We start from the raw sequence: 89,719 nt of genomic DNA, 5'->3' as shown, positions 1-89,719 counted from the left end.
CTCCGCCGCCGGCCCTGGCCGCTGAGATACCTCCGCCCCCACCCGCGCCGGGCATGGCCCCGCCGCCGGCGAGGCCGATGGCCGGGGAGCCCGTTCCGGCGTGGGCACCGCGCAAGCCCGCCGAGTTCTGGCTCGGCGAGCCGGTCGTGTGGCACTCGGGCTGGGGCGGCCGCTGGGGCGTGTGGAAGAACGGCGCCTTCATCACGCTGTCGATGAACCCTGTCACCGGCGGCGGCTGACCCACTCGGGTCAGCTCGAGGCGTCGAGGATCTTGATCGCGAAGATCAGTGAGTCACCGGCCTGGATTCCGGCCGCGGGCTGGCCTTCGGGGTAGCCGTCGGCAGAGGTCATAGCCACGGCGACCGTGGAGCCAACCTTCTGCCCGGCGATGGCTTTCTGGAAGCCCGGCACGACTCCATCGAGCGGGAAATCGACCGGCATGCCGCGCTCATAGCTGTTGTCGAAGACGGAGCCGTCGCGTCCGTTGACCCCCATGTAGCAGACGAAGACCGTGGCCGTGTCGGACACGACCGGGCCGTCACCGGGCTTGAGTGTGTGTACCTGCGTCTCGGACACGCTGAACGGCGGTTGCACGTTGATCAGCGGTGCCGTCGCGTCGGTCGACCCGGTGACGGAGACGCTTCCGGTGTCGCCGTTGAGCGTCCACTCCGGTGTGCCGCCGGCCTGCGGCGGCGCCGTCGGGCACATCGCGCTGGCGGGATCGCCCGTCTCGACGGGTGGGGGGAGGAACTCGTCGGCCAGAGAGGATGTGCTCGTCGAGGAGGTCGTGGTGGTCGATGAAGCTTCCGTGTCGGAGCCGCACGCGGCGAGGGCCAAGACCATCGATGCGGTGCAGGCGATCAGCCCGACGGGACCGGACATACGCGAGGAATTCACGGTCGCCACGCTACAGACAGCGGCGCTGACGGTGCTCCAGTGGTCTGAGTGTGCAGGGGTGCGTTATTCGCCTGTCCCGGAGCGTCGCGGATGAAACCGCACTCGGAGCTGCCCCGTGTGCGACGGTGGTGGCAGCCGGTCAGGGAAGGGCGCGATGGCGACGCAAGCAGCGGTGGTGTGCGGAGCGAGCATGGGCGGCCTGCTCGCCGCGAAAGTGCTCGCGGACGCCTACGACTCGGTCACCGTCGTGGAACGCGACGAGCTGCCCGGCGATGTGTCGCATCGTGCGGGCGTGCCCCAGGGCCACCACCTGCACATGATGACCAGCGCGGGTTTGACGATCCTCGAGCAGATGTATCCCGGTGCCATAGCGGAGTTGAGAGCGGCGGGCGCACCGCGCCTCGACACGCACAACCTGTCGGCGGTGTACATCGAGGTCCGCGGGCATGCGCTGTGTCGGACGGGAGCATTGGCCGACCCCGATGCCATGCCGGTCCAGCCTGCCAGCCGACCACTGTTGGAATCGGTTGTCCGCGAACGGGTCCACGCGCTGCCCAACGTCACGGTGCTGGATGGTCACGACGTCGTCGAGCCGGTGTTGAGCGACGGCGCCGTGAGCGGTGTTCGCATCAGTGACCGCACCGGCACGCGGCGCTCGACGTTGCCCGCCGATCTCGTCGTCGACGCGACGGGACGCTCGGCACGTACACCGGCCTTCCTTGCGGCACACGGCTTCACACGCCCCCTCGAGCGCTCGTATCGCGTGCACCTCAGCTACGTCAGCCAGGTGTTTCGCATCGCGCCGGCGACCCTGGGCGACAAGGTTGTCTTCGTCAGCCCGACACTGCAGCGCCCCACCGGCGTCGGAATGCTCACCCACGAGAACGACACGATGATCATGACGCTGATAGGTGTTGCGGGACACCAGCTCCCCACCGAACTGCCGGAGGTCTTGGCCGCCGTGGCCGAATGCGTGCCGCCGCAAATCAGTGCCGCGCTCAGGGACGCCGAGCCACTGGGGGAGACACACCATCGCCAGTTCCCGACCAGCGTGTGGCGACGCTATGACAAGCTGCCCTCATTTCCCCAGGGCCTGTTGGTGATTGGCGACGCGGTGTGCAGCTTGAACCCGATGTACGGCCAAGGCATGACCTCGGCGCTGATGCAGGCTCGCAGCCTTCGACAAACGCTTGCCGTCAACGGTGAACCGCGGGCCCGAGCGTACTTCAACGACGTCGCACGGCGGCTGGCGCCGCTCTGGTGGGCCAACCGGCTCAACGACTTCGGCTTCACCCCGGCGAGCGGATGGAAGTCCTGGCCGCAGCGGGCTTTCAATAGCTACACCACCGCCTATATGGCTGCCGCGTCGACGGACATGGTGCTGACTGAAACGTTCCTCAGGGTGCTGCAGGGTGTCGACCCGGGCACGAGGCTGATGCACCCCAGCCGCGTGGCGCGGGTCATCAGCACCAGCGGGCGCGCCGGTCAGTAATCCCATGCGGTCGGCACGCACCGGAAGACGTCGCCCGCGGTCGCCACCCGGCAGACCGACGGGAACGGCAGATGGGTCGCCACCATGGACTCACCGGTCGCGGCCAGCTCCCGCAGGAGCTCGATCCGCACGCGCGCCGACTCCTCTGGATCGTGCTCGAATCCGTTGTGCCACTCTGGGTTGTCGAATCCGGGGGCGAAGATGGCGTCACCGGCGAACGTCAACCGGTCACCGCCTGAGTCGAGTCGGACGATGGCGTGACCCGGGGTGTGACCTCCCGTGCGCGTGATGAGCACTCCCGGAGCGAGTTCGTACTCGGATTCGAATGTCCGCATGTGACCGCGGTATTCATCCAGGAACCGCGAGGCGATCGAGCGAAGCGCATCTGGAACCGGGGCCGGCATGTCGGTATGGGAGAAATCGGGCGCCTCCCAGAACTCGGCCTCGGCGGCAGCGACGTGGACCCGCAGGTCAGACCGCAGCCGTTCCTTCAGTCCCGTCGTGAGGAGTCCGCCCACGTGGTCCATGTGAAGGTGGGTGAGCACCACGTCGGTCACCGCCGAAGGATCGATCCCGGCGGCCTCCAAACGATGGACAGTCTGCCCGGCCCGCGGAAAGTCCGGGAACTCCACACCGAGCCCGGCGTCGACCAGGATGGTGCGATCGGCGGTGCGGACCACGACCACGTTCAGGGGCCAGTCGAGCACGTCTCGCGGTAGAAACCGCTCGTCGAGCCAGCTCCCGAACTCCGTCGGATCGGCATTGGTCGCCATCGTCCTTGCCGTGATCGGCAGCACCCCATCGCTGATCACCAGCACTTCGATGTCGCCGACGCGCACCGCGTACCTCGACGGAACCAACTCGTCGACGTTCGTCGTACCCAAATCCGAGATGCTCTCCACGCTCACGGCTTTCTCCTCGCAAGGTCGTACCGGTGACATGGCGGATTACCTGCCCGTGTGGTGGAACGCATGACGCTCCCGCGATTTATCCAGTACTGGTCGAGGGCTTCCTGCCTCGCCTGCGAGGGTTCGACTGCCGGCGCAGCGGCTACTGGTAGAGGTTGTGGTTGCTTCCAACACCGCCTCGCTCCGTGAGGAGACTCGGCGAACCGCCGTAGCCGGGCTTCTCATCACCGCGGTTGTCGGCGTCGGGGGACTGACATGGGCGAAGTGGGTGCCGTACGTCGACAAGGCGTTGGATGCGGCGCGAACGCATCACTGGCCTGGTTCGAACATCCTTCGCGTCGGCGGTGTGACGGCGGGCGACGCTCCGAGCTGGCATGCGGCGACGACGTTCTTCCATACGTATGTCACCGCCATCTGGCCCGCGCTTGTGGTCGCACTCGTGCTCAGCGCCTGCGTTCAGGCATTCATGCCGCGGAGATCGCTGCCGCACCTGCTGAACCGAGGACATACATTCTCAAGCGCTGCGGCTGGCGGAGTGGCCAGCATGCCGTCGATGATGTGCGCGTGCTGCTCGGCCCCCGTCGCGGTGACGCTGCAACGTTCGGGTGTCCACAGGGCGGCCGCAGTGGCGTACTGGTTGGGCAATCCGCTGTTGAACCCGGCCGTGCTGGTGTTCCTCGTGTGTGTTGCGCCTTGGCAGTGGACGGCAACCCGCCTGGTTGTCGGTGTGGGAGTGGTGGTCGGGGGATCGGCACTGGTGGCGCGGATCGCACGGCGGGATCAAGAAGCGCTACCGCCTGAATCCGAGGCCGCCGCGATGCAGGGGGACAGCGACGAGGGATCCGCGGCAGTCCGGTTTGTCAGAGCGCTGTTTCGTCTCAGCGTCGTGCTCATTCCCGAGTACCTCATCCTCGTACTGGCGGTCGGAGCCGGTCGCGGCTGGCTTCTTCAGCTGACAGAACCTACGCATCAGACGGTGCTCGTCGTCGTCATGGCAGCGGTGATCGGAACTCTCATCGTCATCCCGACTGCAGGGGAGATACCGATCCTTCAAGGACTCGCATTACTCGGGGTTTCATCCGGTGTGCTGGGCGCTCTACTGATCACTTTGCCGGCTGCGAGCTTGCCGGGTATCGCCATGGTCGCGCGCAGCTTCGGTTGGCGCACCACCTATGCCACCGCCGCCATGGTCGTGGTCGGCGGGGTGGTAGGCGCCGTATGCCTGAGTGTCCTCTGATCGACTGTGCCACAGTCGATCATCATCGCGGTGCTGTGACCACGAGTTCGTGTTCCCCGGCCGCCCAGGCGGATTCGAACACGTCGGTGGTCACGTGCTCACCCTTGGTATCGTCGCCGCCGCTGTCGCCGAGATAGACGGCGTCGTTGTCGTAATCGATAGCGGCGACGGTGACGAGGTGACCGCATCCCGTCCGGTCGCCGTCGCCATCCCAGATGGTGTTGGAGTTCACGCACACGATCGCTTGCCGTCCGTCACCCAGATAGTCCGCCAACGCGTCCATTCCGGTGGCGAGTCCACCCTTGGCGGCCGTGTCGTCATTCGTGTAGTCGGCTTTGATTCCGTAGTGCTTGAGCAGGAGCAGCAGATCGGTCGTGCAGGTGCCATGGCCGACACCCCCGTCACTGGGATCGATGCTCTCGTCATACACCGGTTCCCCCGGGTCACAGTTGCTCGGAGTCTTCGCCGCAAGGTCGATGATCTCGCGTTCGGTGGGCGCCGACCCGGTGATCTCGCCGACCACCATGCGGGTGGCCATCAACCCGCAGTCGCTTTCGGTCTGTTCCTCCCAAAAGTGGAGGGCGGCCGCAGGATCTCCGTAGACGCCGCCCGTGATCTCAGGCTGGCCATCGCCGTCGTCGTCTTTGACGATCGGTTGAGTCTGTTGATCTTCTGGATTCGCCTCAGCTTGTGGAGCCGCCGATGATTCGTCGGCCGTTGCTGCCGGGGACGCATCGGGCTCTGCCCCGCCGCCGCCGCAGGCGGCCCCCGCAAAGACGGTCAGGGTAGCGATTACGGTTGCGGCGAAGGCCTTCCGGCTCCGCTCGTGTCGCCGGCGAAGTAGCACTCCGCGAAGCTAGCAGACGCCTGTGAGTTTTCTGGGCATTTACTGACGACAAGTCGGTGGCGCAACGAGCTCTGCGGCCACGACATCGGGACGGCTGAAGATCGGCAGCCAGAACGACACCGCGGTGTCGGAGGTCAGCGAGATGACAGCCTCGCCGTCTGGCGCCTGGTCAGTAGGTTTCCACGCTGAGGATCGCCGGTTGGGTTCGACTGCGAACGAGACGTATTCGATGAGCGTCGTGACCGGGTCGTTGACGTCGCCGGCCATGGGCGGAGAATGGATCCATGTCCACTGCGGTTTGGATCGCGGTTACGGTATTCGCGATCGGGGCTGTCGCCGGCGGATTGTTGCGGATTCGCGCCTGGTTGCAGAAGCCGGCACCACCCGAGGTGATCGAAGCCGCACACCGTGACGACGACGAAGAGGACTGACGGTCTCGAGCAGATGCTCGTTCCGCGGACATCGGGGGAATGGCTGTCCGAGATCTGCCTGAAACACCGTGGTTCTGCCGCGCTACGAGCAGTGCGACCGACTTATCCCAAGATCGCCCGCGCTGCGCGCTCTGCGATCAACATGACCGGCGCGTTGGTGTTGCCGGAAGTGATGGTGGGCATGGCAGAGGCGTCAGCTACCCGAAGGCCGGCGACGCGAAGCACGCGAAAGTCGGTGTCGAGCACCGTGTTTGCCGACCGGGGGAGACCGTGCGAATCGAAGGCACCCATTGCACACGTGCCCACCGGGTGGAAGATCGTGGTGCCCAGTTCACGGGCCGCCTGCAGCAAATCCTCGTCGCTCACCAGTTGCGAGCCGGGAAGCATTTCTTCCGGACAGTAGCGGGCTAGAGGAGGGGCGGCCATGATCTTCCTGGTCATCCGAAGGCCGCGCACGGCGACTTCACAGTCAGCATCAGTGGACAGGTAGTTGCAGCTGATCTTCGGGTGGGTCAGCGGATCTGCATCGACCAGACGCACGTGGCCCCGCGAGGTGGGTCGCAGGTTACAGACCGAGGGAGTGATGGCGCCGAAGGGGTGCAGGGGTTCCCCGAATTTCGGCAACGACAACGGCTGCACATGCCACTCCATATCCGAGCTGGCCAGCGCGGGGTCGCTCTTGGCGAAAGCCCCCAACGTGGACGGTGGCATCGTCATCGGCCCTGATCGCAGCAGCAGGTACTGAATTCCCATGCCCGCCCGGGTGATCCAATTCCGGTACAGCGTGTTGACGGTTCGCGCGCCCCGAATGCGGTAGACCGTTCGGAGCTGCAGATGGTCCTGGAGGTTTCCGCCGGCCCCTGGCAGATCAACGACCACCGGCACGTGATGCTGGGTGAGCAACGCGGCCGGACCCAACCCCGAGACTTGCATCAGATGAGGCGAGCCGATGGCACCGGCGCTCAGGATCACCTCCCGGCGGGCTCGAACGTCGACGACCTGGCCGTCTTTGAGCAGACGCACGCCCGTAACGCGGTGCCGGGCCGTGGTCCAGGCGCCACGACGCTGATCCTCGCGGACCTGATCGTCCATCAGCAGGTGGAGAGCCTGTGTCTGCGTGTAGACGGTGAGATTTTGTCGGTGGGCGACGGGGTGGAGGAACGCATCGGCCATCGACCAGCGCTTGCCCCGCCGTTGGTTGACATGGAAATACGCGCTGCCGGAGTTGTCTCCGCGGTTGAACTCGTCGATCGGCTCGATACCCAATTCGGCCGCGGCGGCCTGCCAGGCGTCGAGAATCTTCCAGCGCACACGTGGCCGCTCGACCCGGATCTCGCCGGTAGCGCCGTGCCAGTCGTCGGCTCCACCGAAGTAGTTTTCCAACTCTTTGTAGATCGCCAGTGTCTCGCCTGGACGATCTGGGCCGCCCCAAAGCCAGCGCTCGTCTCCGGTGGCTTGCGCCCACAACTCGAAATCGCTTGCTTGCCCGCGCATGTGAATCATGGCGTTGATCGACGAGCAACCGCCGATCACGCGGCCGCGCGCGTAGATGATGCTGCGGCCAGCCAGGCCTGCGTCGGGTTCGGTGGTGAAGCACCAGTCGGTGCGGGGGTTGGCAATCGTGTACAGATAACCGACCGGCACCTTGATCCAAAACCAGTTGTCTTTGCCGCCGGCCTCGATCAGGAGCACACGATGATCGGGGTTGGCGCTGAGCCGATTGGCGAGCAGGCAGCCTGCGCTGCCCGCTCCCACGATGATGTAGTCGAATTCGGCATCAAGTCCCACTCCTTGGTGGCCCCTGGATCTCACCGCTACCACATTAACGCGCAAGGTGGTTTTCGCACTCAGCGTCGGGCATGGTCGCGCCTGCCTTGCTAGCGCCAAAATTGGTGCGCTGAAGGATGGTGCCGCCGCCTTAGCCTTGAGTCATGGGCGAGGGGGCAGTCAACGATTCATTGCAGCGGACCTACGAGGCGGTAATCTCCGCCGATGTCGGACCGTTCCTACGTGCACGCGGCTTTGGCATATCGGACTGCAGTTTCAAGCGGGAGCGGGGACCGCTATACGACATGATCGACCTTCAGCCCGACTGGCACAACGGCACGATGTCGTGGCACGGGTTCTTCGTCAATGTCGGTATCGGATCAGTCGAGGTCGACGCCGCATGTCCTGGATACGAGCGAGTGCGACATACCCTCAAAGGTTCACTGCTGCAACGTCGTTGGGAGCGCTTAGTGCCCGATCTGCCATACGAGGTGCGGTTCGACCGTCGCACCGACATGCGGCAGTTCGCCGACGCGCTCTGCGACGGCTTTGACTTGGTACTGGTTGAGATGGAACGGATAAGCACCACAGAACAATTGGTGCGATACGCAGTCGACAACAACCTGCTCATCGAATATGACAAGACCTGCCGGTACCTGGCTGCAATTGATGATATCGACACGCTGACGGAATACGTGACACGGCTACACGATTGCTTCGGCCATCAAGAACGTTGGTCGATCTTCAGTCGCAACATCAGCACGGCCGCTGGACCTTGGGCGGATGATCTGCGGAAGCGCGGATTGCTCGAGCCGATGCAGGTATGAGCCTTCGCGACGGCGGTGGTACACCCGGAACCAGCGATTGTCTTACAAAACGTCGTACGCTGTTGCTGTGGCTGACACAATTACCTTCCGGCCGGACGACGAGACCGCTAAGGCGCTGGAAGTTTTAACGAGAGATGGCACGGCTGTGTCCGCAGCCGTTCGATCTGCTCTCATCGATGCCGCACGCCGAAAGGCCAAAGCGACGATTCGCGCCGAGGCGGAAAGGCTTGCCGAAGACGAGTCCGACCGCACTGAGGCCAAGCAGGTGTTGCGCGACATGGAGACGCTGCGTGCGTGGTGAGGTCTTTCGGTTACACGCCCCGTGGGGGAGTCGTGGCCACGAGCAGTCTGGTTCCCGATACGCCGTAGTAATCCAGTCGGATCACGTGCCGTTGTCGACCTGGCTGGTCGCACCGACGTCCACGTCGGCTCGTGCCGCCAGCTTACGACCCGAGGTTGAAATCGCCGGCGTGAACACCCGGGTACTTGCCGAGCAGACCGCGGCGGTTGCTCCAAGCCGACTCGGTAAGAGCGTCGGAGTCCTCAGTTTCGACGAAATGCGCCGCGTTGATGCGGCCCTACGCGTCGTTCTCGATCTATGAGATCAGCGCCGTCATCCCTTCGAACGAACCAAACAGTCGTCACCTTGAGTGTCGACACCGCAGGCTTAGTGTCCGGTCTCATTCTTGTTGTCATCACCGAGCTGCGAGGATGCCAACTTCAGTGAGACGGTGGGGCCCCGCTTTGTCTCCGTCGATTGTCCTTTCCGTAGTGGCACTCGTCCGCTGGGTGAGCAAGTCAGATCTCAGTAGGAAGAGGTCAGGGAACTGGGCCAGTCAGTCATTGCGGTCTATTTGTAGGTTCCCCTCAAAGATGGCGGATTCGAGGGGTTATAGAGCAGGGGAGCGTGAAATCGAGGCCTCTCTTTTCTTAGAACTGGGACAGCGCAAATTGGGTTGGCTCTCGGATCAGTTATCGGGGGTGATGGTGGGTGTCCGGCGTGGGTAGTAGACGTTGCGTTGGGGTCAGATCCCTGGTTTTGCGGTTGTGTCGATGTAGGTGCTGAGCACGTCGATGAGCATTCGGCGCTCGGTGGCAGTGTCGATCTGTCGAGGCATGATGAGCTGGGTGGTGACTAGGCCGCGGATGTTGGTCAGCAGGAGGTCGCCGATGGCTTTGGATTGGGTGGCGTCGAGGTCGTCGGTGATCGACTGAGCGAGCTCGGCGAAGGTTGATGCCAAGCGCGAGAGCTGCTTTCGGGCAGCTGATCCCGGTGTGGCGCGGGTGCCGATCAGGATCTCGATTGCCGCGCGCGACGTCGGGCTCGACATCGCCGACCAAGCGGTCTCAACGACGTCACGCACCCGATCCCGAACGTCCCCGGATCGGCCGCTGGGGGAAACGGCCAGCGCCGTGGCCAGCTCGTCGAAGCCTTTGTCCACGACCGCAGCCAGCAGACCCTCGCGATCACCGAAGTGATATTGCACCACCCCCCAGGTGACGCCCGCGCGTTGTGCGATCGCCTTGACGTTCGCGCCGGCCAGACCCGCTTCGAGAATATGTGCGACCGCTTCCTCGAGGATGCTCGCGCGCGTACGTTCGGCTCGAGGCTGACTTCCATGCGACGGGCGAGTCGGCGCTGCCGGTGCCTTCATGACTCAACATCATCACACTTCACCCAGATACGCCCGTACTGCGACCTTGCGAACAAAACATTAACCGTTTATGGTTTTGTGGTCGATGCCGACCAGCGCAAAGGAGCGGACTGTGACAGATCCTCTGTCCAACGGGAAGACCTACAAGGTCATCGTCTGGGCCACCGGAACGATCGGTGGCTACGCCATCCGCACCATCATGGATCGGCCGAATCTGGAACTGGTCGGCGTGTGGGTGCACTCACCGTCGAAGGTCGGCCAAGACGCCGGCACCCTTGCCGGCATGGAACCGATCGGTGTGCTGGCGACCAACGACGCCGATGCGCTATTGGCTTCGGACGCTGACGCGGTGATCTACGTCGGACCGGGCACCTCACGGCCCAAAGAGGCGCGCGACGACTACTGCAAGATCCTGCGGGCGGGCAAGAACATCGTGACCACGTCGATTCCGGGTCTGGTCTATGAACGCGGGTCGCTCTCGCCGCGCTACACCGCACCGATCGTGGAGGCTGGAAAAGCGGGCAACGCTTCGCTGTTTTCCTCCGGCATCGAACCGGGCTTCGGCTGCGACCTGCTACCCATTGCGCTGGCCTCGATGTCGCACACCGTGTACTCCATCCGCGGCCTAGAGATCACCAACTACTCCGAGTACCCGGTCGCTTTCGATATGCACGAATTGTTCGGGTTGGGAAAGCCTTTGGATTATCAAGGGGGGTTGCGCATCCCCGGAGCCATCACCATCGGGTGGGGCGCGGCAGTGACCATGGTCGCTGACGCGTTGGGTATCGAGTTCGATGAGATCCGCGAATCCTGCGAGTTCGCCCCCTCACCGCGTCGCCTTGAGACGGCGTCGGGAATCATCGAGCCGGGCACCGCGGGTGCGGTGTGGTCGCGCTGCATCGGCATTAAAGATGGCCAGGAAGTGGTGACCATCGAGCACGTCGACCGCATGGCCGACGACATCGCTCCCGACTGGCCCAAGGGCCGCGCCGGCGATACCGACGGCATCTGGCGCGTGATCATGGAAGGTGAGCCGAGCATCGACTGCGAATTCCAGGTCGGCTTCAATGCCGACGAAAACACCAGCAATCAGGGACTGCTGGCCACCGGCATGCGAGCCCTCAACGCGATCCCCTGGGTATGCGAAGCCGAACCCGGAATAGTCGACGCGCTGCACCTTCCTTTGACCCCCGCGTACGGATCACTTCGCCCTAACCGAGAAGGCATCCACATCTTCTAAAACCGCCGACCCTGTGGCGGGCAAAGCTTCCAGCGAGGTGAGAGCACATGTCCTACAACGAATTGACCCAGCCCGAACTGGCGGTCCTGCTGCCCGAACTGCCTGCCTCGATAGGGAGAGTCTGGCACTATGGTCTGACATCCAACTTGACATAGTGTGGCTTATCGGCGTTCTGATAACCAGGCCGGATGTCGATGCGCAGACATTGCTCGGTCGGTCCGCTGGCCGGAGCCGCCCCGTTCAAGCCGCACGCTCCGCCCGCTGGTCTTAACGGGCTGATGTCCATGCACCAGGTGCGTGCGATCAACCCGTTAGCGACGCGTCAGCGACCCGTGGATCAAGCCGCTTCGGGGCCTCGACAGTCAGTCCGGCCGGCATCGCCGGGCCCCGACTTCCCCGGCGAGCACACCAGTCTTTCGTCACTGTGACGAATTGATGCGGTGTCGCGGCATTTCGAAAGACACTCGCTACGAGTCGTCCTCGGCACTACGACGGATTGAGTTGCTCTCGTAATGCCGCGCATTGGCTTTCGAAGAAGTGACGAGCGACCCCAGCCTGGGAGCGAACAGATCGAAAGCATGGAAGGCGTCGGGTATAGATAACGAGCGGAATGTCGATGCCGGAGCCGGCTCGATGACCAGGTCTTCTCTTTACTCACCGAAGAAAATCCATTTCACTTGCGGCGAGGGCCGCCCATTGGAAATTCTGAGAACCACGTGGGTAGCACCATCTTTCGCTCCTCGCCGCGAAGAGCCTTTGTGGGCACATGGCTCTTTGTGCACGAACGCTCTCGCCTTTCCTCACGAGTCTTGCATTCGGTACAGAGGTCTTGGTCCCAGCCTTCTCGGCCCGTTTTGTCGCGTCTTTTCCTCGTCACGACTTAGCTCCCTTTTACACGCGGCTCCGCCCCCAGATAGTGGCCCGTGAGTTGGTGGCCTTCAGATCTTGGCTGCGCTTCGCGCGTGGCGTTGAATGATCGTGTTGGACGCTAGGTGATTTCGTGTTGCTTGTCCAGCGCCGGCCCCACGACGGCCCGACGATTTAGTGGCTTCTCGGCGAGCACAAAAGTATTTCGTCACCGTGACGTATTGATGTGGTGCCGCCTTCCCCCGAAAGACGCTCACTACGAGGCGGTTTCGACCGCTGACGGAGCGTTGTCACATTAGTTCTAGAATTCCACCCCCTCTGAGGCTCTGACCGGCGAACGGATTGCCGATCCCGATAAGTCGCAGCTCAGCCTCTAGAATCAACGGTCGGAGTCGTGTGTGAGGCAGCGGGCCTTGAGGTGTTCATCAGCAAAAGGCCGCCTCACCGCTTATCGAAGAGGCATTGTCGACCGCCGCATCTCTGGCAAGAACCCCGAGCTGGTTGAGCCATGCGCCGATGTTTCACGCGGACCGCACCACTACCGCCGCTCCGCCAGATCCAAACGCTGAGCAGCGACGATGGCCTTCCGTAGCTCAGTTGCTACCTGCCTAGTACGCAGCAGCCTGTCCACCCGTTCGATGAGGTCGTTCTCGGACAACGTTTGGCCAGCCGACACGTTCCGGCAGTACTGGAGCACCTCAGTTGGAGGCACGATATCGATCGTTCGCGGACCGAGTTCGCGTGCGACTGCTGAGGACTGACTCGGGAGCCTGAAAGTCCTTGGCTTGTTACCGGTCTGGCCGAACGGATTCTCCGAAACGATCCGCTGGTGGCGCTCAGCAGCCGAGATAGCGCGATTGAGCAGACGAGAGAACTCGTCATGAGACTCTCGACTCGAGGCGCACCTCTTGTACACCTGATGTATCCGCCAGCCGGTGACAGGACCTTCGACACCAACGATGCGAACGACGTTGTCGATGATGCGGTCGGGCGGCGTCTGCGAGATCGGTGAGAGGGCTTCGGAAAAGACAGGGTAAGCCTTCAGCGTCGGTGGTGTGGGACTGGTCACCCGTGACACAGCACTCGAAGACACGTGTGACGCTTGCTGTTGAGAAGCCACGCGCCTCGGCCGGTCTGCGACGGTGCTCTCCGCAGAATGGGCGGCCTCCCGGCGTGGCAACCGGGGCCGAGCCGCGGGGATACGGGGCGCTGGCGGCGAATCGGTGGCAGGTGCTCGTGTCGCGGGTGCCGTTACGCCTGACGCAGGATCGCGAGGTGGCTGCTCCGAAACGGTTGTGCTTGCGTCGACCTTCGTCGCGCCTGGTGTTGACCCCGCCGCCGGTGTCGGCGGTGCGCCTTGCCCGAACAGGCGTTCACGCTCGGCGGCAATGATGTCGCGAGCGAGTTCGGCTTCGGTGACGTCGTAGGCTTCCGGAGCGCTTGCAGCAGTTTCGCTTTCGCGCGCGAAGCTCTCGAACAGCTCCTTCTTGGTCGCGAGGATCTCACGGAGCCTTTGATCGACACCCTCATCAGACAAGAGCCGATGCACTTGGACCGATTCTAGTTGGCCCATGCGGTGCGCTCGGGCGATCGCTTGCCATTCGGTGGTGGGTTTGAGTTGCGGTTCACAGATCACGACGACCGACGCCGCTTGTATATTCAAACCCACGCCGCCAGCGACGATTTGAGCGACCAGGACGGCGCCCTTCTTGGCTGCGGAGAAGTCGTCGACCATGACCTGGCGCTGGCTAGCGACGACTGAACCGGTGAGCGGGCCAAATACTCTGCCGGGCATATGTCGTGCGATGTCGCTGAGGACGTCGAGGAAGTGCGAGAAGACCACGACGCGACGTCCGTTGGCCTCTGCCTCGTCGACGATCTCCACAAGGCGCTGCATCTTCGTGGATTTGAGGCCCTGCCTCATACCGGCTTGTCGCATCGCCATGAAGTTGCGTCGTTCTACCGCGGCGCGGTATGCGGATGCGTCCGCGGCAGACATCGGCATCCATTCATCGACCTCGACGAGTTCGGGGAGTTCTGTGAGGACATCTTCTTGGTTGCGGCGGAGGTACGCAGGCGCCACCTGGCGCCGAAACTTCTTCGGCGCGAATTCATTTGCGTCGAGTATCAGATCCGGACGGAGATACCCGACGAGATTGCGGAACTCATCGAGGCGATTCTCCAGCGGTGTGCCGGTGAGGAGAACCGCCCGCTCGCAGGAATCGATGAGCCGCGACGTTCTCTGTGTGCGAAGTGCATCGGGATTCTTGATGTAGTGAGCTTCGTCTACCACAACGCAGCCAAGCGTTGGTATCGCGATGTTGTTGGTGAGCCAGGGCAGGGTCTCGAAGGTCGTGACGGCCACGCCGCCGTTGCGTTCCCAGTTCTTGGCCGCCCACCGCCGGTCGGGCCCATGTAACCGATGGGCGGTCAGCTTCGATTTGTCATTGACTTCGCGGACCCAGTTTGTCACCACAGCCGCGGGGCACACGACGAGAAAGTTCTGCTCGCCTTTGGCGCGGAGGTGGGCAAGGGCGGCGATGGCTTCGACGGTCTTACCCAGGCCCATCTCGTCACCGATGATCACTTTCCGCTGAACCAAGGCGAATCGTGCGGCGAAGCTCTGGTAGCCGCGCAGCGACGCGGTGAGATAGTCGCCCTTCAGTTCGAAATCGCGAACGGCGTCAATGATTTCAGTCGGTAGATCACCGTGGGTCTTCTCGTCGTCTTCGGTGATGAATCCCAGTTCGGCGAGCAGCGCGAAGTAGTCCGCGGGGCGAGTGAGAAAGTCCTCCCATGGGTCGCCGCTTGCTGCCGCGTCTTCGGCATCCGCGACCGCACGAGCCGACCGGGCGACGATCTGTATGGCGTCCCGAAAGTCCTCGACGGTCGACAGGGCGGTCGGGATGACGATTGCGTGGGTGACCGTCTTGTCGATTGCCGCAGCAACTGGCGCCAGTTCTTCAACGATGGCCATGTCGGCAGACGAAGCGCAGGCGCGACGTGCGGCGTCCCAGGCCCGGAGGCGGCGCAGAAACTCGGTGTGCTCGGGAGTGCGGTTCTTGATATCGATGCGCATCGGTATCTCGTCGAACGTGTTCTGCCGCAGTGTTCGCGCCGCCGCGCGGATCCGGGTCGCAGAGGTTTCCCCGATACCGCCCAGAGTTTGGAGGCGGTGCTCGTTAGTCAAGACTGCGAGTACATTGGTGATGCCGTTGTCCACCAGAGCGCCGACGCGGATTTTGTCGCGGGTGGCTTCCCGGAGCCGTTCGACTGACATGTCGGCCAGCATCCGGTCGGTCTCTTTGTTTCGGACGTTGTTGCCGGCGTCGAATGCGGCCTTGCGCATCCTGGACTCTATGGCCGCCGCTCGCCGAATGATGCCCGTCGCGTTCGGCAGTATCGCGAATGACCTCGAGTCTTCAAGGACCGCGGATTTGCCATCCTCGGGGAGCTGCTGCTTGAAACCCACCCAGTCGGCCAGTGCGTCGCGGACGGTCAGTGCGTGAATCCGTTGATCGTCTACCGGCCTGGCGCTCTCGATAGCCCGGCCGATACCGCTGGTGCGAAACCACCGGTGGTAGTCGTTGAGGAACTGCGCTGCCTGGTTGGCCTTGTCTCGTGTTCCGCCGAACAGCAGCAGGCGGCCGAATCCCGTGACCTTTCGCAAGTCCGCCGTCGCCGCAGCGACCTCGGTGGTGAGCCGGTCAAGCTCTCGTTGTACGTCCGGGTGAATTGGCGAGAGGTGGGCAGCCCTTGCCATACCCTGAATGAGCGCCTGATCGTCGGGGCGCAGCGGGATGACGTGCCACAAATCGCGGTCGTCTCGCCGCGCCTTCACAGTGCGGGCTCGCAGTGCTGCCGCCTGCTTGGCGGACTCGCTAACAATCTCGTGGCGAGCCACCGTCAGCGACTTGGCGGTGTCCACCCAGCGTCGTACTTCATCGCCAATCGCCGACGTGGACGGCTGTTCGTGTTTGTTCATGGGTCCCGGTGGTCAATCGATTACACGGAAGATTAGCGGAGCCTCGCCACGGCACACGGGTTCGCCCGCCTATTGTCGGAGCCGTCTATTAGCGTTGGTCGGCTATCTACCGGGGAGGACAAACAGTGCTGCTGGAAGAGTTGAAGCCTGGCCTGCGTATCGACGGGTTGATCCCAGCCCAGGTGATCACGGTGATCTTTGCCCAGTGGCACGGCACCGATGCTCTAGAGCTGACGTATAAGACCACCGACGGAGCACTGGGCCAGCAGGTCGTGTTCCGCAAAGACCAGGACAAGCTCACTGTCGCGCAGACCGGCAGCCGCGCGTTCGACGCCAACGCCTCCGACTTCAAGCTCGTCGCCGAGGCCCAGCGAATAACACTTGCCGGACTGTTCGACCCGATGCTCGCCGTCGCCACCAGCGATGTGCGTCCGCTCCCCCATCAGATCCGCGCCGTCTACGGCGAGCTTCTCCCCCGCACGCCGTTGCGTTTCCTCCTGGCCGATGACCCGGGTGCCGGCAAAACGATCATGGCCGGCCTGTACATCAAAGAGCTGATCTTGCGCGATGACGTCCGGCAGTGTTTGGTCGTCGCCCCCGGCGGCCTCGTCGAGCAGTGGCAGGACGAGCTGTACTTCAAGTTCGGCCTGCGCTTCGACCTGCTGACCAATCAGCTCATCGATGCCAACGTCAACCTCAACGTCTTCGAGACGAACCCACTGTTGATCGCGCGCATGGATCAGCTGTCTCGCAACGAGGAGCTGCAAGCTCAGTTGAGGGAGACGGAGTGGGACCTCGTCATCGTCGATGAGGCCCACCGGATGGGCGCCCACTACTTCGGCGGCAAGCTCGAAAAGACCAAACGCTTCCAACTCGGCGAGCTCCTGGGCCGTATCACCCGTCACCTGTTGTTGATGACGGCCACGCCGCACTCCGGCAAGGAAGAGGACTTCCAGCTCTTCCTCACGTTGCTCGATCGCGACCGGTTCGAAGGCAAGAGGACGAAGACCGCCGACACCAGCGGCATCATGCGGCGCATGGTCAAGGAGGATCTGCTCACCTTCGAGGGCAAGAAGCTCTTCCCCGAGCGGATCGCCGAGACGGTGCCTTATGAGCTCACCGAGCTGGAGTACAACCTCTACGAGCAGGTGACCGCCTACGTCCGCGAAGGCATGAACCGGGCCGATCGGGTCGGCGGCAAGCGCAAGAACACCGTCGGCTTCGCCCTCACTGTTCTGCAGCGCCGTCTCGCGTCGAGCCCCGAGGCGATCTACAAGAGCCTGGTGCGCCGCACCGACCGGCTCGAACGTAAGAAGCAGGAGATCCTCAACGGCACCTACCGCGACAAGGAGCCCACGGTCGACATCGACGGGATCGATGCCGACGACTACAACTCCGAGGAGCTCGAGGAACTCGAAGAAGAGTTGCTGGACGCGGCGACGGCGGCGCAGACCGTCGAGGAACTCGACGCGGAACTCCTCGACTTGGCCGAGCTCACCACGGTGGCCAAACAGGTCCGCGATTCGGGCACCGACCGCAAGTGGGCCGAGCTGAGCAAGATCCTGCAGGACGAGGCGCTCACGGTCGACGCAAACGGGTGGCCACGCAAGCTCATCATCTTCACCGAGCATCGCGACACCTTGGAGTACCTGGCCGGCCGGATCCGTTCGCTGCTTGGCAAACCCAACGCCGTGCGCTCGATTCACGGGGGCGTCCGCCGCGGTGAGCGCCGGATGATCACCGAGGAGTTCACCAAGAACCGCGACTGCCAGATCCTGCTGGCCACCGACGCGGCCGGCGAGGGACTGAACCTGCAGGCCGCCCACCTGATGGTGAACTACGACCTGCCGTGGAATCCCAACCGCATCGAGCAGCGCTTCGGCCGTATCCACCGGATCGGGCAGGAAGAGGTGTGCCGTCTGTGGAACATCGTCGCCAGCAACACCCGCGAGGGCGAGGTCTTTGTACGCCTGCTGACCAAGATCGAGGAACAGCGAAAGGCCTACGGCGGCAAGGTCTTCGATGTCCTGGGCGAGGCGTTCAGTGAAACACCGCTTCGCGACCTGCTGCTCGATGCGATCCGGTACGGCGAGCGCGACGATGTCAAGGCCAAGATGCACGAAGTGATTGATCACAAGGTCTCCGAGGGGCTCAAGGAGCTGCTCGACGAACGTGCACTTGCCTCGGACAACCTGGCCGACGCCGATCTCGCCAAGTTGCGTGCCGCGATGGACGAAGCGCGGGCCCGGCGCCTGCAACCGCACTACATCGAGCTGGCGTTCAAGGCCGCATTCACCCGTCTGGGAGGCCGGATCGCCAAACGCGAACGGGGCCGGTATGAGATCGCCAACGTCCCAGCACAACTGAGGGCGAGCAAGTATCAACCGATCGCCACCAAGTACGATCGCGTGAGCTTCGACCTGGAGCATGTCCATTCGGACGACACGGCCCGCGCGGACCTTCTCGCACCCGGCCACCCGCTGCACGACGCCGTCATGGACGAGGCGATCCACCGGTTCGGTGGCACACTCAACAGCGGGACGGTTCTCGTATCGTCGACGCTCGAGAAGCCGCACCTGTTGGTGGGCGTCGTCGAGGAGGTCGCCGACGCTACCGGCGCCGCGGTGTCGCGACGGTTCGGCTACGCGTACGTCGACGAATTCGGCACCGTCACACCGGGCGGACCGGCCCCGTATCTCGACTGTGTCGCGGCACCGGAGACAGCCGCCGTCGCGGCAGCGCGCCAACTCCCGTGGCTCAGCGAAGCCGAAGACCGCACCATCAGCTGGTTCATCACGTCACAGCTGCCGGAGTACCTCGCAGAAGTTCAGCCGCGTCGGGCCGCTGAACTGGCGAAGACGCGGGAACTCGTCACGAAACGCCTTGAGAGCGAACGGGACCGGCTGCTGTTGGACGCGGCCGTGGCCGCCGAGAAGGAGCAGGCCGGCGAGAAGCCGAAGGAGTCGGCCGAGAGCCTCAACCGCAAGGCCGTCGACCTCGATGCGCGGTTGCATAGGCGGTTGGAGGTGCTGGACAAGCAGGCGCTGATGTCGACGAAGCCGCCGCGTATTGTCACGGCGGCGCTGGTGCTTCCGGTGTCGATGCTGGAAGGTGACCTGCCTGCCGACGCGCCGATCCACGCGAAGGAAACCAAAGAGGTGGAGCGTCGCGGCGTCGAGTTGGTGATGGCACGGGAGCGTGAACTCGGGCGTAATCCCGCCGAACAGGCCTACAACAACAAGGGATTCGACATCTTGTCGACCGCGCCGGGTGGTGATACGTACCGCATCGAGGTGAAGGCCCGACTCGACGGGGCGAAAGACTTCTTCGTCACGCACAACGAGGTGATGGTCGGAAAGAACGCGGCCCCGCGCTATCGGTTGGCGCTCGTACGTGTCGACCCGCGCGGATCGCGGTACGACGAGGTGCGCTACCTCGACAATCCATTCGCGAACACCGACCTCGGCGATTTTGAGGCCACGGGCATCCGCGGCGACTGGGACAAGACGTGGGCAAAGGGAGTGAATCCGTTCTGATGAATATGACCGTGCAATTTACGGCCGCTGTGCATACCGCACACCATTCGTGCGCCAGCGCCAGTGTGGATACTTCGAAATCTGGGGGGCTTGCGTGACACAAAAGCGCAAGTTGATAGAAGTTGCGTTGCCGCTGGAGTCGATCAACCAGGCGGCCGAGAAAGATGGCCCAAAGCGTAAGAACCATCCATGGCGAATGCACTACTGGTGGGCTCGAAGGAAATTGGCCATAGCTCGTGCTGTCATCTTTGGCCAGCTTGTTGACGATCCAAGTGCCCGTCCGGGTGAGTTTCCGACCGAGGAACTCCAGCGCGCCGAGCGGGCGCGCCTTCACCAGTTGATCGAAGACCTTGTTGCGTGGGAGAACGCAGCGGACCACAAATTGCTCGCCAAAGCTCGTGATGAGATTTTGAAATCAACGGATGGGCATCCTCCGCCCATTCTTGACCCGTTCGCAGGCGGCGGGTCGATACCTCTGGAGGCCCAGCGCTTGGGGTTGGAGGCACATGCCTACGATCTCAATCCCGTTGCCGTGCTGATCAATAAAGCGCTCATTGAGATCCCGGCTCATTTTCGCAACTGTCCACCGGCATTCCCGGGTCTCGCGGACTCCGAGATCAGGCAGTGGAGGAACGCTGAAGGCCTAGCTGCCGACGTTCGAGCTTACGGAAAGTGGGTTCAGTCGCAAGCGACGAATCGGATAGGAAAGCACTATCCGAAAGTCGACGGGGCGAATGCACTCGCCTGGATCTGGGCTCGAACCGTTATCTGCCCAAACCCGGCGTGTTCCATTCAAATGCCTCTTGTTAGCTCGTGGTGGCTCCGCAAGAAGAAAGGAAAGGAAGTCTTCGTTGTTCCCTCTGTAGTCAGCGATCCGACCCAGCCGTCTAGACTCCGGGTTGCTTTCGAGATCGGGCACGGCGGTGGACCACAGTCTGACGGGACTATGTCGGGTCGCCGCGGCGCCACTTGCGTTGCTTGTGATGCGGCCGTCAGCAAGGAATACATCAAGTCTGAAGGCGCTGCAGGAAGAATGGGCCAAGTTCTACTCGCGATAATTGCGGAGGGTAAGCGGGAGCGGCTCTACTTTCCTCCAACTGAGAAACACGCGAAAGCCGCTCAGATTGCTCGTCCCGACGACGTCCCCGATCAAGACCTTGGGTATGACCCCCGCAATCTATGGACCCCTCAGTATGGGCTCTCCCGATTCTCCGACTTATTCACCAACCGACAGCTTCTGGCACTCACAACATTCAGCGACTTAGTTGAGGAGGCGAGGCAGCGTGTTCTTATCGACTCGGGGGACGAGGGCTACGCGGACGCGGTAGCTACGTATCTCGGTTTGGCTGTCAGTCGGGGCAGCGACTACCAGTCGAACATCACAACATGGCACTACCAGAATGAGCAGATCCGGAATGTGTTTGCGCGTCAAGCAATCCCAATGGCATGGGACTTCCTTGAATTGAATCCGCTGGGCAACGGCTCAGGAGCATGGGGTTCACAGTATGAGCTTGGCGCCCAAGCCCTCGACGGACTGGTTCTCGACCATAACGGATACGCCGAACAACAGCCTGCCCAAGATATTAGTGCGCGACAAATGTTGATTTCGACCGATCCGCCCTATTACGACAACGTTGGCTACTCGGACTTGTCCGACTTCTTTTATGTTTGGTTGCGTCGCTCGCTTCGGCGGGTTCATCCAAAGCTCTTCGCAACCATGTTGGTGCCGAAGGCCGAGGAGCTTGTTGCTAATCCATACAGACACGATGGGCGCGAAGGCGCTAAGCGGTTTTTTGAGAGTGGATTCCGAGATGTTTTCGCGAAAGCCCGCCAAGTCGCATTCGATGATTACCCCATCACCGTCTACTACGCATTTAAGCAGTCCGAGAGCGATGACTCTGGTGAAGCATCATCAGGTTGGGAAACGCTGCTTGATGGCATGGTCAGGTCAGGATGGGAGATAACTTCAACGTGGCCCTTCAGAACCGAAACTGCGTCTCGCATGATCGCTCAGGGCACAAATGCGCTCGCCTCATCGATCGTTCTCTCGCTCCGCCCGCGACCAAACACGGCGCTGACGACCGATCGTCGCGGTTTCATCGCAGCCCTTGAATCAGAACTTCCCGATGCACTCCGAAGGTTGCAACAGGGCCAGATTGCTCCCGTCGACTTGCCGCAAGCCGCGATCGGGCCCGGCATGGCAGTGTTTAGTCGCTACGCCGCGGTGCTCGAACCAGACGGAACGAATATGACCGTCCGCTCGGCCCTCGCACGTATCAACGAGACCCTCGACCAGGTCCTGAACGAACAAGAAGGCGACTTCGACAGTACGTCGCGGTTCGCGATCGCGTGGTACCGCCAACACGGGTACGGCACCGGGAAGTTTGGCGACGCTGACAATCTCGCTCGAGCGCGGAATACCAGCGTCGAGGCGATGGACCGGGATGGGATCGTCTCTTCACGTGCCGGCAAGGTGCAATTGATAGAACCAGCGGATCTAAGTTGGGGTTACGACGTGCTGACCGACCTCCACACTAGCAACTGGGAAGCACTTCATCATCTCATCAAGTTCCTTGAGCGTGACGGTATCTCAGCTGCAGGTGACTTCTTGAACGACGCACTAGGACGACCGGATAGCGCCGTCGACGGAGACTTGGTTAAGGAGTTGGCGCACCTCCTCTTCCGAATCGCCGAGTCGAATGGGTGGACCAAGGATGCGCTGAGTTTCAACAACCTGGTCACCAGCTGGCCCGAGATCCTTGACGCCGCACGCTCCGAGAATCAATCTACGATCGCGCAAGGCTCCTTCGACTTCAACGATGAGGACGAGTGACATGGCATTGAGTAACCGTGACCGCATCAATAAGATGTTCGAGATCATCGCGCCACCCCTGGATGACTTCATCTCCATGGTGATTGGTCAGGGCGACCCGGCTGTTGGCGCAGCTTGGCCAAAACTAGTGCAGGCCAAGGACGGAGCGTCGAGCAACAAGACGTACAGCCCGCACGACCCCCAGATTCAGTTCCGCATCCTGACCGAATCGAACATCACGGGTGGGTTCAAGAAGGGCTGGTACCCGTTCAACAAGACGCTTGGCAAGGCCGGCGAGTCGTACGCCATAGAACTGCGCGAAGTACGCAACGTCTGGGCCCACAACGGCACCTTCACCGACGACGACGCCTACCGGGCGCTTGACACCGGCGAGCGCCTCCTGAGGCTGATCGGAGCTGCCGAGCAGGCCGACGAAGTCCGCAACATCCGCCTGAACCTCCGACGAGTCACGGCCGACAAGGACGACAAGAAGGTCCTCAAGGCCGCGGTCGACAACCCTGAAGCTGCCGGCCTCAAGCCGTGGCGTGAAGTGCTCCCGCCGCACGACGACGTCGCCACCGGGAACTTCGCCGCGTCGGAATTCGCCGCCGACCTCTACAAGGTCGCATCCGGAGACGAACAGGACGCCGGCTACGCCGACGCCGTCGAATTCTTCAAACGTACGTATCTGACAGAGGGTTTGAGCGACCTCATCGGGCGCGCGGTCCGCCGCCTCTCCGGTGATGACAACGCACCGCCGGTGATCAACCTGCAGACCAACTTTGGCGGTGGCAAGACCCACTCGATGCTTGCCTTATGGCACGTCGCCTCCGGCCTTCCGGTCGGTGAGTTTCCGCAGGAAACCCAGGATCTCCTCACCGCGAACGGATACAAGGGCGTCGACGTCAACCGTGTCGCCATCGTCGGTAACCACTTCAGCCCGTCGGGCGTCACCAAGGACGACGGCACCCACGTCAATACCATCTGGGGTGAACTCGCCTGGCAGCTCGGTGGCGCGGAAGCCTACGCGATGGTCGCCCAGGCCGATGCCGACCGCACCCACCCCGGCAAGGCACTGCACCAGCTGCTCGCCGCCTACGCGCCCGCGGTCATTCTGATCGACGAGTGGGTCGCCTATGCCCGTTCTCTCGTCGGTCGAAATGATCTGGCGGGCGGCACGTTTGACGACCAGTTCACGTTCGCGCAGTCGTTGACGGAGGCCGCAAAGGGAACCTCCGGTGTGCTGCTGGTGATCTCGATCCCGGCCTCGGAAAGTGGCGACGACACGATCGTGGTTGGCAACGCCGAGGAAGTCGGCGGCGCACACGGGCTTGAGGCCCTCAAACGGCTGCAGAACGTTGTGCGCCGGGTTGCGGATCAGTGGCGTCCCGCCTCGTCGGCGGAGGCCTACCAGATCGTCAAACAGCGGCTGTTCAGACAACCCGACGCGGCCGCGCTGGCGTCGATCGGAGCGACCGCGCGCGCGTACGTCGAGATGTACCGCAAGTACAGCGACGATTTCCCCCGTGAGTCGCGTGATTCGGCGTACGAGGAGCGGATCAAGCGCACCTATCCCATCCATCCCGAGCTGTTCGACCGGCTCTACGAGGAGTGGTCATCACTGGAGAGGTTCCAACGAACCCGCGGGGTGCTACGGCTCATGAGCACGGTCATCCACGCCCTGTGGACGGGCGAAGACGCGTCGCCTCTGATCATGCCGGGCTCTATTCCGCTGGCGACGGCCAACGTGAATTCGGAACTGACACAATACCTGCAGGATTCGTGGAAGGCGATCATCGACGCTGATGTCGATGGCCCGAACTCCGAGCCAGCACGGATTGACAAGGACAAGCCGCTGTTCGGACAGCGGTCTTTGACCAAACGTCTCGCGAGAACGGTGTTCTTCGGCGCAGCTCCGACCATTGGGTCCGCGCAGAAGGGGCTGGAGACCCAGCGGGTGTTCCTTGGCACCGCGGTGCCCGGCGATGTCCCAGGCAACTTCCACTCAGCACTGACCCAGCTCGGCGACAGGGCTACCTACTTCTACTCGGGCTCGGGCAAGTACTGGTATGACCTGCAGGCCAACATCACTCGCACCGCTAAAGATCAGGCCGAGCGCCTGCACAAGGAGGACGTGTGGGCGGAAATCGTCCGTCGCCTGCAGGACCAGGCCAAGACGCGCGGTGATTTCGCGGGAGTGCACGTGTGCCCGGAGTCCAATGCCGACATCCCCGACACCGACGAGGCGCGGTTGGTCATCCTGCATCCGAAAGTCGCACACAAGCGCGGCACCGACTCGCCGGCTAAAGAATTCGCGCACAAGGCGACCGAACAGCGGGGCACCGCGAACCGTAGCAACCGGAACATGTTGGTTTTCCTGGCTGCCGACGAGGCTCGGCTCGAGGAACTGGAGTATGCGACACGGGACTACCTTGGCTGGGCGCACGTTCTGGCCAATGAGGTGGACCTCGACCTGACACAGAATCAGAAGAACCAGGCGACCCAACGCCAGAGCCAGGCCGACCAGACTGTCACGTCGCGACTGCTGCAGACCTTCACCTGGGCGCTCGTCCCCGCCCAGCCCGATGCTGGAGCACCGTTCATCATCCGCGAAACAAAGGTCGAGGGCCAGTCTCCTGCACTGGCAGAACGGGTTTCACGGCGTCTCGGCAATGACGGTGACCTGTCGACGCGGCAGGCAGCGGCGACGATCCGGCTGGCAATCGGCAAGGTGCCCCAGATTTGGAAGGACGGGCATGTGGATCTCGGATCGCTATGGCGGCTCTACAGCCAGTACCCGTACATGCCGCGGCTGCGTGACCGCCGGGTGCTAGACGAGGGCGTCGTCGACCTTCCGATGCTCTGGGAAACCGACGCCTTCGCATTGGCGACCGGCTTCGACGAGGCCACCGGACGGTATGTCGGACTGTGGATTCCAGGAGACAACAACTCAGCGCCGGCCCCAGCAGACTCGCTACTAATCGTGCGTCCTGACGTGGCCAGCCACCAACGTAAGCACGAGGAGCCAACAACAACTGGTACCGGCGCAGGCACTGGAACCGGCACTGGCACCGCGACCGGGACTGCAACGGGGACAAGCGCAGGAACTGGAGCCGGGGCCGGTCCAATCGATATCGCGTTCACGCGGTTCTATGGAGTGAAGACCCTCAACTCGGACAAGATCGCGATGGATTTCAAGAACATCGCCGATGAGGTGATCGCAAATCTGCGCGACCAGGGGATCAACCTGGTCGTGAAGATCGAGATCGAAGCCGTCGACTCAACGGGATTCGACGAGAACAAGATCCGTACGGTTTCGGAGAACGCGAAGACGTTGAAGTTTGACCAGTCGGGGTTTGAGTCGGAATGATTACCTTCAAATTGGCAGAGTGGAGACGATAGATGTCGAGGTTCGCACCCCGAATCCAGTCGACACCGGTCCTCGGCCGCATATTTGGGTCCGGCGACGACAAACGCGCGAAGGAACTCGACAAGTGGCTTGAGGACACCCTTAAGCGCGAATTCAAGGTCGATGCGATCGAACGCGACGACGATGGTGACATCCCGATCCCCTGGGGCAGCGCACTGGTATTCGTACACACTGCTGACGACGACCCGCCCCGCATTGAAATATTCTCGCCGCTGCTAACGGATTTCACCATGCGCCCAGAGGTGTACGCGGCAGTCAACTCCATTAACCGAAACACACCGTTCGCTAAGGCGTATGTCGATCCGGAGAACGCACAGATTGTGCTGGCAGCTGAGCTGCATATCTTCGAGCAACTCTCCCCCGAACAACTCTTGGCGACTATCGAGCTTGTAGCCGATCGAGCAGACCACTACGACACGCTGCTGCAGAAGCGATTCGGAGGCAAGACCATGTTTGAGGACGATGAAGGCGACGAGTTCGATGTTTAACACATCGGCACGGTTGCTTCGGCAGTTCAGCGACGAAATCACCGAACTGTGCGAGCGGGTGGTGCGCTCGACCGCCATCGTCAAGGGGCAAACCCACGACTTCGAAGAAGGCAGTGGGTCCGCGTTCATCTGCGACGTCGAACACCTCGTCACAAACAACCATGTGGTCGAAAACCTGGACGACCCAATCTACGTTCAACTTCCGGGCGAAAAGCAGACCGAGGCACGCATTGTCGGTCGGGATCCCTTGACCGATCTAGCGGTCCTTCGCGTAGACCCGCAAACCGCTGAGCCGCTAAAGATTTCGCCTGACGGAGCCCGCCTGGGCGAACTCTGCTTCGCATTCGGCAGCCCACTGGGTGAGTTTCCAGAGAGCATCAGCCTCGGCATTGTCAGCGGTTTGAAGCGAAGCCTTCCCACTGGCGACAAGCAGGCGATCTTTGATGTCATCCAGACCGATGCGGCGATCAACCCAGGAAACTCGGGCGGCCCGCTGGTGAATGTCGACGGTCTCGTCATCGGCGTGAACACGGCGGCTATTCCCGAGGCCGACGGCATCGGCTTCGCCATCCCAGCCGAGACTGTCGCTGAGGTCGCGCATGAACTCATCACCTACGGAGCAGTTGAGCGTGCGTCACTCGGGGTCAGCGTCGCACGTCGAGCCGTCGACCGAGCGCCCGGTGGCCATGCTCTCGTAGTGACTTCTGTTCGCGATAATTCAGCCGGCCCGTTCGAGCCTGGCGATGCCATCGTCGCTGTCGGCGATCGCGAGATCCGTAGTCAGAACGACCTGTTACGTGCTCTGCGGCGAGATGTCGCAAACCGGAAAGTCAACGTTGCGGTGCTGCGTGGGGAATACGAGGTGTCGATCGAATGCCGCCCTCGCAGCGTGCGAACCTTCGGCTGACCAGTCCGAACCAGCTACCACTGCCCGTCAGTGATCACCTCGGGGCTCGTGCCGCCGAGTGTGATTACCGTCTTCGGGTCGACGGGAGTAAACGGCTTCTCTTCGGCACCAAGCTTTTTGCCGACACTCTCGACGTTGGTCAAGATCTCGGACGCCGCGAGGTCGTGGGCGTCGGCGTCATAGTAGTCGAACCATGGCAGCCCTTCCTCCACGTAAGCGTCCCGGTCGACCGGCGTCGGGGGCGGCACCTCTCCGGTTATGGCAGTCCACTGAGCGGCCGAGCACAAGTGCACGAAAACGCGGCGGGCGCTAGCCTCCTCATAGTCGGTGAGCGGGCGGCCATCTGCGTACACCTCCTGGCGCATCCGACCGCCAGCACCCAGCCCCATGCTCGCCGATGGTGCTGGCAACGGGGCCCCGTCCGCGAACACGTCCGCGCAGCGTTCCGCGTGCAGGGCCTGCTCGGCGTGCCACGCCGCAAGCGCCTGTTCGGTCAGACCGACAGCGCGCAACTGAACCCCGCCATGGGTCTCTTCTCCGGTGACCTGCCCTTCGACTGTGGCGCCAGAACCGAGCGGCACGGCAACGAACTGGCGGATGAACCCGTCCCCCGCGTTGATCCCGTCCAGCCACGGCTGCCGAGGCAGCGCAACGTAGTTCTGCGGGTCCTTGATGAGGTGCTCGATCCATGGCAAGCCGCTGACCGCGCACACCTTGCCGACACCGACCTGCAGTGCAGTGGGTTCGGACGCATCGAACGACAGCCACATTGCCTCGCGCTGGTAGATCGGCAGGATGACCCCGCCACGAGAAAGCCACTCAGCCGGTGCCGTGTCGGGGTAGTCTCCAACTCTCCGCAGCGGGAACCGGCCCAGGCCCGGCGGCAGCGGGTGCAACCCCGTCTCGGGGATCCGCAGCGTCCGCTGAAAATTCACCGTCACCGGGCCCAGCACCAACTGGTCGTTGACGATCTTTACCGGCGCGCTGTGCGTCATTGCTACCTCCATCTCGGCGTACTGAATATGGATAGCACCAGGCACTGACAACTAGGCGTTGCGCCACAGGCTGGGAACGCTCCGGCACCTCCGCCACGCGATGCTTCTCGATAATCACCGAGGTATTGGACGATGTGCAGGCGCGCTCGAACGGCTTCTCACAGCATCGCGGATGCTAGTGGCGGGATTCTGTCGTATTGCATACTGAAGTGAGACTTCCAAGGGATCCAGATCGGCTGCGCTGGATGGAGTCGAGTGCCGCAACGCCTGCTCTTCTAACTTCTCAGCCCATCGTTCCGTTCGTGAAACCTAGCCGCGTTTGGCCGAGCGCCGTCAGTATCCGATCAGTTGCTTCCCGCACCTGCGTAGCAAACTCGTTCTGACCCTCGATCGCAAGCGCTTCTCTGTACGACCAGGTTCTGAGAATTTGGATGCCCGGGCGTACGTGGACCTGAATGCCGGCTCCTTTGCTTTCCAGCCACTCGTGAAGGCTTTCCTCCTCGGCGGAAAGGGCGTAGCGGCGACCCATCAGCCACTGGAAGAAGCGCGGATCGGCTACCTGATCGCGGGTTCGACCGCCAGCGCGCCCGTCACGGAAATCGTCAATCCACTGATGCAGGTAATCGTCTACAGACAGCAGCCTGGTTGGAAACCAGCGTTGTAGCGGTTGGGCAAACCGATGTGCAAGCTGGAAGTTGGGCTCGACGGTGAAACCGCCGTGGGTGTTCAGTTCGAGGAGGGCGTCAACTCTCGCCGGATCGGAATACATATAGGCGTATTGGGGCTGGAGTTCCGCTGGCCAGACACCCAAATGAACGTACTCGTCGTCAAAGAAGAGAGCTGCGCGGTCGGCACCGCGGACGTGGTTGGCGTCGAATTTGATTGTGACGCTGGGCAACAGCGGGTCTCCGCGTGGGATAAGCGTTCCTTCCACCGCGCTCGCTTTCGGGGAGATACCTGTCGCCTTCTGCAGAATCGCCGCGAGTCGGTACAGGACTTCCCCGGCGTCGCTGGGGATCGAGTTCGGTGGCATTGGGTGCATCGGGGCTGATCTCCTTGGGGCGACGATGGGCGGCTCGGGAGGGCGAGGATGCCGGTTGCCGCTACCCCAGCCGATCTCCCATCCCTCGCTGGCGTCGAAGTATTCGGCGTAAGCGATGGGCGGCAACCGAACTTGCTCGACGAGTCGCATGAGTTCGGCGAACCAGGAAACGTACGCAGGGTCGTCGCCAGTTGGAACTGCCTCGGGCAATTCATCCAGGATGAGGTCGGCGACCATCTCAGGTCTGGTCGTCACGGTTAACTCATTGCCGGCGAGTTCGGTGAGACTGCCGGTTGGATACAGAACTGCGGTGCCGTAGTCGCCAACTTCCGGGTAGCCCTCGTCAGTCAGGTCGCCGACTGTGTTGATCGCAACACGCCAGTACATCCCTGAGGGACTAACGCCCGGCCAAACGCGTACCCGGTGATAACCGCGCTGATGCAGGACTTGAACCCCTTGCAAGATGCGGATCGGAGTCCAGATAGCGAGCGCCGAACGTATCTCCTCGTGCGCTTTCGGGTCGAAAGCTACGAGCCGCGCCTCATCGACCTGCGTGTCGGACGCGGCGATGGTGTCTATTGCGGCTGCGATGGCATCGTGACGTGGCCAGCCGAAGCTGCCTGCGCTGATGAGTGGAAACGCAACGATTCGGGCGCCAAGCTCGTCAGCAACTTCCAAGACCCGGCGGTAGCAGGATTCCAGAAGCGACCGGTCTCTCTGGCCAATGTTGTAGTTCGGACCGACCGTGTGAATGACCCACCGGGCAGGCAAGTCTCCTGCTGTCGTCCAACCGGCGTCACCTGTGGCCAGTCCGTCGGGGAACCTCTCGACGCAGTCGCGCAGGATCGCGGGACCTCCCGCGCGATGAATCGCACCGTCCGCGCCGCCACCTCCGCGCATAGCAGTGTTCGCGGGATTGACTATCGCGTCAACCTTCTGCTCGGTGATGTCGCCACGAATGGCGGTGATTGTCAGCACGCGGCCCAGTATGCAACCGGGCACCGACGCTTGTTGACTCGAGGTGAACTCTGTCCCCCTGCCGGGGCCAATTAGTGGCGACGTATTCGGCACCCTTGACTGCTGCAGAACGTGTCACCACACGCTGTCGACACCCAAAGCAAGGCGTCACTGTCCTGACAGCGGCAGTGACCGATAAAGTCAAACACGAATTATTCACTGCGACTTCGCATTACGTCACTATAAACAGTTCACACCTTGGCGTGTCCCCCGACGTGGATGCCCTTCCAGGCGAGCATGAGTCGCACATAGGCCTCACTTGTCAGCGTTTTGTAATGTTCCTGATCGTTACTGGATACACCGTCGCGTGTCTCCAAGCTCTGCACTCGCAGCGCCGCCAGAATGTGCCGTCCCACGGATCGTCGTACCACCGAATCATCATCGGACACTGCTCCCCGTGGCTGCATATCCCCGCCGCGCACTTGCGACATTCAGTCACTATCCGTTCCCCCCACGGTGCATATCTCGTCGTCATCCCGGCTCCGATCGAGCAAAGAAACAAGCGTCCCGGACGTCCAGTTTCGGTCGTGTCTTTCGCGCAGCAGCCTCACGTCGCCGGTAGATATTGAAGTGTTGGGCACGCAGGCGTAGGTAGTGGGCGCTCAGGCATTGTCACCGAAGTACCTCGAAGATCTCACCGCGGATCGCCCACCGGTCATCGACCGGTTCCGCTGCGAGCAGATCTCCAGCCACGCATAGGTGGTCGGAAGGGTCCCACTTGACTCCCTCGCGGTATGGGGAGACGAGCCGGTGGACAACGCCGAGTACGGCACGCCGTTGATCAAGCAGGTGCTCCTCTATTTCTGAGGAATCCGCCGGAAGAAGTGCCGCGACCCGTGCGGCGGCTTCTGAGAGGACCGCCGTGTCCGTGTGGGCCTGATATGCACAGGTGACCCCATCAAAGACCCCCTTAAGCAGCCCGCCCCAGACAGGCTGCCGACTATACGGCGGTCGAATCTCGACTCGGACGGCGAACGGCGCGTCGGATGCAGCCCGCTCGTAGACCTTCGTTTCGCCACGGCGCAACGCCAGCCACACGGGCGCCAACTGATTGTCACTCTTGAACGACTCCAGGTTGGTCCAGTCGAACGCGGCCAACGTCCGCCCTTGCCGCCAATGAGTGAAAGTGCCTGAGCGTGGCGCGAGTGCGTAACGGTAGCCGAACGCAAACTCGTCAGCATTAGGCCCCGGGAGCACTCCAGAGCCGTGCTCGAAACGGATCCCCTGGCTCCCAGCGACTTTGAACGAGTCAATGTAGTAGAGCAAGACATTCTCGACGTCGGCTTTGGGATGTTTGGCCCCGAAGAATGTCGCGTGCAACACCTGCTCCGCCGACGGTTCGAGTTGTCTGCAACGGCTTCGGATCTCATCCCGCAGCTGCCGTTGCCAGTCAGGCGGGCGTTCAAAATGGATGTAATCGTCGGCCCAGGCCTCGACTACGGCATCGTCCGCCGCCGGCCCACGAATGTCGTGGCGAACCTCCGATACAAGGGCTTTGGTCGCTCGCTGACCTGGATCAGGTGGCACAGCAGCATTTTCCGGGTGGCAGGTTCCGCACCGCGCTACCGGAGCGCCAACTTCGTTGGTCGCCCACTGGTCGAGTTCGGACAGCTGCTGCGCGCAAAGCTTCACATACGGTCCAGTCAGAGTGTTTCCGTGCGAGTGCTCACCGCTGATCGTCCAGCAATCGGCACGATGCACACGCGCTCCGCTTGTGCTGTAGCTTCGCGCGATATTGAGCACGTACCCATCGCGGTGCAAGTTGAGCCAAGCTAGATAGCCGGGATCGTCGTCGCGAAACTCCCCCACACCCACGTCACTTTCGCGATCGTGCGCGTCCTCCCGCTCCAGTTCGCGCGATTCTTCGGTGCCTGAGCTGTGGCTGAAGGCGCTGACGTCTGAGCCCTCAACGACGAAGCGGGCGTCAACCGAGGCAGCGATCTCAATGTCCTGCGGCACAAGACCGACGCGAGACCCACTTCCGACCGGTCCGGACTCCGCTCGCATCACTGTCAGCGCATCGCCGTGAGCCCCGTCGGGCCATAGGTTCGCTTGCAGCATGCCGGAGTCAGCGATCGCAACAGGTCTGACCCTGCCGAGGCCAACAGCGTCGGCGTACTGCTGGGCGCGCTCGACGGCGTCATGGACGGCTCGCTCGCGGGCCTCTCGGATCAATTCATCGCGTCGGTTTGCCGTCAATGCCCATTTGATGCTCGTGACTCGGAAGCCTTCGACGTTGATGATCTGCTCGCCGACCCAGGACGACAACGCGCTGAAGTCGCGAAATTTCACTTCGATGCTGACACCAGCGTGATGGACGAGCGGCAGCTGTTTACCCTCCTGATTCCAAGGCCGAGACGACCAGGTACTCAATTGCGCAGCAGACCACCAGGTGATTGGCGCGTCATCTTTGTTCTTGAGCTCTGCCACGGACTTCTGCACAACGTCCAAGTCGCGTGCCACCCGCGTGTACACCGGCTCCATCGACGGGCCCTCGTAGCTAATGGAAGCGTGAACGGTGGCGCGCTCAGGTGGCTGCGACTTCGCAAAGGATCCCCGGACTGTAAATTCCGTAGCCATGCGGTCAGCATAACGACGACCACTGACATAGCTCCGTGAACTGCGGCAGCCCAGACGTTTGCTAGCCACGAGACACGCAGAAGCGCAACAGAAGTCAAGATCGCCGAGAATGTACAGGGTCAATGCGCGGCAGACCACAAAGCTGTCACCGACGTTGCCGACGCGGACGCTGAAAGGTGGAGGACAGACGCTTTCTGATCTCGGGTCGAGCGATCCAGTTATCCGCTTGTCGGCGACAAATTCGCCACACGTTGAATTGATCCTGTCCATCCGGCGAATCGTTCGTGGCAAATACCGGACAACCCGGTCACTGTGCGGGATCGTTGTCACATGAGCCCCAAGGTTCCCACCCCGAAAGAAATCAGAGAAGCGGCACAGGCGGCCGCCGAGACCGCCCAAACGGTCGCCACCGAGGCGATGCGCATCCCGCCCGCATCGCTCCAGATGATGGCCCAGGTGCCGGATCTCATCGAGAACATGGCCGCGGCCACCGAACGTCTCAATGCGGCGATCGACCGCGCGGAACGCTATCTCGCACTGGCCGATCCGATGATCCGGACCATGGACGCGATCGTGCCGCAACTCGAGGCGCTGATCGCCACCGGCAACGACGTCTACAACGCTGTCGGCCGAATCCCCGGCGTTGCGACAGTGGGCCGGTTCGCGTCTCGGACCTCGACCCAGCCGTCGGACAAGAAGCCCCCCAGCGGACGCACCCGCAAGAAGCCCTGACAAAGCCGGTCACTCGTAGTTGATCTCACCACGCGGGAACGGCCGACCCCTGAAGTCGATCTGCGCGGCCGGGTTCGCCACCGCGGTCACCATGCCGGACCCGAATGGACCCTGCTGGTCGAACAGCGTCGCCGTGCCGACAGAAATCCCGTCGGCAACCCAATGCGAATCACCCTGGACCATAATCCACTTGTCGAGCGGCAAGCGCGACAACGCTACTGTGAGGTCACCGTTGATATAGCCGATTCCCTCGGTGCCCAGGTTGGTCACCAAGCTCGTCGACTCTGCTACGTTGACCGCCCTGACGAATGGCGAGACCGGTTCTCCAGCAACGATGTTCGGGCTCGTATAGAAGAACTGCTTTCGGGAAGTGTTCTGATGAGCCTCCGGCGATCGCGTCCAACCGCCCTCATCGCTACCGATGAACGGCACGAGCTCCCCGTCCGGAGTCGGCAGCTGCGGCACATCGACCGGCGCGATCCACTCCTCACCCGGCGGCGCCGACGACCGTCGGTACTGCACCAGCGTGGCCCGTGCGACGGGCCGACCGTCCTGCACCACATCGCATTCCGCATTGCGCACTCGGCGGCCTTCTCGAATCACCCGCACCTCGACGGTGGTCGGTAGGTTGCGCGCCGCCCGGAACAGGTCGACCGTGATCCGCGTCGGCATGAACTCCGGAGAACCGCAATCTTTCTCGAGCGCCTGCGCGGCCAACCCGACGATGGCCGGGCCGTTGAGGTGATCGTCGCCCCAGTGGCTCTGGGCAAAGATCGACGGCATGAATGCGCCGTCTGCCGTCGGCGTGAAATACGCGGGGTCGGTGCTCATCTGCGGATCCTCGCACAAGGCCCTGGGCGCGCCTCAGCTAGGTGTTGCGGCCGCCGTTGACGCCGATGATCTGACCGGTGATGTAGCCGGCTTCTTCCGAGACGAGAAACGCGCACGTGGCCGCGATGTCCTGGGGTTTACCCATGCGGCGCACCGGGGTCGCGTCGATCGTCGCCTGAATGTCACCGAGATGGCCCCGCGCCTCCGCAGCCCGCAGCATCGGCGTGTCGATGAACCCCGGTGGCACCGCGTTGACCGTGATGCCCGCCGGCCCGTATTCGAGCGCCAACGTCTTCGTCAACCCGTTCACCGCGGATTTCGCCGCCACGTAGTGCGCCATGTACGGCGCGCCGGAATGCGTGCTCGACGACGAGATGTTGACGATCCGGCCCCAACCCGCGTCCACCATGTCCGGCAATACCGCCTGCACGCAGTGAAAGACGCCGTTGAGATTGACGTCGACCACGCGCTGCCATTGCTCGAACGTGATGTCGCCGAACCGCGAGAACCCGTCCAGGCCCGCGGCATTGACCAGAATCGCCGCCGGTCCGAGCTGGCTACGGACGGCCGACAGCGCGGCGTCGACCTGACCGCGATCGGTGACGTCGGCGGTGAACGCGAGCTCCTCGTCGCTCGGCGCCAGGTCGAGCGTGGCGACGCGGTGGCCGTCGGCGCGCAACCTTTCGACGATCGCGCGTCCGATCCCCGAGCCGCCGCCGGTGACGACCGCTGTCTTCATTCGCTAGTCCTTCCGTAATGCCGTGTCAGAGAACGTGTTAGGTCGATTGGCGAGGCGTCCGCAGACCAAACGTGCGCTGGCGCGCAGTCTTCAGGTCTAGCAGACGCACATTCGGCGCCGGAGGTCGGCCGCGGCCGCTCAGGAACGAACGGCCAGGACCGCCCACACGTCGCGCCGCCCCGCCTTGTGCCCGCCGACCGTCACGTCCACGAAACCCGCCGAACGGCACAGCTCCGCGAACGCGTCAGCCTGCCGGCGCGTCCACCCGTGGCTGGCCAGGCCCGTCGCACCCGGTTTCGTCTGCCGTTCGACGGCGAGCAGGCGGCCACCGGGGACCAGCAGCCGCGACGCCTCGTTCAGGCCCGCATCCACGTCTCGCCAGTGGTGCACGGTCGCCAGCGACCACACCACGGTCGCCGACTGGTCCGACAAAGGCACGCGCTCGGCGGTTCCCGTCGCCCACGCGACGGAACCGTCGGGTGTGAACATGCGGGCGAGCCGGAGCATCACCGGCGCCGGATCGACCCCCGTCGCCACCGCACCGCGGCGGACGGCCTCGCGGACCGCAGAACCGGGACCGCACCCGATGTCGACCACGGTGTCCGCGGCCGACACCTCAGTGAGGTCCGCTGCAAGGCGCGCGCTCGGCCGCCCCATAAGCATCAACACCAGCCCGACCAGCGCACCCGCCGGGCCGGAGAAGCCGGCATGGTCGGCGTGATGGTTGACGGGCAGATTCTCGGCTGCAGTCATGATCCCAAGCTTGCCGCTTCGAGTCGGCTTGAAGTCAAATGGCGGCATGGACGCGATCCCCATCGGCGAGGCCGCCGCCCGGTTGCAGATGGCGCCGTCGACGCTGCGCTATTACGACGAACGCGGCCTGGTTCGTCCCCCGAATCGGCTGGCCGGGCGGCGCATGTACGGAGCCGACGAACTGCGCCGCCTGGCACTGTTGAAGATCTTCAACAAGCTGGGACTGCCGCTCGACACCGCTGCGGCCGTCCTGGATGCGCCCAGCCCCCAGTGGCGCGAACTCGTGCGCCGGCAGATCAGCCAGCTCGACGACGTGATCGCGCAGGCGCGCGGAGCCCAGCAGTTCCTCACGCACGCGCTGCACTGCCCCTCCGAGCACCCCGCCCGCGAATGCCCGACGATGACCGGTGCGTTGGACCGGCTGGTGGACGGCGTATCGGTCGAGCAACTCGCCGCCGAACACGCCGATTCCTGACCGTCCGAGCGATATGTGCGTCCCGATCCGGGTATAGATGCGTACCGGAAGGGACCACGCTCATGACCGAGATGGACTATGTGGAGTTGCACGGCGATCGCGTCGCCTACCAAGACGTCGGCAGCGGCGCCGAAACCCTGCTGCTGATCCACGGGATGGCCGGAAGTTCCGAGACGTGGCGGGCGGTGATTCCGCAGCTGTCGCGGCGGTACCGCGTGATCGCACCCGACCTGTTGGGGCACGGCCAATCGGACAAACCCCGCGGCGACTACTCGCTGGGCGCATTCGCGGTGTGGCTCCGCGACCTGCTCGACGAACTCGGCGTCTCCAAGGCCACCATCGTCGGCCAGTCGCTGGGCGGCGGGGTGGCCATGCAGTTCGTCTATCAGCATCCCGACTACTGCCAACGCCTCGTCCTGATCAGCAGCGGCGGCCTGGGACCCGACGTAGGCTGGACGCTTCGCCTGCTCTCGGCGCCGGGAGCCGAGTTCATCCTGCCCGCGATCGCACCCCCGCCGGTTCTCACGGTCGGCAACAAGCTGCGTGGTTGGTTCCGCACGGTCGGTATCCAATCGCCACGCGGTGCGGAAATGTGGAGTGCCTACTCGTCGTTGGCGGACGCCCAGACGCGCCATGCCTTCCTTCGCACCCTGCGCTCGGTCGTCGACTATCGCGGCCAGGCGGTCAGCGCATTGAACCGTCTGCACGTGGCCAACGAGCTGCCCATCATGGCCATTTGGGGCGACGAAGACCGGATCATCCCCGTCGCCCATGCGTACGCGACGCACGAGGCGCGTCCGGAATGCCGGTTGGAAGTGCTCGAGGGTGTCGGGCACTTCGCCCACGTCGAGCGGCCGAACGCCGTGGTGGATCTGCTCGACGATTTCATCAGCACCACGGCCCAACCCGTCGTCCACAGCGAACCGTAGCCGCGGCGCCTGCACCGCCCGGTACGGGTGCCCGAGGAACACGCAGACATAATCGACGAAACGGAAGGTCATCTAAGGATCGGAGCGGTTGTGGTCGGGACCGGCGCGGCGCAGTCGCCCACGATCGGTCGTGAACGCTCCCCCGCGCTCCTCATCGCCGGGCTGTCGCTCGTCGTGCTCACGGTCGCGGTGCTGCAGACCGCCGTCGTCCCGGTGCTCGGGATCATCGCCGATCAACTCGACGCGTCCATTGTCGGCGTGAGCTGGGCGGTCACCGCCAACCTGCTGGCCGCCGTCGCGGCCACGCCGCTACTCGGCCGGCTTGCCGACCTCCACAGCAAGCATCGTGTCCTGCTGGGCGTGCTCGTGGTGGTGCTGGCCGGGTCGGTGCTGGCGGCGGTCACGTCGTCGCTGCAACTGCTCATCGTCGCCCGGGTGCTTCAGGCCGCCTCGTTCGCGCTCTACCCGATCAGCATCGCGATCCTGCGCGAGGAACTCTCCCCGGAACGGCTGATGTCAGCGATGGCGGTGCTGTCCGGGACGCTCGGTTTCGGCGGCGGAACCGGACTCGTCGTGGTGGGTTTGTTGATGACGGGCGATGCCGGCTATCACCGGGTGTTCTGGTTGACGACCGCCTTCACCGTGGCCGTGATCGCGATCGCGCTTCTGGTGGTGCCACGACGGCCGCGCCACGTTGCCGGATCGATCGACTGGCTGGGAGCGGTGGGCTTGGCGGTGGGACTGTCGGCGCTGCTGTTGGCGATCAGCCAGGGCCAGACGTGGGGCTGGGCATCGCCTGCCACCCTGGGCTGCGTTCTGGGTGCGGTGGCGGTGCTCGCCGGCTGGTGGTGGTGGGAGCGTCACATCAGCCGACCGCTGGTATCGACGTCGATGCTCACCCGGCGACCGATCCTGCTCACCAACGTCGCGACGATCTTCGTCGGCATGGGGCTGTACTTCGCGTTCCTCGGGTTGACGCTCTTCGTTCAAATCCCGCGCGATGCAGCGGGTTACGGCTTCGGCGCGACCGTGCTGGAAGCCAGCGTGGTCTATCTGCTTCCCGGCGCGTTCACCGGCTTCGTCGTCGCGTTGGTCAGCGGCAGGTTCATCGACCGCTTCGGCGCTCGACCGGTGCTCCTCGTGGCGGCGATCGCCGGCATCGCCGGGTTCCTGTTCGTCGCGTTGGTGCACTCGCACACCTGGCAGATCATCGTCGCGAGCATCCTCGCCAACGCCTACATCAGCCTGGGCTACGGCGCGCTGCCAGCGCTGGTCGTCAGCGAGGTGGACGCCGGCGAAACCGGCGTGGCAACGGGCATGAACGCGATAGCACGCACAATCGGCAGTTCGATCGCGGCAGCGGTGGTCGCCATGCTGCTCAGCCGCTCGGTGCCCGGAACCGGCGTGCCGATGGAGAACAGCTTTGTCGCGATATTTCTGGGCGGGGCGATCACGTCGACGCTCGCGCTGGTGCTGATCGCCGTGTCGCGTCCGTCGTCACGGCCGATGGATTCCGTGGAGGCGCGCTACGAAACGCGTGCCATGAACCACGAGTGGGGCTGACGCGCCAGCCGGCGATGCGGTTGGTCAGTGCAGGGCGGCCAGATTGCTGACCGACTTGCGCACGTCGGATTCGATCACCTTGGCCACCAGATTGCCGATGCGCGTGTTCAACAACCCGCCGGAAAGGTCGGCGACCACCTGGAACGTCGATCCCGGATTGTCCGCGCGCACGCACAGCGTCAACCCGATTCGGATGCCCGGTCGGCCGCGGCCGACCATCTCGACGACCTTGGGCTCGTCGTAGCGCGTGACCTGCCAGTGGATGGTGTTGCGGAATCCCTTGACCTTGATCAGCGACGACACACATGTCCCGACCTCGATTTCGGAGGGCACCTCACTGCGCCACCCACCGAAGATCGTCAGCCACTCGTCGAACCGGCTCAGGTCCGAGGCCAGCTCCCACGCCTTGTGCGGGCTCAGGTCCGACGACACCGAAACGTCCACTGCTGCCATGACTAGTGCCGTACCCCACGAAGCGGGGCAGGTAAACGGCGTTTCGCCCGATCATGGCGGGGCGGGCTGCGAAACTGATCCAGACACCGGTTCAGCGCCGGCGCCGGCTGCGGTCCACGCGCCAGGTCGACGACTGTCCCGGCGGCAGCGAATTTGGTGTCCGTGGTCACGCCAGACGAAGGATTCCATTGTGAATATGTAAATTCCCTGCGGAATCGCTTGCGAACGACCGCTCGATCCGCGATTGTTTACCCACAGCTCGGGGGGCTGTCCGGAGGAGGACCCGCACTGACCGGCACACACACCACCGCCGTCGACCAATCATCGGGACACAACGAGGCGCCCCGCCGGACAGGCGCCCCGGTCATCGAGATCGACCACGTCACCAAGCGCTTCGGCGACTACGTCGCCGTGGCCGAAGCGGACGTCTCCATCGCCTCGGGCGAATTCTTCTCGTTGCTCGGTCCATCCGGCTGCGGCAAGACGACCACCCTGCGCATGATCGCCGGGTTCGAGAGCCCCACCGCCGGCGCGATCCGCCTCGAAGGCGTCGACGTCTCGAAGGTCCCGCCCCACAAACGCAACGTCAACACGGTGTTTCAGCACTATGCGCTGTTCCCGCACATGTCTGTCTGGGACAACGTCGCCTACGGTCCCCGGAGCAAGAAGCTGGCCAAAAATGAGGTCCGCAAGCGGGTCGACGAACTCCTCGAGATCGTCCGGTTGACGGATTTCGCCGATCGCCGCCCCGGCCAGCTCTCGGGCGGCCAGCAACAGCGCGTCGCGCTGGCGCGCGCATTGGTGAACTACCCGAGCGCACTGCTGCTCGACGAACCGCTCGGCGCCCTGGATCTCAAGCTGCGTCAGGTGATGCAGTTCGAACTCAAGCGCATCCAGCGCGAAGTGGGGATCACCTTCATCTACGTGACCCACGACCAGGAGGAAGCGCTGACGATGAGCGACCGCATCGCGGTCATGAACGCCGGCAACGTCGACCAGATCGGTACGCCGACCGAGATTTACGACCGGCCCGCCACGGTGTTCGTCGCCAGCTTCATCGGACAGGCCAACCTGTGGGCCGGCCGCCAGACCGGCAGGGCCAACCGGGATTACGTCGAGATCGAGGTGCTGGGCTCGACGCTGAAAGCGCGGCCGGGCGAGACCACGATCGAACCCGGAGGGCACGCGACGTTGATGGTGCGGCCCGAACGGGTCCGCGTGTGCATGGATGCGCCCACCGGTGAGCTCGTCGGTGTGCGCGCGACGGTCACCGACCTGACCTTCCAGGGTCCGGTGGTGCGGTTGTCGCTGGCGGCACCGGACGACTCGGCGATGATCGCCCACATCGGTCCCGAGGAGGATCTGCCGATGCTGCGCCCCGGCGACCAGGTGCACGTCTGCTGGAGTCCGGACGCGTCACTGGTGTTGCCCGCGGCCGACATTCCGACCGCCGAGGATCTCGAGGAGATGCTCGACGATTCCTGAATCGTCACCCCTGGCGATCCGGCACCGCCTCGAGTGGCGACTCGGAAGTTGTCGGCCCCTCCCCTCCCTCCGACGAAAGGCACAGCTCGCCATGCCCCATGAGATGGATCCCCGCCTCGCTCGCCTCGCCGCCAACCGCACGTCGCGCCGCCGCTTCATCGGCGGAGGCGCCGCTGCGGCCGCCGCTGTGGTCCTCGGCCCGTCGTTTCTGGCGGCATGCGGGTCAGACAGCGGCACCTCCGGTACCACGACTCAGGAAGGCGGTCCGGCGAGCGGCACACTGCGGATCTCGAACTGGCCGCTCTACATGGCCGAGGGATTCATCGCCGCCTTCCAGCAGGCGTCGGGTATCACCGTCGACTACAAGGAGGACTTCAACGACAACGAGGAGTGGTTCGCCAAGGTCAAGGAACCGTTGTCGCGCAAGCAGGACATCGGCACCGACCTCGTCGTGCCGACCGCCTTCATGGCGTCGCAGATCCGGAAGCTGAACTGGGTCAACGACTTCAGCCAGAACGGCATTCCGAACAAGAAGAACCTGCGGCCCGATCTGCTCGACGCGCAGATGGACCCGGGCCGCAAGTGGAGCGCGCCCTACATGACCGGCATGGTCGGCCTGGCCTTCAACCGCGCCGCCACCGGCCGCGACATCACCAAGATCGACGATCTGTGGGATCCGGCGTTCAAGGGCCGCGTCAGCATGCTCTCAGACTTCCAGGACGGCCTGGGCATGATCATGCAGTCCCAGGGCGGGGACCCTGCCTCGCCGAGCACCGAATCGGTGCGCAAGGCGGTGGACCTCGTCCGCGAACAGAACGACCGCGGCCAGATCCGCCGGTTCACCGGCAACGACTACGCCGACGATCTGGCGGCGGGCAATGTCGTGATCGCGCAAGCCTATTCGGGCGACGTCGTGCAGTTGCAGGCCGACAACCCCGACTTGCAGTTCGTGGTTCCCGAATCCGGCGGCACCGACTTCCTCGACGTCATGGTGATCCCCTACACCACGCAGAACCAGAAGGCCGCCGAGGCGTGGATCGACTTCGTCTACGACCGGGCCAACTACGCCAAGCTCATCGCCTTCACGCAGTTCGTGCCAGTGCTCTCGGACATGACGGCCGATCTGGACCAGATCGACCCGAATCTGGGCAAGAACGAGCTGATCAATCCTCCCCAATCCACCCTCGACCGGATCACGGCCTGGGCTCCGCTCGAGGACGAGCAAAAGCAGCAGTACGCCTCGATGTACGCCGAAGTCACCGGCGGTTGATGCATGGCAGGAGTCGCCAGTAGCGGCCGACAGCGCAGCAGGATCGCCCCGTATCTGATGGTCCTGCCCGCTATGGTGTACCTCGCGGTGTTCTTCGTCGTCCCGTTCATCTCCCTGGCGCGGATGTCGCTGTCGACGACCAGCGGCTCCATTTTCCTTCCGACACTGACGTTCTCATGGGACTTCGGGAACTACGCCGAGGCGTTCAGCAAGTATCAGGAGCAGATACTGCGGTCGTTCGGTTACGCCACCACCGCGACGGTGCTGTGCGTGCTGCTGTCCTTCCCGCTGGCGTATGTGATCGCGTTCAAGGCCGGGCGTTTCAAGAACCTCATCCTGGGCCTGGTGATCCTGCCGTTCTTCGTGACGTTCCTGATCCGCACGATCGCGTGGAAAACCATTCTGGCCGACAACGGTTGGGTGGTCGAGGCGTTGGGCGCGATCGGGCTGTTGCCGGCCGACGGGCGGCTGTTGTCGACGAGCTGGGCGGTCATCGGCGGCCTCACCTACAACTGGATCATCTTCATGATCCTGCCGCTGTACGTCAGCCTGGAGAAGATCGATCCGCGGCTGATCGAAGCCTCCAAGGACCTGTACTCGTCGAATACCCGCAGCTTCACCAAGGTCATCCTGCCGCTGTCGCTTCCCGGCCTGCTGGCCGGCAGCCTGCTGGTCTTCATCCCGGCCGCGGGGGACTTCATCAACGCCGAATATCTGGGCAGCACCCAAACGACGATGATCGGCAACGTGATTCAGCAGCAGTTCCTGGTCGTCAAGGACTATCCGGCCGCGGCGGCGCTGAGCATGGTGCTGATGGGCATCATCCTGGTGGGCGTCCTTCTCTACACCCGGGCATTGGGCACGGAGGAACTCGTATGACCGTCCAGGCCCTGGAAGCGGCGACCAGCCTCGCGCCGGCCAAGAAAGTCAAGGGAACACCGCGGTGGGGCGACTGGCTGCTGAGGATCGTCGCGGGGCTCGTGCTGCTGTATTTGTTCCTGCCCATTTTCGTGATCGTGCTGTTCTCGTTCAACGATCCGAAGGGCAAGTTCAACTACAGCTGGCAGGGTTTCACCCTGGACAACTGGGCCGATCCGTTCGAGTATCCCGCGCTGACCGAGGCGCTGAAGCTGAGCATCAACGTCGCCGCGGTCTCCACCGCGGCCGCGTTGGTACTGGGTACGTTGGTGGCCATAGCCCTTGTGCGGCAACGGTGGCGGGGACAGCGCGCGGTCGACACGTTTCTCGTCCTGCCGCTGACGGCGCCCGAGGTGGTCATGGGTGCCGCGCTGCTGGTGCTGTTTCTCGACCTCGGGTGGGCGACCGGCTACACGACGATCGTGTTGGCGCACATCGCGTTCGAGGTCAGCTTCATCGCGATGACCGTGCGCGCCCGGGTGCGCGGCTTCGACTGGACGCTCGAGGACGCGTCGATGGACCTCGGCGCCAGCCCCACGCGCACCTTCTTCCGGGTGACGCTGCCGCTGATCGTCCCGGGCATCGTCGCAGCGGGCATGCTGTCGTTCGCGTTGTCGCTCGACGATTTCATCATCACCTACTTCGTCAGCGGTTCGACGGTGACATATCCGCTGTACGTCAATGCCGCGGTGAAGGCCGCGGTGCCGCCACAGATCAACGTCCTCGCAACGGCGATCCTGGTGATCAGCCTCGTCCTGCTGGCCCTCGGAACGCTCTACCGGCGCAAGCGGATCGACGTCTAGCGACGCTACCTCGCCTCCTCCCCTCACCGCGAGCGTGCGAGTCTGCCCATGACACGCCGCGATTCCTCGGCAGTTTACGCACGCTCGTAGGGCGCTTCACGCCACTTCGACGGGGACCGGCGGTGTGCGGGCCCCGGTGCGCGCGGCGCCCATGCCGGCGGCCACCACGAAGCACATGCCGAGCACGCCGAGCGCTTCGGGCACCTGGTGCAGGATCAGCAGGCCGATGACCATCGCGAAGCCCGGTTCGAGCGCCATCAGTGTTCCGAACGCGGCGGCGGTCAGTCGTCGTAATGCCAGCAGTTCCAGCGCGAACGGCACGACGGGCAGCAGGATCGCCAAGCCGATCCCGATCAACAGGATGTCCACCGAAAGCCGCGGCAGCACCAGGTGGCCGACGGCCAGAGTGGCCACGATGCCTGCGACGGGCATCGACACCGCCAGCCCCGACATCCCCACCACTTCATCACCGACCCGCTGGGTCAACAGGATGTAGGCCGCCCAACAGGCAGCTGAAGCCAGCGCGTACAGGACGCCGACCGGGTCGACGTGGCCCGCCCACGGTTGGGTGAGCAGAACGACTCCGACCGCGGCCAAACCCGGCCACACCAGGCGATTGCGCCCGGCCCCTCGCGCAACGGCGACGCCCAGCGGGCCGAGGAATTCGATCGCGCTGGCGGTGCCCAACGGGATGCGGGCCAACGCGGCCATGAACAGCAAGGTGATGGCGGCGGTGACCACACCGAGCACCACACACATCCGAAACGTCGCCCACGTGAAGGCCCTTGGTCGCGGCCGGACGATGAGGAGCATCAAGACGCCCGCCCACGCCAGGCGCAGCCACGCCGCGCCTTCGGCGCCGATGCGGTCGATCAGCGTCACCGCGACCGCGGCGCCGGTCTGCACGGACAGCATCGCCGCGACCGCCATCAGCACCCCGCTGCGGGCTTGGCTCACCATGCTGGCATTCAACGGGACGTCGGGCGTTCACGTCCACGCGATTTCCGCCCGTGAAGCGCGGCCTCGATTCGGCTACAGGCGCGCGAGGCTGAACGGATAGGTGAACGTCCCGCCCGGCGCGCCGTCGCAGCCGGTCGCGAACGACGACTCGAGCGTGCCCGACCGGGTCGCCGCATCCCACGAGTAGACGTCGCGGGTCGGGATCACCGGACCGTAGTAGACGTTGCCGCACCGCAGCCCGTCCGGGACGTCCACGGTCAGGGTGTAACGGCCATCGGCGAGGTGCGCATCACCGCTGTAGGCGAACGCCTTCGCGATGGGCTGTGGAATCGCCTGGACGTGCACGCAGTCGCCTTGGCAGCGCGAGACCGCCCACAGCCACGTGTGGAAGTCGTAGCGCCCCTCGATGACCAGATGAAAGTTGCCGTAGGCGGTCTCGGCGTGGGCGAGCCCCGGGGTGAACAACGCCGCGACGATCAGCATCACGCCCGCCAATGCGGAGCTCACGGAGCGGCGTCGTGCAACCACGGTGTCCTTGATACGTCATGCAGACGACGACCGACGGCGACGGTGCCGCTCAGCGGGATCACCTGTTCCACTGAGCGGACGAGGATCGTCCTCGGCGTCGGAACCGGCCTAGGTTGATCGTTCGTCACGATCGGTGAAGGAGACGGCGATGCGGATGACCGGTGTCGCGGTAGGTGTCGTCGCTGTCGCTGTGACGGCCGTCGGGTGGGCCGGAGGCGCCCAGGCCACCGGCAACGAGTGGGGCCTCAACGGCAGCTACACCGCCACCTCGAACGGCGAATTCGCCAAGACCAACGACGCGTTCCGGGACGAGGCCAGCTTGCGCAGCACCTGGACCATCTCCACGACGTGCAGTTATCCGACCGAGTGCACGGGCACCGTTGTCAGCGATTTCGGCTGGACCGCGCCGATCTACAAGACGGGCGGTGTGTGGTACGTCAAACACACGGTCGAGAACTGGATCCCGTGTCCCGACGGCACGGCGGCCCCCGGTCTCCAGGTGTTCCGGTTCGTCCCGGTCAACGAGGACGGCAGCATGACCGATCCCGCGTCGACGACACTGGCGGGCGAAGACCAGACCACCGGCCCCAGCGGGGCGTGCGGCGTCAGCAAGCCCGTCTTCATCACCATGCCGTTCAAGCTCGTCAAAAACGACGCCTGACGGGCTCACTCATTCGGGACGAGTAGGTCCTGCCACGACTTCGGACCCGCCGACGCCGCCAGGTCGGCTTGGCGGAACACCTGACCGTCCGGCGTCGCGTACTGACCCGTCTGCGGATCGTAGGGGGCGACGGCGACGGACGGCCCGGCACCGGAGCTCGAGGAGCTCGGGGCCGCGGCGGGACCGGGACCGTCGGGCGGCGGCGGCGCAGCTTCGCCTGGTTGAGCGGGCGGCAGCGGCGTGCCCTGCACCGGACCGTAGATCCGCTCTTCGAAGTCGACCCGGTCGTCGGGCGCGACACCCTGGGCGATCAGACCGGGATCGATCGGGTACGGACCGAGCGGATGCTGGCGCATCGCCAGCGGCTCGAACGGCTTGTCGCTCTGGCACATCTCGACGGTCGGCGCGCGTTTACCCGGCTGCGCCAGGCACGGATAGTTACGCGCCCCGCGCACCCCGATCGGTGAATCCTGCGGCAGTTTGCAGTACAGGCCGTCGGGTGTGTCGACGATCGTCTCGTCTTCCGGTGAGCGCCACTGGTTCGGCGGCAGGAACCCGACGGTGCACGCGGGCGGATCGCTGATCACCAGCGTGAAGTCCCCCAGCGCCATGCCGGTGGGGTTGTTGCGCGCCACGCCGACGGTCTGCGTGGCCGCCACATACGGGGGGAACAGCACCAGAAGTTGTTCCAGCGCAGCGTGATACGTCACGCCGACCTCGCCGACGGATGTCAGGTTGGCCAGCAGCACGGGCAGGGTCGCCTTGACGTCGTTGAACAACCGCGAGGCCTCGTCCGCCGCTCCGGGACCGACTTCGAAAATGGTGCGCATCTGCGCATCATCGGCCTCGATCTGCCCGGTGATGCCCGCGACGCCACGCGCCCAGCTACGGATGGCGTCGGCCGACTGCGCCTGGCCGTCCAGCAGCGGACGGCTGTCGTCGATCAACGCCCGTGTCTTGTCGGCGATCGCGTTGCCGTCGCCTACGATCTTCGCCGACGAGTCCATCAGTGAACCGAAGTCGTATCCCGTCCCGTCGAGGGCCTTGAACGACTCGTCGAGCAGACCGCTGATCTTGTCCTTCGGAATGCTGTCCAGCAAGGCGCTGACCTGATCGAGCATCGGGCCGACGGCTTGCGGCACCGAGGTCTTCTCTCGGGAGATCACCGAGCCGTCCTGCAGGAACGGCCCGTTCGTGTCATCGGGCACCAGGTCGACGTACTGTTCGCCGACCGCGGACACGCTGCGCACGGCGGCGCGGGTGTCGGCCGGAACCTTCGGTGACGTGCTCAACGACAGCGTCGCGACGGCGCCCTCGCGGGTGGCACGCACGTCGAGAACCTTGCCCATCTGGACACCGCGATACGTCACGTTCGAGAACCGGTAAAGGCCTCCGGTGCCGGGCAGTTCGAGCTGTACCGTGATGCGCCCGATGCCCAACAGCGTCGGCACCTGCATGTAACCGAACACCATCAGCGCAATACCGATCACCGAGGCGATGGTGAAGATGATGAGCTGGTTGCGGACGAAGCGCGTCAACATCAGTTGCCGCCTCCCCCGGCGACCGCCATGCCGTCCGCCGCGAGACCGGACCCATGGTCGACCACCGCGTGTGAATCATCCTGACTGTCGGCGCTTTCGACGAGCGGTGGTGGCTCGGCGACCTCGGTGGGCGCCGGCGTGATCGGCGCATTCAACGGGTCCAGCGTGTAGGTCAGATACCAGGGGTCGCCCGGGGCGGGCACCATCGGCGCGCCCTCCTGCCCCCATCGGGTGCCGAGGAACAGCCCCCGCTTGAGCCGCGGAATGGTGAAGTCGAAGATGATGAACTGGTTCATGTAGTCGCCGCGGATCGCACGGTTGATGAAGCTCTGCGTGTACGGGAACGTCGGCGCGTAGGCCAGGACGGTGCCCAGGTTCGGACCGACGTCGGCGAGCGCGCGCAACGTCGGTTCGAGATTGGCGAGGTTACGCACGATGTCGTCTTTCGTGTCGTTGATCAGCCCGGTGGCCGTGTCGCTGAAACGTCCCAGGCGCTCGAGCGCCTCGGTGATGCGCGGCCGTTCCTTGATCAGCACATCGAGCGCGGGCGGAATGCGGTGCAGCCCAGCGGTGATGACGTCCCGTTCGGCAGCGAACGTGCTCGACATCCGGTCCATCGCGGCGATGGAGGCGTTGATGTCGTCGCGTTGGGTGTCGAGCATCCCGATGAAATCGTTCAGGCGGACCAGCAGGTCCCTGATCTGGTCTTCGCGTCCACTCAGGGCGGCGTTGAACTCACGGACGATGTCGCCCATCTGTCCGAGGCCGCCGCCGTTGACGACGACCGAAAGCGAGGACAGCGTCTGTTCGGTGGACGGGTACGTCGACGACCTGTCGAGTCCGATCGTCGACCCGGGTTCCAGCGCACCGCTGGGTGCCTGTCCCAGAGGCGGGTCGAGCGCCAGGTGCATCGAGCCGAGCAGGCTGGTCTGCCCCACGGTCGCCACCGCGTTCGCGGGTATCACGACGTCGGGTCGCACCGACACCTCGATGTCGGCGTGCCAGTTCGTCACCTTCATTTTGCCGATACTGCCGACGACCACGTCGCCGAGCAGCACCGGTGAATTAGGTTCCAGCGAACCGACATTGGCGACCTGGACGTGATACACGGAGGCGTCCGCACCCCGGCCAACCGTGCCCGGGAGCGGCAGCGAGTTCACGCCTTCGAACGTGCACCCGGTCACCGCGAGGGCGACGCAGCACGCCATCACGACGAGGCGACGGATCGAGCGGGGGCCCATCATGACGGCCCCATTGGGGTCGCCGGTGGTGCCGGTGCCTCGGCGGGCAGCAACATGTCCTCGAGCGTCGTCGGCTGCGAGACCGTCGTCGGTGGGCCCGGCGGGATCGGCGCACCCGGATACAGGGCTGGTTGCGGTGCGGCAGGCAGTCCGTGCGGGGCGTAGGCGCCGGGCAGACCGGGCGCAGTGGCCCACCCCGCAGGCGGCGGCACGTCACCGGCGCCGGTGTACGCCGACACCGCAGGTGGGGCCTCGGGAGGCTGCGGAGCCCCGCCGGCTCCCCCGGGAGCCAGCGCCGGATCCGAATAGATCAGGTTGTCCGGGCTAGGCGACTTCTGCAGGTAGGCGTTGAACGGCATCGGCAGATAGTTGAAGTTGAGCAATCGCAGCGCGGGACCGAGATATTCGGCGCACGCCTTCGACGCCTCGGGTGCCGTCGCGTTCTTCACCGCGGCGATCGACGAGCACACCAGCTGCACCGGGTTCGCGAAGTTCGCCAACGCGAAGCCGCCGATCATGGTGCCGGTGTCGGGGTTGTAGATGTTGTATCCGTTGCCGATGGCGTTGGGCGCGACGTGCAACACGTTCTCCAGGGCCAGCCGATTGTCGGCGAGGTTCTGTGTGACGGCGCCGAGGCGCTGAATCTGTTCGGCGGTCTGATCTCTGCTGCCCGCGATGAACCGCTGCACCTCGCCGACTGCCTCGGCGAGATAGGTGAGGGCGGCGTCGAGATCGGACCTGCTCGAATCGACCACGCTGCTCACCGTGGCGAGACGGTCCTGGAACTGCACGATCTGGGCGTTGCTGTCGCGCAGCGCGTTGACGAAGGTCTGCAGGTGCACGATGACGTCGACGATGTCGCCGCTGCCGTCGGCGAGGATTCGGCCGACCTGTGCCAGCTGCGTGATGGTCTCGCGGAGTTTGTCGCCGTTGCCGTTCATGGCGTTGGCCGCGCTGTCGATGAAGCGGCTGACCGACGTCGTCGAAATGTCGCCGCTCGGCCCGAGATCCGTTGCGAGCCGCGTCAGTTGTTCCTTGACCTCGTCCCACTCGACGGGCACCGCCGTCCGGTCGACACCGATGACGGCGTTGTCGGGAAGGGTCGGACCGCTGGTCTCGTAGGCGGGGGCGAGCTGAACGTAACGCGCGGACACCAGGTTCTGCGCCACGATCACCGCCTTGGCGTCGGCGGGGATCGGCACGTCACGGTCGACGGACAGCCGCATGCGGGCCTGGGCGCCGTCGGGCTCGATCGCTTCGATCGTGCCGACCCGCACCCCGGAGACGCGCACCTCGTCACCGGGGTAGATCGCGGTGGCGGAGCTGAAGTAGGCGGTGATTGTTCTCGGGCCGAAGAACGCCTGGCGGACGACCACCACGGTTCCTCCGACGAGCAGGCCCACCAGGACCACCAGCAGCGCCGTCGACAGCGACTTGCGGCCGATCATCGTGACCCTCCCGGAATACCGTTGTACGGGAAGGGGAATTCGGCGCGGGGCCCCGCGTTGTCCGGCGGCTGTCCGGCGTTCACGCCGCGGCGATAACCCAGCGCATAGTCGAGGAACGGCTGCAGCGACTGCGCCGGCAGCAGGTTGCCGACGAACGCGTTGTAGTAGAACCCGTTGTTGACGGCCTCACCCTGGGTGACCTGATATTTCGCCAACCCCTCGAGAGCCTTCGCGATGTTGTCGCGGTTGCGCTCGAGCATGTCGTAGACCGCGTTGAGCTTCTGCAGCGTCGGCGCCAGTTCCTGCTCGTTGTCGTGCACCAGACCCGTCAACTGGCGGGCGACCACCGACGTGTTGGCGAGCAGGCTGACGATGGCGTACCGGCGGGTCTCGAGGACACCCATCAGGTCATTGGCGTTGAGGATCAAGGTGTTCAGCTGCTCGCTGCGCTCGGAGAGCACACCGGTGACGTCGGCGGCACTCTTGAGCAGCCGGCCCAGCGACTCGTCGCGTCCGTTCAGTGAGCGCGACAGCCGGCTCAGCCCGTCGAAGGTCGGTCCGAGTTGCGGTGCGATCCGGTCGATCGTGTCGGAGAGCGTGTCGAGCGCCTGGTTGATCGATGCGGTGTCGGTGTCGGCCGTGTTCGCGGTGAACTCGCTGACGGCCTCGGTCAGGGAGTACGGCGAAGAGGTCCTCGACAAAGGAATGAGGTACAGCGGCTTCACCCGGTCGTCGCCCGCCGGTTCCAGGGCCAGCGTGCGCTCCCCCAGCAGGGTGCCGGTGCGGATGTGCGCGGTGGTCTGCGATCCGAGACGGACCTTACCGTCAACGGTGAACGTCACGAGTGCCTTGCCCTTGTCCAGGGATACCTCGGACACCGAGCCGACCGTCATGCCGGAGACCTTCACGTCGTTGCCCGGCGCCAGACCGCCGGCCTCGGTGAACAACGCCTGATACCTGACGGCGGTGGCCCACGACCACAGCCGCTCGGGTTGCAGCCCCACAGCGATGATCAGGACGATGAGAACAACGCCGATGAATCCGGCTCGAATCAATGATGGGGCACGGTATTTCAGCATCAGGGCTCCCCGCATCTTCCGTTGTTCTGCAGGATCCATGGGAAGTGCGCGGTGCGGCCCTGGAGGTCGGTGACCCTGACCGATATTCCGCACAGGTATTGGTTCAGGAAGCTTCCGTACGCGCCCAGACGCACGAGCTTCTTGTAGTTCTGCGGCGCCTTCTGCAGGGAGATGTCCAGGAGCGGTATGTCCTTTTCCAGCAGCGGAGCGACGCGGTTGAGCTCATCGACGGTACCGGCCAGCGGTGGCCGGGCCTGGGTCATCAAGTCGGCGAGCGAGGCGGTCCCGCTGTCCAGTGCGGTGATCGCCTCTCCGATCGGGTCACGGTCAGCGGCAAGCCCGGTGATCAACTTCTCGAGGCGGTCCACCGCGCCGGAGAACTTGTTCCCGTCCTTGGCGATGGTGGCCAGCACCGCGTTGAGGTTGTCGATCAGGTTCCGTACGGTCTCGCCGTTGTCGGCGATCGAGTTGGTGAACGACGCGGTCTTGGCGAACAGCGATTCGAGGTTCCCACCCTGCCCCTGCAGGATTTGAATCAAGGAGCGGGTCAACGCATTGACGTCGTCGGGGTTCAGGCCGCGGATCACCGGCTTCAGCCCGCCGAGAAGGAGGTCGAGATCGAGCGCAGGCTCGGTTCGCTCGGCGGGGATCTGTGAGCCGGGTCCGGCGACTCTCGTCGAGCCGGGTCCGTCGAGGAGCTCGAGGTAACGATCGCCGACGAGGTTGAGGTAGCGCACCGCGGCCCTGGTGCCGGTCGTGAGCACGATGTCGGAGGCGGCGTCGAAGGTGACCACGACGGTGTTGTCCGGTTGCAGGGAGACGTCGTGAACGGTGCCGACGCGGATACCCGAAACCCGCACCGAATCCCCGGTTTTGAGGTCGGAGACGTCGGTGAACACGGCGGAGTAGTCGTGCGCGGACCCGGTGCGGTACTGGCCGAAGATCGCGAACAGCGCCGCGGTCAACAGCAGCATCACCGCGCCGAAGACGCTCAGTTTGATCGCAGTTCCCACCCCGCTCATCCCGGTTGTCCGATCTGCGAGGAGTTGCGGGGCGGACCGTCGATCGGGCCGAACAGCGCCTGCTTGAGCGCATCGGAGTTCAGCAGGATGCCCTGGTTGCCGTACTGCGCGCGGCTGGCGTCGATGTCGCTGACGACGTATGGCGCCCGCGTCTCGTAGCCGACGTCCGGCAGTCCCGCACACTGAGGCCCGCCCTTGGCAGCGACCTTGGGCAGGTTCTGAGGATACCGGTAGCGTTCGGAGCCCAACACGAAGGAGTCGAGCAGCAGCACTCCGGGGACGGGTGTGGGTGCAGCGGTGGCCAGCGGGACCATGCCTGCCAGAAGGCAATTCAGCGCCGGATGGTACTGGTTGGTCAGGTCGGTCGTGGGCACCAGAAGGTGGAAGACATTGGTGATCGCCTCTCGGTTCGCGGTGAGAACGTCGTTGCCGATGTCCGCCAACCCGATCGTGCTGAGCAACAGGGTGTCGAGGTCCTGTTGTTTGTCGACGATCGTGTCGCTGATACCGCTGGCGTTGTCGACGATGGCCAGCACGTCGGGGCTGGCGTCGGCGTAGGCCTCGAGAACCTCTGGCATCACTGCGATGTCGTGGCTCAGATTCCCGAGGCTGGGATTGATCTTGGCGAGCATCGCGTCCAGATCGGACAGGGTCTGCCCGAATTTCTCGCCGCGGCCGCTCAGACCCGAGGCCAGGGCCCCGAGCGTCTCGTTGAGTTTGGCGGGTTCGATGCGGTTCAACACCGAGACGAGTTGTTCGAAGATGGTGTTGATCTCGACGGTGACATGATCGGCGTCGAGCACCTGGCCGGCGCGCAGCCCCTCCGGTGACGGATCAGCAGGTGGAACGAGCGCAACCGATTTGGCGCCGAACACGGTCGACGACGCGATGTCGACACGCACATTGGCCGGGATCAGCTCCATCGCGGAGGGGTCCATGGCGAGGTGGATCGCGGCACGGCCACCGGGCAGGGGTTCTACCGAGGCGACAGAGCCCACTTGGGCACCGTGCAGCTTGACCCGGGCGTCGGGGTTCATCACCAGGCCGGCGCGGTCGGTGATGACGGTGACCGGTTCGGTCTTGGTGAAGTCTCCACGGAAGAGCGCGACGGCGAGGGCGACGACCGCGACGATCGCCACGACGGCGACGAGTCCCGCTGCCGGTCTTGCGTATTCACGCGGCTCCGCGGGGGCGGGCTTCTGCTGGTTGTTCGTCAACACGCCACTACCCGGACAGGTTGAAGTTGCCGTTGGAACCGTAGACGGCCAGGGATACCAGCAGGGTGACCGACACGACGATCACCAGCGAGGTGCGCACCGCGTTACCGACCGCGACCCCCACACCCGAGGGGCCACCGGAGGCGAAGTAGCCGAAATAGGTGTGCACCAACAAGATCGTGATCGCCATCAACACCGCCTGCAGAAACGACCACAACAAATCGATCGGATTCAAAAACGTATCGAAATAGTGGTCGTACAGCCCGCCGGACTGACCGAACAACACCACCGTGGTGAACTGCGACGCCACAAACGACAAGATCACCGCAATCGAATACAGCGGGGTGATCGCCATCATCCCCGCGATCAGCCGCGTCGACACCAGATACTCGATCGGCCGGATCGCCATCGACTCCAACGCGTCGATCTCCTCGTTGATGCGCATCGCACCCAACTGCGCGGTCACCCCGGCCCCAAACGTGGCCGCCAACCCGATCCCGGCCACCGTCGGGGCGGCGATGCGCACGTTGATGAACGCCGCCAAGAATCCGGTCAGCGCCTCGATACCGATGTCGCCCAAGGACGAATACCCCTGCACGGCCAGCGTCCCACCCGCAGCCAGCGTCAGGAAGCCGACAATGGCCACCGTGCCGCCGATCATCGCCAATGTCCCGGCGCCCATGGAGATCTCGGCGATCAACCGCACGATCTCCTTACGGAAGTGCACCGATGCATGCGGCACCCCCGCCAGCGCCCGCAGATAGAACAGCATGTGATCACCGATACGACCCAAAAAGTCGACCGGCTTGCGAACCCCCCGCGACAGGCGCGGATAGGTGCTGCGCAGAACTTGTACGGTTCCCATCGATAGCTCCCGATCAGCCCGTGGTCATCCGGATACCGATCGCGGTGACGACCACGTTGATCACGAACAACGCCATGAACGCATACACCACCGTCTCGTTGACCGCGTTACCCACCGCCTTGGCACCACCGCCGGTGATCGTCAACCCCCGAAAACACGCCACCAACCCCGCGATCAACCCGAACAACGCCGCCTTCACACACGAAATGATCACCTCGGGCACCCCGGTCAACAACGTGATCCCCGCAGCAAACGCGCCGGGGTTCACATCCTGAATGAACACCGAAAACGTGTAACCACCCAAAATCCCGATGATCACCACCAAACTGTTGAGCAACAACGCCACCAGACCCGAGGCCAACATCCGCGGAGTCACCAACCGCTGCACCGGATTGATCCCCAGCACCTCCATCGCGTCGATCTCCTCACGGATCGTGCGCGACCCCAAATCCGCACACATCGCCGTCGCGCCCGCACCAGCCACGATCAACACCGTCACAATCGGACCCACCTGGGTCACCGCCCCAAAGGCAGCACCGGCCCCCGACAGATCAGCCGCACCCAACTCCCGCAACAAAATGTTGAGCGTGAACGACACCAACACCGTGAACGGAATCGCCACCAACAACGTCGGCGCCAACGACACCCGAGCAATGAACCAACACTGCTCCAAAAACTCCCGCCACTGAAACGGCCGCCGAAACACAAACCGCACCGCATCAGCCGACATCGCAAACAACGCCCCGACCGCCTGCATCGGCCCGGCCAAATTCCGCAACGGCGGCAGACCCGCAGACCACCGCTCGGGTGCCTCGATCGCCATTACTCGGCGACTCCGTGCACGGAGGTCATCGCGAGTGACATCGGACCTCCTCGCTACGCACGGGCGCGGCGACGGCCCATGTCTCGACGGGCAAGCGTCGCAGCGAATCGTCCGGCGGCACGGTGAGCGTCCCGCTTAACGGGACACCCGATCAGCGGAACGGTCACCCCGATCATGTTGGGCGCATGGCAGGCTGGGCGCGTGACAGACACCGCAGCTTTCATCGACCGAATCGAGAACGATCTTCGCGAGACGGCCACACCGGCTGGCGCCCTGCGCTACTACGACGTCGGTGACGGTCCCGTTCTGCTGTTCCTCCACGGCTCCGGTCCCGGCGTCACCGGATGGCGCAACTTCCGCGGAGTGCTACCCGCGTTCGCCGAACGTTTCCGCTGTCTGATTCTGGAGTTTCCCGGGTTTGGGGTCAGCGACGATTTCGGTGGTCATCCGATGATCACCGCGCAGGGCGCCGTCGTACCGTTCCTGGATGCGCTCGGCGTCGAACGCGTCGACATCATCGGTAATTCGATGGGCGGCGGCGTCGGTATCAACTTCGCGATCAACAACCCCGACCGCATCGGCCGGCTGGTCACGATCGGCGGGATCGGGACCAACATCTTCAGCCCCGGCCCCAGCGAGGGCATCCGCCTGCTGCAGGAGTTCACCGAAGACCCCACCCGGCAGCGGTTGGTCGACTGGCTCAATTCAATGGTCTATGACCAGTCCCTGGTCACCGAGCAACTGATCGAGGAGCGCTGGCAACTGGCGACCGACCCGGAGACACTCGCGGCGGCCCGGCGCATGTACGGCAAAGCCGCGTTCGCGCAGATGATGGCCTTCATGCGCAACAGCGACGCGCCGCTGCCGTGGGCGCAGATGCACAAGGTCGCCGCACGCACCCTGTTGACGTGGGGGCGCGACGATCGGGTCAGCCCGCTCGACATGGCGCTGATCCCGATGCGCGCCATCCCCAACGCCGAATTGCATGTTTTCCCCAACTGCGGGCACTGGGCGATGATCGAGGCCAAGGCGGCGTTCGAGAACGTCGTGTTGGCGTTCCTGGGTAGGCCGTAGCGCGGCGTCACAACCTCTTTTCTTCGCCGGGAGCGGGTTCGCCGGCCAGACCGGCGTCCAGCATCGCATGCGCATACGGCTGTCCGTCCAGCACCCGGCTGGTGCGACTGGTGATCTGCCACCCACCCTCGACCCGCTCGAGCACGAAGTGATTGGCGGTCGCGCGCCAGACCCGATATCCCGCGTCACCGTCGGTGTCGCGCAACAAGACCAGCGATTCGCACACAGCGACGGCGGAGTCGCCGCTGACGGTCACCACCGTGGGGCCCAGGAAATGGCAGCAACCACGGGCCACCAGGGCCTGGTGTGAGGACGAACTCACCATCGCGTGCACCGCGCTGCGGCCGCTCATCTGCCAGCCCTCGACATCGTAGGTGCCATCGGGTGCCCAGAGCTGGGCCGCGTTGTCGGCATTACCGGCGTCAACTGAAGGGCCATAGGAGGCAATGAGTTTGGCGATGGCATGTTCGTCCTCGAGGCGTTGCAGGCGCGCCAGGATCTCATCCTCGATCATCGTCGTCCTCCGTATCGCGTAGGCGGGCCAGTTGGTCGCAGTAATGCCGCGCGCTGTCGGCCCGCACGGCGCAGGTGATCGCGGTAGCTCCGGACTCTTTCAGAGATGCCAACTTCAGTCGAGTGCCCTCCGGGTCGGCCTCGGGGTCCAGGACTGCCGATAGCACGACTTCAAAACCAGTCGGCAAAACGACCCCGGCGAGCATGCTGCTCACCTCGCTCGGTGGCAACCCGAACGGCATCCAACCATCGGCTAATTCCACCGCTCGGCGCAGCGACGCCGCGCTGTGACCGCCGACCCAGATCGGAACCTGCTGCTGTTGGGCGTGCGGTAGCACCATCATTCCGTCGTAATCGTAGAACCGCCCCCGATACTGCGGCGTGGAGTTCGACAGCGACGCGCGCAGTGCGCGAAGCGCGTCGTCCGCACGTGCGGCACGCTGATCCCATACCGCACCGATCAACGCGAATTCCTCTGCCAGCGAGCCGATTCCAACTCCGAGTACGAGTCGGCCACCGCTGATCAGGTCGAGGGTGCCGTAACGCTTGGCGATCTCCAACGGATGATGGTAACCGAGCACGAGTACCGAGGTGGCCAGCCGGATCCGTCGAGTGTGTGCGGCCAGATAACCGAGGGTCGCCAATGGGTCCCAGTACACAGCGCCGCGGGTGGCGGCGTCGGCGGACGGTATCGCCACGTGCTCTGAACAGGTGAGGTAGTCAAAGCCGAGTTTGTCGGCGGCGCAGGCGATCATCGCCAGGTCGTCGATGTCGGCGGCGGCTTCCCACGGCGCCGCGGCACCTGGAACCTGCACGACGACAGGCGTCGAGAGTCCCAGCCGCACCGTCAGTGTGCTCCGGCGGTCAATGCCCTGATCGACTCGTGTGACTCGAGCACGACCCGGGCGCGATCAGGAGCGCTGTTGGCCTCGGCTCGCGACGCGTTCCCCCCTGCCACCCAAACTGGACCGTCAGCAAGGCGCGCGAGACCCTCGGCGGCGACCTCCGCCGGTTCGTTGACGAGGATCCCTGGGGCGTCGAAATTCAGGCCGACCCGCGCCATCGCCGGCGTACGCGTCACCCCCAGAACCAACTCGAGAACGTCCACGTTGTGTTCTCGAAGCTCCAGCCACAGGCTCTCGGCGAAGATCCGGGAGAATGCCTTGGCGCCCGCGTAGACGGTGTGGCGCCACGCCCCCATGTACCCCGACAGCGAACCGACGATGATGATGCCTCCCCGCTGCCGTCCGACCATCGGCCGCCCGTAGTGCTGCACCATGGCGAGCATGCGCGTGACGTTGAGGTCGGTGACCTTCTGAAACTCTTCGAGGTCGGCTTCCATGAACAGTTCGTTGCAGGTGCTGGCCCCGGCGTTGTATATGAGCAGACCGACTTCGACGTCGGCCGTGGCCGCGACGATCCGCGAAACCGCTTGTGGGTCGAGCAGATCGACGGAGATCGTTCGGACCTCGACGCCGAGCACACGGCAGCGTTCGGCGGTCTCCTCCAGTGGCCCGGGCTTGCGGGCGATCAACACCAGGTTGACCCCGGCCTCGGCCAGTTGGCGGGCGAACTCGGCCCCCACTCCTTCTGAACCGCCGGCGATGACGGCCCACGGCCCATACTTCTGCAAATCAACCATCTCGATGTTCCTATCAGTGCTGGTCCGAATGTCCGGGTGGCCGGGCGACTACGACGACTTCAACAGCTGAAAACCCTTGTAACCCGCCTCCGCGACCTCGGCGCAGATGTCGAGGTAGACACCGAAACCGCCGATGAACAACATGAACCCGCGCGGTTTGCCCGGGACGTTGGCGCCCATGTACCAGGAGTTGGCCTTCGGGAACAACGTCGCATCCGCGCGTCGGGTGCACTCGGCGATCCAGTTGTCCACGGCCTCGCCGGTGGCTTCGATCGCGGTGTAGCCGTGGTCGTCGAGATAGGAGATGGCCTCGGCAATCCAATTCACGTTCGCCTCGGCGTGCAGCACCATGTTGGCCAGCACCGCGGGCGCGCCGGGACCGGAGACCAGGAACAGGTTCGGGAAGCCGTCGACGCCGAGACCGAGGTAGGTGCGCGGACCGTCCGACCAGTCGTCACGCAGCTTCTGTCCGCCCCGACCGACGATGTCGATCTTGCCCAGTGCACCGGTCATCGCGTCGAACCCGGTGGCGAGCACGATGGCGTCGACGTCGTAGTGCGCGTCGGTGGTGTTGATCCCGTCGGCGTCAATCGACACGATCGGGGTCTTGCGCACGCCCACCAGGCTCACGTGCGGCTGGTTGAACGTCTGAAAATAGTTGGTGTCGGTGCAGATTCGCTTCGTGCCGATGGGATGGTCGTTCGGGATGAGAAGTTCGGCGACCTCGGGGTCGTCGATCACCGCACGGATCTTCTGCTCGTAGAACTTGCGCGCTTCCTCGTTGGCAGCCACGTCGATCATCTGGTCGCTGAACGTCTTCGAGAACAGCACACCCCCGAGTTCCCAACGCTTCTCGAACGCGGCCCGGCGTTCCTCGGGCGTGGCCTCCATCGTGAGCTTCGGATGGGCGATATGCGGCGAACCGCCGCCGCTGCGCCACGACAGCCGCCGCCGTTCGGCATAAGTTGCCTTGACCTTCGCGCGGTCCTCGTCGGTCAACGGTCGATTACCGGCGGGCACGCTGTAATTCGGCGTGCGCTGGAACACGAAGAGACGATCGGCCTGTTCGGCGATCACCGGAATGGACTGAATACCCGACGAACCCGTGCCGATCACCGCGACCCGCTTGCCGGTGAAGTCGACGGGCTCGTGCGGCCAGTGCGCGGTGTGGTACAGCTCCCCCGCGAAGCCGTCGAGACCGGGAAAGTCAGGCGTCAGTGCCGCGGACAGCGGACCGGTCGCCATCACGCAGAAGCGTGCGGTGACGACCTCACCCTTATCGGTCGACACCGTCCAGTGCAGGTTGTCCTCGTCGAGTGTCGCCGAGGTGACCCGGGTGTTGAACGTGATGCCGTCGCGCAGGTTCAGCTTGTCGGCGACCCAGTTCAGGTAGCGCAGGATCTCGGCCTGCGTCGCGTACTTCTCCGACCAGTCCCACTCCTGCTCGAGTTCCGAATCGAACGAATAGCAGTAGTCGACGCTCTCGACGTCGCAGCGAGCACCCGGATAGCGGTTGTAGTACCAGGTTCCCCCGATCTCCGGCGCCGCCTCGAACACGCGCACCGACAAGCCCTGCGACCGCAGCTTGTGCAAGGCGTACAGCCCGGCGAAGCCGGCGCCGACCACCACCGCGTCCACGCTTGACCGCTCATCGGAGATCTCCACGCAGCCACGGTAGGTCGTGGAAGACCCGCCGCCCCCCGAGTTTCCCGATGACCGGGCAATCGAGCGATGACAGTTCCGCCCATCGGAAGGACTGCTCGACCCGATTCCCGACGACGGTGAGGATCAGCCCATGTCACAGACCGACGCCTGCGGGACGCGGGTCGATGCCACCGTTCGGATTGATCTGGACGGAACCCGGCACCACCTGTGCTGGCCGCGCGACAAGACATTGGTCGACGCGATGCTCGCGGCCGGTATCGACGCTCCGCACTCCTGCCGGGAGGGTCACTGCGGCTCATGCGTCGCGACCGTCGTCTCAGGCGAGGTCGACATGGCCACGTGCGACATCCTCGAGCCCGACGACCTGGCCGACGGCCTCATCCTGGGCTGTCAGGCCCGACCGGTCAGCGACGACCTTCACGTCGAGTACTGAGCCGGAAACGTCGCCCGCTGACCGGGATTGCGTCCCATTCGCACCTCCGGTGCGGTAGACCATCAAGTGCAGCCAATAGTGAGGACATCAGCATGAGTGAGCGCGTACTCGACCGGGTGATGCAACTGGCCGAGCAGTTCAAGGATCAGGGCGCCGAGGCCGAGAAGATCGGGCGGCTGACCGACGCCACGGTCAAGTCGATGAAGGCCGCCGGGTCCATCCGCCTGCTGCAGCCCAAGAAGCACGGCGGCTACGAGGCTCATCCGCGCGAATTCGCCGAGACCGTGATGGCCACCGCGGCCCTGGACCCCGCCGCCGGCTGGGTCAACGGCGTGGTGGGCGTGCACCCCTATCAGCTCGCCTATGCCGATCCGCGGGTCGGCGACGAGGTCTGGGCCGATAACATCGACACCTGGATGGCGTCGCCGTACGCACCGCAAGGTGTGGCCAAGCCCGTCGACGGTGGCTACATCTTCAACGGGCGCTGGCAGTTCAGCTCCGGTACCGACGCGTGCGACTGGATCATCCTCGGCGCGATGATCGGGGACGCGGACGGTAAACCGTTGATGCCCCCGCAGATGCTGCACATGATCTTGCCGCGGTCGGACTACGAGATCGTGGACGACTCGTGGGACGTCGTCGGATTGCGCGGCACCGGATCCAAGGACGTCATCGTCAAAGACGCGTTCGTGCCGGAGTACCGCACGATGGACGCAATGAAGGTGATGGACGGCACCGCCCAGCGCGAAGCCGGCATGACCGAACCGCTGTACCTGATGCCGTGGTCGACGATGTTCCCGCTCGGTATCTCCGCCGCCACCATCGGCATCGCCGAGGGCGCCCTGGCCGCGCACCTGGACTACCAGCGCGAGCGCGTGAACTCCAGCGGCGTTGCGATCAAGGACGACCCGTACGTCATGTACGCGATCGGTGAGGCGGCAGCCGACATCAACGCCGCCCGCCAGGAACTGCTGGCCAACGCCGACCGCATCTACGACATGGTCGCCGCGGGCAAGGAGGTCAGCTTCGAGGACCGGGCGGCGGGCCGTCGCACCCAGATACGCGCGGTGTGGCGCGCCGTGTCCGCGGTCGACGAGATCTTCGCCCGCTCGGGCGGCAACGCCGCACGCATGGACAAGCCGTTGCAGCGGTACTGGCGCGATGTGCACGTGGGCCAACTGCACGCGATCCACGTGCCCGGCACGGTGTTTCACGCCTCGGCGCTGAGCTCGCTGGGCGTGGATCCGCAGGGTCCGCTGCGGGCGATGATCTGATGAGCGATCTCAAAAGCCTGGGATACGTCAAGGTTCAGGCCACGGACATCGACCGCTGGCGCCACTTCGCGTTCAAGGTGCTCGGCTTCGCCGAGGGCTCCGGTCCCGACGACGGCGCCCTGTACCTACGCATGGACGAACGCGCCGCGCGCATCATCGTGGTGCCCGGTGACGTCGACAAGATCGTCACCGTCGGGTGGGAGGTCCGCGACCATGCGGCGTTGACGCGGGTGAAGGCGACCCTCGACGGCGCAGGCGTGGCGGTCAAGGAACTTTCGCTCGAGGAGGCCGACGCACGTCGCGTCGAAGAGGTGATCGCGTTCGACGATCCGGCGGGGACGTCCACCGAGGTCTTCCACGGCGCGGTGCTCGACCACAGCCCGGTGGTGACGCCCTACGGCGCCCGATTCGTCACCGGCGATCAGGGACTGGGCCACGTGGTGCTGCCGGCCCTCGACGTGCCGGGGCTTTTCCAGTTCTACACGGAGGTCCTGGGATTCAAGTCGCGCGGTGCGTTCCGCGTTCCGACGCCCCCGGAGTTCGGGCCGCTGCGCGTGCGGTTCCTCGGCATCAACGCACGCCACCACAGCCTGGCGATCTGTCCCGCGATGACGCTGCGTGACCCGGGCCTGATCCACTTGATGGTGGAGGTCGACAGCCTCGACGCGGTCGGGCAGGCCCTCGACCGGGTGAACAAGGACGGCTTCCAGCTGTCCTCGACGTTGGGCAGGCACACCAACGACAAGATGGTGTCGTTCTACGTGCGGGCACCCGGCGACTGGGACATCGAGTTCGGCACCGACGGTATGCGGGTCGACGAAACGTATTACACCGCAGAGGAAATCACCGCCGACAGCTACTGGGGCCACGAGTGGGTGTCCGACCTGCCGGCCGCAATGCGCCCGTGAGCGGCGATCTCACTCCCCTGCCCGCGGCAGACATCACGCAGTGGGACGAGGAGGCCGACGTCGTCATCGCCGGCTTCGGCATCGCCGGGGCGGCCGCGGCGGTGGAGGCCGCGCGTGCCGGCGCCGACGTCCTGGTCCTCGAACGCACCGGGTCCTGGGGCGGCGCGGCGTCGATGGCCGGCGGGTTCATCTACCTGGGCGGCGGTACACCCATCCAAAAGGCTTGTGGATTCGACGATTCCGTTGCGAACATGGCCGCGTACCTGAACGTCGCGATGGGACCCGGCGCCGACCAGAAGCGCATCACCGACTACTGCGACGGCAGCCTCGAGCACTTCGACTGGCTCGTCGGCTGCGGCGTGCGGTTCAAGCCGGAGTTCTTCGGCGAGCCGGGCTGGGAGCCCATGGGCGATCAGGGGCTCATGTACAGCGGCGGGGAGAACTCGTACCCGTTCAACACCATCGCCACGCCCGCGCCACGTGGACACGTCCCGCAGATGTCGAACAAGAAGCAGGGCGAGGCGAGCGCCGGCTTCATGCTGATGAAGCCGCTCGTGGAGACGGCCACCGCGGCCGGAGCACGGGCGCTCTACGACGTGCGCGTGCAGCGGTTGATCGTCGAGTCCGATGGCCGGGTGGCCGGGGTGTACGCGCGCCGGTACGGCGAGGAGATCACCGTGCGGGCGCGTCGCGCAGTGGTGCTCGCGATGGGCAGCTTCGCCTACAACGAGGCCATGGTCGCCCAGTACGCCCCGCGCATCGCCGGCCGGCCCGCCGCCGCCATCGAGCAGCACGACGGTCAAGCGATCCGGATGGCGCAGGCGCTGGGCGCCGACCTGGCCCACATGGACGCCACCGAGGTGGCCATCTTCATCGATCCGCAGCAGCTGGTGCGGGGCATCCTGGTCAACGGCCGCGGTCAGCGCTACGTCGCCGAGGACACCTACCCCGGCAGGGTCGGGCAGTTGACCCTGTACCACCAGGACAACACCGCGTTCCTGATCATCGACGACCAGGCGCAGGAGGAGGCGATGGCCTCGCTGTCGCCGCAGTTGATGCTGCGCCCGCCGACCTGGGTGTGCGAGACGGTGGACGAACTCGAATCCGAGATGGGGCTACCGACGGGGTCACTTCAGGCGACCGTCTCCGCGTACAACGCCGGTGCCGCCGTGGGTGAGGATCCGTTGCTTCACAAGAAGCCGCAGTGGCTGCGACCGATCGGCACGCCGGTCGGCGCGATCGACCTGCGCGAGAGCACCGGCGGCTTCACCCTGGGCGGGCTGCTGACCTCACTAGACGCGGAGGTCTTGCACGTCAGCGGCGAACCGATCCCCGGCCTGTTCGCCGCGGGCCGCTGCACCGCGGGCCTCGCGGCGTGGGGGTACGCGAGCGGTATCTCGTTGGGCGACGGCAGTTTCTACGGCCGACGGGCCGGACGCAGCGCGGCGGGCGCCTAGCTTCCGTTCGTCTCAGTGGTCCTCCCGACCCGTGGTAGAGGATGGACGCATGAAGGCCGTCAGCTGTGAACGAGGCAACCTGTCCATCGTCGACCTCCCGACGCCCGCCCCGGCACGCGGGCAGCTGTTGCTCGAGGTGCGCCGCTGCGGCATCTGCGGATCGGATCTGCACGCGAAGGACCACGCCGACGAATTGACCGACGTCATGGACGAAGTCGGATACCCGGACTTCATGCGCCAGGACACGCCGGTCGTCTTGGGCCACGAGTTCGTCGGCGAAGTGGCCGAGCGCGGGCCGGGCGCCGCACGACAGTTCAAGGTCGGGGCTCCCGTGGTGTCGTTTCCCATGGTGCGGGCGGCGGGCGGGGTGCACATGACCGGGCTGTCGCCGCTGGCGCCCGGTGCGTACGCCGAGCACGTCCTCGCCGAAGCCTCGATGAGCTTCGTCGTCCCCAACGGGCTGGACCTCGATATCGCTGCGCTGACCGAGCCGATGGCGGTGGCCCTGCACGCGGTGCGCCGCAGCCAGATCGGCAGGCGTGATGTCGCGATCGTCATCGGTTGCGGGCCGGTCGGGCTCGCCGTGATCTGCCATCTGAAGTCGCTCGGCGTGGCCACGATCGTCGCGAGCGACTTCTCGGCTACCCGTCGCGAGATGGCGTCGCGCTGTGGCGCCGACGTGGTCGTCGACCCCGCCGTCGATTCCCCGTACACGGCCGCCCGTCAGTCCGGGGCCGTCACCGAAGCTCAGCAGCTGTTCGAACTCGCCGTCGGCACGATGGAGAAACTGCGCCGCGCGCCCGGCTGGTCACACCTGTACCGGGTCGCCGACAAGTTGGGCGCGGCGAGCCCGAAGCGACCGGTGGTTTTCGAATGCGTCGGCGTGCCCGGGATCATCGACGGCATCATCCGCGCGGCGCCGGTGCAGTCGCGGGTCGTCGTGGTCGGCGTGTGCATGGGCACCGACCACTTCCGCCCGGCGGTCGCGAACGGCAAGGACATCGACCTGCGGTTCGTCTTCGGTTACACGCCGCTGGAGTTCCGCGACACGCTGCACCTGCTCGCCGACGGGAAGGTGGACGCCTCGGCGCTCGTCACCGGGACCGTGGGGCTGGGCGGCGTGGCCCGCGCCTTCGAGGTGCTGGGCGCGGCCGAGGCGCACGCCAAGATCCTGATCGACCCCCGAAGCGACGCCGCTTCGCCCTAGCCGGGTCGCAACACGCGGTGCGCGGTCCGACACCGCAGGTCATCGACGTGACCGAGAGCGAATCGCCGCGTTCGTGTGACACCACGCACATCGACATGCTACAAATAGGCATATTCCTATTAGAAATATGTCCTGCCTGTTGCAGGTTGCTCTCCGGAGGCCACATGACAACGACTGTCGAAACACCCAGCGCCGTCCTCGACCGCGTATCGCTGGTACTTGACGCCTTCGACGGGCCAGGCCGACTGACATTGGCGCAGATCGTTCGCCGCACCGGGCTTCCCCGCTCGTCCGCGCACCGCATGCTCGAACGCCTCGTCCAGCTGCGCTGGCTGCGACGCAACGGACGCGACTACGAGCTGGGCATGCGGCTGGTCGAGTTGGGTTCGCTGGCGGTGCACCAGGACCGTCTGCACCGCGCCGCGGTGCCTCTGCTGCACGATCTGCACCGCGCCACCGGTCTCGTCGTGCACCTGGCCGTCCTCGACGGCGCCGACGTCGTGTATCTGGAGAAGATCGGTGACGGTCTGGGCGCAGCCATTCCCACCCGCGTCGGGGGGCGTCATCCCGCTCACTGTTCGGCGGTGGGCAAGGCGATGCTGGCGTCCATGAGCAACCTGGATTGCAATGCGATCGACCTGACGAGCCGGCGCACCAAATACTCCATCGGATCGCCCGTCCAGTTGCGCACCGAACTGGCCAAGGTGCGCTCGCACGGCATCGCGTTCGACCGAGAAGAGGCTCTCACCGGATTCGGTTGTGTCGCAGCGCCGATCGGTGGCCAGGGTGAGGCGGCGGCGGCCGTATCGGTGTGCGGCCCGATGAACCGCATGATGTTCGACCAGCGCCTTGTCGCACCGGTTCGGATGACGGCCATGGCGGTCTGGCGCAACGCCGAGGACGGCCCGCAGCGGGTGGCGCCGACGCTGCAGCAGGCCCGGCCCCTGCGGAACTTGGCGGCACCGCGGCCCGCGACGCCCCGCGAGCCGGCGCTGCAGTACGCGTGACACTCGATCCGCAGATCGCCGACCTGATCGAGGCGCTGGACTCCGGCTTTCCGCCGGTGCACACGATGACCGGCGCGCAGGCTCGGGAGACGATCCGATCGCGCTTCGTGCCTCCTGCACAGCCCGAAGCCGTCGGATCGGTCGACGACGTCACCATTGCCGGCGGTGTACCGGTTCGGATCTACCGACCGGTATCGGATGTCCCGGCCCCGGTGGTGGTGTACGCCCACGGTGGTGGGTTCGTGTTCTGCGACCTCGACAGCCACGACGGGTTGTGCCGCAACTTGGCGAATCTCCTGTCCGCGGTGGTGATCTCGGTCGACTACCGGCTGGCTCCCGAAAGTCGGTGGCCCGCCGCAGCAGAGGATGTGTACGCCGCGACGTGCTGGGCCGGCGAACACGCCGCGGAGTTCGGTGGCGACCCGGACCGGCTCGCGGTGGCCGGCGACAGCGCAGGCGGCAACCTCGCGGCGGTCACCAGCCTGATGGCGCGGGATCGCGGCGGACCCACCTTGTCCGCCCAACTGCTCATCTACCCGATGATCGCCGCGGATTTCGAAACCGAGTCATACCGGTTGTACGGCAAGGGTTTCTACAATCCACGCCCGGCGTTGCAGTGGTACTGGGACCAGTACGTCCCCTCCCCCGACGATCGCTCCCACCCGTACGCGTCGCCACTGCAGGCCCGTCTCGACGACCTCCCGCCCGCCGTGGTGGTGATCGCGGGTCACGATCCGCTTCGAGACGAGGGCGTCGCGTACGCCGATGCGCTGGAGGCCGCCGGTGTCCCGGTCGCGCGGTGCCCTTTCGACGGCGGGATCCACGGTTTCATGACGATGCCGATGCTCGACATCGCTCAGGAGGCGCGACGCCAAGCCACGCGGGAGCTCGCGAAGTTGTTGTGAGGCCCTGCGGTTAGATCTTCGGCACCGGCCCGTAGCGCTGGTGCGGGTCGAGCACGCAGTGGGTCCGGCCGAACACCGTCACCATGCACTTGTTGTTGTGGTTGCAACGGCTGCGCGTGTCGTGGTCGGCGATCATCGCGTTGACCAGATCGGGCTCACGCAGCAGCGCCCGGCCCATCGCCATGAAGTCGAAGCCCTCGCGCAGCCCTGTCTGCAGGTGCTCGTAGTTCGTGATGCCGCCCAGCAGAATCAGTTTGGTGTTGCCGACCACCGGCACGAACTGCCGTGCCGCATCCAGCATGTAGAGATCACGGTACGGATAGCTGCCCATGACCCGCTTGCCTGCCAGGCGGACGCCGGGCCGCAACGCGGAGGGCATCACCTCGGCGAACTCCTTGACCGGGACGTCGCCCCGGAACAGGTACATCGGTTTGTAGACCGAGGAACCCTGGGTGAGCTCGATGGCGTCCAGCGTGGAGTCGGCGTCGAGCAGCTGCGCGGTCCGCAGGGCCTCGTCGATCCAGATGCTGCCGGGCAGCCCGTCGTCCATGTCGAGTTTGGCGATGACGGCGATCTGGTCCTTGACGACTTCCCGGACCCGGGTCGCTATTTCGCGGACCAACCGCGACCGGTTGTCGATCGAACCGCCGTATGCGTCCCTGCGCCGGTTGATCCGCGCGCTGAGGAACGAGCTCGGCAGGTAGAGATGGCCGAAGTGCAGCTCGACGGCGTCGAAGCCGGCGTCGATGGCCACCTGGGCCGCGGCGGCGAATTGCCCGATCACGCCACGGATCTCGTCCCGGGTGATCTCGCGACAGTAGGCGAAGGAGGTGGGGTTGACGAAGCGGCTGGGCGCGACGGCGGTGACACCCGTCAGCTTCTTCGGGGCGACGACGCCGGCATGCCCGAGTTGCGCCGAGATCGCCGCGCCTGCTGCGTGCACGGCGTCTGTCAGCCTGCGCAGTCCCGGCAACGCCGCCGGGGTCATCACGATCTGTCCCGGCGCGCTCGCACCCTCCTTCGAGACGCAGCAGTATGCGACCGTCGTCATTCCCACGCCGCCCTTGGCGAATGCGACGTGAAAGTCGATCAGGTCGTCGGTGACCATGCCGTCGGGCGAGCGGCCCTCGGACGTCGCGGCCTTGATCACCCGGTTGCGCAGGGTGACCGGACCGAGCCGGGACGGCGTGAACGGGTCCGGCGTGTCAACGGTCATCGGACCACGGTGCTCCGCGGCGCGGCCGTGGTCAACGGTGTCGTCCCGATGGCCGGGAGCGTCATCGTCGCCGCGATCGCCACCGCCCTAGTGTGCGGGTCATGGCCGACGGTGAGGTGTTCGTCATCGACCGGGTCATCACCCGGCCCGGATGCGCACGGCGATTCGTCGACACCTATCTGGCCGAATACGCGCCGGGTGCACGGGATCGGGGGATGACGCTTCGCGACGTGCTCGTCAGCCCACCGATCTGGTTCGACGAACAATCCAACGTGGTCACCGTGACGTGGTCGCTGCCGAGCCCTCAAGCGTGGTGGGAGATGACGTGGAAAGGCAGGCCCGATGCCGCGCTCGGTGCGTGGTGGGACGGCATCGCCGAACTCGTCGTCGAGCGCACCCGCAGCGTCGCCGCCGCAGCCGCGGATGTGGACGGCGTGTGCGATGTATAGCGTGATCCGGCTGATCGATGTGGCCGGTGCGCCCGAACGTGACCGCGTGCTGAGCGAACTGCGGCAAGCGTCGGTGGCCGGCGGCGCGGCCCACGCGCTGGTGCAGCCGACGCTGCCGGGCGTGCGCAACGGCGGCGATATCCTCCTACACCTGCGGTTCCGCGATTCCGACGAGTGGTCCTCGGTGGCACCGTCTTTCGATACGCTGCTCGACCGCCCCGAGATCACCCGCGTCAACGGCGCCACCTACACCGGCGACTCGAGCGTGGCCCGGGACATATCCGCCACCGTCTACCGGACACTGCTGCTGCGGGTGCAACCGGACACCGACGAGGCGACGGTGGCGCGGTTCGAGGACGATCTGCGACTACTCCCCCGCTATGTCGCCTCGATCGGCACATGGCAACTCAGTCGCGTCGACTCGGCCGTCGGCGCCTCATTGTGGACCCACGTCTTCGAGCAGGAGTTCCGCGACCTCGAAGGCTTGACCGGCCCGTACCTCATGCACCCGATTCACTGGGCTTACGTGGACCGCTGGTTCGACCCCGAGTGTCCCGGCGTCATCGTCCGGGACCGGGTCTGCCACAGCTTCTGCGACCTCCCCCCTCAGTGATTTGGGTGCTCTAACAGTCGCTCACCGACTGTTAGAGCACCGAAACCGCTACAGGCCGGCGGGCAGGATGTTCGGGTTGGCCGTCGCGGGCGGCTCCAGCCGCGGCAACGCGGCGGCGCCGTCGAGCGTGTGCACCGTCAGCCCCTGCGACCACGGGTAGTGCAGGCTGAAGGCGACCAGCCCGGTGCGCTCGGCGGCGGGCCGGTGGCACATCGCCAGCACCGTCTCGGCCAGATACTCGACCGGCTCGGTCGGGAAGGTGTCCGGAATGAGTTGCGCCGCACCGGGAGTGCGGATCGCCGTCGATGGGCCGACGCAGTTGACCGCGATGTTCGCGTCGACCAGTTCGGCGGCCACGCCTTGGGTGAAGCGGTGCAGGGCGGCCTTGCAGGAGGCATAGATGACGTCGCCCGAGGTCTTGTTGTACTCACGGTACGGCCGGACGGGGGCGACGCCGGTCACCGAACCGATGTTGACGATCCAGCCTGCACCCCGTTTCCGCATCTGTGGCACGGCGGCCTGGGTCAACACGAACGGGGTGCGCAGATAGTGTTCGACGGTGCGGTCGAAGGTGTCCAGGCCCATCTCCTCGACCCGGGCATAGTCGGCGAAACCCGCATTGTTGACGAGGATGTCGAGGCCGCCGGTGCGTTCGACGGCTTCGTCGACCAGCCGGGCACGCTGAGCGGGATCCTCGAGGTCGGCCGCGATGCCGATCGCCGTACCGCCCGCGCCCTCGATCAGCTCGATGGTCTCGGCGATCGTCCCGGGCAGGGCCGTCGCGGCACCGCCGCGTATCGACGCCGACGGCTCGAATGACCGGGCCGTGACCACCACCGTCGCGCCCTCGGCGGAAAGACGCTGCGCCACAGCGCGTCCGATGCCGCGGCTGCTGCCGGTGACCAACGCCGTCTTACCGGCGAGAAGACCGGTCATCGGAGGACGAAGTGTTCTTCGATGGGTGCGCGATGCTGGTGCCAGATGTCGACCAGGCGATACGGCGTCGCCACGACCACGCGGCCCGAGGGCGAACGGTAGTAGGTGTGCGCGTTGGGGGTATGGCACCACACCGTCTGTGACATCGCGTCGTCGATCTGAGCGACGTAATCGTCGTACGCCTCCCGCGTCACCTCGATGGTGGTGGCATCGCGCAGCGCGAGCAGTTGCAGGCATTCCATGACGTAATGCGCGAGCACCTCCATCGAAAAGTTCGCGCCCGCACCGTGGCCGGGGCTGTAGTTGGGCGCCGAGGTGATGAACAGGTTCGGGAAGCCCGGCACCGTGCCACCGCGGTACGCGCGGGGGCTGTCGCCCCACTCCTCGCGCAGTGTCCTGCCGTCGCGGCCGCGAATGTCGACCGTGGACAGGAAGTCGAGGTGATAGCCGGTGGCGTAGACGATCACGTCGAGATCGATCTGCCGCCCGTCGGCGGTGACGATGCCCGCGGCGTTGACGGCGGCCGGTTCGCTCGCCTCCACGTCGACGTGCTCCCGCGTCAGCGCCGCGTAGTAGCCGCCCGGGTCGCGGATGATGCGCTTACCGTACGGCGCGAAGTCGGGGGTGACCTTCTTCGCCAGCTCCGATCCCTCGCCGAACGTCTCGTTGATGTACTCCATGCACATCTGCAGCAGGACGTCGTTGGCCTGCGAAATCGACAGATGGTCCTTCGCCCACTCGGGGTCGCGCAGGATGACGGGATAGTTGTTGTCGGCCGTCGCCCAATAGGACTTCAACCGGTGCCAGTTCGCGTAGTACGGCAGGTGCCGTCCGAGGAACCGCCGGAATTCGGGGACATCGTCGGACAACCGCTTTCGCGGAGCCACCCAGTGCGGCTGCCGTTGGAACACGGTCAGGTGTTCGACCTCGTCCACACACGCGTCGACGATCTGCACGGCGGTGCATCCCGCGCCGATGACGGCGACCCGCTTACCGGTGAGGTCCACCGATGGATCCCACAGCGCCGAGTGAATACTGATGCCCTCGAACGATTCTCGGCCTTCAACATCGGGAAACCGCGGCCGGTTGAGATAGCCGGCGGCGGTGACGACCACCCGGGCGTAGCTGACGTCGCGGTTGCCGTCGCGGTCGACCGCGTGGATCTGCCACTGGTTACGCGCGTCGTCCCACCACAGCGCCTCGACCTCGGTACCGAACCGGGTGTGCTCGCGCAGTCCGTGCTTGTCGGCCAGGGACACCAGGTAGTCCTGGTACTCCGCGCCCTGCGGGTAGTAGCTCGACCAGTCGGGGTTGACCTCCCGCGACAGCGAGTAGTACGCCGACGGCGTGTCGACACCGATACCGGGATACTTCGTCGTCAACCAGGTGCCGCCCACCTCGTCGTTGCGGTCGAAAATCTGATACCGCACCCCGGCGTCGGCGGCGGCCAGCGCGGTGATGATACCGGCGATGCCCGCGCCGATGATCGCGACATTCGTCGTCGGCGGGATCGGCACGGTACGCGGCAGCGTGGGCTGGGAGAGGTGAAAACCGCCCTGCTCGAGCAGGAGCGGAACGAACTCGTCGCCGACATCGGAACCCAGCGCCAACGGCAGCACACGAGTGAACAGCTCGATGTCGTCGGCGGCCATCGCCCCTTCGGCCCGCGGCGCGGACAGCGCCGAAACGACCGCGTCGACGAGCGATGTCATGGTGTCGGCGTCGGTGACGCCGGCGCGTTCGGGCGGATCGGGAATGTGCGTGATCTTCGGCCCGAACCGGTCAATCACCGACGGGTCACCCGTCAGTTGGGCCAGCACCGCGACCAGGACGCCGGGGTCCGCTTGGCCGAGATTCGCCCTCAGTTCGTCGCGGTCGACGTCCGCGGCATGCGGCGCCGGTATGGCTCGAGCGTCAGCAGTCACGGTCACGAGTATCGGCGCGGCACGGCCGGCTGGGCACTGCCCTGCCTACTGAGCGGGACATCCGTCCCTCGCCCCACACCAGACACGCTTACTCTGCCCGCCATGGATTCCGATGCGGTGGTCGACCAGGCGCGCAGCCACACTCTGGGCGACATCCCACGCCGGTCGGCCCGCAGGCAACCGGACAAGACCGCGATCATCGACGGCGATGTGGTGTTGACGTTCGCCGAATTCGACCGCCTGGTTGACCGGGCCGCGGCCGCGTTGCAGGACAACGGCTTTCACCCCGGTGACCGAGTGGCGCTGCTGGCGCGCAACTGCTGGCAGTACGCGGTACTCGCCTTCGCCACCGCCCGCGCCGCGGTGGTGCTGGTGCCGGTCAACTTCATGCTGACGGCCGAGGAGGTCGCCTACATCCTGGGTCACAGCAAGGCCGACGGCTTCATCGTCGAAGCCGACCTGGCGGGCGTCGCCGAGGACGCGATGCGCATTGACGGAGCGGTGCGCACGCGGGCGGCGATCGTCCGGCCCGGACAGAGCGTTCCGCCGGGCTGGGAGGACTTCGCGCAGTGGCTTTCCACCACCACCCCCGCGCCGAATCCGCGCATCGACGACGACCAGCTACTGCGGTTGATGTACACCAGCGGCACGGAGTCGCGGCCCAAGGGCGCGATGCACACCAGCCGCAGCCTGATATGGCAGTACGTCAGCACCATCGTCGCCGGCTCGATGGCCGGTGACGACGTCGAAATCCACTCGCTGCCGCTGTACCACTGCGCGCAGCTGGACAACTTCCTGGCCACCGACATCTATCTCGGCGCGACCAGCATCATCCTGCCCGGGCCCGATCCCGAAACGGTGCTGCGCACGATCGCCCGCTACGGGGTGACCAACTACTTCGCGCCTCCGACGGTCTGGATCAGCCTTCTGCGTTGTCCGGTGTTCGACGAGGTCGATCTGTCGAGCCTGCGCAAGGGCTACTACGGAGCTTCGGCGATGCCGATCGAGATCCTCGCCGAGATCCGCGACCGGCTGCCCAACCTGAGGTTGTGGAACTTCTACGGCCAGACCGAGTTGGCGCCGCTGGCGTCCGCGCTCGGCCCCGACGAGCAGGACACCCACGCCGGTTCGGCGGGGCGGCCGGTCGTCAACGTGGAGACGACGATCCTCGACGAGGACGACGCTCCGGCCGCGCCCGGGGTGGTGGGCGAGATCGCTCACCGCAGCCCGCATCTGATGCTCGGCTACCTCGACGACCCGGCCAAGACGGCAGAGGCATTCCGCGGCGGCTGGTTCCACTCCGGCGACCTCGGCTACTACGACGAGCACGGGCTGCTGCACGTGGTCGACCGCAAGAAGGACATGATCAAGACCGGTGGCGAGAATGTCGCCAGCCGTGAGGTCGAGGAGGTCCTGTACCGGCACAACGGGGTTCAGGAGGCCGCGGTGTTCGGTCTTCCGCATCCGACGTGGGTCGAGACCGTGGTCGCCGCGGTGGTGTCCCGCGAGGGCGCCAGCCTGACCGAGGACGAGCTGGTCGCGCACTGCCGCCGGCATCTGGCCGGGTTCAAGACTCCCAAGCACGTCTTCTTCGTCGACAGGTTGCCGAAGAACCCGAGCGGCAAGCTGCTGAAACGTCAACTGCGCGAACGCTTCGCGGCCGCCCCGCTGAGCCGCTGAGCCAGGAGGGAACTGAGGATTGTTCACAGGACGTATCGCGCGCTTTGACGCGCCCGGAAAGCCGTTCGAGATCGAAACCGTGAACCTGGCCGAGGTCGGTCCCGGCGAGATCCTGATCAAGGTCACCAGGACCAACATCTGTGGATCGGACCTGCACGCGTGGCATGGCACCTTCGCCACCCGCGGCTTGGGTGGACAACTTCCGACGGTGCTCGGTCACGAGATGGTGGGCGCGGTCGAAGAACTCGGCGACGGCGTCACGGCGGACTCCAACGGCGCACCCCTGGCGAAGGGCAGCCGGGTGGTGTTCCCCTACTTCTTTTCCTGTCACCGGTGCCGAAATTGCCTGGCGGGTAGGCGCAACGCGTGCCTGAACCTGGCGATGGCGATGCTCGGGCGCGCCGACGCGCCACCCTATTTCGTCGGTGGCTACGCCGACTACTTCCTGCTGCCCGCCGGGGCGGTGGTCTACACCGTGCCCGACGGCGTGACCGACGACATCGCCTCGGGCGCCAACTGTGCGCTGTCGCAGGTGATGTACGGCCTCGAACGCGTGGACCAGCAACTCGGTGAAAGCGTCGTCGTGCAGGGCGCCGGTGCGTTGGGGCTGTACGCCGTCGCGGTGGCCAAGGCCCGCGGCGCAGGCCGGGTCATCGCCATCGACGGTGTGCCCGAACGACTCGAGCTGGCAACCGCGTTCGGCGCCGACGCGGTGATCGACATCAACACGGCCGCGACGGTGAAGGACCGCGCGAAGATCATCCGCGACCTGACCGACGGTCACGGTGCCGACGTCGTGGTCGAGGTCGTCGGCCATCCGTCCGCCATCGACGAAGGCCTCAAGATGCTGGGCCAGTTCGGCCGCTACGTCGAGATCGGCAACATCAACATCGGCAAGACCTTCGAGTTCGACCCGTCACGTTTCGTCTTCGCCAACAAGACGATGGTCGGGGTCTCGTTGTACGAACCGCCGGTGCTGTCGCGGGCGCTGACCTTCCTCGAACAGCACCAGGACACCCTCCCCCTGCACCGGCTGGCTGCAGCGCAGTATCCGCTCGACGACATCAACGAGGCCTTCGCCGCCGCCGAGCACAAGCGCGACGTCCGCGCCAGCATCATTCCCTGACCTGCAAGGAGATCCATGCACGACTACACCCGAAAGACGCTGTTCATCGATGGGCAGTGGGTGACGCCCTCGGCGGGCGACGTGATCGACGTCGTCGACCCCGCCACCGAGAAGGTGATCGGCGCTGTGCCCAGCGGAACGGCCGCCGACGTGGACGCGGCGGTGGCCGCCGCCCGCCGCGCCTTCGATCCGCTAATTACCCGCGCCGAGCGCAGTGACCGGCTGGCCCGGGTGATCGCCGCGATGGAGAAGCGGCTGCCCGACATCGCCGAGACCATCAGCCGGGAGATGGGCGCTCCGCTGCGGGTGGCGCAGGGCGTTCAGACCAAGGTGCCACTGGCGGTGGCCCGCGGTTTCGCCGACGTCCTCGGGTCCTTCGAATTCGAAGAGCGCGTGGGCAACTCGTTGGTGCTGCGCGAACCGTACGGTGTCGTCGGCGCCATCACCCCGTGGAACTACCCGCTCTATCAGGTGGTGGCCAAGGTGCTGCCCGCGATCGCCGCGGGCTGCACCGTCGTCCTCAAGCCGAGCAACGAGGCGCCGCTGTCGGTGTTCGAGTTCGTCGAAGCGGTTGAGGAGGCCGGCCTTCCCGACGGTGTGGTGAACCTGGTGTCGGGACGCGGATCCGTGGTGGGTGAGCGCATCGCGTCGCATCCCGACGTCGACGTGGTGTCGTTCACCGGGTCGACCGCCGTGGGCCGCCGGGTCGCCGAGCTCGCCGCCGGATCGGTCAAGAAGGTCGCCCTCGAACTTGGCGGCAAGTCCGCCAACGTCATCCTCGACGGCGGCGACCTGACCACCGCGGTGAAGGTCGGCGTGGGCAACGCGTTCCTCAACGGCGGGCAGACCTGCATGGCGTGGACCCGGATGCTGGTGCCGCGCTCGCGCTACGACGAGGCCCTCGAACTCATCGAGTCCGCCGCCGCCAAGTACACCGTCGGCGACCCGTCCGACCCCGACACCCGGATCGGCCCCCTGGCCTCGGCCGCGCAGTTCGAGTCCGTGCGCGGATTCATCGACCGCGCACGCCGCGACGGCGCCCGCCTGCTCGCCGGCGGATCCGAATCGGTCCGCGACACCGGCTACTACGTCGCCCCGACCGTGTTCGCCGACGTCGACCCCGACTCCGAGCTGGGCCAGGAGGAAGTGTTCGGGCCGGTGCTCGCGGTGATCCCGTTCCGGGACACCGACGACGCCCTGCGCATCGCCAATGGCACGCCCTACGGGCTCGCGGGCGCGGTGTGGGGTCCCGACCTCGACACGGCCATTTCCTTCGCGCGGCGCGTGCAGACCGGACAGCTCGACGTCAACGGCGGCATGTACAACCCGGTCGCGCCGTTCGGCGGATACAAGAAGTCCGGTGTCGGCCGCGAGCTCGGCCGCGCGGGGTTCGAGGAATTCCTGCAGACCAAGTCCCTACAGTTGCCGTCATGAGCACACCGCTGAACATCGCCGCTCACGGTGCGACACAGACGTGGACCATCGACCTGCCCGAGGTCGGCAACGCGATCACCGACAAGGGCTTCATCTCGGCGTTCGAGGCCGCGGTCGACGCCGCCAATGCCGACCTCGACGTGCGCGCGGTGATCCTGACGGGCGCGGGCAAGATCTTCTCCGCGGGCGGCAACGTCAAGGAGATGGCCGACCGCACAGGAATGTTCGGCCTCGACGCCCTCGACCAGCGGCGTGCCTACGTCGACGGGATCCAGCGCATCCCACGCGCACTCGGGCGCCTGGAGGTCCCGCTGATCGCCGCGGTCAACGGACCCGCGGTCGGGGCGGGCTGCGACCTCGCCATGATGTGCGACATCCGGGTGGCTTCCGAACGCGCGTCGTTCGCCGAGAGCTTCGTACAGATCGGCATCATCCCGGGCGACGGCGGCACCTGGTTCCTGCCCAGAGCGATCGGCTACGAGCGCGCCGCCGAGATGACGTTCACCGGCGACCGCGTCGATGCGGCTACTGCCCTGGAGTGGGGCATGGTCAGCCGCGTCGTGTCGCACGACGACCTGCTCACGGAGGCGCTCGCGTTGGCCGAGCGGATCACCAAGAACCCCGCTCACGCGCTGCGGATGGCCAAACGTCTGCTGCAGGAATCGCGGGCCGGCTCGCTGGACTCCACGCTGGCCATGGCCGCGGCCATGCAGCCGCTGGCCCACCGCGATCCGGAGCACGAACAACGCATCAGCCGATGGCGGACCGCCCCGTGACGCTCCCCCGCCTGGTGCCCCCGGCTGCCGTCGACGCCGCTGCGACCGCGGCCCTGCGGGCCGAGGTCCGCGCGTTCATCGCCGAGCAACGTGCCGCGGGCGCATTCACGCCGTCGGTCGACGCGTGGCTGACGGGATGGGACGAGGACTTCACCAAAGCGCTTGCCGCACAGGGCTATCTCGGAATGACCGTGCCGGTCGAGTACGGCGGACACGGACGCTCGTTCCTCGAACGCTTCGCGGTGACCGAGGAGCTGCTCGCCGCGGGCGCACCGGTCGCGGCGCACTGGATCGCCGACCGGCAGATTGTGCCCTCGTTGCTCAAGTACGGCACGGAACTGCAGAAAAGGGAGTTTCTTCCGCGGATCGTGCGCGGCGAGTGCTTCTTCGGGATCGGCATGAGCGAGCCCGATTCCGGTTCGGATCTGGCGAGCGTGCGTACCAAGGCGGTTCAGGTGGACGGCGGTTGGTCGCTGTCCGGGACGAAGGTGTGGACGTCGGGGGCGCATTACGCGCATGCGTTCATCGCGCTGGCCCGCACGGCGCCCGTCGATCCGGACAACCGCCACGCCGGGTTGAGTCAGTTCATCGTCGACCTGCGCGGACCGGGCGTCGATATCCGACCGGTTGTCTCGATGAACGGCGCACACCACTTCAACGAGGTGATCCTCGACGGCGCCTTCGTGCCCGACGACATGGTGTTCGGCGAGATCGGCGCGGGCTGGCGTCAGGTCACCTCGGAGTTGGCCTTTGAGCGCAGCGGGCCCGAGCGGTTCCTGTCCACCTTCGTGTTATTGAGGGCGTGTGGCGAGAAGGTGGCGGTACAGCAGCTTCCGCGGGATGCCGGGCTCGGCCGCCTGGTCGCCAGAATCGCTGGGCTGCACCAGATGTCGACCGCCGTCGCCGGAGCACTGGAGCGACGTGAGCCCGCCGATGTGCCCGCCGCGGTGGTCAAGGTTCTCGGCACCACCACCGAGGGTGATATCGCCGACTTCGCCGACACGCTGGCCGATACGACCACGAATCCCGAGCTGGCCGAACTGGTCTCGAAGGCCGTGGATCAGCGCCCCGGCTTCACGCTGCGCGGCGGCACCAACGAGGTGTTGCGGGGCGTGATCGCACGAGGGTTGGGACTGCGATGACCGTCGATTCGGCGCTCGTCGAAATGATGGACGCGGTCTTCGCCGAGTACCGCGACGCGCATCCACCTGCGGAGGCCGTCGAACGGGATACCGAGTTGTGGCGGCGCCTCGATGAGCTGGGCCTGGTTCGCCTGACCGGCGCCGAGGAGTCCGGCGGCAGCGGGGCGGGCTGGTTCGAGGCCGCCGAGCTGCTGGCGGCCGCCGCCCGCAACGCGGTGCGAACACCGTTGGCCGAACACGACCTACTGGCCTGCTGGCTGCTCGAAGCGAACGGGATGAGCGGCGACGACGCGGTGCGCACGGTGTGCCTACTCGACGAGGACGGCACCGCCGACGGTGTCCCCTGGGCCGCGGCCAGTGACCGCGTGGTCGTCGTCTGGCGCGACGGCGATGACCACCGCGTCGCCGACGTCGACCCCGCGGCGCTGACAATCACGCCCGGCAGCAACCTGATCGGTGAACCCCGCGACTCCGTCGAGGCCGACGTCGCCGCGCTGGACGGAGTCCCGGTGACCGCCGACCTGGTGGCCGAATTGCGGCTGAGAGCCGCGATGGTGCGGGCGATCCAGGTGTGCGCGGCGCTCGACCGGATCGTCCTGTCGTCGGTCGAACACGCCGCGTCGCGGGTCCAGTTCGGGCGACCCCTGTCCCGCTTCCAGGCGGTCCAGCACCTGATCGCGGACTCGGCCGCCGAAGCGGCGCTGGCACGGGCCGCAACCGAGGCCGCGCTGACGACGGCCGTCACGAGCGGCTGGTCGATGGGCAACCTGGCGTTCCGCGTCGCGACGGCACGCTCCTGCGTCGGTCATGCCACGTCCGTCGTGGTCCGCAACGCCCATCAGGTCCACGGCGCGATCGGCACGACCTTCGAACACCGGTTGCACGAGTTCACCCGCGCTGCACTGGCGTGGCGGTCCGAATTCGGGACGGTGCATCACTGGGACGAACAGGTCACCGCCGCGATCCTGGCCGCCGGCGCAGACATGTGGAGCCTGATCGTCGACTGATCGGGGTCGGGTGCCGCGCGGTGTTCCACTGACCGGGCATCGTCACGCCACGCCGTGGTCGGCGACGGTTGACTCGCAGCCATGAGCAACGAGATCACGCTGTCCGAGGTCCAGGAGTTCATCGCCGCCTTCTGGTACCACTACGACCAGGGTCACTTCGCCGAGCTCGGGGCCCGGCTCGGCGACGAGATGGAATACCTGAGCCGATCCGATTCCGGGAACTGCCCGTTCGAGGACCTGCTGGCCGCCGAGTTGCACGGAAAAGACGAGACCTTGGCGTGGTTGACCCAGCACCGCAACGAAAATCCCTACCCGCTGCGTCACCACGCCACCAACGTCTTCCGCACCGGCGTCGACGGAGACGTCACCACGGCGCGCTTCTACCTGTACGTGAACCAGGTGACGAACAACGTTCCGTTCGACGTCTCCAGCGGCGTGGTCGACGTCGGCATCCGCCGCGCCGGCGACGGTCTGGTGCTCACCTCGATGACCGTGATCCTCGACGCCGAGGACTCCGTCACGTTCTCCGAGCACGCCGCCAAGACCGCCACCGCCTCGACCGCCTCGTAACGCGTGGACGCACGCGCGACGTTCGGCGGTGGTGTCGCGGTCATCACCGGCGCCGGAAACGGGATAGGCGCGGGGCTGGCACGCTATGCCGCCGCGCTGGGCATGACCGTTGTGCTCATCGACGTCGACGCCCCGGCGATCGCGGCGCTCCGCCGAGAACTCGCCGGGTCGGTGGACCTGGTGTGCGATGTGCGTGATCCCGAAGCACTCGAACGAGTGGCCGCACAGGTGTACTCGGAGATCGGCCCGGTCCGCCTGCTGGTCAACAACGCCGGCATCGAGCAGTTCGGATATCTCTGGGACACCCCGGTCGACAACTGGGACCGGCTGGTGGACATCAACGTCAACGGCGTGTTCTACGGAATCCGCGCTTTCCTACCGCGCATGATCGCCGCGGACACTCCGTCGTGGGTGTGGAACCTTTCGTCGATCGGCGGGGTCGCCGCCGTGCCGTTGCAGGCGCCCTACATCATGAGCAAGCACGCGGTGTTGGCGCTGACCGAATGCCTCCGCCTGGAAGTGGAATCGGCCGGGCACGCCCACCGGATCCACGTTCAGGCAGTGCTGCCGGGCGCGGTGAAGTCGAACATCTTCGAGTCCGCGGGCGGCGTCGACGATGGTGACGTGGGCGCCGCCGAAGCGCAGCGGACCGCGATGCTCGACATCAAGGCCGAGGCGATGGACCCGGTCGAGGCGGCGAGGGTGGTGTTCGAACAGGCCGCGGCCGGTGAGTTCTATCTACTCACCCAACCCGAGTACGTCGGCAACGCCATGGCCGAACGCGCCGAAGTCCTGGCGTCTCGCCGGGCGCCCGTTTTGCGCACCAAACGGCGATTCGACCCGTCGCGCCAGTGATCGAGACGAAACACGCTGTCCCGCAGTTGGATCCCGACGCGGCGGCGCGGGTCGCTCAATTGGGCGACGTACCACCGATGCGCATACGCGGACTCAAAGCGGTGCGCGACGCGCTGGAGTCCGCCCCCCTGCCTGCGATGCCGGAGATGGCCGACGTCGAAGACCGGATCATCGAGGGCCCCGCCGGGGACATCCCGCTGCGCATCTACCGGCCGTCGACCGACAACGACGCCCCGGCGGTGGTCTACTTCCACGGCGGCGGAATGGTTCTGGGCTCGAACCACTCGTTCGAACCCTTGGCGCGCAACCTCGCTCACCACTCACACGCCACGGTGGTGTCGGTCGACTACCGCCTGGCCCCCGAATCGATTCCCCCGGCCCAGTTCGACGACGCGTACGCCGCGACCTGTTGGGTGGCCGCCCATGCCGACGACCTCCGGATCGACTGCACCCGGGTCGCGGTCGCGGGCGACAGCGCCGGGGGAACCCTGGCCGCCGGCGTGGCGTTGGCCGCCCGCGACCGCGGCGGCCCAACCCTATTCGCTCAGGTGCTGATGTATCCGGGCGTCGACAAGGATCTCGAGGTCCCGTCGATCCGGGCGATGCCCGAGGCGCCGATGCTCACACTCGCCGACATCGAGTACATGCACGAGCTGGCCGAAGGCCCCGAGCACCCGTACACGGTTCCCGCGCGCGCGCATGATCTGTCGGGCCTGCCGCAGGCCATCGTCGTGACCGCCGAAGCCGATCCGATCCGCGACTGGGGTGAGCACTACGCGAACCGGTTGCGCGACGCCGGAGTCCAGACGACGCTGACTCGTTACCCCGGGATCTACCACGGCTTCCTGATGCGCTCGGAGGCGACGGCCCGCGGACGTCTGGCAGTAGCCGAGATCGGCGCACTGCTGCGCGCGAAATTCACCAACCCGCTGCCTTTCTGACGCCGCGCCCAAACAGACGTCCCGATGACCGGACAAACCGGCGGTCACTTGCGCGGGCGGGCACCAGAATCGACTGCGCGACCGGCAGGAGCTGCCGGCCTCGAGAGTAGGAGAGAACATGCTCACCCAAGAGCAGCGGATGGAGTTGTCCGACGTCCTGCGGCCCGCCTCACCGCCCCGCGAGATCGACAACCTCTACACCGACGACCAGCGGGAGCGCCTCCTCGACGTGGTGCGCACCCAGGGACCGTGGAAGCTGATCATCGCCCAGCACTTCGCCTCGGCCGAAGAACTGATGGCCACGATGAGCGGGTTGTTCCCCGAGGGCTTCACCCCGTCGCTCGACCTGTTCCTCACCGCGACGTTCCGCGGCTATCTGGCCAACTACGGCACGGTGCTCTACCCCGAGCTGCACGACTGCTTCTACAACCAGCGCTTCGTCGAGTACGCCAAGAGCTACTGGAACGCCGAGTACGCCAAGCCCGAGATGATGCTGTTCAACATCAACGGACCCTGCGCCAACCGCGATCCGGGCCACCTGGACTCCCCCAGCTTCCGCGGCGTGCGCCACGAGAACGCTCCCACCTGGCTGACCAGCGTCATGGGCAAGTCGGGGCTGTTCCGCGACTACCTCATCAAGATGGCTCAGGTCATCACGTGGTTCTCGCTCGACGAGGGCAGCGGGTTCACCTACTGGCCCGACGGCCCGCTCAAACCGCCGAAACGCCTGCTGCCGCCGGTCTACAACCGCGGTGTGCTGGTGCAGAACGAGATGATGGTGCACCGCGGCGAGGCCAACGGGCCGCTCGATCAACAGACCCCGGCCGGGCTGGCGTTCGACACCGTGTTCACCGGAGATCCGTCGGACCGCGATTTCTGGCTGCTCAAGAACGGCGACGACGTGATCGCCCGCCACCACACCGACGAACTGCGCTTCCTGGTGCACTGGTCGGCGGAGGTGTTCACCGACTTCGACGAGCTCAAGAAGAACATGGACGGCAGCGACGACCTGACCATCGACAAGGCGATCGACATGCTCGTCGACGACGTTCACAAGAAGGGCATCAAGCTCGACGTGCCGAGCGAGCCGCTGCACGACCCCGAGTTCATCGCGGCTCTGAACGCGGTCTACGACATCGGCGGGCCGGCGGAGTACCCGCAGGAAGCCCCCCTGTCGGAATTCCAGCTGACCTGAGTGGGATTTGGGTGCTCTAACAGTCGCTGAGCGACTGTTAGAGCACCGAGATCACTCGGTTTCGTCGACGATCGGCAATGCGCCGCCGCGCGCCGCCTCTTCGATTGAATCCCGCAGTTCGAAGCACACGAGGAACGGCCTGCCATCGTTTGTGTGGATGGTGTCGGCGTCCCGGCGCTGATGGCATTTCGCGGTGGAGTCGCGGTCCCACTGCACGCTGGTCTGCTCCCAGGTGCTTTTGCGGACCAAAACGGTTGCCGCGCATAGCCGGCACGTCACCGAGGTCATCGGCACGTCGACGAGTCGGTTGTCCTGACGGACGGTCATCCCGCGCTCGTGACGGCGTCCCGTGCGGCGATGTTGGCCTCGACGATCTTCATCCATTCCTCCCGCGGCCGGGTGGTGTCGATCTCGTATTCGAAGCGATCCACCATGTCCGGCGTCACGTCGGCGACGTCCACGTAGAACTGCTCGTACCAGCGCCGCAGTTGGTAGACCGGCCCGTCCTCCTCGCACAGCAGCGGATTGTCGATACGGGCCTTGTTCTTCCAGATCGCGACGTCCTGCTCGAAACCCATCTTGACGAAGTCCCCGAGGCCGATCGCCGTCTGCATCGCGAGGTCCTCGGGCAGGTTCTCGGACTTCTTGACGATGATCCCGTACTGCAGCACGAACGAGTTCTGATCGATCGGATAATGACAGTTGATCAGCACCGTCTTGTGGTCGACGTCGGTGTAGTGATAGGTGAGATCGTCGATCATGAACGACGGTCCGAAATACGATGCGACCGAGGTGGTTCCGAGCATCTGCCTTGGTCCGGGCTCGCCGAGGTCGGGCCGCCCCGCGCTGTTCATGTACTGGGTCGCGACGTGACCCTCGAAGATGTTTTTGAAGTGTGTCGGCAGTGAACCGTGGATGTAGAAGAAGTGCGCCATGTCGACGACGTTGTCGATGATCTCGCGGCAGTTGGTGTTGACCGTGGTCGTGTACCAATGCCAGTCGGTCCACTCATCGCTCGTCGCGCCCTCGATGCGGGGAATGGTGACCTCGGGCGGCGGAGGTTTGCCCTCCGCGTCGTTCCAGACGAACAGCATGCCGTCCTGCTCGAGCGTGGTCCATGTCGCGGTGCGGGCCAGCCGGGGCACCCGCTTGCTGTAGGGCACCTTCTTGCATCGCCCGTCGCCGCCCCAGCGCCAGTCGTGGAACGGGCAGGCGATCTCGTCGCCCTTCACCTCGCCCTGGCTCAGATCCCCGCCCATGTGCCGGCAGTATGCGTCCAGGACGTTGATGCGGCCGTCGCCGCCGCGGAACACCACGAGCTTCTTGCCGAATGCGTACACCTGGTGCGGTTTACCGTCACCGAAGTCTCGCACCAGTCCCAGGCAGTGCCAGCCTCGAGCGAACCGCGACGGGGCGGCCTCTGCCTCGATGTGGCGGACCTCGATATCGGAGTCCAACGTCATACCGATTGTTCTAGCAGCGATCGCGGGCCGCGATCAGGGTCCTGTTCCGCTCATCAGGACACCGGTTCCGGCGCCGGGTAAACCGCTCTAACTTGGTCCCTTGTGAGTAGCGCTTACGGGGCGACGATTCCCGACGGTTTGCCGATGACCGATACGACCGTCGACCTGGTGGTGGTCGGGTCCGGCACGGGGATGGCCGCGGCGCTCGCCGCCCACGAACGCGGCCTGTCCGTGCTGATTGTCGAGAAGTCGGCCTGCGTCGGGGGTTCGACCGCGCGGTCGGGCGGCGCGCTGTGGTTTCCGGCCAGCACGGTGATCAACGGAGCCGGCGGCGCCGACACCGCCGCGCGGGCCGAGACATACCTCGACGCGGTGGTCGACGGGACGGCGCCCGCGCCGCGGTCCGCCGCGTTCCTGGCGAACATCGGCGCGACGATCGAGCTGCTGCAACGGACCACACCGATGCGCCTCTTCTGGGCCAAGGAGTACTCCGACTACCACCCCGAGGCGCCGGGCGGCTCGGCTGTGGGCCGTACGTGCGAATGTCGGCCGCTGGATTCGGCGATCCTCGGCCGGTACCGCACGAGGCTGCGGCCCGGCGTGATGGAGGCCAAGATCCCGATGCCGACCACGGGCGCGGACTACCGGTGGCTGAACCTGATGTCGCGGATGCCGCGCAAGGGTCTGCCGGTGGTTGCCAAACGCCTCGGCCAAGGCGCCGGAGGCCTGCTCCTCAAACGGCGCTACGTCGCCGGGGGGCAGGCACTGGCCGCCGGCCTGTTCGCCGGTGTGCTGCGTGCCGGCATCCCCGTGTGGACCGACACCGCCTTGCGTCGGTTCGTGACCGACGGTGATCGCGTGAGCGGCGTGGTGCTGAGCCATGACGGCACGGACATCACGGTGTCCGCGCGCCGCGGTGTCGTCCTCGCGGCGGGCGGTTTCGACCACGACATGGACATGCGGTGGAAGTTCCAGTCGGAATCGCTCGGCGAACATGCCAGCCTCGGGGCCGAAACCAACACCGGCGACGCAATCCGAATCGCCCAAGACATCGGCGCCGCAACCGATCTGATGGATCAGGCGTGGTGGTTCCCGGCTGTCGCGGCGCTACCGGGGGCGGATCCCAAGGTCATGTTGGCCGAGCGTTCGCTTCCGGGTTCGCTCATCGTCGATCAGACCGGCAGTCGGTTTGTCAACGAGGCGACGGACTACATGACGTTCGGGCAACGAGTCCTGGAGCGGGAACGGGCGGGCAATCCCGTCGAATCCATGTGGATCGTCTTCGACCAGGGCTATCGCAACAGCTACGTCTTTGCCGCCGAACTGTTCCCGCGGATGGCGATACCCCAGAGGTGGTACGACGCCGGTATCGCCCACCGCGCCGACTCCATCGCCGGACTCGCCCCCAAGATGGGTGTCGACGAATCGAAGCTGACCACGACCGTCGAGCGGTTCAACGAAAACGCCGCCGCCGGAGTCGATCCCGATTTCCTTCGCGGGGCCAGTGCCTACGACCGCTACTACGGCGATCCGACCGTCACCCCGAACCCGAACCTGCGCCCGTTGAATCGGGGGCCGTTCTATGCCGTGAAAATGGTGCTCAGCGATCTCGGCACGTGCGGTGGCCTGCGCGTCGATGATCGCGCACGGGTGCTGCGGGAGGACGGCCATGCCATCGACGGGTTGTACGCGATCGGCAATACCGCGGCCAATGCCTTCGGCGCCACCTACCCCGGAGCGGGCGCGACCATTGCGCAGGGCCTGGTGTACGGCTACATCGCCGCGACCGACGCCGCAGGCGCCTGACCGATCAGTCGTCGGCCTCTGCTTTTTTCTCGATCTCGTACCAGTATTCTGGTGCGGGCCAAGGTATTTGGGTACCGCGTTCGATGCCTGCGTCGGCGAAGGCGGCTTCGGCCTCGTCGAGTTCCTTGAGCATTTTCATCGCGAGTTCGCGTTCGGCGGTGTAATACCGCTCGGCCCACTGCAATGCGACCTTCGCGTAGGCCCACGACGGGTCCGCCCCGGCCCACTTGGCGTCCTTGGCGGCCTGGCGCGCCATGTCGTCGGCGTAAGCGATGTGCTCCTGCAGAATTTCCTTGAGGCGCTCGGGATCGGTCAGATGCCCGAACGTCACGCGCAACAACGGGTTGTGCTTGAGCACCGGCGGATCGACCGGCGCTTCATTGGCCCACCGCCGCACCGCATCGAGACCCGCGGGGGTGATTTTGTAGAGCCGACGATTGCGGGTGCCGCCTGTGTTCTCGACGCGAGACGACACCAGCCCCAACTTCTCCAGCTTCTTGAGCTCCGAGTAGATCTGGCTGTAGGCAGGACTTCCGTAGAAGAACCGCATGCTCCATTCGATCCACTTGCGGATGTCGTAGCCCGACAGTTCGTGTTCGTAGGTCAGCATGCCCAGCAGCGCCCAACTGGTCGCGGCCAGATTCGGCTTCGCGTCGGACGTGCTTTTTGCCATTTGTCTAGCCTAACAACGGCGAGGACACCGCGCGTCCCACGCACCACTGGCCGGGATGTCGCCTTGCGGAGCCGTCGGGTCATACGCACGCTGAGTTTATGGCCGGTTCCGAACTCGACGACCTACGCGCGGTGTACGAACCGTTGGCGCAGTCGGTGCGTCGACTCATCGACGTCACCATCCGCACCCGCGCGGGCGCAGCGACCGTCGCCGCCGCCACGAGCGCAATCGACTGCGCCAGTGATGAACTCAGCGAATCGTTGCGTGATGGCTCGTTCGGACTGGAACACACCCGCGACGGCGAGCCCATGGCGTGGGGCAATGTCGTCATCGGGCTGCGCAATCCGGTCGCCCCACCGCTGCTGGTGCACCATGAAGCCGATGGCCGGGTGTGGGCCGAATTCACGCTCGGGGCCGCATTCGAAGGCCCGCCGGGCCATGTCCACGGCGGGGTGTGCGCGATGCTGCTCGACCACGTGCTCGGCGCCACGGCGCACAAACCGGGCAAGCCCGCCGTCACAGGCACGCTGACCACCCGGTACCGGCGCGGGACCCGGCTCGGGCGTCCGCTGCTCGCCGAGGCATGGATCGACCGGGTAGAGGGGGCCAAAACGTTCGCGGTCGGTCATATCGCCGACACCGACGGCGTCACCGTCGAAGCCGACGGAGTCTTCATTCACCCGCGAAACCCTGGCTGACGATGTCCGGAAACCTCCAATCGGCGGCCCGCCACGGCCGCGACTGCCAGAATCAGGTGTGGACTTCGACCGTCCGGATCCGGACACGCCCGAGGGCTACCGGCGCAACGAGACGGAAGCCCAACGGCTGGACCGCAATTGGTCGAGTCTGCTGCAGGAGTTGCGGGTCGCTCAGACGGGCGTGCAGCTGCTCACCGGCTTCCTGCTGATATTGCCGTTCACCGACAACTTCTCCGAGCTGGATGCGCTCATGCGGACCGTATATCTCGTGACGGTCGCCTGCTCGATCGGAGCGACAACCTTGCTCATCGCTCCGGTCAGCATGCATCGGCTGTTGTTCCGCAGACACCGCATGGACACCTTGGTCTCGACCGCACATGCCTTCGCGATCGTCGGCACGCTGCTGCTCGGCGTCGCACTCGCCGGCGTGGCGACGATCATCTTCGACGCCGTCGCCGACCGGGCGGCGGCCTGGATCGCCGGGGGCGGCGTGCTCGTCGCGCTCATCGCATTCTGGTATCTCGTGCCGCTGCGACACCGCAGTCCGCCCGATGCCTCGTAACGACGTTTGCGCCCCTGTTCGCCTGGGAACACCTGGCCCATGTTGATTCGACGTATCGCGCGCCCGATGCTGTCAGCAGCCTTCATCGCCAGAGGCGTCGAGGCCCTACGCAGCCCGAAACCCGCGGCCGACGCCGCACGCCCGACGCTCGAGGGTCTGAGCAAGCTGCCGGACCCGGTCGGTACCAACGTCCCGACCAACGCCGAGACCGTCGCCCGTGCCACGGCCGCCGTCCAGATCGGCGGTGGATTGCTGCTGGCCACCGGCAAACTCCCCCGGCTCGCCTCCGCCGCGCTCGCGCTGAGCGTGGTGCCGGGCAGCCTTGGCGGACATACGTTCTGGAGTGAGACAGATCCCCAGCGCAAGGCCGAAGAACGGCGTGCATTCATCACCGACGTGAGCCTGATCGGCGGGCTGATCATCGCCGCGGTCGACACCGAGGGCAAACCCTCACTCGGTTGGCGCGGTCGCCGTGCGGCGCACAAGGTGTCCGAAGCGGTCAGCACGGCGCTGCCCGTCGGGGCGGCGGCCGGCGGTGCTCTCACCGACAGCGCGCTGGCCGACAAGGTCGGTCACGGCCTGCAGGTCGGTGCCGAACGGGGCCGCGAATTCGCCCACGTCGCCCGCGAGCGCGGCGCCGAACTCGCCGAGGTCGCCCGCGAACGCGGACCCGAACTCGCCGAGCGGGCCCGCAAACGCAGTGCCGAACTGGCCGACGTCGCCCGCGAACGCGGACCCGAGCTCGCCGAGGTGGCGCGCAAACGCGGGTCGGTGCTCGCCGATGTCGCGCGGGAGCGCGGCTCGGAGTGGGCCGACGTCGCCCGTGACCGCGCGCCCGAACTGGCCGAGACCGCACGGGGGCGCGCGGCGGAATTGGCCGAGACGGCGCGCAAACAGGCCGACACGGCACGCAAACAGGCCGAGACCACCCGTAAGCAGGCCCGCAAGCAGGCCAAGCGTCAACAGCGCAAGCTTCGCTGAGCGCTCACCGAGCGGTCGAAAGCGCACCTGCTTTGTCGGGGTCGCCGGTACATTGACTCGGATGACTAGCGGAAATCTCGGACCCCAGCCTGGACAGTACGGCGGCGGCTACCCCGCGGGCGGCGGTCAGCCGGGCGGCCTGCTTCTGCGTTGGCTTGCCCGGATCATCGACGGCATCCTCGTCGGAATCGTGAGCTGGTTGTTGGCCCTCGTCACCGATTCCGCCTCCAACATCATGGTCACCGGCTTCTTCACCGGCGGGTTGATGTTCGTCTACTTCCTCGCCTTCG

82 protein-coding genes (1 of these 82 only partly in view) are annotated in these 89,719 nt (G+C 65.3%); 47 read left to right on the top strand and 35 right to left on the bottom strand.

The window, feature by feature from the left end; all coding sequences use genetic code 11:
* Positions 1-14: 14 nt before the first annotated feature.
* Positions 15-239 (top strand): hypothetical protein, encoded by a 225-nt coding sequence (locus AU197_RS19390; protein ID WP_353612133.1) that lies wholly within the window; start codon positions 15-17, stop codon positions 237-239.
* A gap of 10 nt (positions 240-249) precedes the next feature.
* Here AU197_RS19390 and AU197_RS19385 read toward each other — a convergent pair whose 3' ends face one another.
* Positions 250-897, bottom strand: coding sequence for an FKBP-type peptidyl-prolyl cis-trans isomerase (locus AU197_RS19385; protein ID WP_197415594.1), 648 nt, complete (start codon positions 895-897; stop codon positions 250-252).
* Positions 898-1,051: 154 nt separating this feature from the next.
* Here AU197_RS19385 and AU197_RS19380 point away from each other — a divergent pair, with 154 nt between their 5' ends.
* Complete coding sequence (locus AU197_RS19380) at positions 1,052-2,389, top strand: FAD-dependent oxidoreductase (RefSeq protein ID WP_082696743.1); 1,338 nt, start codon at positions 1,052-1,054, stop codon at positions 2,387-2,389.
* Here AU197_RS19380 and AU197_RS19375 read toward each other — a convergent pair.
* Positions 2,383-3,297 carry an MBL fold metallo-hydrolase gene (locus tag AU197_RS19375; protein ID WP_064404460.1) on the bottom strand — a complete coding sequence of 305 codons (915 nt, stop codon included), beginning with the start codon at positions 3,295-3,297 and terminating at the stop codon, positions 2,383-2,385. The two genes, AU197_RS19380 and AU197_RS19375, sit on opposite strands and share 7 nt — an antisense overlap.
* A gap of 157 nt (positions 3,298-3,454) precedes the next feature.
* Here AU197_RS19375 and AU197_RS19370 point away from each other — a divergent pair, with 157 nt between their 5' ends.
* Positions 3,455-4,534 (top strand): permease, encoded by a 1,080-nt coding sequence (locus tag AU197_RS19370; RefSeq protein ID WP_064404458.1) that lies wholly within the window; start codon positions 3,455-3,457, stop codon positions 4,532-4,534.
* A 22-nt stretch (positions 4,535-4,556) separates the two neighbouring features.
* Here the strand turns inward: AU197_RS19370 and AU197_RS19365 are convergent, their stop codons facing one another.
* Positions 4,557-5,072, bottom strand: a complete 516-nt coding sequence (locus tag AU197_RS19365; RefSeq protein ID WP_064404456.1) for a cysteine peptidase family C39 domain-containing protein — start codon at positions 5,070-5,072, stop codon at positions 4,557-4,559.
* Between the two features lie 348 nt (positions 5,073-5,420).
* The gene (locus tag AU197_RS19360) at positions 5,421-5,648 is read right to left on the bottom strand and encodes a hypothetical protein (RefSeq protein WP_064404454.1); all 228 of its coding nucleotides are present in this window, start codon (positions 5,646-5,648) and stop codon (positions 5,421-5,423) included.
* A gap of 17 nt (positions 5,649-5,665) precedes the next feature.
* On the opposite strand from AU197_RS19360, the gene AU197_RS26505 reads away from it, so the two are divergent.
* Entirely contained in the window at positions 5,666-5,812 is a 147-nt protein-coding gene (locus AU197_RS26505; RefSeq protein ID WP_197415593.1) for a hypothetical protein, read from the top strand.
* A 102-nt stretch (positions 5,813-5,914) separates the two neighbouring features.
* Here the strand turns inward: AU197_RS26505 and AU197_RS19355 are convergent, their stop codons facing one another.
* Positions 5,915-7,600 carry a GMC family oxidoreductase gene (locus AU197_RS19355; RefSeq protein WP_064404452.1) on the bottom strand — a complete coding sequence of 562 codons (1,686 nt, stop codon included), beginning with the start codon at positions 7,598-7,600 and terminating at the stop codon, positions 5,915-5,917.
* Positions 7,601-7,743: 143 nt separating this feature from the next.
* Between AU197_RS19355 and AU197_RS19350 the strand changes: the two genes are divergently transcribed.
* From AU197_RS19350 to AU197_RS26100, 3 genes are all read left to right on the top strand, one after another.
* Positions 7,744-8,406: a DUF4304 domain-containing protein gene (locus AU197_RS19350; RefSeq protein ID WP_064404450.1), complete on the top strand. Its 663-nt coding sequence runs from the start codon at positions 7,744-7,746 to the stop codon at positions 8,404-8,406.
* A 67-nt stretch (positions 8,407-8,473) separates the two neighbouring features.
* Entirely contained in the window at positions 8,474-8,707 is a 234-nt protein-coding gene (locus AU197_RS19345; RefSeq protein WP_064404448.1) for a hypothetical protein, read from the top strand.
* Positions 8,697-9,008 carry a type II toxin-antitoxin system PemK/MazF family toxin gene (locus AU197_RS26100; protein WP_082696741.1) on the top strand — a complete coding sequence of 104 codons (312 nt, stop codon included), beginning with the start codon at positions 8,697-8,699 and terminating at the stop codon, positions 9,006-9,008. The genes AU197_RS19345 and AU197_RS26100 overlap by 11 nt, the downstream gene beginning before the upstream one ends.
* Before the next feature lie 423 nt (positions 9,009-9,431).
* On the opposite strand, the gene AU197_RS19340 is transcribed toward AU197_RS26100, so the two are convergent.
* Positions 9,432-10,061, bottom strand: coding sequence for a TetR/AcrR family transcriptional regulator (locus AU197_RS19340; RefSeq protein WP_064404446.1), 630 nt, complete (start codon positions 10,059-10,061; stop codon positions 9,432-9,434).
* A 112-nt stretch (positions 10,062-10,173) separates the two neighbouring features.
* On the opposite strand from AU197_RS19340, the gene AU197_RS19335 reads away from it, so the two are divergent.
* The gene (locus AU197_RS19335; protein WP_064404445.1) at positions 10,174-11,301 is read left to right on the top strand and encodes an NAD(P)H-dependent amine dehydrogenase family protein; all 1,128 of its coding nucleotides are present in this window, start codon (positions 10,174-10,176) and stop codon (positions 11,299-11,301) included.
* 1,405 nt (positions 11,302-12,706) lie between these two features.
* Here the strand turns inward: AU197_RS19335 and AU197_RS19330 are convergent.
* On the bottom strand, positions 12,707-16,153 hold the full coding sequence (locus tag AU197_RS19330) for a DEAD/DEAH box helicase (RefSeq protein WP_064404444.1): 3,447 nt from the start codon (positions 16,151-16,153) through the stop codon (positions 12,707-12,709).
* A gap of 125 nt (positions 16,154-16,278) precedes the next feature.
* Between AU197_RS19330 and AU197_RS19325 the strand changes: the two genes are divergently transcribed.
* From AU197_RS19325 to AU197_RS19305, 5 genes are all read left to right on the top strand, one after another.
* Positions 16,279-19,689 (top strand): helicase-related protein, encoded by a 3,411-nt coding sequence (locus tag AU197_RS19325; RefSeq protein ID WP_064404441.1) that lies wholly within the window; start codon positions 16,279-16,281, stop codon positions 19,687-19,689.
* 94 nt (positions 19,690-19,783) lie between these two features.
* Complete coding sequence (locus AU197_RS19320) at positions 19,784-22,522, top strand: DUF1156 domain-containing protein (RefSeq protein WP_064404438.1); 2,739 nt, start codon at positions 19,784-19,786, stop codon at positions 22,520-22,522.
* Position 22,523: 1 nt separating this feature from the next.
* Positions 22,524-25,871 (top strand): DUF499 family protein, encoded by a 3,348-nt coding sequence (locus AU197_RS19315; protein ID WP_197415592.1) that lies wholly within the window; start codon positions 22,524-22,526, stop codon positions 25,869-25,871.
* A 32-nt stretch (positions 25,872-25,903) separates the two neighbouring features.
* Positions 25,904-26,419, top strand: coding sequence for a T3SS (YopN, CesT) and YbjN peptide-binding chaperone 1 (locus AU197_RS19310; RefSeq protein ID WP_064404436.1), 516 nt, complete (start codon positions 25,904-25,906; stop codon positions 26,417-26,419).
* Entirely contained in the window at positions 26,394-27,326 is a 933-nt protein-coding gene (locus tag AU197_RS19305; RefSeq protein ID WP_231745048.1) for a S1C family serine protease, read from the top strand. The genes AU197_RS19310 and AU197_RS19305 overlap by 26 nt, the downstream gene beginning before the upstream one ends.
* Positions 27,327-27,340: 14 nt before the next feature.
* Here the strand turns inward: AU197_RS19305 and AU197_RS19300 are convergent, their stop codons facing one another.
* The 4 genes from AU197_RS19300 to AU197_RS26095 form a co-directional block, all read right to left on the bottom strand.
* Positions 27,341-28,321 (bottom strand): hypothetical protein, encoded by a 981-nt coding sequence (locus tag AU197_RS19300; RefSeq protein WP_064404531.1) that lies wholly within the window; start codon positions 28,319-28,321, stop codon positions 27,341-27,343.
* A 283-nt stretch (positions 28,322-28,604) separates the two neighbouring features.
* Positions 28,605-30,341, bottom strand: a complete 1,737-nt coding sequence (locus AU197_RS26845; protein ID WP_082696739.1) for a macro domain-containing protein — start codon at positions 30,339-30,341, stop codon at positions 28,605-28,607.
* Positions 30,342-30,571: 230 nt separating this feature from the next.
* On the bottom strand, positions 30,572-30,751 hold the full coding sequence (locus AU197_RS26680) for a hypothetical protein (RefSeq protein WP_231745043.1): 180 nt from the start codon (positions 30,749-30,751) through the stop codon (positions 30,572-30,574).
* A 241-nt stretch (positions 30,752-30,992) separates the two neighbouring features.
* A complete protein-coding gene (locus AU197_RS26095; protein WP_231745041.1) occupies positions 30,993-33,230 on the bottom strand; it encodes an SIMPL domain-containing protein in 2,238 nt (745 codons plus the stop codon).
* A gap of 60 nt (positions 33,231-33,290) precedes the next feature.
* Here AU197_RS26095 and AU197_RS19285 point away from each other — a divergent pair, with 60 nt between their 5' ends.
* Positions 33,291-33,692: a hypothetical protein gene (locus AU197_RS19285; protein ID WP_064404432.1), complete on the top strand. Its 402-nt coding sequence runs from the start codon at positions 33,291-33,293 to the stop codon at positions 33,690-33,692.
* Between the two features lie 9 nt (positions 33,693-33,701).
* Here the strand turns inward: AU197_RS19285 and AU197_RS19280 are convergent, their stop codons facing one another.
* The 3 genes from AU197_RS19280 to AU197_RS19270 all read right to left on the bottom strand — a co-directional run bounded on the left by AU197_RS19280 (position 33,702) and on the right by AU197_RS19270 (position 36,015).
* Positions 33,702-34,523, bottom strand: coding sequence for a thioesterase family protein (locus tag AU197_RS19280; protein ID WP_064404430.1), 822 nt, complete (start codon positions 34,521-34,523; stop codon positions 33,702-33,704).
* A gap of 37 nt (positions 34,524-34,560) precedes the next feature.
* The gene (locus tag AU197_RS19275) at positions 34,561-35,262 is read right to left on the bottom strand and encodes an SDR family NAD(P)-dependent oxidoreductase (protein WP_064404428.1); all 702 of its coding nucleotides are present in this window, start codon (positions 35,260-35,262) and stop codon (positions 34,561-34,563) included.
* A gap of 138 nt (positions 35,263-35,400) precedes the next feature.
* Positions 35,401-36,015, bottom strand: coding sequence for a class I SAM-dependent methyltransferase (locus tag AU197_RS19270; RefSeq protein WP_064404427.1), 615 nt, complete (start codon positions 36,013-36,015; stop codon positions 35,401-35,403).
* Positions 36,016-36,061: 46 nt separating this feature from the next.
* On the opposite strand from AU197_RS19270, the gene AU197_RS19265 reads away from it, so the two are divergent.
* The 3 genes from AU197_RS19265 to AU197_RS19255 all read left to right on the top strand — a co-directional run bounded on the left by AU197_RS19265 (position 36,062) and on the right by AU197_RS19255 (position 38,982).
* Positions 36,062-36,490 (top strand): MerR family transcriptional regulator, encoded by a 429-nt coding sequence (locus tag AU197_RS19265; protein WP_064404425.1) that lies wholly within the window; start codon positions 36,062-36,064, stop codon positions 36,488-36,490.
* 71 nt (positions 36,491-36,561) lie between these two features.
* Positions 36,562-37,419: an alpha/beta fold hydrolase gene (locus tag AU197_RS19260; protein WP_502687891.1), complete on the top strand. Its 858-nt coding sequence runs from the start codon at positions 36,562-36,564 to the stop codon at positions 37,417-37,419.
* Positions 37,420-37,509: 90 nt separating this feature from the next.
* Complete coding sequence (locus AU197_RS19255; protein WP_064404419.1) at positions 37,510-38,982, top strand: MFS transporter; 1,473 nt, start codon at positions 37,510-37,512, stop codon at positions 38,980-38,982.
* A gap of 24 nt (positions 38,983-39,006) precedes the next feature.
* On the opposite strand, the gene AU197_RS19250 is transcribed toward AU197_RS19255, so the two are convergent.
* Positions 39,007-39,435: a type II toxin-antitoxin system Rv0910 family toxin gene (locus AU197_RS19250; protein WP_064350137.1), complete on the bottom strand. Its 429-nt coding sequence runs from the start codon at positions 39,433-39,435 to the stop codon at positions 39,007-39,009.
* Positions 39,436-39,801: 366 nt separating this feature from the next.
* Between AU197_RS19250 and AU197_RS19245 the strand changes: the two genes are divergently transcribed.
* The 4 genes from AU197_RS19245 (at position 39,802) to AU197_RS19230 (ending at position 43,911) form a co-directional block, all read left to right on the top strand.
* Positions 39,802-40,920 carry an ABC transporter ATP-binding protein gene (locus AU197_RS19245; protein WP_064404529.1) on the top strand — a complete coding sequence of 373 codons (1,119 nt, stop codon included), beginning with the start codon at positions 39,802-39,804 and terminating at the stop codon, positions 40,918-40,920.
* 91 nt (positions 40,921-41,011) lie between these two features.
* Positions 41,012-42,190 (top strand): polyamine ABC transporter substrate-binding protein, encoded by a 1,179-nt coding sequence (locus AU197_RS19240; RefSeq protein WP_064404416.1) that lies wholly within the window; start codon positions 41,012-41,014, stop codon positions 42,188-42,190.
* A gap of 3 nt (positions 42,191-42,193) precedes the next feature.
* A complete protein-coding gene (locus AU197_RS19235) occupies positions 42,194-43,069 on the top strand; it encodes an ABC transporter permease (RefSeq protein ID WP_064404414.1) in 876 nt (291 codons plus the stop codon).
* Complete coding sequence (locus AU197_RS19230; protein ID WP_064404413.1) at positions 43,066-43,911, top strand: ABC transporter permease; 846 nt, start codon at positions 43,066-43,068, stop codon at positions 43,909-43,911. The genes AU197_RS19235 and AU197_RS19230 overlap by 4 nt, the downstream gene beginning before the upstream one ends.
* 96 nt (positions 43,912-44,007) lie before the next feature.
* Here the strand turns inward: AU197_RS19230 and AU197_RS19225 are convergent, their stop codons facing one another.
* Both AU197_RS19225 and AU197_RS19220 read right to left on the bottom strand, forming a co-directional pair.
* On the bottom strand, positions 44,008-44,871 hold the full coding sequence (locus tag AU197_RS19225) for an EamA family transporter (protein WP_064404411.1): 864 nt from the start codon (positions 44,869-44,871) through the stop codon (positions 44,008-44,010).
* A 72-nt stretch (positions 44,872-44,943) separates the two neighbouring features.
* Positions 44,944-45,354 carry a hypothetical protein gene (locus AU197_RS19220; protein WP_231745070.1) on the bottom strand — a complete coding sequence of 137 codons (411 nt, stop codon included), beginning with the start codon at positions 45,352-45,354 and terminating at the stop codon, positions 44,944-44,946.
* A gap of 193 nt (positions 45,355-45,547) precedes the next feature.
* Between AU197_RS19220 and AU197_RS19215 the strand changes: the two genes are divergently transcribed.
* Positions 45,548-46,060 (top strand): Rv2253/PknI dimerization domain-containing protein, encoded by a 513-nt coding sequence (locus AU197_RS19215; protein WP_064404525.1) that lies wholly within the window; start codon positions 45,548-45,550, stop codon positions 46,058-46,060.
* A gap of 5 nt (positions 46,061-46,065) precedes the next feature.
* Here the strand turns inward: AU197_RS19215 and AU197_RS19210 are convergent, their stop codons facing one another.
* The 8 genes from AU197_RS19210 to AU197_RS19175 are packed head-to-tail and all read right to left on the bottom strand — an operon-like array spanning position 46,066 to position 55,296.
* Positions 46,066-47,601 carry an MCE family protein gene (locus AU197_RS19210; RefSeq protein ID WP_064404409.1) on the bottom strand — a complete coding sequence of 512 codons (1,536 nt, stop codon included), beginning with the start codon at positions 47,599-47,601 and terminating at the stop codon, positions 46,066-46,068.
* Positions 47,601-48,845, bottom strand: coding sequence for an MCE family protein (locus AU197_RS19205; protein WP_064404408.1), 1,245 nt, complete (start codon positions 48,843-48,845; stop codon positions 47,601-47,603). The genes AU197_RS19210 and AU197_RS19205 overlap by 1 nt, the downstream gene beginning before the upstream one ends.
* A complete protein-coding gene (locus tag AU197_RS19200) occupies positions 48,842-50,290 on the bottom strand; it encodes an MCE family protein (RefSeq protein ID WP_064404406.1) in 1,449 nt (482 codons plus the stop codon). The genes AU197_RS19205 and AU197_RS19200 overlap by 4 nt, the downstream gene beginning before the upstream one ends.
* Entirely contained in the window at positions 50,287-51,369 is a 1,083-nt protein-coding gene (locus tag AU197_RS19195; protein ID WP_064404524.1) for an MCE family protein, read from the bottom strand. Before AU197_RS19195 ends, AU197_RS19200 begins: the two co-directional genes overlap by 4 nt.
* Complete coding sequence (locus AU197_RS19190) at positions 51,369-52,391, bottom strand: MCE family protein (protein ID WP_064404404.1); 1,023 nt, start codon at positions 52,389-52,391, stop codon at positions 51,369-51,371. Before AU197_RS19190 ends, AU197_RS19195 begins: the two co-directional genes overlap by 1 nt.
* Positions 52,388-53,611 (bottom strand): MCE family protein, encoded by a 1,224-nt coding sequence (locus AU197_RS19185; protein WP_197415591.1) that lies wholly within the window; start codon positions 53,609-53,611, stop codon positions 52,388-52,390. Before AU197_RS19185 ends, AU197_RS19190 begins: the two co-directional genes overlap by 4 nt.
* A 4-nt stretch (positions 53,612-53,615) precedes the next feature.
* On the bottom strand, positions 53,616-54,473 hold the full coding sequence (locus AU197_RS19180) for an MlaE family ABC transporter permease (RefSeq protein WP_064404403.1): 858 nt from the start codon (positions 54,471-54,473) through the stop codon (positions 53,616-53,618).
* Between the two features lie 13 nt (positions 54,474-54,486).
* Entirely contained in the window at positions 54,487-55,296 is an 810-nt protein-coding gene (locus AU197_RS19175) for an MlaE family ABC transporter permease (protein WP_064404402.1), read from the bottom strand.
* 174 nt (positions 55,297-55,470) lie between these two features.
* Between AU197_RS19175 and AU197_RS19170 the strand changes: the two genes are divergently transcribed.
* Positions 55,471-56,370, top strand: coding sequence for an alpha/beta fold hydrolase (locus tag AU197_RS19170; RefSeq protein ID WP_064404400.1), 900 nt, complete (start codon positions 55,471-55,473; stop codon positions 56,368-56,370).
* A gap of 7 nt (positions 56,371-56,377) precedes the next feature.
* On the opposite strand, the gene AU197_RS19165 is transcribed toward AU197_RS19170, so the two are convergent.
* The 4 genes from AU197_RS19165 to AU197_RS19150 are packed head-to-tail and all read right to left on the bottom strand — an operon-like array spanning position 56,378 to position 60,190.
* Positions 56,378-56,884 (bottom strand): nuclear transport factor 2 family protein, encoded by a 507-nt coding sequence (locus AU197_RS19165; protein ID WP_064404397.1) that lies wholly within the window; start codon positions 56,882-56,884, stop codon positions 56,378-56,380.
* Positions 56,871-57,728 (bottom strand): TIGR03619 family F420-dependent LLM class oxidoreductase, encoded by an 858-nt coding sequence (locus AU197_RS19160; RefSeq protein WP_064404395.1) that lies wholly within the window; start codon positions 57,726-57,728, stop codon positions 56,871-56,873. Before AU197_RS19160 ends, AU197_RS19165 begins: the two co-directional genes overlap by 14 nt.
* Before the next feature lie 2 nt (positions 57,729-57,730).
* A complete protein-coding gene (locus tag AU197_RS19155; protein WP_064404393.1) occupies positions 57,731-58,525 on the bottom strand; it encodes an SDR family NAD(P)-dependent oxidoreductase in 795 nt (264 codons plus the stop codon).
* Between the two features lie 48 nt (positions 58,526-58,573).
* A complete protein-coding gene (locus AU197_RS19150) occupies positions 58,574-60,190 on the bottom strand; it encodes a flavin-containing monooxygenase (protein ID WP_064404390.1) in 1,617 nt (538 codons plus the stop codon).
* 130 nt (positions 60,191-60,320) lie between these two features.
* Here AU197_RS19150 and AU197_RS19145 point away from each other — a divergent pair, with 130 nt between their 5' ends.
* The 7 genes from AU197_RS19145 to lipP1 all read left to right on the top strand — a co-directional run bounded on the left by AU197_RS19145 (position 60,321) and on the right by lipP1 (position 67,381).
* Positions 60,321-60,623 (top strand): 2Fe-2S iron-sulfur cluster-binding protein, encoded by a 303-nt coding sequence (locus tag AU197_RS19145; RefSeq protein ID WP_064404388.1) that lies wholly within the window; start codon positions 60,321-60,323, stop codon positions 60,621-60,623.
* A gap of 92 nt (positions 60,624-60,715) precedes the next feature.
* On the top strand, positions 60,716-61,897 hold the full coding sequence (locus AU197_RS19140) for an acyl-CoA dehydrogenase family protein (protein WP_064404386.1): 1,182 nt from the start codon (positions 60,716-60,718) through the stop codon (positions 61,895-61,897).
* Positions 61,897-62,805 carry a biphenyl-2,3-diol 1,2-dioxygenase gene (gene bphC, locus AU197_RS19135; RefSeq protein ID WP_064404384.1) on the top strand — a complete coding sequence of 303 codons (909 nt, stop codon included), beginning with the start codon at positions 61,897-61,899 and terminating at the stop codon, positions 62,803-62,805. The genes AU197_RS19140 and bphC overlap by 1 nt, the downstream gene beginning before the upstream one ends.
* The gene (locus tag AU197_RS19130) at positions 62,802-64,262 is read left to right on the top strand and encodes an FAD-dependent oxidoreductase (protein WP_064404520.1); all 1,461 of its coding nucleotides are present in this window, start codon (positions 62,802-62,804) and stop codon (positions 64,260-64,262) included. Before bphC ends, AU197_RS19130 begins: the two co-directional genes overlap by 4 nt.
* A gap of 49 nt (positions 64,263-64,311) precedes the next feature.
* Entirely contained in the window at positions 64,312-65,469 is a 1,158-nt protein-coding gene (locus AU197_RS19125; RefSeq protein ID WP_064404382.1) for a zinc-binding dehydrogenase, read from the top strand.
* A gap of 164 nt (positions 65,470-65,633) precedes the next feature.
* The gene (locus AU197_RS19120) at positions 65,634-66,476 is read left to right on the top strand and encodes an IclR family transcriptional regulator (protein ID WP_064404381.1); all 843 of its coding nucleotides are present in this window, start codon (positions 65,634-65,636) and stop codon (positions 66,474-66,476) included.
* Positions 66,473-67,381 carry a LipP1 family hormone-sensitive lipase gene (gene lipP1 / locus AU197_RS19115; RefSeq protein ID WP_064404379.1) on the top strand — a complete coding sequence of 303 codons (909 nt, stop codon included), beginning with the start codon at positions 66,473-66,475 and terminating at the stop codon, positions 67,379-67,381. The genes AU197_RS19120 and lipP1 overlap by 4 nt, the downstream gene beginning before the upstream one ends.
* A 10-nt stretch (positions 67,382-67,391) precedes the next feature.
* On the opposite strand, the gene AU197_RS19110 is transcribed toward lipP1, so the two are convergent.
* On the bottom strand, positions 67,392-68,597 hold the full coding sequence (locus tag AU197_RS19110; protein ID WP_064404378.1) for an NADH:flavin oxidoreductase: 1,206 nt from the start codon (positions 68,595-68,597) through the stop codon (positions 67,392-67,394).
* A gap of 101 nt (positions 68,598-68,698) precedes the next feature.
* On the opposite strand from AU197_RS19110, the gene AU197_RS19105 reads away from it, so the two are divergent.
* On the top strand, positions 68,699-69,046 hold the full coding sequence (locus AU197_RS19105; protein WP_064404376.1) for a hypothetical protein: 348 nt from the start codon (positions 68,699-68,701) through the stop codon (positions 69,044-69,046).
* On the top strand, positions 69,039-69,659 hold the full coding sequence (locus tag AU197_RS19100) for a Dabb family protein (RefSeq protein ID WP_064404374.1): 621 nt from the start codon (positions 69,039-69,041) through the stop codon (positions 69,657-69,659). The genes AU197_RS19105 and AU197_RS19100 overlap by 8 nt, the downstream gene beginning before the upstream one ends.
* 48 nt (positions 69,660-69,707) lie before the next feature.
* On the opposite strand, the gene AU197_RS19095 is transcribed toward AU197_RS19100, so the two are convergent.
* Entirely contained in the window at positions 69,708-70,595 is an 888-nt protein-coding gene (locus tag AU197_RS19095) for an SDR family NAD(P)-dependent oxidoreductase (RefSeq protein ID WP_064404372.1), read from the bottom strand.
* The gene (locus AU197_RS19090; protein WP_197415590.1) at positions 70,592-72,520 is read right to left on the bottom strand and encodes a flavin-containing monooxygenase; all 1,929 of its coding nucleotides are present in this window, start codon (positions 72,518-72,520) and stop codon (positions 70,592-70,594) included. Before AU197_RS19090 ends, AU197_RS19095 begins: the two co-directional genes overlap by 4 nt.
* Before the next feature lie 102 nt (positions 72,521-72,622).
* Between AU197_RS19090 and AU197_RS19085 the strand changes: the two genes are divergently transcribed.
* The 10 genes from AU197_RS19085 to AU197_RS19040 all read left to right on the top strand — a co-directional run bounded on the left by AU197_RS19085 (position 72,623) and on the right by AU197_RS19040 (position 83,246).
* Positions 72,623-74,200: an acyl-CoA synthetase gene (locus AU197_RS19085; RefSeq protein WP_064404371.1), complete on the top strand. Its 1,578-nt coding sequence runs from the start codon at positions 72,623-72,625 to the stop codon at positions 74,198-74,200.
* 19 nt (positions 74,201-74,219) lie between these two features.
* Positions 74,220-75,326 carry a zinc-binding dehydrogenase gene (locus tag AU197_RS19080; protein ID WP_064404369.1) on the top strand — a complete coding sequence of 369 codons (1,107 nt, stop codon included), beginning with the start codon at positions 74,220-74,222 and terminating at the stop codon, positions 75,324-75,326.
* 15 nt (positions 75,327-75,341) lie between these two features.
* Positions 75,342-76,760, top strand: a complete 1,419-nt coding sequence (locus AU197_RS19075; protein WP_064404368.1) for an aldehyde dehydrogenase family protein — start codon at positions 75,342-75,344, stop codon at positions 76,758-76,760.
* Positions 76,757-77,536: a crotonase/enoyl-CoA hydratase family protein gene (locus tag AU197_RS19070; protein ID WP_064404366.1), complete on the top strand. Its 780-nt coding sequence runs from the start codon at positions 76,757-76,759 to the stop codon at positions 77,534-77,536. The genes AU197_RS19075 and AU197_RS19070 overlap by 4 nt, the downstream gene beginning before the upstream one ends.
* Positions 77,533-78,678 (top strand): acyl-CoA dehydrogenase family protein, encoded by a 1,146-nt coding sequence (locus AU197_RS19065; protein ID WP_197415589.1) that lies wholly within the window; start codon positions 77,533-77,535, stop codon positions 78,676-78,678. The genes AU197_RS19070 and AU197_RS19065 overlap by 4 nt, the downstream gene beginning before the upstream one ends.
* Positions 78,675-79,685: an acyl-CoA dehydrogenase family protein gene (locus tag AU197_RS19060; RefSeq protein ID WP_064404362.1), complete on the top strand. Its 1,011-nt coding sequence runs from the start codon at positions 78,675-78,677 to the stop codon at positions 79,683-79,685. The genes AU197_RS19065 and AU197_RS19060 overlap by 4 nt, the downstream gene beginning before the upstream one ends.
* A gap of 81 nt (positions 79,686-79,766) precedes the next feature.
* Entirely contained in the window at positions 79,767-80,255 is a 489-nt protein-coding gene (locus AU197_RS19055) for a nuclear transport factor 2 family protein (RefSeq protein ID WP_064404360.1), read from the top strand.
* A 3-nt stretch (positions 80,256-80,258) separates the two neighbouring features.
* A complete protein-coding gene (locus AU197_RS19050; RefSeq protein WP_064404358.1) occupies positions 80,259-81,110 on the top strand; it encodes an SDR family oxidoreductase in 852 nt (283 codons plus the stop codon).
* Positions 81,107-82,051: an alpha/beta hydrolase gene (locus AU197_RS19045; protein WP_231745039.1), complete on the top strand. Its 945-nt coding sequence runs from the start codon at positions 81,107-81,109 to the stop codon at positions 82,049-82,051. The genes AU197_RS19050 and AU197_RS19045 overlap by 4 nt, the downstream gene beginning before the upstream one ends.
* Before the next feature lie 118 nt (positions 82,052-82,169).
* Entirely contained in the window at positions 82,170-83,246 is a 1,077-nt protein-coding gene (locus AU197_RS19040; RefSeq protein ID WP_064404356.1) for a hypothetical protein, read from the top strand.
* Between the two features lie 51 nt (positions 83,247-83,297).
* Here the strand turns inward: AU197_RS19040 and AU197_RS19035 are convergent, their stop codons facing one another.
* Together AU197_RS19035 and AU197_RS19030 are read right to left on the bottom strand one after the other, a co-directional pair.
* Entirely contained in the window at positions 83,298-83,573 is a 276-nt protein-coding gene (locus tag AU197_RS19035; RefSeq protein ID WP_064404353.1) for a hypothetical protein, read from the bottom strand.
* Positions 83,570-84,709 carry a 3-ketosteroid-9-alpha-monooxygenase, oxygenase component gene (locus AU197_RS19030; RefSeq protein WP_064404351.1) on the bottom strand — a complete coding sequence of 380 codons (1,140 nt, stop codon included), beginning with the start codon at positions 84,707-84,709 and terminating at the stop codon, positions 83,570-83,572. The genes AU197_RS19035 and AU197_RS19030 overlap by 4 nt, the downstream gene beginning before the upstream one ends.
* A gap of 102 nt (positions 84,710-84,811) precedes the next feature.
* Between AU197_RS19030 and AU197_RS19025 the strand changes: the two genes are divergently transcribed.
* Complete coding sequence (locus AU197_RS19025) at positions 84,812-86,515, top strand: 3-ketosteroid-delta-1-dehydrogenase (protein WP_064404350.1); 1,704 nt, start codon at positions 84,812-84,814, stop codon at positions 86,513-86,515.
* Between the two features lie 4 nt (positions 86,516-86,519).
* On the opposite strand, the gene AU197_RS19020 is transcribed toward AU197_RS19025, so the two are convergent.
* On the bottom strand, positions 86,520-87,188 hold the full coding sequence (locus AU197_RS19020) for a PadR family transcriptional regulator (RefSeq protein WP_064404348.1): 669 nt from the start codon (positions 87,186-87,188) through the stop codon (positions 86,520-86,522).
* Positions 87,189-87,286: 98 nt separating this feature from the next.
* On the opposite strand from AU197_RS19020, the gene AU197_RS19015 reads away from it, so the two are divergent.
* The 4 genes from AU197_RS19015 to AU197_RS19000 all read left to right on the top strand — a co-directional run.
* Positions 87,287-87,886, top strand: coding sequence for a PaaI family thioesterase (locus AU197_RS19015; protein ID WP_064404346.1), 600 nt, complete (start codon positions 87,287-87,289; stop codon positions 87,884-87,886).
* Between the two features lie 58 nt (positions 87,887-87,944).
* Positions 87,945-88,448, top strand: coding sequence for a DUF6328 family protein (locus tag AU197_RS19010; protein WP_064404345.1), 504 nt, complete (start codon positions 87,945-87,947; stop codon positions 88,446-88,448).
* Positions 88,449-88,487: 39 nt separating this feature from the next.
* Positions 88,488-89,429 (top strand): DoxX family protein, encoded by a 942-nt coding sequence (locus AU197_RS19005; RefSeq protein WP_064404343.1) that lies wholly within the window; start codon positions 88,488-88,490, stop codon positions 89,427-89,429.
* 61 nt (positions 89,430-89,490) lie between these two features.
* Positions 89,491-89,719: the beginning of an RDD family protein gene (locus AU197_RS19000; protein ID WP_064404341.1), read on the top strand. It continues 254 nt past the right edge of the window; 229 of the gene's 483 nt are visible here — the first part of the coding sequence; its start codon is at positions 89,491-89,493; its stop codon lies beyond the right edge, outside the window.

The sequence above is a fragment of the Mycobacterium sp. IS-1590 genome (genome assembly GCF_001500025.1).
In the GTDB taxonomy this organism is placed as follows: domain Bacteria; phylum Actinomycetota; class Actinomycetes; order Mycobacteriales; family Mycobacteriaceae; genus Mycobacterium.
This window is presented reverse-complemented; position numbering and strand designations above follow the sequence as displayed.

Coding starts and splice junctions, on each gene's coding strand:
- AU197_RS19380 (WP_082696743.1), top strand. CDS start 1,052: ATGGCGACGCAAGCAGCGGTGGTGTGCGGAGCGAGCATGGGCGGCCTG.
- AU197_RS19365 (WP_064404456.1), bottom strand. CDS start 5,072: ATGGCCACCCGCATGGTGGTCGGCGAGATCACCGGGTCGGCGCCCACC.
- AU197_RS19360 (WP_064404454.1), bottom strand. CDS start 5,648: ATGGCCGGCGACGTCAACGACCCGGTCACGACGCTCATCGAATACGTC.
- AU197_RS26505 (WP_197415593.1), top strand. CDS start 5,666: ATGTCCACTGCGGTTTGGATCGCGGTTACGGTATTCGCGATCGGGGCT.
- AU197_RS19350 (WP_064404450.1), top strand. CDS start 7,744: ATGGGCGAGGGGGCAGTCAACGATTCATTGCAGCGGACCTACGAGGCG.
- AU197_RS19340 (WP_064404446.1), bottom strand. CDS start 10,061: ATGAAGGCACCGGCAGCGCCGACTCGCCCGTCGCATGGAAGTCAGCCT.
- AU197_RS19330 (WP_064404444.1), bottom strand. CDS start 16,153: ATGAACAAACACGAACAGCCGTCCACGTCGGCGATTGGCGATGAAGTA.
- AU197_RS19315 (WP_197415592.1), top strand. CDS start 22,524: ATGGCATTGAGTAACCGTGACCGCATCAATAAGATGTTCGAGATCATC.
- AU197_RS19310 (WP_064404436.1), top strand. CDS start 25,904: ATGTCGAGGTTCGCACCCCGAATCCAGTCGACACCGGTCCTCGGCCGC.
- AU197_RS19305 (WP_231745048.1), top strand. CDS start 26,394: ATGAAGGCGACGAGTTCGATGTTTAACACATCGGCACGGTTGCTTCGG.
- AU197_RS19300 (WP_064404531.1), bottom strand. CDS start 28,321: ATGACGCACAGCGCGCCGGTAAAGATCGTCAACGACCAGTTGGTGCTG.
- AU197_RS26095 (WP_231745041.1), bottom strand. CDS start 33,230: ATGGACAGGATCAATTCAACGTGTGGCGAATTTGTCGCCGACAAGCGG.
- AU197_RS19285 (WP_064404432.1), top strand. CDS start 33,291: ATGAGCCCCAAGGTTCCCACCCCGAAAGAAATCAGAGAAGCGGCACAG.
- AU197_RS19280 (WP_064404430.1), bottom strand. CDS start 34,523: ATGAGCACCGACCCCGCGTATTTCACGCCGACGGCAGACGGCGCATTC.
- AU197_RS19275 (WP_064404428.1), bottom strand. CDS start 35,262: ATGAAGACAGCGGTCGTCACCGGCGGCGGCTCGGGGATCGGACGCGCG.
- AU197_RS19270 (WP_064404427.1), bottom strand. CDS start 36,015: ATGACTGCAGCCGAGAATCTGCCCGTCAACCATCACGCCGACCATGCC.
- AU197_RS19265 (WP_064404425.1), top strand. CDS start 36,062: ATGGACGCGATCCCCATCGGCGAGGCCGCCGCCCGGTTGCAGATGGCG.
- AU197_RS19260 (WP_502687891.1), top strand. CDS start 36,562: ATGGACTATGTGGAGTTGCACGGCGATCGCGTCGCCTACCAAGACGTC.
- AU197_RS19250 (WP_064350137.1), bottom strand. CDS start 39,435: ATGGCAGCAGTGGACGTTTCGGTGTCGTCGGACCTGAGCCCGCACAAG.
- AU197_RS19240 (WP_064404416.1), top strand. CDS start 41,012: ATGCCCCATGAGATGGATCCCCGCCTCGCTCGCCTCGCCGCCAACCGC.
- AU197_RS19235 (WP_064404414.1), top strand. CDS start 42,194: ATGGCAGGAGTCGCCAGTAGCGGCCGACAGCGCAGCAGGATCGCCCCG.
- AU197_RS19230 (WP_064404413.1), top strand. CDS start 43,066: ATGACCGTCCAGGCCCTGGAAGCGGCGACCAGCCTCGCGCCGGCCAAG.
- AU197_RS19225 (WP_064404411.1), bottom strand. CDS start 44,871: ATGGTGAGCCAAGCCCGCAGCGGGGTGCTGATGGCGGTCGCGGCGATG.
- AU197_RS19220 (WP_231745070.1), bottom strand. CDS start 45,354: ATGCTGATCGTCGCGGCGTTGTTCACCCCGGGGCTCGCCCACGCCGAG.
- AU197_RS19215 (WP_064404525.1), top strand. CDS start 45,548: ATGCGGATGACCGGTGTCGCGGTAGGTGTCGTCGCTGTCGCTGTGACG.
- AU197_RS19210 (WP_064404409.1), bottom strand. CDS start 47,601: ATGTTGACGCGCTTCGTCCGCAACCAGCTCATCATCTTCACCATCGCC.
- AU197_RS19205 (WP_064404408.1), bottom strand. CDS start 48,845: ATGATGGGCCCCCGCTCGATCCGTCGCCTCGTCGTGATGGCGTGCTGC.
- AU197_RS19200 (WP_064404406.1), bottom strand. CDS start 50,290: ATGATCGGCCGCAAGTCGCTGTCGACGGCGCTGCTGGTGGTCCTGGTG.
- AU197_RS19195 (WP_064404524.1), bottom strand. CDS start 51,369: ATGCTGAAATACCGTGCCCCATCATTGATTCGAGCCGGATTCATCGGC.
- AU197_RS19190 (WP_064404404.1), bottom strand. CDS start 52,391: ATGAGCGGGGTGGGAACTGCGATCAAACTGAGCGTCTTCGGCGCGGTG.
- AU197_RS19180 (WP_064404403.1), bottom strand. CDS start 54,473: ATGGGAACCGTACAAGTTCTGCGCAGCACCTATCCGCGCCTGTCGCGG.
- AU197_RS19175 (WP_064404402.1), bottom strand. CDS start 55,296: ATGGCGATCGAGGCACCCGAGCGGTGGTCTGCGGGTCTGCCGCCGTTG.
- AU197_RS19170 (WP_064404400.1), top strand. CDS start 55,471: ATGTTGGGCGCATGGCAGGCTGGGCGCGTGACAGACACCGCAGCTTTC.
- AU197_RS19165 (WP_064404397.1), bottom strand. CDS start 56,884: ATGATCGAGGATGAGATCCTGGCGCGCCTGCAACGCCTCGAGGACGAA.
- AU197_RS19155 (WP_064404393.1), bottom strand. CDS start 58,525: ATGGTTGATTTGCAGAAGTATGGGCCGTGGGCCGTCATCGCCGGCGGT.
- AU197_RS19145 (WP_064404388.1), top strand. CDS start 60,321: ATGTCACAGACCGACGCCTGCGGGACGCGGGTCGATGCCACCGTTCGG.
- AU197_RS19140 (WP_064404386.1), top strand. CDS start 60,716: ATGAGTGAGCGCGTACTCGACCGGGTGATGCAACTGGCCGAGCAGTTC.
- bphC (WP_064404384.1), top strand. CDS start 61,897: ATGAGCGATCTCAAAAGCCTGGGATACGTCAAGGTTCAGGCCACGGAC.
- AU197_RS19125 (WP_064404382.1), top strand. CDS start 64,312: ATGAAGGCCGTCAGCTGTGAACGAGGCAACCTGTCCATCGTCGACCTC.
- AU197_RS19120 (WP_064404381.1), top strand. CDS start 65,634: ATGACAACGACTGTCGAAACACCCAGCGCCGTCCTCGACCGCGTATCG.
- AU197_RS19110 (WP_064404378.1), bottom strand. CDS start 68,597: ATGACCGTTGACACGCCGGACCCGTTCACGCCGTCCCGGCTCGGTCCG.
- AU197_RS19105 (WP_064404376.1), top strand. CDS start 68,699: ATGGCCGACGGTGAGGTGTTCGTCATCGACCGGGTCATCACCCGGCCC.
- AU197_RS19100 (WP_064404374.1), top strand. CDS start 69,039: ATGTATAGCGTGATCCGGCTGATCGATGTGGCCGGTGCGCCCGAACGT.
- AU197_RS19095 (WP_064404372.1), bottom strand. CDS start 70,595: ATGACCGGTCTTCTCGCCGGTAAGACGGCGTTGGTCACCGGCAGCAGC.
- AU197_RS19085 (WP_064404371.1), top strand. CDS start 72,623: ATGGATTCCGATGCGGTGGTCGACCAGGCGCGCAGCCACACTCTGGGC.
- AU197_RS19075 (WP_064404368.1), top strand. CDS start 75,342: ATGCACGACTACACCCGAAAGACGCTGTTCATCGATGGGCAGTGGGTG.
- AU197_RS19070 (WP_064404366.1), top strand. CDS start 76,757: ATGAGCACACCGCTGAACATCGCCGCTCACGGTGCGACACAGACGTGG.
- AU197_RS19060 (WP_064404362.1), top strand. CDS start 78,675: ATGACCGTCGATTCGGCGCTCGTCGAAATGATGGACGCGGTCTTCGCC.
- AU197_RS19055 (WP_064404360.1), top strand. CDS start 79,767: ATGAGCAACGAGATCACGCTGTCCGAGGTCCAGGAGTTCATCGCCGCC.
- AU197_RS19040 (WP_064404356.1), top strand. CDS start 82,170: ATGCTCACCCAAGAGCAGCGGATGGAGTTGTCCGACGTCCTGCGGCCC.
- AU197_RS19035 (WP_064404353.1), bottom strand. CDS start 83,573: ATGACCGTCCGTCAGGACAACCGACTCGTCGACGTGCCGATGACCTCG.
- AU197_RS19030 (WP_064404351.1), bottom strand. CDS start 84,709: ATGACGTTGGACTCCGATATCGAGGTCCGCCACATCGAGGCAGAGGCC.
- AU197_RS19020 (WP_064404348.1), bottom strand. CDS start 87,188: ATGGCAAAAAGCACGTCCGACGCGAAGCCGAATCTGGCCGCGACCAGT.
- AU197_RS19015 (WP_064404346.1), top strand. CDS start 87,287: ATGGCCGGTTCCGAACTCGACGACCTACGCGCGGTGTACGAACCGTTG.
- AU197_RS19005 (WP_064404343.1), top strand. CDS start 88,488: ATGTTGATTCGACGTATCGCGCGCCCGATGCTGTCAGCAGCCTTCATC.